The organism is Aerococcus sp. Group 1 (assembly GCF_000193205.1).
GTDB lineage: Bacteria > Bacillota > Bacilli > Lactobacillales > Aerococcaceae > Aerococcus > Aerococcus urinae_A.
The window spans coordinates 1,903,158-2,018,500 of sequence record NC_015278.1; the positions used below are offsets into that span (position 1 = coordinate 1,903,158).

Below are 115,343 nucleotides of genomic sequence, written 5' to 3' on the forward strand. Positions count from 1 at the left end.
ATCTACAAAATACTACTGCTAAGCCCATCTGGAAGGCCTTTGCCATTCAGGATACTAAAGACCTCGATAGGGCTAAAGCCAGTCCCGCTGACCAGATCCTACTCGACTACAAAGAGGCTGGTAGCGGCAAGTCCTTTAACTGGAAACTCTTAAAGGATTTCGACCGCCCCTTTATCCTCGCTGGTGGCCTGAATGCAAATAATATCAAAAGTGCCATTGACCAAGTAAAGCCCGCTGCCCTTGACCTCTCGACTGGAGTAGAAAGTCAAGGCCATAAGGATCCCAATAAAATCAAAGAAATAGTAAGGATGGTAAAAGATGTCTAAAGGAAGATTTGGAGAATACGGTGGCCAATTCGTGGCAGAAACCTTAATGCCTTCTGTCATCGAATTAGAAGCAGCCTATCATAAATATAAAAATGACCCTGAATTCCAAGAAGAATTGACGGATTTATTAAATAATTACGCCGGACGCCCCAGCCTACTCTATTACGCTAAGAATATGACCGCAGATTTAGGCGGTCCAAAAATCTACCTCAAACGTGAAGACCTCAACCATACTGGAGCCCATAAAATTAATAATGTTCTCGGTCAAGTGCTCTTGGCTAAAAAGATGGGCAAAACCCGGATCATTGCGGAAACCGGAGCCGGCCAACACGGGGTTGCTACTGCAACTGCCTGCGCCTTGTTGAACTTAGACTGTGTGGTTTACATGGGCAAACACGATACCGAACGCCAAGCCCTCAATGTCTATCGGATGAAATTACTGGGCGCCCAAGTCGTTGCTGTTGATTCCGGCACTGGCACTTTAAAAGATGCGGTTAATGAAACCATGAAAGAATGGAGCCGGCGGATGGAAGACACCCACTATTGCATCGGTTCGGCCATGGGACCCCACCCCTTTCCAACCATGGTACGTGACTTCCAAAGTGTCATTTCAAGAGAAATGCGCCAAGAAATCCTTGAGCGCGAAGGGCGCTTGCCGGATGCCGTTCTTGCCTGTGTTGGTGGCGGATCCAACGCTATCGGCTCTTTTGCCGCCTTTATCGATGACCCTGAAGTACAATTATTCGGTTGCGAAGGTGCCGGTCACGGAGTGGATAGTCCAGATACCGCCGCCACCATGCAAGTGGGGCGGCCAGGGGTCTACCATGGCATGAAGACCATCATCGCCCAAGATGCGGATGGCCAGGTCAACCCTGTCTATTCCATCTCAGCAGGTCTTGACTATCCAGGAATTGGCCCTGAGCATGCCAATCTAGCTGCCAGAAAGCGGGCCCAATATGTTCCCATCACGGATGAAGAAGCGGTCCAAGCTTTTGAATACCTTAGCCGGGCGGAAGGGATTATTCCCGCCATCGAATCTGCTCACGCCGTTGCCTACGCCATCAAATTAGCTAAAACCATGCGCCCCGACCAAATTATCTGTATTACCTTGTCTGGTCGTGGTGATAAGGATTGTGCCGCCATTGCACGTTACCGGGGGGAAAAAATTTATGACTAGCATTCAATCCGTTTTCCAAAATAAAAAAGCTTTTATTCCTTATATAACCGCCGGCTATCCTGACCTCGCCAGCACCGAAAGATATATTGAAGCCATGGCCGAAGAGGGAGCCAGTTTAATTGAAATTGGTATTCCCTTCTCCGATCCTACGGCAGAGGGTCCAGTCATCCAACACGCTATTGAAACAGCCTTAGCAGCTGGTCTCCATACTGATGATGTCTTCGCTATGGTTGAGCGCCTCCAAAAGAAAATTGACACCCCCTTGGTCTTTATGACCTATGCCAATATCGTCTTTGGTTATGGCCCAAAGAAATTCATGCGCCGCTGCCAAGAAGTGGGTATTCAGGGAATTATCATCCCTGACGTGCCTTACGAAGAGAAAGGCGAGCTCCTCCCCTATAGTCAGAAACATGGAGTCGCCTTAATCTCCTTAGTCGCGCCGACTTCCCATGACCGCATCCATAAAATCGCTAAAGAAGCGGAAGGTTTCCTTTATGTTGTTTCATCACTAGGAGTAACCGGAACTCGGCAAAACATTCAAACAGACCTTGGCGCTATGATTGAAGCCATCCGTCAAGCTAACCCCGATATTCCTGCCGCCATTGGCTTTGGGGTCTCTAATCCCAGCCAAGCTAAACAAATGGCTGACCTGTCCGATGGGGTGATTATTGGGTCTGCTATCATTAAACTGATTGACCAATACCAAGACCAGGCGGAGGAGCCGATCCGTGCATTTACTCGATCCATTGTGCAAGCCATTCAATAAAACAACGGTAATACTCATTTCTCTAGCCACTTAAAAGGTGGCTTTTATTTTTATACCCGGCCTCTACTAAATTGCCATCATATATTAATTTATTAAGGGAACTAGACATCGATTCCTTTTTAAAGCCATTTTTCCCGTGCTTCATAGAGAACTTTTATATACATAGATCTTTGACTTGCTAAGTTAATCTCATAATGATATCATAAAGATATCAAATAGATAGAAGCGATCGCATTAAAGTCACGTATAGAAACTATTATTTTAAAGGAATTTGTCACTAGCCTTATAGGAAAGGAAGATTCACATGGCCAATACAGATAAGAAACTAGACACTGGTATTACTGAAACTGTTTTAACTGGTAAGAAAAACGGCATGGCGGTACTAATCGCTTATGTTATCGGTTTTATTCTCGCAGTTATCTTACTAGTTGCCGATTTATATCCCTTAATTAATGCGCTAGCTATCGCCTACCTGGCCTTAGCCTGGTTAATTCTCTTTGGTCTCAAGGTTTTAAGTCCACAGGAATCATTAGTCTTAACCCTCTTTGGTAGGTATATCGGTACCCTTAAGGGGGAAGGTTTTTACTTTGTTAATCCCTTCAGTCAAGCCATCAACCCCGCTGCCGGCACCTATCTCGGTCAAAGTGGCGATGTAAGGAAAACAGAAAAGCAGTCGGCTGATGACAAAAATGCTGTCCAATTCTCTATCGGCCCCAGCAAAAAAATTTCGCTTAAAGCCATGACTCTCAATAACAGCAAGCAAAAAATCAACGACTACTTGGGTAACCCGGTTGAAATTGGTATTGCGGTTATTTGGCGGGTAGATGACACGGCTAAGGCAGTTTTTAATGTTGATAACTATAAAGAATACCTGTCCTTACAAACCGATTCTGCCCTCCGTAACATTATTCGCCAATATCCCTATGATGTGAATCCAAAATTTGAAATTGATACCACTGGAGATGGTGAACCCGATGACGGCTCTCTCCGAGGGTCCAGTGAGATTGTTGCCCTTCGCATTAAGGAAGAGATCCAAAGTCGGGTGGACTTTGCCGGGTTAGAAATTGTCGAAGCCCGCATCACCCACCTCTCCTATGCCCCTGAAATTGCAGCGGCCATGTTACAACGCCAACAAGCTTCGGCTCTCATTGATGCCCGAGCTATGATCGTCGATGGCGCTGTGGGGATGGTGGAAATGGCCCTAGACAAGCTCGAGGCCAAGCAAGTGGTCGACCTGGATGAGGAACGCAAGGCAGCCATGGTTTCCAACCTCTTAGTTGTGCTCTGTGGCAATAGCGAAGTCTCCCCCATTGTGAACTCAGGAAGTCTTTACTAATGGCTAAGAAACAAGTCCCACTCCGCATCTCACAAAAGCTCTATGACCAATTAGCCGCTTGGGCCGAGGATGACTTCCGTTCCATCAACGGACAGATTGAGTACCTGCTGACCGAATGCGTGAAGCAACGCAAGAAAGACGGCAAATATGTTAGCGAAACCATGAATGACCGCATCGATTTGGATATTGAATAATAGAAAGCGGCACAGCCTCGTTAATTGACGCGCTGTGCCGCTTTGATTTGTTTAACTGTTTAAGAAAGGGTCGCTTGAAAAAATTCTGCTGTCTGCTGGCTAATCCGGATAGGTACCCGGTGACCCACCTCATCTAAAACCGTCCATTCCAGGTGGGCTTTAGGAAAATCGGCCTTAAATTTTTGAATATCTTCCTGGTTTAAGCTTAAGATGTCGGCATTATCAGCGCCACCATTGTAAACATAGACAGGCTGGTTTAAAAATTCTTCTGGATGGTCAGTCGGATTATTGCTGAGGATAACAGCTAACTTACTAGCGTCAATTTCATCCGGATAGCGATCACCATAGATTATTCGCAGCTGTTCTTCTAAATTAAGCCCAGCAATGTGAATGGCTAGTCCACTTAAGGATTGATAATAAGCCGTCCCGATCATGGCTGCCATAATCCCGCCCATGGAAGCGCCGTAGACAAATAAATTGTCGATGGTATATTGCTTTTGAATGGCAGACACTAAGCGGGGAAATTCCTCAAAGCTTTGGACGATAATACCTGGCATAATGCCTATGGAAGTCTCGGGAAAAGGATCGACTTGGCGGTCGCCATGGAGAGGGGCATCAGGCAAGAAGACATGAAAACCATTAGCCGCATAAATCAGCCCTTGTTTGATCAAGGCTTCCTTATTCAATTTATAGCCATGGTAACCGATCACCATGTTTTTAGACTCCTCTTCTTGTGGGTAGATTTCCACCAGTGCTATGCCCTCAAGCTGGGTAAATTTCACAGTAAAGCTGCCGTCCATGATCTCCCATTCCCTTCTATGTGTTACTATCTAAACGAATCTCTCTTAAAATTTTACCATGCCTTAATCACAAAGTTGTCTTCCCCGCTCATGCTCCTTTAATTATTGAAAAGAAGTTAAAAACTCCGCCCACTTGTACGAGCTGGGCGGAATTTTTTATTAAAAGTAATAATGGCTGCAACACTAGCGATGAAGCTAAAGGATGCGTTTAAAATGCCAGTAAAAGAATAAAATCGGACTAATTAAAAAATACACTGGATAGAGAATCTTACTTGTAACAAAATAACCCGCTTCTGAGTCATAGGGTAGTGTTAAGACCACTTGGGGAAAGAGCGCCCAGGCCAAGCATAAGTAAATTCCCAGTAGGATACCTGGAAATTGCGTGAGTTCAATCCCAAAATAATCCGTCAGCAAGAAATAGACGACAAAAGTAAAAAAGCTACTAATAAAATAAGCGACCAAAGTGATAAATAAACCGTTTTTCATGAGAATCACCTCTGCTATTAATGGTTAAGGCTTACCTATCTAGCTAGCTTTATTATAACAAAAGTGATTAAATAATAGGATTTATCCTTTACAAAAATTTCATTTTTAAAATAGCAGTCTATTACGCACCAGCTGAGATGTTACAATAGCTTTAAAGACTGAAAACTTTAATTAAAATAAAAAGGAGGCACAGACTTCTTGTTTACCTGGACATATACTACTCCCAAAGACTTCAATGACATTATCTTGATCAGTGATGGGGAAAGCTTGACGGGACTCTATTTTGCGAGATCAAGAGACGCTCACAAACATCAACTGGAATATGCTAAAAAAACCAGTCAGCCTTTCCAAGAAAGTATCGACTGGTTAGATCGTTATTTTGCCGGTGAGCTTCCCCCGTTCACTCCAAAGTTCCGCTTAAAAGATCCCACGCCCTTCCGCCAAGAGGTAGCGGAAGTCATGCTTAGGATTCCCTATGGCCATGTACTGACCTACCAAGATATTGCCAATAAGATTGCCCAGAAAAGAGGAAAGCCTAGTATGTCAGCTCAAGCAGTTGGTGGAGCGGTTGGCTGGAATCCAATTTGCTTAATCATTCCCTGCCACCGGGTCGTCGGTAAAGATAAAAAGCTGACTGGCTATGGCGGTGGACTAAACAATAAATACCAACTACTCAAGTTAGAAGGCCAGGACATGAGTCAATTTACCTGGCCTAAAGGAGGTCACGACTCATGAAACGCTGCCATTGGTGCAATTTAGCTAACCCCTTATATGTGACTTACCATGACCAGGAATGGGGAATAGCTAACTTCCAGGACCCTTACCTCTTTGAAATGCTTATCTTAGAATCTTTTCAAGCCGGTCTTTCCTGGGAAACCATCTTGAACAAAAGAGTAGCCTTCCGCCAAGCCTATGACCACTTTAATGTGGACAAGGTAGCCCAGTACGGTGAGGATAAAGTGCAAGAATTAATCGCCAATCCTCAAATCATCCGCCACCCAGCCAAAATTCGAGCCAGTATCCAAAACGCCCAAGTCTTACAGAATATTCAAGCTGACTATGGCTCCTTTTATGCCTACCTAACTACCTTTACCCAAGGGAAGCGGTGGGTTGAATTAGACAAAACGTCGAGCCCCTTATCAGAGGCTGTCTCTAAAGGCCTCAAACAAAAAGGGATGGCCTTTATCGGTCCTACTATCATCTATTCCTATCTCCAGGCCTGCGGTATCATCTATTCTCATGAGAAGAATTGTTTTCTCTATCGCACTGAAATTTGACTTAAATAAGTAGGAGATGTTTGCAAAGACCAGAGCTTAGCTATCCACCTCTTGGTCCTCTCTATTTCTATTATAATGATCAATTTCCCTAATCGTTTCCTCCATACAACCCAGATTTTTGTATAAGTCTCTATCACCAATAATATAGAATTTCTTCTTAGCACGTGTGGCAGCAACGTTTATAATATTGGGTTCAGAGACTGCCCAACTTGCTGCCCCCTTGGAATTTTCGTCACAGCCCATAACCAGGTAAACAATATCCGCTTCTTTCCCTTGAAAAGTATGGACCGTCCCGATATTAGTACATTTTCCATTGGCAAAACGAGCAAATTCAACCTCCCGCTGACGAAGCAGGGCAATCAACTGATTAGCTACATTCTTAAAGGGGCTAATCACATAAATCTGTTTACTGTCAACTCCTTCCACATCAAGCTTATTTTGGATTTCTTCTTTAAGTCGTTGGCCTTGTTCTTTAACGTATTTATTCACTGCCTTCCCCTTCACATCAAGCCATTGCCCCAGACCTTGATTATCGTCCGGTAGTACCATCATATTGTCATAAGCAATAGCGTTCGAAATCGAAAACATAGGATCGGCACAACGGCGATGAACCCAAAGTGGGATTCCGATCCAAGCATCAGGATCATGCTTATTAGAGGAATAGCCGTATTGACTTGCCTGGTCAGCGAGAACTTGGACTGAACTATTATCTGACAAATAATCCCTGGCAGAGACTTGATACCAATCGCTGACCTCGGTTAAGATCGCATTTTCAATGGGAAGAACGGGTTTAATCTGCTTAGGGTCCCCGACCGCAATAAATTTATGGCAGCGGAATAAGGCACCCAAAGCGGATTGAGGGGTAGCCTGTCCCGCTTCATCACAAATCACGTAACCCAATTCATCCACCCACATATCAGACATCATGCGACTGAAACTCGCAAATGTTGAGCTAATCACTGGGATAGCCATGTTGATCCAATACCACGCTGCCTTCTTAGCCTCAGAATTTTTACGGTATTTCTTATAACGTCCCCGCCATATTTCTACCGCCGCCTTCAAATTCCCCTGATTTTCCTTTAAAAACTGCTTCCGAACCCTTAATGCTAAAATAAACAGGTTCGTTTGTTTACGCCGATAGGCCTCATCAAACCAGGGCGAAGCTTTCTGTAATTCGCGATAATTATCTGCATGATCATAAACATCCAGTGGATTCACCAATTTGCCATATGCTTGAGATTTCTCGTAGTTGGTTTTATCCGTTTTTAGCTTGGTAATCGCTTTGTCTATTGCCTTTAAACTTTGTTTCTTAGCCTCTAAGTCTTGCAGCTTCACTGCATTGGATTCATATTCCGGGCGCAAGTGGGCTAAGTCATGCTCAGCTTGGCGGTACTTTTTCCTCAAAAATAGCCGGTTAATCAAAGAATGATAATCAGCTTCTTTCCTCTTAATAAGGTCTGCCTGATCTTTGACTAGCTTTTGATACTGTGTTGTTTCCTGGTCAAGTTGGGCGAGTAATTGAGGATTTTCTTGCTTTTCTAATTGGGCTAATTGACGGACTGTTTTCTTATAAGCTAAGTAAGATTCGGCTGCTTTCTGGATAAGCTCTTGTTCAGCTTTTAAGTCTTGGTAAGCCTGGTTAAAATCCTGATAGGCTCTGCGGTCATCTTTTTGTTCACTTAAAGCGTCCGCCACCTGGCTTACCTTATCCAGCATGGCCTTGATATTAGCAAACTTACCACCCTCACTTGACAATAATCCCCAAAATTCTGGAGACGATTTCCCCTCATTAGCGATCTCCGTATAGTAATTTAAGTCTTTTAATTTTTCTTTGTATTCATCTACTTCGACCTTATCCACTTGGATCCACTCATTGACAATATTTTGAACTGCCCCATTATTGGAGCTCACTACCATAATGCCCTTCTTGGTGAGGTCTTGCGATAACTTATCCATTCGACGGCCTGGGTCATATTCAACCGTTTTTTCTAAGCTTTGTCCCCGGCAAATCGATCGGGCCTGTTGCACAATGATGTCCGCCACGACATCCTGGAGGAGGGTAGTTTTGCCAGTTCCTGGAGGGCCATTGACGGATTGGATGGCCAAATCTTCCTGGTCCATCCTGGTCAGTAGATTGACTGATACTTGTTGCATCAGCGATAGGGAATATTTTCCCAAGAACCTGCCCATAGGAAAATTCTTTGGCATTAAGATTTCTTGCAAGGCTTCGGGGTTGAAGCTAGATGAAGTTTTAGAGCTATCAAGATTAACTTCCGCTTGACTCCCTTGTAAATAAGTCTTTAATACTGGACTACTTTTATAAAGCTGGTACCTAATCGCCTTATCCAAGTCTTCAGCAAAGAAAGAATGCAAATTTACGCCTTCACTTGTTAAATTATCCACAAACTTGTAGCGACAGTATTCAAGTGTTTGGACCCCTCTGTGGTGAAAATAAGTCATCAGCGCTTGGTTAAATTGCTTCGCTGACAGTGGATCTTCTGACTCAAATAATTGGCTTAATTTGTTCTTCTCAGCAGTCTCAAACTCTCTAAAACCTCCCTTACCATCCGCTGTCTTCAGGCGCTTAATTTTATCGGGATAAAGATAGCCACTAAAAGAGTAAAAGAATTGATTGGGAATAAAGGCTAAATCCTTATCGAAACAGAGCATAAAGCTAAATTTATTGCCATAGTTGGTTTCTGCTTCTAAGAAGGAGTTAAGATTGAAGTACTTTCTAAACTGATCAATGAGCACTTTAAAATCAAAGATCTCTCCATAGATAATAATCCCAGCATTTTTAGGCAGCTTTTTATCTCGTTTTTTCTGGGCTTGATTTTTTAATTCATCTTTAAAGAGCTGATAATAATCCACCTGGTTAACTGCCTGACTATCAAAGGTCAACAGTTTTCTATCTTTCAGGTTGATGTCACCCTCAGACAAACGCTCTAGCATCAACCAGGCGCTAAGTATCTGTTCAGGTGTATTTTGGGCTTGGTCCATATCTTGCCCTCCTCTTCTAGGTTTACTACTAAGGCTATTATACTTCATGATTATGCCAAGGCCTATACAAACACTTTTATTGTATAATTAAAATATTTTCAGCATACAAAAAAGCCCCTCTGCAGGAGCTTCACCTAGTTATGATCAGTCTGATCGGCTTAAGGACCTAGGCCTTAATAATTCACCCCAATAGCTGTGCCGATACACAGACCTTTACCAATCCCTAGTGGCATATTGTCAAAAAGGGCACCAAAACAAGCACCAACCCCTAAGCCTAGAGCGATCCCAATGCCAATATGGTCATCGGCTCCTTTTTCCTTACTGCTGTTTTTTTGATCTGGGGATGGGGACTTCTTTTTCGCTTGACTTATCCCATAAAACGCTAACCCAGTAACTACTACTAAGATGACAATAATGGCAATTATTCTGATAGCTGTAATTTCCATAGCTAAATCTCTCCTTATTTAATGAGTCATTTAAAACTTTCAATGACAGTATAGTCACAAATAATTGACATGTCAACTATAAATGACATAACTTTAATAAATGATGCCTTGTTTCCAAAAAATCATAATTTATTAAACGATTCTAATTGCTTGTTAACTAACGAACAATATAGCTTTTTTATATCGCGGCTCTATGGTAAGGCTTTCATTGTTTGTATACTTCATGATAAAATACTATTTAAATAATAATTATTTGAGACAAGGAGATTAATATGAAGAAGAAACTACAAATTACTTTAGCTGCCTTAACTTCCTTAGCCCTCTTAGCGGCTTGTTCAAACGGTGGCAATAGTAAGGATAAACAGGCGGATTCTTCACAACAAAGCGAAGAAGTGTCTAGCCAAGAGTCACAAGCAGAAGCCCCCAAAGAAAACGAAGATTCTGTTAAAAAATCCGATTGGAGCGAAGAACAACCGGCCTTAGTAGCGGGTACCCTATCCCTAGCTGAAATGACCGATGCTTTAGAGATTCCTCTGGTTGGCGTTACCTCGCACGCCCCCGACCAATTGCCTGAAGACTATCGTGACCTCCCCAAAGTGGGTAGCGGCCCTAAGATCGATTTAGAAACCTTGGCGGCTACTGAAGCGGACTACTACTTGAACAATAAGAAACTAGAAGCCATGACCCGCCAACAAGTAGAAGGCGCTGGGGTTGAACCGGTTTACTTTGACTATACTCGTTACGACGATGTCAAACAAACCCTCCTAGACATTGGTAAATTAGCTGGCCGCCAAGACAAGGCCCAAAACATTGTTGATGATATCAATGCCAAAGAAGAAGAAGTCTTAAAAGGTACCGAAGACCTTAAAGGTAAAACTTTCGTAATTATCTTTAACTCCGAAGAAGGTAGTTCCGTGGCATCTGACGATAGCTACCTGGCTTCTATTTTAGAAAAATTAGGCCTGAAAAATATTGCGGATGAATCCCTAGAATCAGGTAGTAATGTGATTACTGACGGTAGTCTGGTTAACTTCAGCTCGGAGGCCATTATCGATGCTGATCCGGATTACATTATCAGCTATTCGCTCTCCAATGTCTTTAACTTAAAGAATAAGGGAACTGCCGACGAAAACACTTCCCAAGAACAAATCGAAGCAGAATTACAAAAACCAATTTGGCAAGAAACTAAGGCGGGTAAAAATAACCACATCATCTCCCTAACTTCTAATGACATTAGTATCAATGGTGGCTTAGGCTTAGCCGATGACCTTGCTCTCGTTAAGAAAGCCCTATTAGGAGAAGAGTAGGGTGGTCAAACGAAGCGGTAGTCGCTGGCTACTCTTTCTATTTTTGCTGGTGGTGCTGGCAATCTTTGCTCTGATTGGTATGCGTCTAGGTAGCATTCCGGTTTCTTTGGAAGATATATTATCCTCCTTCACTAGCCAAGCCACTAAGCGAGGACAGATCCTCTGGAGCATCCGCTATCCCAGGATCGTCATCACCCTCTTAGCTGGCTTGAACCTAGGCCTATCAGGATTACTCATCCAAAGCGTGCTCAAAAATCCCATTACCGATAGCAATATCTTAGGGATTAATGCTGGGGCCAGTTTACTGGCGGTAGTAATTTTGATTCTCTTTCCAGAGCAGACGGCCCTGGTACCTTTCTTCGCCTTTATTGGTGGGGTTGGTGCCTTCCTTTTAGTAGGTCTCCTCGCTTTTCAATCAGCCTATTCGTCAGTTCGCATTGTCCTGACGGGGTTAGCCATCCGCTCGGTATTGGGTGGTTTACAAAGTGTTATCGTTACTATGAATAGTGACCGCCTCCATGGGGCCATTCTCTGGCTCAACGGCAACCTGAGTGGGCATAGCTGGCAGGATATCTTCCTGCTCTTCCTCTATGCCCTCCCAGCTTATCTTTGTCTGATCTTCATTCATCCCAAGATGGACTTACTGCAATTAGAAGATGGACTGATTCATTCTTTAGGTTATCCACCTAAACGGGTTGCCTTAACGGTTGCCCTCGTTGGTGTCTACCTGGCTGCCATTACAGTTTCCTTCGTGGGTATGATCGGTTTCGTGGGCTTAATCATTCCCCATGTTGCCCGTTTATTGGTCGGTGGGAAACATAGTCGCCTGATCCCCTTTACTGGCATCCTGGGAGCAATTCTTTTGATACTAGCCGATACCCTATCACGGACAGTGATTGCACCCTTGGAAATCCCTATCGGAACCACCATGTCCCTCATTGGAGGACCTTTCTTCCTCTACCTACTTTACCGTCAATCGACTCGGAGGTGATGGACGATCTTATTAAGTGCCAAAGATATCAGCTATTCTTATGGACGACAGTCTGACTTTCACTTGAGTCATATTTCCTTGGATATTCAAGCAGGAAGCATTACCGGCTTAATCGGTCCTAACGGGTCGGGCAAGACTACCCTCTTTGACTGCTTGAATGGGCGCAAGGATTTAGAAAGTGGTCAAGTCATTTTTGAAGGGAAAGACTTGCGTAATATCCCCTTAAAAGAACGCGCTAAAAAAATAGCCGTGGTCCAACAAAGCCACCGCAGCCCGCTCTTACTCTCTGTTTTTGATATTGTTAGCCTGGGGAGGAGCCCCTACCAATCCTGGCTAGACCACGGTTCCAAGGAGGACCAAGAAATTGTCAAGCAAGTAATCGACTTGGTCGGCTTAAGCAACTATCGCCATAAGCAAATTCAGGAGCTCTCTGGCGGCCAAAGGCAGTTAGTCTGGCTGGCCCTAGCCTTGGCCCAAGAGCCGGACCTCCTCTTTCTCGATGAACCGACAACCTACCTAGATATCCGCAACCAAATTCAATTTCTTGACCTCATTAGTCGACTGAATGAAGAAAAGGGGCTGACGGTAGTCATGATCCTCCATGACCTCAACCAGGTCTTACGCTACTGCGACTATAGCTACCTGCTCTCTGAGGGGCTCTTAATAGCCGGGGGAAAACCCGCCGAGGTCCTCAGCGAGTCCACCATTGAAAAAGTCTACCAAGTCCATTCTGACCGTCTCCACCACCCCAAAGGTCACTTTGTTTTAGACTTTTACTAGCCATTTAAGAAAGGAAGGCCAAGCATTGAAATATACAGACCTTGAAGATCTTAAAGTAGAACATCCCGTGGAAAGCCCGATCACTGACATCGACCGTTCCCTAGATAACTGGGTAGAAATTGCCGCCGAGAAAACCCAGGCAGCCCGTGGCAGTGATACTGTCAAGCTCGACTGCGGGGTATTAAGCGTTGACCAAATTAACCGGCTCTTGGCGAATATTGACCATGAGGTAACCACCTGCGACGCCAACAACCAATACCTCTTCTACAACCGTCACAAGCCCAAAGAAGACATGGTGGCCAAACGGAATCCCGAAGCGGTAGGCGAGGCCCTCTTCAACATACATCCCGAAAGAGTGGCTGAAAGTGTCGCCAAACTCATCTATGAAATGCGCACCCACCAAGTCCCTCGGGTGGTCTTGCGTTCCAATTGGTCTGAAACGGAGCGCTTTGTGACCCATAACCATCGGGCCTTCTATAACCCTGATGGGACTTACGAAGGCACCATGGAATGGGTCCAAGATAACTTACCTATTGTTGACTATTATTGTCAGATGACCGGCCAGGAGATGGTCGATGACGAGGCTGCTGATCCTAAGTCTAAGCCCCAAGTCATCCTAGACAGTCGCTCCTCCCGCTTTGTTGATAAGAAGTTCGATGACTGGACCCAAGGATCACAATCACCCCACCGTCTGGAAAGCCAAATCTACCCAGATAATAACTACTTAGACCAAGAAGTAGAAACTAACAATCCAGCAACAGACTCTGATTATGTCTGCTTAGACCGCGGTATTCTCACAGTTTCTCACTTGAACCATTTCTTAAAGCAGATCCCTGTGGAAGTAGCTTACTATGACCAGGACGACCGCCTGCTCTATTTCAACTATAAGAATGACGTCGATGAAATGCTCAACCCCAAAACCGTGACCTCTGTAGGACTAGACATTAACAATAACTATCCAGAAACGGAACATGAAACCGTCAAAAATATCCTAGATAGTCTCAAATCTAAGCAGAAGACCAGTGAGAAAATTTTTATTCCCTCCACCTCTCCTGGAGAATGGATAATCGCTACTTTCAAAGGGATTTATGACACTGCCGGCAACTATATCGGCTGTGTAGAATACTGTCATAATATCCTCCCCTATGTCAACCAAGTCTTAGAAACTTGGGGTAAGAAATTAGTGGACAAACCCGGTCAAGAAGCCGTTTGGCCCAAGGCCAGAGGTCAGTACCAAACTTAGTTAAACAAGGTAATTTCTCGCAAACAGAAAAAACGCAAATTCTAAAAGAAAAAGAGAATCTACAAATTACTTAAGATGATTTGTAGATTCTCTTATTTTATACCTTTAATTACTATATTTTTTACATTATTGGTAATGAAGATTAAGCAAAAAGCTCAGCTTTAGCCTTAGTTTTCACTCTGTGTAAAAAAGTTACTTTAGAGTAAAAATGTTCCTTATATGAATAATGTTAATGACTGATACTATTCTTCTAATCAAGAAATCTGGCTTTCTCACTCAAGTTTTCTGCTAAAATTTCCTTACCTTGCTGTCCTTCAAAGCGCCGTCCCCAACCAGTCAAGATTGAAATCAAGAAGGCTAAAAAGAGGTTGTAGCTGTGAAAAAGATAAGGAGCAATTTGAGTAACGGATAAGGGAGCAACGAATTCGTAACCCTGCGTTAATTGCGAGCCGACAAAAATAAAAACAGAAAGAAAAGGAACGGCTACACCTAAACCATTAGCAAAACCATCCAATAAGTTGGCCCTTCGATAGGGATGGAGCTGACAGGCTTGGCCTAGCTCATTCTGTACCTTACCAAAAGTTGTCATTGAAGCTGAGGAAACCCCACCAAATAAAATAGTTGTTAATGTAATACCTAACATCATAGCCAATTCTGTTCCTGAAACAGTCTGACAGAGCTTAGATTGTCTAATCTGATCAGTCAATTGTTGTAAAGCCCCTGAAGCATTCAAGACACCCATGATGCCATAAACCGATAAAACCAAGAGACAAGTTCCCATCATGCCCTCAATACCTTTAGTAAGAAAACCTGTCAGTGCGCCATCCTGGCTAGTCAAGATATCGCTAACTTGGAGCGCACCCGTTAATAATCCCACCACACAACCAGAAAGCAAGCCTACTAAAATAGCTAAGTAAAGATTACGCTTACGAATCGAAATGATTAGCATCAAAATTACCGGAATCAACATATAGAGCGAACGCACATGTTCAGCTCCAGGCACTACCGAGCCAGCCTGTAAGATTCCACCTCCACCAAATAAAATAAAGAGGACAAAGGACAATCCACCCGCAATTAAAGCATAAGGTAAGCGGGTCCTGACCACACCTCCAATATCACAACTCTGCTTAGAATACCGATAGTGCTGGGTGCCTGCAGAAATAATGGTCGTATCTGAAATAGGGGCTAGATTATCCCCAAAAATCCCTCCAGAAAGGATAGCGCCAGCTAGGGCAGCTGGATGGGCGCCTAACAAGATACCTGCTGGATAGAAAATAGGAAAACAGGTAAAGAAAGAGCCAATGGAAGAGCCTGTTGCGGTGGCAATGATTGAGACAAAGAGAAAGGTCATTGCTGTATAAAGACCTCCCTTTACCCCCATAAGCTGGGCAAGATAGACAAAACCAGCTGAAAGATTAGCAGTCTTAATCATCTGGGAAAAAATCCCAATTGTCATCAGTAAAATAACTACTGGCACGGCTTCTCTAGCCCCTTCATAAACAGACTCCCAATACTCTGTTGCCTGTTTGGGTTTAACAAAGATTGACCCCGCCAGTAAGCCTAAGATAGCTCCCATGGCTAATGCATGCATTTCAAAGGCCTTTAAAATCACAAAGAAAAGGACACAAAAAACTAAGAAAATTATCAAGGGGAGGTAGGCCATTAAATAGCCTCCTCTGAACGTTAGAGTTTGTTTATCTTTCATTTATTTAGCCTCCTTAACCATTGGCATTTTCGTGTCGACGAATAATTGATGAAAATATTGAATGAGGGTCTCTTTCAAGTTCATAACAATCTCCAGACAAACGTGGATATTGGTCCAAGAAAGATCGGATAACATCAATATCTTCTTGACCTAGTTTAAAGTCAAAGATTGCTAAGTTATCCTTAACATGTCGATGATTTCTAATGCCAATAATACTCCCAGCTACCCCTTTTTGTTGAAGAATATAGCGAGTCGCCACGTTAGAAATAGATACCTGGTGCTTACGAGCAATCTCATCCAATAATTGTAAAAGTTCCTGATAGCCTCTCTGACCCAGACTTTGATCAATCACTTGTTGGTATTTGACCTGAGATCGCGTCTCTAATTCAATATTTGTCTGATCGAGATACTTATCCGATAACAACCCTCCCGATAATGTTCCAAAACATAATTGTTGGATACCATTGTCAATCGAATAAGACAAAAGTTTCTTTTCGGGGCGTCGATCAAAAAGCGAATACTGGGACTGACAAGAAATGATAGGAATACCAGCATCAACTAATTGTTTAAGGTGAGTGGTGTCGAAATTTGTTACCCCAATATAGCGAATCTTACCCTTCTTCTGTAATTTAACCAAATGTTCAGCCACTTCAATGTAGCGATCGATACTGTAGTCCCACCAGTGAAATTGTATGAGATCGATATAGTCACGACCTAATTTCCTTAAAGACCGATCGATAATCGCCTCTGTATCTTCAAAACTCACAGTCTCTAAGACATCAATGTCAGGCACATATTTTTCGTGAATTTGGATATCATGAGCAGTTAGATGAGAGTGATGGTTCAATTCTTTCAGGTAGCGGCCTAATGCCTCTTCTGCCCCCGTATAAATATCCGCCAGGTCAAACGTTGTAAAACCAAGTTCTCCTAATTGATGAAAAGTTTGGTTAATCTCTTCTAAGTCAAGCTGACCTTTTAAGGTATGACCTGGTGATAATTGCCACAATCCATTTAGAACACGAGCAATACTGTAACCTGGACTTAATTCAATTCTTTCTAACATTAATCACCATCTCCTTAACTTAACGGCACAACTGTCGTTTCAGCGTGGCTAAATTTTTTCTGTTTTTTTCTCGTTATCTTGAAGACTGCCCCACAATTAGGGTCTGGACAAGCAATAATCGCATCAGAACGCATCCAATCATTTTTTTGCAAAAGTCTTTGCTTGGCTGGCAACATGGGAAGCAAGGTAGCTAGGACATACATGGAGAAAGAACGAGTCTGTGGGAAAACTAAATTCTCACCTTCCACAATAAAATAATCTCCTTCCCGGTGACTGCAGACAAAAGGCCGATCAGTAGCTAGGACTTCAACTTTTAAAGTGTACAAAGTAAACAAATCATCTGTCATCGTTCTTCCTCCAAAATAAAATAAGCACTTGCCCCTCATTCGTTAATACGAATAAAGGACAAGTGCTTAACCTGCGGTGCCACCTCTATTAGTCAGCAACTTGCTAACTCTCTCTAACAAGTCACCAAAAACTTGCCTTCCATGATAACGCGTTTGACGCGGTAACCCAAGATAATGAGCTACTATCCGGTGCCCGATGCACCCTAAGGCCCAGCCCCTAGCACAAGTAGGTGTCTCTCACCCACACACCCTCGCTTTGACTTGCTTGCCTAGGTTTTTCCTCATTAGATAAATTTTTACCTAATTATAGTGACTGGATCATTTTTTAGCAAGAATTATTTTAGTTAAAGAAATAGACCATTCTATGGTATTCTACCTAGCTTTTCAGTCAAATCCTTCTCCAATTCAGCAATCGACCGCCTCATCCTTTGCAGGGCTTGGAGCTGGTCTTTAATATCCGATTGGACCCTCGCATCCGTAAAGACATTATCAAACCAAGTATCCAAAATATTGTCACTCAGGCCATCACTCAGGCCTTGGGGTAAGGCCATGCTGACATCCGCTAATTCTTGGTTTAAATATCTTAAGGACTGGGCCAGGGACTCAATTTCTTGGTTTGCCGCCTGAATTCTGCGCCGCTTGATCAAACTAGGCAAAAAGTCACCACCCAGTAAGTCCCACATCCCCCATTTGGAGGCCGATTGGAGCAATTCAATTCCCTTATCTAAATGAACCAGGACTTCTTGGCAAGCTTGATGCGCTTCTTCTAATTCTTTCAATGACTTCATGATCAGTAACCTCCTTAACGGAATAGTGGGAGAAACTATTCACTTCCCCACGAGTTACAATTTACGCTTTTAGCTTATCACGAGAGGATAAACCAGCAAAGTATCATGCCCACTCAATGCGACTTTCTCCTCAATAAAAAAACCGACTTTCCGCCTCTAAAACAGGCTCAAAAAGTCGGTTACTTTTTATTCAATCTTTATTATATTCCTCGGATCAGATCAATCGGTTCATGGTTTAGAATAGCACTGAGACCTGTCCAGTAAATTAACAAGTTCAAGCCATAAATTAAGAGTGAAAAGCCCAGAAAGCCTAGGTAGGGAAAGTATAAGATTAAAGCCTTCATATCAACACTTTTGAATAGCCCGGCAATCCCCAGCATAATCCCTAAGCTAATCAAAACAGACAAGAGCAAGGACCTCCCCTGTTCAAAAAGAAATTCCCGGCTGAAGCGGCTTTTCAAGGCCGCTAAATCCATACCGATTGAATAGAGGCTGCCAATTTCTTTACGTCGACTCATTAGGCTCAGGTTGATTGAGGAGTAACCGTTGGTGATATTCATCAAGAAGATAATGGCCGCTATCCCATAAATAATCCGCTTGAAGCTTTGAATATCGGTAAACTGTTCGGCTTGGATTTCCTCTTCTGTAAAGACTTTAAAACTCTCATTATAGGCAACGGTCTGTTCGATGCGACTGCTAATTTTCTCCTTGGCTTGACTAGCTTGTCCTTTAGGTAGTTTGAGTTTAAGTTCAAAAGGATAATTGAAATTTTTATCATCTCGAGCGTCTTTCATCAATTGGTTATAGGTTTCAAAATCAGTATAGATCATGACGGTAAAGGGTAGGATCCGAGTTTGGTAGGGGCCAAGGTCATCAATACTATGCGCAATGGGAAGGCTGTGCTGTCTCTCATTAATACTAACGTCTAATTGATCAGGATGATCAAAATACGGCACTTTTTCAGCCTGAGCAAGAGGCTCGTTGGGATCTGCTTGGACCTGGTTGTAGAGGGTAAATTCCCCTGGCCTGCCGCCCAGTTTCTGGAGGTCGTCCTCTTCGAAGGCGACCAGAATTCCCCTGATGTGTTGGGGCTTGGTGTCAGCCATCATTTGCTCCAATTGCTCATCCAGTCCCAGTGATTGGGCGATTTGAGATAGCTCTAGGTTAGGTTCAATGGCTAGGTTCTTTTCCTTAGAAATATAGCCCTCCCCCTCATAGTTAGCAAGAATTTCGGGCAGGATAGGGGGCAAGTCACCGGTGTCATTGTAGTAGTGGACGGTGAGATCGTAGCCATCATCGAAGGCATAGAAGTCTCGGTTGTAGTCGGCAATGGCATAGACAATACAGAAGATGGCCACAATCAGGATGCCAATAGCTGAGATATAGCGTTGGGACTTGATACTGGCCATATTGTTCAGCCGTAGTTCTTTCCAGAGTTTGGGGCTTCGCTTCTTGCCCTTCTTCTTAGACAGGCTAAAATTTCCCTTGAGTCCTTCAATAATATCGATCTTCGCGATCTTGCGCGCCGGATATATGACCGCGACTAGGACAACCGCTAGGGCCACCAGGATAATGACTAGAGACAAGATCCAGTTAAAGTGAACCTGGTTAAAGAAGACCACTTCAGCTTTACCACTATTGGCAACTTCAAAGAGATAACGAATAAGGAAGAAGCCCAGGACATGACCGATTAAAACAGGCAGGACGGAGACTGTGACTGCCCCTTTCACCAGTAAGAGATAAATTTGAAAGTCCGTCGACCCGATGGATTTATACATGGAGAGCTCGCGAGTCTTTTGCAGACCCCAAACCCAGAAAATATTTTTGATAAAGAAGACAAAAAGCCCCATACATAAGAGGAGGGAGAGGGCATTAACCAGCTTGGTCATCAGGTTTTTACTCTGGCTGACATCCAGGCCGTAGTAGCGGACCAGGGAGTCATTAAAGTCCAATTCCACTTCTTTTCCTAGTAGATCTTGAATCTCATCTTGGATAGCCTCGCTCTGGGCATAGGCTGCCTTGAAGTCATGGAAATTGATCAAAGGGATCAATGCTTCGTCGTCATCCACCAGAGGCATGCCGTAATTGATTTTTAAGTTCTCATTATAGAAATCTTTGTAGACACCAACTAGGGTATAGTGGCGCCTTTCTATGGTCTCAAAGCTTTCTTCAGCGGTATAGGTCGACCGGGCATCGATCGTCTTCCCGTCCACCTGACGCTCCCCAATCTCGATCACTAGCTCATCGCCTAGGGAGAGGTCTTCCTGTTTAACTAGAGATTCATTCAGGACAATTTCATCCGCCAACTCAGGAAAGCGCCCAGCCAACAAATAAGACTCTTCTCGCATCTGCTTGACCTGAACATCCTGTCCCACCATAGAAATGAGATAGTCCTTGTATTTAGCACTGTGGGCTCTGGCAGAAGTCCCACCCGCCAGGTCAATCGCTTCCACTTGGTTGAGTTTAGCGATCTCCTCCTGGGACAGGTCTTCGGACAAGCGGGCATCGTAGAAATTCGTTGCCTTCAGCTGGCGGTTACTTGACGAAATATTGGTATAGCCATAGTAAAAAATCACTGTGAAAAAGAGGCTAACTATCAGAAGTGAAATGAAAATCGGTAAATTCTTCTTATTCATTGGGCTCATCTCCTACGATAGCCCCGTCGACCATAGTGATAATCCGCTGGGTCTGAAGGGCCAGGTTTTCATCGTGGGTGATAATCAGGATAGTCTGCTTGAGGGTCTGGTTGAAGTACTTCAAGAGGTCAATGATCTCCTGAGAGTTCTTCCGGTCCAGGTTTCCGGTCGGTTCATCCGCTAAGATGATCGAAGGCCGGTAGATCAGGCTACGGGCCACGGCCACACGCTGCTCCTGACCTCCCGATAGCTCACTCGGAAAGGCCTGCAACTTATTGGATAAGCCCAGCTTGGTCACTAAGTCAATAAAGAAGGCGTCATCCACCTGACGCCCATCTAACTTCAAGGGCAGTTTAATATTATGTGACACGGTCAGATTGGGGATGAGGTTGTAGAACTGGTAGATCAGCCCCACCTTGCGCCGCCGGAACAAGGCCATTTCCTTAGACGAATAGCTGTCAATATCGGACCCTTCAATGAGTATCTTCCCCTCATTGGGCCGGTCCACTCCACCAAGCATATGGAGTAGGGTAGACTTACCCGACCCACTCGGCCCGACAATAGCAATAAGCTCTCCCCGGTTGACGGACAGATTCACCCCATCGACAGCCCGGACTTGCTTCTCTCCTTGGCCATAAATTTTAGTCAAACTGTCAACGCGAAGTATTTCCATAAGATCTCCTCCTAGTTTGACTATAGCGGATGAAAATGACAAGTCGGTGATAAAGCGGATAAAAAGAGAAGAAATGGTCTCCGCGATTACTTCCCCCTCACTTATAGAATTGCAGGATAAATTCTGCCCCTTGCTCGGTGTTTCGACAGCTGATTTGACCCTGATGTTTCTCGACAATGCGCTTGGCCATAGAGAGACCGATACCAAAGCCCTTGGAATCAGGATCCTTATAGAAACGCTGGAAAATTTTCTTTTGCTTTTCTTTAGCAATCCCCCCACCATCATCACGGATAGAGACTTCAAGATAAATTGGATTCTCGCGCATTTCCAAATAGATATGTGTCGTTTGTTCTTGGTTGATAGCATTCTTTAGGATATTAATGACGGCCTCACTCAGCCAGTTGAAATGTCCCATCAAGACCTGGTCGCCCAGACGATTGTCCACCTTAATGCCACGGTCTTCGATATCATCACTGAAGATATCTAAGGCGTAATCTGTCACTTCTCTCAGGCTAACTGGTCGCAAGTTGAGATCATCAACATTAGCATCCAGACTGGCCAACTTCAATAGGGCGTTGGACAAGTCATTGAGCCGGTTTAATTGCTGGGAGAAAGTCGCCGGATCCGTCTTATCATTTTCCAAGGCAAAGAGCATGCCCGTAAGCGGCGTTTTAATCTGGTGGGCAATGTCTTCGATATTCTGACTCTGATCTTGGGAAAGTTGATGAACCTTTTCCTTTTCTTCGACGAGCTCAATAAATAACTTGTAGATATGGTCTTCCAACTGGGAGAAATCATCTTGCTTCATGGGGATCTGATAATCTTGCTGGTAGAGTTGGTCGATCAGGTCTGTCAGCTCTTGAATCCGTCGGCGCTGGCGGAACTTTAACCAGCAAACTACAATTAGAATACTTAGAAACCACACTATATAAATCATAGCTTCAACCTGTAGCCAATGCCGCGGACGGTTTCAATCAGATCCTTGGAGGTCTTGTCGCGGATCCGCTTAATGGTGGCGGTCAAGGTATTATCATTCACATAAGCTTGCCGGGCATCCCAGAACCGTGCTAGCAATTGGTCCCGAGTCAGAAGCTGGCCCCGGTGTCTGATAAAGTGGGCCAAAAGACGATATTCCAAAGCCGTCAAAGAAACCACCTGCCCCTGGTAGCAAATTATCCCCTGGTCTTCTTTAAGGACTAAATCGCTGTCCATTTCCATAGGTCCAAAGTCCCTCAAACAAGCCGCAATCCGAGCCCGCAGGATATTCAGATTAAAGGGTTTGGTGAGATAGTCCGACGCCCCTGCGTCAAGGGCCTTAGCGATAAAATCGACATCATTGACTACGGTGGTAATGATCACTTTTATATTATTCTGTAAAAAGAGCTCCAAAAGATCAAAACCGTTCCCATCAGGCAAATTCAAATCAAGGATAGCAAGGTCATAATCCCTGTCTGACCCTGCTCGTCCCTCTGCAAAATTCTTGGCCAAGTCCACCTGAAAGCCATGCTTAGTCAAAAAAGCCTTAATCTCTTGACCAATCATAGAATTATCTTCAACTAATAGCAGTGAATTCATGGCAAACCTCCTTCACTGATTGCCAACATGCATGGCCCACATAATGATCGATGAGCCATCTCTTTATCTTCACTATATCCTGATAAATACTGTGCTGCAAGTGACAGGTCAGCGCAAAAAAAGCCCCCCAGGAGCTTCTAAAATTTCTAAAATTGCTATGGCATCCAATCGTTAACTTTCATTTGAAAGTGACGATTTTTCTTCTGTTTATAAAGCTATAGCATAGCTTGACTCAAGCTGCTACTTACGGTGTGCCTAAGATTGCAAAAAAATAATAATTAAGCTATACTAAATTCGACAGGCTGCCGGTCGAATTTGATTTATAAGGAGGACTTATGACTAAGAAAGAAGACATTCTCAAAGTAGCTCGAAAGCTGTTTCAAGAGCAAGGCTTGAGTAAGACTTCCACCAATGATATCGCCCATGCTGTGGGAATTTCTCGGGGAACGCTCTATTACCACTTCGAATCCAAAGAAGCACTCATTAATGCCCTAGTCGATTGGATTAGCCAAGAAATTTTTCAAGTCGCTAGAGACCTATCAAAAAATACAGAATGGCCTCCTGAAGAGCGTTTTATTCGAGTGCTTACCAGCTTGAACGTGGAAACGAGTAAAGATGACGACTTATTAAAAAATTTGAATCACCCCGATAATCTTTTACTCCATGTCAAGGTCCAACAAGCCATGCTTCGGGAAATTCCTCCCATTCTAGCTGCTATAGTAGAAGACGGTAATAAAACAGGCGTCTTTCAGGCAGATTATCCCTTAGAAGCCATGGAAACCTTAGTTGCTTATGTCGTTTGTGTCATTGATGAAGACGAAGTTCAAGCAGATCCATTACTCGTTCAGCGTAAAATTCAAAGTCTTATTAAGCATACGGAACTCATGCTAGGAGCAAAGGAAGGCCTGTTTCAAAGCTATCTCAATTAGGAGGTGTATCGAATGCTAGCCCTGTTAAAGAACCGCAAATTTCTCATCTTTTTTCTAGCTAGCCTGATTGCGAGTATCTCTAGTGGGATGACGGCTTTTAGTCTAGGTGTCCATGTCTTTAAGCTCAGTCATTCTGCCTTTATCAAGTCACTCTTAACCCTATCAGCCTTCCTTCCTAACCTCTTATTGACTCCTCTAGCAGGAATCCTGGCAGATCGCTTGGACCGAGGCAAACTGATGATCGCTGGCGATGGTCTATCGATTATCGGTCTAGTGCTTATTTTGTACGGCTTGACCAGGTCTAAGTATGTGATTTCCTATCTCTTGCTGGGCGCTTTGATTTCAAGTAGTTTCGCCTCGTTAGTGGACCCTGCCTTTAAGGCGAGCATTAGTAATTTAGTGAGTCCTGATGACTATATACAGGCTAGCGGTCTCTTCCAACTGAGCGGAGCTGCTCGCTTTATTGTTTCTCCTATACTCGCAGTAGCTATTATTAGTCACTTTGGCCTTCCTCTTATCATTATTTTAGATATCCTAAGCCTGATAACCACAATGATGGCTTTGACCTATGTTGCCCGCGATTTAAAGAAACCTAGAAGCTTCACCTCTTCAAACTATCTGATTGATTTCCAACAGGGCTGGGCCTGTATTCAATCGCATCCACTGATTCGGCTCTTAGTTTTCTTTTCTCTAGTCTTGACTTTTATGATCGGGTCGATCCAAGAACTTGCAACCCCTCTCCTCCTTGCCTTTACGAGTAGCGATCGCCTAGGTCTTCTCCTCTCCCTTGCTTCTCTAGCACTCATTCTTTCTTCTCTTTATATAGGGATTAAAGGTTTTCAAACAGACAAACTCAGTCTTTTAACCCAATTAAGTGGCCTATGTGGTTTAGCCATGATTGGCTTTGGTCTAAGGGCCTGGCTTATTACCATGACACTAGCCGCTTTCTTATTTTTTGCATGTCTCCCTTTCTTAAATGCTATTTGCGATTATTATATCCGTGTCGAAGTCGATAATGACTTGCAAGGGCGAGTTTTCGGCCTCCTATCCAGTCTCTCTCAATTGGGCTATTTACTAGCCTATGCCCTAGCTGGTATCGCAGCTGATTTTGTCTTCGAACCTTTCCTTAGGCAAAATGGCAGACTCATTTCTATACTTAGACAAATTTTAGGACCTGGTGAAGGGCGGGGAATAGGACTTTACCTAGTGATGCTAGGGGTTTTATTGCTCTGTTTCAGCCTCTGGCTAGCGGTCCGTTTTGAGAAACTAGGAGGTAGACATCATGATTTACAAACTGATCCTTAATGATTTCAAGACCGACAAGTTGACCAACAGCATCGTTTTTCTCTTTATTAGCCTAGCAAGTTTCCTCTTATCTATTATTTTTATGGTTGCCACTGACTTAAACCAGTCCATTGATGACTTTATGGTAAAGAGTCAACCCCCTCATTTCATGCAGATGCACTTAGGTGACCTTAATAAGGAAAGACTAGCAGCCTTTGCCCTTGACAATAAGCAGGTGGTGAACTACCAAGTCTTGGATTTTTTGAATATTGATGTCAATGATATCCAAATTAACGGGGAAGAATTTCCCATTCAATCGCAAGACAACGGTTTTGTTTGCCAAAGCCCCCGTTTTGATTTTTTACTGGACCAAGCCAACCAAAGAGTATCTCCACAGACTGGAGAGGTCTATGTCCCCCTCGCCTACTTGCTTGACGGTGTAACAAAAAAGGGCGACCAGCTAACCGTGGCTGGTCGTAAATTCACCGTCCAAGGAGGAATCAGAGATGGGCAAATGGCCCCCATGCTAGCCTCCTCCAAGCGCTTTGTCATCCATCCAACTGACTTTCAAGGGATACAAGACCATGGAAAATTGGAATATTTAATTGAATTCCGCTTGAAGGATCCTAGTCAACTTCATGACTTTCAGGTAGATTTTCTCAAGCAAGGATTAGAAACGAATGGACCGACAATTACAGGGCCGATTATCAAACTGATCAACGCCTTAAGTGAAGGTATCCTGCTCGCCTTGCTGAGTCTCCTTGCCTTCTTAATTATATCGATAAGTCTCTTGTGCCTTCACTTTAGCCTAAGTGCCAAGTTGGAAGAAGATTTCCAAATGATAGGGATATTGAAAGCCCTTGGTATCCAGTCTAAGCGGATTAAGAGTTTATATGGCTATAAGTATCAACTGCTGGCTGGTCTGGCTGGGCTAGTTGGCTTGGTCGGATCCTTCCTAAGCAAACCTATTTTCCTAGAGGAGATTGCGCTCTTTTATGGCCTCTCTGACTCAAGGATGAGACCGATTTTAGCTGGTATCATTGGGGCTGGCATGGTCTTGGTTGTAGTAAGGGTATATGTCTCATTTATGCTTAGAAAGATCGATAGGATTTCTGCAGCCGATGCCCAGGCTATGGCTTATGCAAATACCACAAAGCGACTCTGTCCCAAAATGAAGCTGAGACAGAGCCCTCAAATAGCCACTAGCCTATTGATAGCCAGCAATAAAATACTGGGAAAGAAAAGATACTTCATCATCTATGCCTGCATCCTTATCTTCTTAAGCTTATCTATGGCACTTCCCTCAAGTCTGTATGCCAGTATAGCTTCCCAGGATTTTATTAATTATTTGGGGCTTAGTGATGTGGATGTCCTTGTTGAAGTGAAGAATCCCGACCAGGCTAAACTCTTGAAGCAATACTTAGCACACGATCCCCGGCCTAGGTCCTATCAAGTATTCGACCAGATAAATTATGACCTCCTACTTGATGGCAAGGCAGCTGGAAAATTGCAAACCAGACTTGGCGGATCCGATCATTTCCAAGGCTCCTATAGCCAAGGCCGCCCAGCTGTTGGCAAGCAGGAGATTAGTATTTCTTATTTAACTGCTGATGAATTAGATAAGGATGTTGGCGACAAGCTGACTCTTTCGATTCAAGGAAAAGCGAGAGACATGGTTATCACTGGCATTTATTCCGATATTAGTAATGGCGGGCGAACGGCCCGAGCACATTTCAAAGATTCCCAAAGTCCTAAGCTAGGCCAGCTCTTATTTATCAACTTACATGATCCTAAACTCGCTGAAAGCTTTGCTGGAGACTTGAAGGGTCAAGATCCAAATCTTGCTCTTTATCCAACCAAGGCTTATCAAGCAGAGTTTCTAGGACCTACTTTGACTAGAATACGGTCAGCTCGTCTAGGCAGTCTCGGGTTAAGCCTAGTTTTAGCTTGGTTTATTTCTTACTTATTTTTCAATATGCTAATTAGTCAAGATAGGGCGGAATTGATTGTTCAGAAAATACTCGGCCTCAGGCTTGGACAAATAAGAAAACCATACTTAGTCATGACTGTGATCATTTGCTCTCTAAGTCTAGGTTTGGCTTTTGTTTTGACCTACTTTATCGGTGGCTTCTTACTGGACATATTTATGCGTAGAATAGGAGTGGCCAACATGCCCTTTGACTTGGATTGGCTGAGAACCTTTCTCATTCATCCTGGCCTACTCATGCTTACCACCACCCTTTCTACTTGCCTTGCCAGTAGACAAATTAGTCGCTTACAAATGGCTGATTACCAGGAGGTATAAGATGAAAAGGATACTGACAGCTAAGGATATTAATAAGACTTTCGGAAGCGGTGAAAATAAGGTCCAGGCAGTCAATCAAGTCAGCTTAACGATTCAACAAGGCGAATTTGTCTCCATCATGGGCCCTTCAGGCTGCGGTAAATCCAGCCTCTTGCATTGCCTGTCCGCTATCGAGACGATCGATTCCGGCTCTTTAAACCTTCTGGATCAGGAGATTAATCAGTTAAGTGACGAAGAATTATCTGATTTTCGCAGGCAAAATTTAGGTTTTATCTTCCAAAGGCCCACCCTAGTGAAGAGCCTGGACCTTTTGGATAATATTATCTTCCCCAGTTTTGAGGATTTCAGCGGGGATAAAGCAGACCTCATTCAAGAGGCCAAGGCTTTAATGCGAAGACTTGGCCTAGAAGGCTTAGAAAACCGTAAAAGTCACCAAGTTTCTGGTGGCCAACTACAAAGAATCACCATATGTCGCGCACTGCTCCATCGTCCAGCTATTCTTTTTGCTGATGAGCCCACAGGCGCCTTAAATTCCCAGACCAGCGATGAAATATTGGACTTATTTAAGCAAGTCAATTTAGAACAGATGACAATTCTTATGGTCACTCATGATGCCAAGGTGGCCTCCCAAAGTCGTCGGGTCATTTTTATGAAGGACGGTTGCTTGGAAAAAGAATTAACTTTTCGTCAAGAAAGCTATGATGACCGCCTAGAACAAATTAGACAGGTCATGACTGAGCTGGGGGTATAACTACAATAAAATTTTGCCAGAATTACCCATCATTAATGCTGTTAAAATATGATCGCAAAAAGAGAGAGATACCTATGCCATCGTCATGACATAGCGCCCTCTCTCTTTTTAGTCCTAATTACTTATCCTTTTGATTAACGATTTTATCTGTATCATTCGCCAGCCAGAGCATATGAACAAGATGCCTGCAACCGCTAGCCAAGGCCAGATCATCGGGTCAAAGGGACGATAGGACCAATAAGTCCATTGCCACCACGATCGAAGAATACCAAAGTAGACCAAGATCCCTATGACAAGCATCACCAAAGCAACCAGCATGAGATAGATTGCCGGTCGCATGCGTCGTTTCAGATCCTTACCTAGGCCCTCGTTTTCGCTAAAGGCAGGGATTTCTTTTGGGCCCTTGCTTTCAATAATTAAAATTTCTTTATTAATCATCCCTGGATCGGTCGCAATTGTCGTTCTTCCTTGATTGTAGGGACGTAAACGAACATTGCCCCAACTAAGCTTGCCGATATTAAGTGGCGCAAAGAAAGTCTTATAACCTAGGTCATGGATGAAGTCACAATAATTAAGTCGTTCTCGATTAGTCATGTGACCAATGTATTGAACAGTATAATGAAAGTCCGTGTCAGCCGTTTTTTGGAATCTCTGTTGCACACCGCCACTTGAAAGTAAACGATAACCCTGGCCTGCCAGTTGGTTAAGGTAGTTTTGACGACCCTCAATAGGCTTTAAAAAGGCCCTATATTTAGTAACCATTAGGACTCACCTTCCTTTAAGTAGTCTTGACCTGCTTCCATTAATTGCCGCATGCGCTTGACTTCTAATTCAAGCAACTTGCGTCCTATTGGTGTGGTTTGATAAATTTTTCGCCGCTTTTTTTTATCGTGTTCCACCATATCGATCCAACCCTTTTTTGAAAGGTTATTGATTGCCCCATATAAAGTCCCTGGACCAAATACAAGGCGTCCTTGGGTGATGGCTTCGACTTCTTGCATGACCCCATAGCCATGATTGGGATGTACCATAGTTAACAAGACTAGAAAATGAGTTTCTGTTAAAGGAAGCTCATTCTCCAAATTTGTATCATCTGCCAAGTCATCACCTTCCTTCTAACCTCATTATATCGTATGACGTAGTACGCTTCAAGTAGTATAGAAGAATTAAAAAAGCCCCATATGTAGTGACCCCCAAAAGTTGGACTAAGAATTCAACTTTTGGGGGTTATTTTTATGTCTAAATATTCATTAGAATTTAAACTGAATTTAGTAGGAGACTATATTGCGAAAAAAGGAAGTTATCGAACCTTAGCTAATAAAGCAGGAATAGATCCTTCTATTTTACGAAGGTGGGTTAATAACTATTATGAATTTGGTGTAGATGGTTTAAAGAAAAGGCGGACTCAACAGGTTTATACTGTTGAATTCAAATTAAATGCGATAGAATTGTATGAAAGTACGGAAATGAGTTATCGCGAATTGGCCAATTCATTAAACATGAATAATCCAAGTCTAATCGCTAATTGGCGAAGAGCTTATCATGAAAGAGGACTTGATGGCCTTTCCGCGAGGAAAGGAAGGCCACCTAAAGTGTCTAAAAAGAAATCACAAATCAATCAAATAAAGGATAGCAGCGAAACCAATCAGTTAAGTGAAGCAAAAATAAAGGAACTTGAACAACGGATTACGGATTTAGAAATTGAGAACAAATTTTTAAAAGGATTGAGGAGACGTGTGGCTCAAAGAGTCAAGCGAGAAAAGAAGAAATAGTGACCGAAATCACACGTCTCCATGATGAAAAATATGCTTTAAAAGATATTCTTAGCGTTTTAAAGTTTCCTAAATCGACCTACTTTTATTGGAAAAATAAAGATGAGGAAATTGATAAGGATGCCGATTTAAAAGAGGAAATGAAAGACATCAGAGAAACCCATAAGGATTATGGTTATCGAAGAATGCGAGCTGAACTGCTTTCCCGTGGTTATAAGGTCAGTAAAAACAAAGTTCAACGCCTAATGAAAATTATGGGGATACAGGTCACTAGCTATACTAGAAAGACAAGAAAATATAATTCCTACAAAGGAACGATTGGAGAGATAGCGCCAAATCGTATCAACCGGCGGTTTGATTCGACCATTCCTTATCAAAAAATAACAACAGACACAACAGAATTTAAATACTACTATGCCGATGATTCTGGGAATTATCAAACTGGAAAACTCTATTTAGATCCTTACATGGATCTATTTAATCGAGAAATTATTTCTTTTAAGATAACACATCAGCCTAATGGACAAAGCATGTTGGAGGGGCTACAAGCTGCCATTGAAGCAAGTAAATTATGTCCATACAGAAGAACCTTTCATTCTGATCAGGGCTGGGCCTATCAAATGAAAAGTTACACCCGGCTCTTGAAGGATCACCGAATTTTTCAAAGTATGTCTCGTAAAGGAAATTGCTTAGATAATTCGCCAATGGAGAATTTCTTTAGTCTACTAAAACAAGAAGTCTACTATGGTCGGACTTATCATTCCTTTGAAGAATTAGCACAAGCGATTGAAGATTTTATAATCTATTACAATGGTGAAAGAATCAAAGAAAATTAGATTTTAGGAGTCCTATAGAATTTCGTCTTCATCACGCTTCTTTCGCCGCTTAATGATTACACATAAACTTTAAACTTATCAAGAGCCGCTACGCTCTTCCTCTTGACAAGTTTAAATTTCTGAGTAAATGTGTCGGCAAGAAATAAGCAAGAACTGTAAGCAACAAAAAAGAGCTGGCCAAAGGCCAACTCACTATATATAAAGTCCAACTTATTGGGGTCACCATACAACACCACAACAGGCTACAGGGCTTATCCCTCTCAGCTGTGCTTTTCGACCACTATGGGTATACGATTAATCAAAATAACCCCTGAATGATTTGAGGAATATATGTCTTAGGTCATTCCTCTACTCTACCTCTCTGAATAGAGAGTGCTGTACAGAAAAAGACCACTATGCATCCTAAAATAACTAATAGGGCTTGCCTCAAGTCCACCACTTGGCCATCCAAATCCTCACCTAATTTTGAAATATAGTATTGAGGAAAAAGATACTGCCATTTCTCTTGGAGACTGCCTGACTTTACCGTGAATAATACACCTGAGAGTAGCGTAGTCAGAACCGATAGCATGGTTCCAATTAAAAGGGCGCCTTGATTCTTCTTAGTGGCCGTAGATAGGGCCATAGAAAAATGAGCAGCAAATAATTCAAGGAGTAAAAGGTAGATATAAAAGCGCCCAGAGAGCTCAAGATCAAATACAGGGAATAGTACGGTACAAGCTAAGGCATTAATTGTGAATAGAATTAAATAATTAAATAGGATGTGCTGGGATAAATAGGAAAAGGTTGAAAGACCGGCTGAATAAATCCGTTTATCGATCCCCTGACGATCATCAAAATAAAAGCGATATAAAATTAAGGAAAGAATCATCGAGCTCATGGTTAACACACTGATAATAATTTTAAAGTGATTATCATTAGCCCTGAGTTCAGCCTCAACGGACTGCTGTCCCTCATTCAGCAACTGACTTAATTTTTCCTTTAGGCCCACATTTCTAACTGTCAGAATTTTATATTTTCCTTCTTCTTGACTAATGTAAGCATCGTAATCACCAGATATTAGATGGCTATAATAATTCCTTTCTTTTTCTATTTCTTCAATCGATAAGTGATCATTATTCATGGCTAACAAGGCTTCTGCGCTCTGATCGATACCAATATGTAACTTAGGAGGATCCATAGTAACGACAAAGGCACTGGCCGCAAGGGTGACAAAGACGAGTAAAAACGCTAAACAGAGATAGGATTTTTCTTTAAAAAAACGCTTGAAATGATTATTTAGAACGATATATTTCATTTTAATCACCAAAATCTTCCGGACGATAACTTAAGTGGATAATTATTAAAAAGATGAACGAAGCCAGCAACAAAGTGATAATAGTAGGGAAAAAATAGCTATCATTTTGATCATAGATTATGGCAAAGAAGCTCGTCATCACTTGCGAAATAGGAGAAAGCTTAGCCATTTTGGCAACATTTGCTCCAAAGATCGTCATAGGAAAGAACAAACCAGATAAAATAGCAAAAACATTAATCAGCAAGTTAAGAATTTTCGTCGCCAAATCTTCACTTTTTAACAAGAGACAAAAGGCCCCACCAAAAGTAATGGAAAAAATAACTAAGGCGAAGTCGAGCAATAAGATAGAAGTTACACTCGTCCCACCGTAGTTGACTAAGCCTATCCCATCAAATACTAAGATATCCATTGCCAAAATAGAATAAGAAAGCAAAATAGAAACAATTAGTTTTGAAAGATAAATTTGGTACTTAGGGACGGGTGCATAGATTATACGATAGTTGGCATACTTCACCTGGCTACCAAATAATAGCTCTGGCAAGATAATTACCGTGGCCATCGATAGGTAGATCAGCATGGTTACCCCATAATAATCATAAGCAGTCAGAATATCATCACTAAAACTGGAAGCAAATACAAAACCCGTTACTAAGATTAAAAGGATGGGATAGACTAAAAGATAAGTCATAATGGGTTTATTTTTCAATAAATTTACAATATCTTGTTTCATGATGGTTAACATGATAAATCCTCCATCGCTTTAATCCCTTAACTTCTTTCCAGTTAAGAGTAAGAAAATATCTTCCAAGTTTTTCTTTCTTGACTGAATACCTGTAATATTCACATGGGATTGGATGATAAGCTCCAATATCTCATTGAGTAAACTAGTGCCTGCCTCCATCATAATATTCAGTTGATAATCATCATCTTGACTAAGCTGAAGTATGTGGGGGAATTGACGGATTTGGTCTAGAAGTTCTAGGGGCAGAGGCTGGTCTAAGCTAAGCTGATAGTTGGTCTCACTGTAAGTTTCTAAAATAGCATCCAGCTGGTCATTTAACAAAACTTGGCCGCCGTCCATAATAATCACTCGGTCACAAATTTGTTGGACTTCCTCCATATAATGAGTCGTGTAGATAATCGTGGCGCCCTCATCCCTCAAAGACTTGATTGAATGAAGAATATGATTTCTGGACTGAGGGTCTATCCCCACAGTCGGCTCATCTAATATGATTAATTGAGGCTCATGGGCAATGGCACAGGCAATATTTAAGCGGCGCTTCATCCCTCCGGAAAAGGTTGAAGCCTTGTCGTCCTTTCGCTCTTCCAGCCCAACTTTTTTAAGGGCCTGGTCCACTTTCTCCTTCAGACCAGCCTTCTTTATGCCATATAAGGAAGCAAAGAATTTGACATTATCAAAAGCAGAAAGGTCCTCATAAATGGCCAATTCTTGGGGAACAATACCCAATTTTTTCTTTATTGCTTTGAGAGAGAGATTTTCATTATTAAAATAAACAATCTTTCCTTCGTCCGCTTTTAATAGGGTCGCTAACATGTTGATGGTAGTACTTTTTCCAGCACCATTGGGCCCCAAAAAGCCCAAAATTTCTCCTTTTCTTACGTTAAAAGTCAAATGATCTAAGGCTTTGCGCCCATTTTTATAGGTTTTTGATAAGTTGTCGACAGTTAGAATATACGCCATAGTCTTGTCCTCTATTCATTGAAACTCAGATCAAAAATAATCTTTACTACTTGCTCCAGATAGGCTTCTTGTTCTTCTTCCCCTTCAAATGTCGAAAAGACTGGGTAGGAATTTTGAATTAAATTCATGATTAATTTTGCTTTCACTACTGGCAATTTATCCTGATTTTCTGGATGGATGGCCAATAAAATATTAACAATAACGTCCTCCATGCGATGATTAAAATCCATCATCAATGCCTGAAAAACTTCATCTTTTCGCGAAAGGATCAGGATATCGCTATTCAAGAAGCGGTTTTCCCAGTTCTTATCCATGCCACTGATCAAAAATTCTTTAAACTTTAATTCCGACCGCAGATTATTCCCAGTAATGTCTGTTTTAAGCTTTTCCAATTGCGTTAAAGAATAATTAAAAAAATTTTTGATTAGGTCGATAAAAATATCTTCTTTGCTAGTGAAGTAGTTATAAAAAACGCCTACAGATACACCCGCAGCCTGGGTAATTTCCTTGGTTGTGATTGAAGTAATACTTCGCTCCCTCAAAAGCATATCAGAGGCTTGAATTAATTTTTCTTTATTATTATCTTTAGTCATCATGTCCTCCTTTTTAATTTTATTTATGAATTATAGTTCATATAAATCAGACATTAAAGTGTTAATATGAAATAAAGTTCATTTTTCCTGTTTACTTGGATCAATGGCTAAAGTATCTTTTTTGTTAAGCTATTCTTGCTTATCTAAAAGGCTATACTTATCATTCAAGGAGAAACCCTTTTTATTAATTTTTATCAAACAAAAAAGCCCCATCTATGGGGCTTTCTTCAACTTCATAAACCTCTACAAACCCTATCAGCTTTTCTTTTCAATCAACACAACAGCCTCAACATGCTGGGTATGAGGGAATTGGTCGACCAATTGGAATTTACTTATTTCATAGCCGAAGTCTCTCAGCCAGGCTAAGTCTTGAGCTAAGGTCTTCGGATTACAGGAGACATAGATTATCTTCTCCAAGCCTAAGCGCCCAATCCGACGCATTATTTTCCCACCGGCACCGTTACGGGGAGGATCGAGTAAGAGCAGGTCCGCTTGACCCCATTCCGCCTCAATTTCAGCCAAACCATGGCGGGCATCACGAGCAATAAAGTGTGCATTCTCGATGCCATTATCCCGAGCATTGCGTTTGGCTGATTCAATGGACTGTTCAACGATCTCAATACCAACCAAGGCCTTGGCCCGCTTAGCTAGAGGTAAGCTGAAGGTCCCTACCCCACAGAAAAGATCAATCACTAAGCTATCTTGATCGAGGTCGGCCCAGTCACAGGCTAAATCAATCATTCGTTGGGCTTGGACGGGATTAGGTTGGAAGAAGGTATCGAAATACAGCCGGTAATTGAAACCAGCCAACTCATCACAAATATAGTCTCGGCCAGCCAGGACTTCCACTTGGTCAGCCCCCATCCGGTCCGCAATGGCCGTATTTTTAATCCACATCAAACTCTTAATCTCAGGATAAGCCTGCATCCGCTGAATGAGATCTTCAATAACGCCTGGATCAAGCTTAGCCGCTTCTTCTTGGGCAAAAATGGCAACCATGACTTCCCCACTTTGGTGTCCTTGGCGCAAGAGTAATTGTCTGAGCAAACCTTGCTTCGACTGTTTTTCGTAACCTGCTAAGTTCCAGGCCTTTTGCCAGGCTTGAACTTCTTCTTTTAGGATCATGAAAATTTCTGGGGCCAGGATATTCTTTTGCCAATCAACAATCTGATACTGGTCCCCCTGGACGAAGAAACCCAAGTCGCCGTTAATAGAGAAGCTCAATTCGAGTTTATTGCGGTAGTGGTAAGGATCATCCATCCCCCATACCTCGCCCACTAGGCTGGGATCAAAGCCCTGGTCAGCCAAGAACCCCTGGGTGAGGGCGCGTTTATAAGCCAATTGGTCGGCATAGTTCATGTATTCTAGAGGAGCGCCACCAATTTGAGGACCATTTAATTCATAGCCTCCAATCCGACTAGGTGCCGGTTCAATAATCCGGTCATAGGTCCGCGTTGCACGTCTCCTTCCTCTGGCATTGGGTACAGTAACTAATAACTTATCCCCTGGTAGGGCTTTAGGAATCTGGAGCTTTAGCTTTCTACCCTTGCCCATCTCCGTATCAGGAAAACGATACTGAGCTAGGCCCAGCCCCTTCTCAGATAATCCCGTCACTTCAACTTCTAATTGTTCACTTGGATAACCTTGCTTCATCGGCAAATCCCCTCTATTACTTTATTTTGTATCAATCTGAAAAATTCATCCTGTTTAGTAAAGCATAATCTCAACCCGGGCGCAAGTGATTCTCTAAACGGTAGTCAGAGAAAATTTAATCCTGTAAAGCTCCTAGCCCGGAAATTAGGCATCAGATCCTGTACTTGTTATAATAAAGGTAAATAAGATTCTTAGAAAGGAAGTTCACCATGACTGCAATGACTGTTGATAATACCCTAGTTCTTGTCATCGATATTCAAGAAAAACTGGTTCCCGCAATGCATGATTCCGATACTTATCTGGCTAACCTGCAATTTCTTCTTGAAGGCTTGAACCACTTAGGCGTTAAGAAAGTGGTAACCGAACAATACCCTCAAGGTTTAGGCGCTACCCATCCTGACATCAAGAGCTATCTAACCGAGGCACCGGTTTACGCGAAGACCCGTTTCAATGCCTGCATTCCCGAAGTTCTCAACCACATCACCCCTGGCATTGAACATATGGTAATTATTGGGATGGAAACACCTATCTGTGTGGAACAAACCGCCCATCAATTATTAGAGGATTATCCTCAAGTGCAAGTAACTTTGGTTCGTGACGCAGTAACCGCTAGAAGTGCTCAAGAACACGAATGGGCCCTCAGCCAACTCCAAGCAGATGGCGCGACTCTCCTATCCAGTGAAAGCTTACTCTACCGTCTCCTAGAAGACGCCAAAAACCCGCACTTCAAAGCAATTTCTAACTTAGTCAAAGAGCGTCAAGCTTAATAAAGTATCCAGGTATTTGGAAATATTCTAGATAAACTCAAAAACAAAAGAGACACAGAAGTATATAGCCCTAACTACACGCTCTGTGTCTCTTTTTATGTGGAAAAGCTTCGCTAGTTTTATTCCATTAACTTTGTCCTAACAATGACAAAAATGACTAAACAAATTACATAATACCCCAGGGCCGGATAGAGAGCTAAGTTCTCTCTAAAAAGAAAACACAAGAGAGCAATCATAATATTGGATGCGATAGAAGGCAAGAGACCTTTAAAGTTTTCAATACCCGTGGCTATATCTTCCTTGCCATCCCTCCTTATACCTTTCTGGTAACTTTTCACCGGCTTGTTGAAAAAGAGTAAGAGAATATTTTCTGTTCCAAGAACACAAAGCAGCTGGACAAGCAGATATCCCTTGTCCACGATCGCTTGCGGATAAAAATTAAAGACTTCTACAAGGGTTAGCAAGAGAAAAACGATAAACAATAAAATAAATTCAAATAGAAGCGTGAAGAGATTCTTACTTATTGTGTAGTCAATAACTTGCCTAGGAGTGCTGAGATTAACTATTTCCTCATGAAAAAGTTCATCGGTGGTAATATACCGAAAGACACTTGAAGCTAAAAGAGTCAAGGCCAGAATGCTTAGCCAGTCCGGCAATTGCATGAAGGCAAAAGTAAACAAAAAGAGTAATCCAAAAAGAAAAGCATAAAGATCTATACTTCCATCTTTAAGAAAAACTTCTTGATTGTTAATTGGAAATAAGACATCATTAATCCTCCTTAAGGATCGATCCATCCGTCTATCTTCCCTGTCATTATAACAAAAAGAGCGACCTTCAGTTGAACGAGGTCGCTTGCCTATCCTAGTGAATACTCTTTTTATAGTAGACTCATCTATCTATCAAAAGGTCTTCGTAAAGCGTTTTTGGGTGCGATCGTGACGATAACCGATACTTTGGTAAAATTGGTGAGCGTCTAGACGATGGACCGCAGAATTTAAGCGGATGTAAAGGAGTTGATGGTTGATGGCATATTTTTCGATAAAGGTCATCAGCTCCCTACCGATGCCCTGGCCTTGGTAGTCAGGACTTACCGCAAGCCCGAGAATATTTAAGCCCGCTTCACTGTAGAGTCCTTCATAAATCTCAGCATGAACAAAAGCAACCGCTCTAGAAGAAACCTTGTCTTCATAAACAGCGATAATATGGTGATCATGATCTTGTGATAATTTCTTGATTTGTGATTGGACGAGATTCAGATCAGCATCGTAGCCGAGTGCTACTTGGCATAATTCCTGAATCGCTTTAGCATCAGTCTCTTGAATGGTTCTAATCATAGAGTCTCATCTCCTAGGAACAAAGGTTTAAAAGTGTCCAAGGAACCCTTAGAATACTTGCTGGACTAGCATTTTATTAAGCTAAATTATATACCTCTTGTAAGAAGTTTTAAAGCTGATTTAAAACTTCTTTTCACTAGCAAAGACCCTAGAGAATAAGCTGTTTGGATTAACTATCTTTAAAGCGGACCCCATTCTCCTTTAATTTATTAATTGTGCCCTTTCCGATCCCATTAATAGCTAGAACTTCTTTTTCCGTTTTTCTTTTAAAATCCTCGGCAGTTTCCAAGTCTTCTAAAAGTAAGGAACGAACATATTGGCTAGCAATATTAGTGAAAATCCCCTTACCTGATAATTTATCGGCTTGGAGATAGGACATGATATTTTTTTCTTTTTGCGCTTGCATATCGTCAAAATAATCAGGAATCAGTTCTCGTAAACTTTGTTTAAAATGCTGATAGAGGAGGCTAGACTGGGTAAAGAGTGGTAAGGTTTCATTTAAAGCGATAGCCAAAGACTGCTTAGAATTTGTACGATAGTCCTCTTCAGGCAAATTGACAAAGACCTTAAATTCATTAAATACTTCATCTTCAAAGAAATAAGCTATATCCGAATTGATGTCTTGTAAGTCTTTAATACGCTGCTTGGCCTGCTTAAAATCCCTTGCTAAGATAAGGCTGGTGGCCATGTAGACAAGCATTTGATCATCATGGCGATAACTGGAATCTCTTTTGAACAACGCCTTGGCCTGCTTATGTTGAAAAGAATTGACGTAAATCGCCATAAGCTTATAGCGAATTCCCATATTGTCATTGGGATTATAACGCAGGATATGCTTAGCTATTTTTTCAGCTTTCTCCATGAACAAACCCTCCTTGTATAAATCTAACAAGGTATTTTCTACACGGAAATAAGGCCGATTTTCTACAGCAAAATAGCCAGACTCTTTGATTTCCCTGCGATGAGACTTGAAGTAGTCATCTGCCTTGGTTTGAAGCTTTGATATCGCTTCAAAATCTGGAAAATGACTAAGTACCCAAGCACAATAAATATCTAGGTTATCAGAATCTAAGGCATAAGCCTCTTCAATTAAGGCCGCTAAGGCCGCTTGTTGACTTGGATCCTCTGTATACATAGCCGTTTCAAATAAATCCATCGCTCTATTGGAACTATTCTCCTCATCAAAAGACAATAAACCCGCATTATGCAAGCTTATAGCATGAGTAATGGCTGCTTCACCATCCTCAAACTCTCCACTATGCTGGTCGAGAAATTTTTGGATATTTTTAAAAATATGTTCATTTTCGAAAGACATGTCTTCACCTTCCCTAGCCTTATTAGTCAGCCCCTTTCTCCTTGTCTAATTATAGGATGTCTAGTTTATCTTATCCTATGTCAAATACGAGTGTAAGAGCCCTTCCTTGTAATCCATACACATTCAGTATATAGCTTATCAGCTTCTTAATCGAATAGTAAAGCCACAATAATTTTTGTCTTGGGACAATAGTGAACTAAGGCAGTCATAATTCCTTCACGACTCATTTTCTCTTCCATAGCCCTATAGGTGAAATAGTCGACCTCAAACACCATACCTATACTAGTCTCAAAGAGATAATAATCCCCGCCATGAGGCAGACTCCGTTCCACACATCTAAGACCAGTGACTTGAAAGGACTGTACCAGGCTGCCATGTATGAGGTCATAAAATAGCTTGTAGGCTTCACAAGCTCCCCAAAAGACTAAACCTAGACCAATAATTCCACTAGCCCAGAAGAATAGCGAGCTGATCACGGGCCTTTCTTTTAGAATCAAAGCCAGGGGAAGCAGACTCGTCATCAGTAAACCAAGTGTCCATAAACCCTGTAAAAAGAATTGGTAGATAATATTTCTCGGCTTAAAGCTAACAAGCACCGCATAGACAGCCAAGCAAACGATCCCAGTGAATCCCATATAAGCAATAATATTCATTTCTTTTTCCTTTTCTGCTAACTATTCGGATATTCCAAACTGTTGGCTCTCTATAACTTATTTCATCTTACCTTTTTCTTTTAATCGCTTAATCTTATTTTGGACTTCTCTAATTTCCTCTAGACCTACACTTTTATCGGCAATCATCTGATTTAGCCGAAATTCTAGGCGGCTAATCTCTTTTTCTCGCTTATCCTGATTGTCTTTCTGGTAAGAAGGACTTAGCAGCTTCTTATGCTTAATGACATATTGCTTGTCCGCACAATGATTGACAAATTCCTGGTCGTGGGAAACCAGTAGGATAGCAGCAGGATGACTTCTGATAAAGTGCTCGACACTTTCAAGGGTTTGAATATCTAAATAATTAGTCGGTTCGTCTAGTAGCAAGAGATGGTAGTCTCCTAGTAATAATTTAGCGAAAGCCAAGCGGACGCGCTCGCCTCCCGATAGGCCCTTAACCTTATCACTCAGTTTATTTTCTTTGAAACCTAGAGACCCTAGAACCTGATGAATCAAGCCATTCGACTGTAAACTGTCTTCACTAACATTTTCTAGAATGCTTTTATTCAAATGGAGCTGATCAAAATTTTGCCTAAAATAGCCTATATTTAAATTTTCCCTGTAATAGCCGGAGAGCTGGTGATGGAATAACTGACCTAGAAAGGTAGTTTTTCCTGCTTGGTTGGGTCCCTGGATAGCAACTTTATCTCCTGCTTGCAATTTAAATTCTGGAAAGGTAAATAATAAGCGTTCACCAACATGAACTTGACCCGCCTCTAAGCCTAGCAAGCTTTGCCCAGCTTTGACTGCTAAATTACCAACAGCTTTAAAGCGATACTGCCGTTCTTTCTTGGGACGTGCGACTGGGTCAAGCTGGTCAATTCTTCTTTTTAAAGCCTTAGCTGACCTGGCTAAACCTTTCTGCTGACCATCATATTTCCCCGCGTATCCACTTACCTTATAATCTGAGCGAGAAAGGTTCTTTTTCTTCTTTTTAAAATTTTGCGCCCGCAAATTTCTTTCTTGGATCTCTTCCTCTAATTGATGAACTTTCTTTTGATAATTTTTATAAGCGACTTCCTGTCCTTGAATTGCCTTTGTCTTGGCTCTTTGATAATCATCATAGTTGCCTACATACTTAGTCACTTTCCCTTGGTCGAGCTCCCAAATTTGATCCACTACTTGATTTAATAAGTGACGATCATGAGAAACCATCAGGACAGTGCCCGAATATTTTTCCAAAGTTTGGGTTAACCAATCAATATTTTCAACATCTAAATTTGAAGTTGGTTCATCGAGAATGAGGAGTGCTGCCCTTTTGTTGAAGGCTTCCTCCAGCATTCTTTTCTCTTGCTCTCCCCCAGACTCTATAGTCGTTTTTTTGAGTTGAGGAAGATAAGCATAGCTCTGATGAATAATAATTTGACCTATATACTCCTGGTCTAGTCCCGCCAGCATGCCTAATAAGGTTGATTTTCCCACGCCATTCTTGCCGATAAGGCCGATTTTATCTCCCTGATTAGCTATTAACTGGTCAATTTGAAATAATTGACGATCTGCAATCATCTTCGAAACATGTAATAATTTTATTACTTCCATATTTAGCTCTCCTATAAGTTCAGTGCTACCATCAGCGATCAATCTGAGCTAAAAATGGGTACACAAAAAGACATGATAATAAACCAAGTGTCTGAGTGCATACTTATCCCCTTAAATGATGGGAAAAATATTAGCTCAGATGCTTAGATTAAAATTACCATGTCTTTTTTACCTCGGATTTCTTAAGTTAATTTTATTATAGCAAATTTTTTCAGCCAGGTATAGTTATCACTCATGGTCGTCTTAGGCATTTTTGATATTTCTTCTCTTCTCGATTCAATCCAAATATTGTCTCAACCAGTCTTGGTAGACTAATAAATTGTCAGGGATATCTTCATTTAAAAGCCTTAGGCGGTCAATTTCATCATCAAGCTGGCTTAAAATGACTCTTATTAGTTTCACAGGTGCAAAAAGGTGAAGGGCAACCGCTGCTTGCTGGCCCTGTCGATTAGTGATAATGAGCTGGTCATATTTTATCTGGTAAGTGAGTATTTCTTCATAATAAATGAGAACCTGCTTACCAATGGTTTTCACCAGGAATTTTTCATCATCTTCCGCATATAAATAATGCCTGTCCACCATGTATAAGTAAATTCCTGTTATCCAAAAGACTGAGGATAGGACTGAAAAGATAATGAAGGCTAGCTTATCGACCTCTTGTTCAGCAAAAGTTAAAAGACCTGTCATGATGAGCAGGATCACCGCCAAGCCCATTAAAAAGTAGGCAATAATCAGGATTCTTTTTGGGGCTTTTTGGATGATAGGTTCTTGAGTAGTCGTCTCAGCTGCTTGGATTTGTTTCTTTCGCTGCTTAGCCCGCCAATTCATAAAGATCCCTAGCAAAGAAGCGACTAAGAAAGTAGTTTGCTGGATGATAAAGATACTTTTCAAGGTATTTCCTCCCTGGACCAAAAAAACATTTACTTCTCTTCTGATCACTTTTTTATTGTACAAGCGTCATGGTAATCACCAGTTTAGTTTTTGGATAGTAGTCAATCAGGTAGGCAAGCTCAGACTTATAAAGTGAAAAATTTTCGCCTTCTAACCAAAGAAAAACATTTTTGACAGTCTGATACTGAGACCTATCCACCCGCAAATTTATTCCCTCCACGGTCTCCAAACGATAGGTGGTTGCTTGGAGGTTGATATGGGATTCTCTTACCGCCCGCTTTACATGAAAAATCTGTTTTTGGGAACCTTGGACTTGGTCATCGATTAGGCGATACAATCCCCAGCTACCACAAATAATAAGGATAAGCATACAGAGACCTAAAAACCAAAATTTCCAATCTTTGTAGCTAAAGTCACCCATTAAGATCAGATTTAAGACCAGGAAACCTATAAAAAGCAAGCCAGCTTGGTCTATCCATTCTACAAATAACTTAAATTTTTTACTTGCTGACTGCCGACTTTTCAAGCCATTAGCCAACAGTAGAAAAAGTACTCCCAAGATTCCTATTACCCCTAAGAACAGACTCATCTCTCCCACCTATTCACCAGTCAAAATCGCCTTCTTATATTCTGCCAAAAACTTTATTTATCACTATTAAAATCTTATTCTTATCTCTTATAAATTTGTTTCATATTTTATCACAGTTTAAAACTTAAAGCCTTTATATAAGAAACCATCTTTTTAACAGTTAAGTAAACATTTAACACTTAATAAGCTCGTGTTAATGTGAGAGGGGAAGTCGCCAACAGAAAAAAGCTCCAATCCTGGAGCCTTTCTAACATTTTCGTTTATCACTTTAAAATTAAGGTGTCTAAATTCATAGCTTATTTAATTTTTTGAAAGCTCACTTGCCAATCGGGGCCGTAACCTACCTTATAGGCTTGGGCAAAGCTGTTTTGATTGAGAGCCACGGCCAAGTTCTTAAGTGAATTGCAGTAAATAAGCGCTCGGCTTTGCGGAACCGATTGGAAGGATTGGACCACGGGAACCACGTCATCATAGACAGTCTGCCCTTGGTGATGAATCTGAAGATGCAATTGGTCTCCTGTTTTGACTTCTAATTCCTGTAAATAATCATAGGGAATATTGGTCCATAAAGAGCCAAAGCGTTCATCGTGGATAGCAATGTGACCACTGAGAAGACCTTGCTCACGATTTATTTGGTAATCAGCAATATCAAAGAGCGTTAACTCACTCATAGTGACTTCTTCGCCCACCTCACTTAGCGGCAGTTGCCCACTCGATAAGCGTGCAGCAGTATAAGCATATAAATCACGACCATAGAAAGTATAGGATTGATTGGTTGAAGGTAACAGGTTCTTCTCCTTATCAATTTCCCAAACAGCCCGGATGCCCACATATTTAGCTAGGAAAGAGAGTGTCCCATTATTAGGGGTGACAATATAGTGACCACTATCTAATAAAGCGATCACTGACTTTTGCTTGTAGCCCACGCCAGGGTCCACAATCGAGACAAAAATCGTCCCCTGAGGCCAGTAGGAATAGGTCTGATAAAGCCGGTAACCAGCCAAATAAATATCATAAGGGGGAATGTTATGGGTTAAGTGATGGATACTGAGACTCTCATCAACCGTCACTACCACCCCTGTCATGGCCGATACCGCTCCATCATTAAGTCCAAAGTCACTTTGAAAGACTAATTGCTGACGAAAAGCCGGTACTTTACTAAAATCGATACCCATATCTATTCCTCCTCACTCAATACTACTTCGACACTAACCCCAACCCCATAAGGCAGGTCGTATTTAGAAATAAAACTGCCCTGGTTAATAGCTAGACTCAAGTTGCCAAATTCATTCTGATAAATAGTTAATTCCCCTAAGCTCACCTCGCCAAAGGTCTTATGGATTTGAATCGCTTCATCGAAGACGACTGCTCCACTCGCTGAACCCACAATGACTCTAACTGACTTCCCGGCTTGGTCTTTTAACCAGGCAAAGGGAATATTGGTCCAATAATTACCAAAGTTAGGGTCAATAATCTCACCCATTCCCGTCAAGTGGTCCTTGGTTTTTTCCGGATCGATCAAGTCAAAAGTAACAATCTCATCTACCGGGTATTCATGGCCAAAATCTTCAAAGGCCACTTGTCCACTAGCTAGCCGAGCCACACAATAGGCAAAGACATCACGGCCATGAAAGACCGATATTTCCTCCGTCCCCTGGTCTTTGAGGCGGTGGCAGTCAATATCAATCTCAACCACCCTTTCAATCCCAAAGTGTTCGGCAACATGGGTCAGGCTCCCGTTATCGGGGCTCACAATGGTGTAGCCGTTTTTGGTCTGGGCAAACAAGCCCGCCGACTGGTCCCCACGCCAGGATCAACGACTGAAACGAAAATGGTTCCCTTAGGCCAGAATTGCATGGGTTGGTAAAGTCGGAAAGAACCGCTCCAGATATCATAGTTGGGAATCTCATGGGTCCCTGTAATAATTTCTAAGTCACGGTCGACTGACTTGACCACCCCATACATGGCGCTGACAGCAGCCTCCTTGTAGGTAAAATCGGTCTGAAATACTAATATAGGTTTCACTATGTTAATGGTCTCCCTTCTCTAGATGGATCAAATAGCTAGGAATAATGAATAAAACTTGCAATCCCTATCTAAATAACCCACAATTCATGCACTCTTCCAGTAAGTCGTAACCACATATAAATAACAAAGATTCCCCCTTGCACCATGGCTAAGAGGCGCATCTGTTTATCATGGTCACCAGGCTCAAGGTCTCCATAGTAAGTCCGTTTTTTCCCTTGGCCATAGCCTCTCAGATCCATGGCACTGGAAATGGTTTCGACCTGGTCAAAAGAGACAATAATTAAGGGCAAGAGAATAGCAGTATTGGCCTTGAGCCGTTTGAAGACGCTGGCCCGCTTAGGATTGAGCTCCAAGCCCCGCATCTGCATGGATTCCTTAATGGCGGTAAAATCACGAAAGATATCCGGCATATATCTCAGCCCCAAGGAGAACATGGTGCCAATTTGGTAAGGAACCCCCATGGCATACAAACCACTGGCTAACTGGGTGGGGGTAATGGTTAAGATAAAGCAGAGACTGATAATCAAACTGCCGATCATCTTCATAATTCTGGCTAAAAAGTAAATTAAGGTCTCATAGGTGATGACAAAGTAATCATTAAAGCGATATAAAACCGTTATTTGTCCCGCCAGATCGGTCCCGGTTAAGGGATTAGCCAGATAGTAAAGCAAGACATTAATCAGGTTCATGATTAACATAAAGCGAAAGATAAACTTCAACGCCCGACTTTCCCGGTAAACCTGCTTAAAGATCCAGGAGTGGATAAGAAAGAGGGGAAGGATAATCCGCAAATCGAAAGACACCATCATTAAGGCTAGCGCAGTAACAAAAACCCATAACTTGGTTGACCCCGCTAGGCGATCAAAGTAGCCATCGCCAATATCATAACGGATAATCAATTGCTCATGCATCTACTTTCCCTCCCTTTCGCTTTTAATAAAAGCCTGAACAAAATCAGCTACCGGTAAATTCAAGCGCTTGGCAAAGTCAAAAATGGATGTCTTCTTCAAGGACGCCCGCTGAACCAGTTGGTCATCAGCTAAAATGTCAAAAATCGGTCGGTCAGCAATTAAGTGGCCGTCTTCAATGACCAAGCCCCGGTCGGTGTATTCCAAGGCGAGGTGCATATCATGGGTGATGAAGATCATGGTCATTTGATAGGTCTGGTTCAAGTCATCAATAAATTCCATGACTTCCCGGTAATGGGCATAATCCGATCCAGCAGTTGGCTCGTCGAGAATAATACAAGTGGGTTCCAAGGCAAGCACGATGGCTACCGATAAGCGTTTTTTCTGTCCGTAACTTAGGGCTGAAATTGGCCAGTTCCGCTTTGGATAAAGGCCGGTAACTTGGAGGACTTGCTGGACCCGATCTTCAATTTCATCCTTATCGACTTGCCGGTATTCCAATCCCAAGGCAATCTCCCGGTAGACTGAATCCGTCACCAGCATTTGATTAGGATTTTGCATGACATAGCCAATCAGTTGGGCAATTTCTTGGATAGTAACCGGGTTACCTAGGCGATCAATACTCCCCAACTGCGGCTTTAAGACACCCGTTAAGAGCTTGGCCAAGGTGGATTTTCCTGACCCATTCTCACCCACAATGGCGATACGTTCTCCTCGTTTAATGGTTAGTTCTGGGATTTGAATAAGCGGCTGCTCGGGATCATAGCCAAAGCTCAAGTCCTCTAAATGAACAATGACTTGGTCAGAATCACTTTGCGAATTTTGACCACTTGCCTCAGCTTCTTTAAAAGCAGAGCCCTCATCATTCCGCCAAGGCTGTTTTCCTTGATAGGGAGCGAGGTCGATGGTCTCTAACTGAGTCAAGCCTTCCTTTTGCTTCAAGCCCCCGTACATATTCTTCAAGGCACTAATATAAAGGGGCTCGCGAATCCCATATTGAATCAAGAGATCAGAAGTAATCAGTTCATCCGGCGTCATCACAGTCACAATCCGTCCTTGGTCTAATAAAACCACCCGATCAATAGGCCGGTGGAGGACATCTTCAAAGCGGTGTTCGATGATGATCACGGTCTTGCCATCCTGCTTATTTAAAGAATCAATGAGTTCAACCATAGATAGTCCCATCTGGGGGTCTAAGGCTGCTAGGGGTTCATCGAAGAGTAAAATTTGGTTCTTTTCCCCTAGAATACCTGCCACAGAGACTTTTTGTTTCTGACCGCCGGACAGGGAATAGGGTAGCGACCGTAACTGGTCAACCACCCCAGCCCGCCGAGCGACCTTGTCAACGAAAGCCCTCATCACAGACCTGGGCGTATTACGGTTTTCCAAAGCAAAGGCAATATCCTCAGCCACATTGATGCCAACAAATTGGGCATCGCTATCCTGCAAGACCGAACCAACCTCTTGGGACAAATCGAAAACCGATGAAGATCCCACCGCGTGCCCAGCAACAGTGGCCGTCCCAGTGATGGTCCCTTCAAACTGGTTAGGAATCAGTCCATTGATGCACTGTCCCAGGGTGGATTTTCCGCTCCCACTGGCGCCTAAAATCAGAATCTTTTCGCCTGGATAAATGTCCAAGTTAATGTCTTTAAGTGCTGGTTCTTGCGCGGAAGCGTAGGTAAAAGAAAAATCTTTAAATTGAATAATTGGTGAAAGACTATTTTGCTGCATTAGTCTTCATCTACCAAGTTTGCTGTCCCCCGATAACGTTTAGCCAGCGTAAAGAGCAAGGGAATGCCAACGACAAGGACAACGATGGCATTGGTTAGAACCGCCACTTGGGCCTGGGTGATGGTAATGGCCAATTCACCCCCGTAGAAAACCTGAGTCAAGAGCGGTGTGATCAAACCAAAGGAAAGTTCTAAGCCAACCACCGATACCAAGGCATAAATCACCGCGTGTTTAGCCGTAAAGATCCCCCGTCGAATATCGGCACCGTAAAGCGGTAAGGCACCGATAAAGAAACAAGCAAACATATTGCCCACGGTCCAATCCAGCCAGAAACCACTTCCGCCTAAAGCATCCGCGAAGACGTTCCCGATCAAACCAACTAAGGCCGCTTGTACCGGTCCGAAGAGGGCCCCAACCACAATAGGGACAATGTAAGCTGTTGATAACTTGGTATTGGTAAAAACAGGAATCCCTCCGTAAGTCATCAAAATCCCAAATAAGGCTGCTCCAATAGCGACTGCAACAATGTTTCGTGTGCTAAAATGTTTATTCATCATTTTTCCTCCTTTACTTAAATCAAATAGCATTAACATTTAAGTTCTTTGTGATTAAGTTATTCTATCATAGCACTTTTGAAAGTGAATTATCATTTACCGATCAAGCGTGCACATTCAACAAAAGATAATTAATTATTGTAAAACTTTTAATTTTTTCGTTTAATGATTAACGCTTTGAATTTCAATCCACTAAAAAAGCCCCCTCACAGGAGCTTCTCTCTACACTTAAATTATACACAAAGTATATTTCGAAACCTCATCCCTTACTTTCACAAAAATCCTACTCCTATAATTTATCCTTCAATGAATTATCTGCTTCCAGCAATTTCTTATAGTAGGCATCATACTGCGGGCTAAACTTCCTTATTAAAGGAATCGCCTTTTCATAATAATGATTGTCCTCCATATAATTTTTAATTTTTTCATTCATTGAGTATAAGGGACTGCTTTTAAAATCATCACTTTCTTTAAAATTTAGATAGGCCTTGACAGACTCTTTGTTACTCTCAAACCATTCGTTAGGCGCTTCAACCGCAGCCTGCTTGCTATTATTCACTTTATCTAACATAGATAGATCTATGTCTGAAGCGATTTTTTCAATCCAGTCTTTTTCTTCTTCGGAAAATTTAATCATGGGCAAGGAGTCTAAATAATCAATATATTCTTCAAAAGCAGCTGCATTTTGCTGTTTAACTGGCTCATTCAAAAAAGGTTGATATGCATAAAAGAAGGCCTGACCAAAGTAACCTGGAAAAATCAATTGCAAGCGTTCATACATGGTGTCATATTTTTTAATCGAAGATATTTCCTGTTCAATTTCTTGAATAGATTCTCCAGCGATTAGCCTTTGCAGCAACTGATGTTTGCGATGATCTAACTCGCTTTTTATTTGTTTTTCACGAAGGATAGTCGCAAGCTGCTTCTCATTATTCAGGATTTCTTCAACTTCATTCAGACTTAAATCTAACTTTCTTAATGTAGCAATCTTATGTAGTTTATCAACATCCAATTCACTATAGCTACGGTAGCCATTTTCTTCCCTATGGGGTGCAATTAGACCTTTTTCTTCATAGTATTCGATTGCCTTCCGTGTTAATCCAGTTTGCTTTTGCACTTCACCGCGTAACATATGACTCCCTCCTTCAATCTAAAGATATCACGGAGCCTCAGGGACAGGTCAAGAATTATCTTCAACATCTTCAATTAATATTAAATTTGAAGAACTTATTCCATCATCTTCCTCACATTTCTTCTCTGAAAAGCAAAAAGCGATGTCCTTAAAAAGTCTCAACTTCTCAAGAACCTCGTTATTATGCTATTTATAACAACTTTATTCATCCATCCTCATATGTGGTGTGGCTAATTTTTTGCAATCAAAAGACCCGACTTAGCCCTCTTTAATATAAGAGGCCTGTCGGGTTTATTTTATCTATACTTGTTAACGTATTCTTAGACTTGTACTTATTGTTTTTTCATTAATTGTTCTATATTTTTATTTAGCCTATCAAGTTGTCTCATGATGATATAATTTTGGACAACCAAAGCACTTAAGCCACTAGAAGATGCTTCATTTGAGTGGTTCAATAGTACCTCCAAATCATCCTGATTAAGGCCTTCCAGATTAAAATCTTCTACAATTTCTTCATATTTCTCTTCATCTTTTTTATCAAATAGTGACATATACAACTATCCTCCTTTTTTTACTATATCAAAGAGCTAAATTTTTTAAAAGTATACACTAGTAGAGCTTATTACAGTCTTTGAAAGAGCTTAGCATCCTTCTTTTTAGTCGACTTCTTGGGAATTTTTGACATGGGGTCTGTTTATTAATTTCTCTTCACTTAGGCCTGTGACATTGATACTACCCACTCAGTGGTTCACTATTCCCACATCATTCCGTCATTAGTTCCGCGTCAGACCCACGACCGCTTCCACATGGTGGGTTTGTGGGAACATATCGACGGGTTGAACCTTACCTAGTTGATAACCCTGGTCGACAAATTTGGCCAAATCACGGGCTAGAGTGGCTGGATTACAGGAAACGTATACAATTTTTGGTGGTTGGACCTCTAAGACAGACTGGATAAAGTCTTCTGCAAGACCCTTGCGTGGTGGGTCAACCACAACGACATCGGGTTTGAGTCCCGCTTGGACCCAGTCTTGGATGACTTCTTCTGCTTTTCCAGCTTGGAAGGTCACATTATCCAGTCCATTGAGCTGAGCGTTTTCGCGGGCTTGGTTAATGGCATCAGGAACAACTTCGACCCCATAAACCTCTTTAGCGGCTTGGGCTAGGCAAAGTGAAATGGTCCCAATCCCACAATAAGCATCCACCACTACTTCATCGCCCTTGAGGTCAGCAGCTTCCAGGGCTTGATGGTAGAGTTTTTCCGCTTGGCTGGTGTTGACCTGGAAGAAGGACTTGGAGGAAATCCGGAAGGTTAGGTCAAACATGCGGTCTTCATAAAGGTCCTCGCCATAGACCACCCGTTGGTCTTGGCCCATGATAACATTGGTATTTTTCTGGTTAGAATTAATCACAATAGAAACTAGGTCAGGAAGTTCGTCTTTGAGTGTTGCGACGATTTTCTCTTCTTCAGGAAGCTTTTTCCCATTAATCACAATCACCAACATGACTTGGCCAGTATAGTAACCCTGGCGAACGATCAGGTGGCGGAGTAAGCCTTGGTGGCTGTCTTCATCATAGGCAGAAATGGGATACTGGTTAAGGATAGCCAGCACTTTTTGTAAGGTTTCATCAATCCCTGGCAGCTGAATTTGATAATCGGTCATGGGAACCAACTTATGCGACCCCTTGCGGTAAAAGCCAGTATAGAGCTTGCCATCCGCTTGACCAATGGGAATTTGGGCCTTATTGCGGTAGTGCCAAGGCTCTTCCATGCCAATGGTTTCTAAGACTTGTGTTTTCTCCAGCAGGCCTTGTTTTTGTAAGCTGTTGACCACCTGTTGGCGTTTAAAGGCCAGCTGGGCCGGATAAGCCATATGTTGCAGAGGCATAGTCCCAGTTCTTAGGCCATTCTCATCACGGAGAGGCACACGACTGTCCGCATCATTATAGCGTTTGAGAACAATCGCAAAGGCAAATTTTTTCAGGACTTTAACCACCTTGACCTGGCAGTCTTCCCCCACTAGGGCATTTTGAATAAATAGGGGGTAGCGGTCGATCTTAGCCACACCCATGCCTTCATAAGTCAGGTCAGTGATGGTGACATCGAGTATCTGGTTCTTTTTAACTGGCGCTTGCCATTTTTTCTTTGCCATATTGACATCCTCTCTCTTTGGTCCTTTATATTATAGCATGGCAAGGAAAGACTTTTCTCCTTTGACAGACATTCCCAAGACTAGCTAAGCGAGCACTTCTTTATACATTTTCTAGCCTTTGTTTTATCCTTATTTAAAAGTCCCAAATGATTTTAGACTAGAAAAGGAGTCTTCACTTGTCCATCACTATCCGCCATCGTTGGCTAGGCACCATTCCCTTATTGGAATGTGTCCCCGAAGACCTAGTTCATAAGACTTTACCTTTAATCATTTACTACCACGGTTGGCGGTCGCACAAGGAATTAAACCTTACCGCTGCCCGCAGATTGGCTCGACTGGGTTGCCGAGTCATTGTGCCCGATGCCGCTAACCATGGTGAGCGCCAAGTGCCTGTTCAAGGTATTCCTTCCCAGACTTTCTGGCAAAGTATCCAGAGCAATCTCTTCGAATTTTCCTATATTGTCGACTTCTTTCAAAGACGCCAGCTAGCTAGTGACCAGGTGGCGGTTGCCGGGGTATCTATGGGTGGGATGACCATCTTTGCCCTCTTGACCCAGCACCCCAATATCCAAGCAGCGGCCGCCTTAATGGGAACTCCCCAACCCCTGGCCTATGCTGAACGTCTTTACCAACACGCCAAAGCCGCCCAGCGTTTTATGCCAGATGATTATTTCAAGCTCATCGCTTGGCTAGAAAACTATGACCTGTCTAGACACAGTGAGCGCTTAGGCCAACGTCCCTTATTTATCTGGCACGGCCGCCAAGACCAGCGCGTCCCCTTTGACCAGACGGAAGCCTTTGTTAAAGAGAACCCCGCTGCCCATATTCATTTTCTAGCGGAAGATGCCGGTCACCTGGTCGATATCGATACGACTAAGGCCATGGTCAATTTCTTCGACCAGCACTTTATTCGAAAAGACCCATCCACCATTCACACTTGATCAGATCAAACTGTTATGTCTCTGCCCTGATGCATGTTACTATGAAGTCAAATTCAAGCAGTCTGACAAAATAGAGAAAGGAAAGATTCAATGAAAACCTATAAGTTATCTAATAGTGTTGAAATTCCTGCCATCGGTTTTGGTACCTGGAAATTGGAAGAAGGCGACATGGTGGTCAATGCCGTCAGCTATGCCTTGGAAGTGGGTTACCGCCATATCGATACTGCCCAATACTACGGCAATGAACATGGGGTGGGCCAAGCCATCAAAAAGAGTCCCGTGCCCCGGGAAGACATCTTCTTAACCACAAAAGTTTGGAACGATAAGGTCGGTTACGAAGATACCCTGGCCTCCTTTGAAGAATCCTTAGAAAAATTAGGCACAGACTATGTCGACCTGCTCCTCATCCACTGGCCTAATCCCAAACCTTATCGAGAAGAACCCGGCTATAAAGAACGGAACGCCGAAGTCTGGCGGGCTCTAGAAACTATCTATGAAAAAGGCCAAGCCAAGGCCATTGGGCTCTCTAACTTCCTCCCTTACCACCTGGACGCCCTCTTAGAATCCGCTAAGGTCATTCCTATGGTTAACCAAATTAAGTTAACCCCAGGTCTGGTTCAAGAAGATATCGTCAACTATTGCAAGAAACATAATATTCTCCTAGAAGGTTACAGCCCGCTTGGGTCAGGAGAGATCTTCGACAATGAAGAAGTTCAAGCCATTGCCGACCGCTTAGGCTATTCGGTAGCTCAAATTGCCCTGGCTTGGTCCTTAAAACATGGCTTTGTGCCACTCCCACGGTCTAAGACCCCAGAAAATATCAAAGCCAATTTAGATGTCTTTGATATCCAACTGACTGACCGCGATATGGAATTACTGGATACTGTCGCTGACGTCGAAGCCCCAGATCCTGATAGCAAACCCTTCTAAAAACAACAGTTAAAAAGCGTTATTTCCCATTTTAAGAAATAACGCTTTTTCTTTTGCCTTAAATTAGGCTAATCTTCGGGCACTTCGACCACTTGGCGGTCAAAGGGATCTTTAGAGAAGCCTTGGTCAAGGATCTTCTTGGCCCACTCTTGGGCACCAAAGAGGGAGTGGTCACGGTAATTCCCACAGGACACCGCTTCGGTTCCTTGGACATCCGACCAATCGCTCTTAATAATATCCCGTAACACTTTAGTATAAGCTACCGCAACTTCTTCGGGTTCCGCTTGGCCCCACATGATCAAATAGAAACCGGTCCGACAGCCCATTGGGGATAGATCAATCACCCCATCCAGATAGTCACGGATATAAGCCGCTGACATATGCTCAATAGTATGAAGGGCTGCAGTAGAGATTGCTTGTTCATTGGGTTGGACTAAACGAATATCGAACTTGGTGATTTGGTCACCATGTTCCCCCTCTTCACGACCAGCCACCCGTACATAAGGGGGCTTCACTTTATTGTGGTCTAAATCAAAACTTTCAACTTTTGCCATATTTTCACGCTCCTTTATCACTTTCCTTATTAATGATAACACAGGCAGTGGTAATGGGCTATGGGTCTAGCTTGAGCTAGGGCAAATGACTTTGTCGAAGGAGCATTTGTGGTTGAATTAAAACTTTTTGGTAAGGACGTTGAGGTTCCTTCAAACGCTCTAATAATCTTTCCACTGCCACCTGACCAATTTCTTCAGTTTTCACATCAACACTAGTCAGTTGTGGGGTCGTCACTTCCCCGTAAGAATCGCCATTGATGGATAAGATCGGTATATTAATTTTTAAATCTTGCATGACCCCTAAAAAGCCAAAAGCGATGGGATCATTGGAACAGATGATCACCTCAGGCAAGGTCTCTCTTTGACTAAAAAATTTCTTGGCGGCTTGAGTACCGGAATAAGAACTTTGTTTGATGGAAATAATTTCTTGGCAGTCAATGGTCGGGTACTTCGGCAAGATAGCCCGTAAAATTTGTTCCTTACTGCTGGTCAAACGGGCCTGATCAATTTCTTCACCAGATACATAAACCAAGGAATGATACCCTTCATCAGCCACCTGGCCTAATAAAAGTTCCATGGCTTTTTCAATATCATAGGCCACCTGGTCCATGTGATCAGGGAAAAAATTCATTAAGCAAACCGTGACAATGGGGTAACCTCGATAAGCAGTGATGATTCCTTTTTGCTCTGCTTTAGTAAAATTGCCCAATAATAGGACGCCATCAAAAGTCCGTTTGAACTGTTGTAAGCGGCTAACGGGAACAAAATAACAAGTGTACCCATATTCATGGATGATGGATTCAATTCCAAAACGCATATTAAAATAATAAGCATTATCGATATGGTCGCGGAAATGGTCGTCTTTATGAATGACGAGAATATCATAGGCCTGGCTACTGACACCACGTATGACATAGTTCATGGCTTGAGCGACGGCCGTGATCTCTTGACGGGTAGAGCTTTTAACGGATAAGGTAGAATCTTCTCTCAATACTCTAGAAATCGTTGATACAGAATAACCTGTTGCCTTAGCAATATCCTTTAAAGTTGTCATCTACTCACCTTCAACACATTGCATTAAATATCGTCACTTATACTTTGATAACCAATCACCTGATAATTGTCGTTTTCTGGCACTTCAACAATATCATGGTTGGCTAGATAATTGATGATTAAGTTGGGAATATCGGTTGGCAGTTCTTCTAGGACCTTATCTCTGGAGAAATGTGGGAAGTTACCGCCTCCCGCCATCCGATATTGGTTAATGGCTAGGTACAATTCATCATCTTCTTCAACCGCTTGGCCCTGATAGTCTAGTTGAACAATCCGCTGGCCTCGGTCTTTAGACACATCAATCGTGTAGTCAATCCCCGAATAAATATCATAGTTATAAACTTCTACCTTAGGATTGAGGTAATCCTCACTAATTACCAAGTTGCCTTGGTGATCTAAGGCAAAGTACTCCGCATTTTTCTCTAAGTTTTCTCTCAGTTCTTTACCGCTTAGCTTAATTCGACACAAGCCATTAGGGAAAGGATAATTAATCACCAAATCACGTATGGTCACTTCTTGCTTTAAGCCGTAGACGTCCAAATTAAAAACTGAAGAGGCTGAAATATCAGTTCCTGCGGCTTCCATCTGAATTTTATTGGTCAAGGCAAAATAAGGATTGCCCTCAACTTGAGCCTCAAAGAAATTATCCACTAAGGCGGGTCGATTCAAGTGGCCAAGTGGCTGATCTAACCAATTTTGAATCTTTTCATTATCCTCTGCCAGTAATTCTTCTAAGCCTTGGTCAGCCGGCTGGTCAGCAAGCGAGTGCAATTGGCAGCTTACTAGCTTTTTATTCAGCCTGCCATCTGCTCCTTTATCAACTTCTAAAATGACTTCGCCATATTTTTGCGCCCGAAAACCCGGCTGAATGATGGGTATCCCCTGCCATACGGTCGCAATCTCACGGTGTTGGTGCCCGGTAAAGAAGGCATCAATCGGCAAGCCACTGGTTAATAGGGCATAGCCTTCATTTTCTCCGGTTAAGTCCTCTTCCGGTTGGCCGGTCTCCAAATTACATTCAAAGCCCCCATGATAGATAATAAAAATAAGATCACAGTGTTCGCTTTCTTTCATCAATGGGATATAGTATTGGGCCGTCTCCAGGGCGGACTTAAATTCTAAGCCCTCAATATTCTCTTCCTTCTCCCAATGAGGAATATACTGGGTAACCAATCCCAGGACCCCAATTCGAATATCTTCACATTGAAAAATCCGATAGGGCTTATGGCAAAAGACCTCTCCATCTGAAATCACGTTAGCCAAAGCCAGGGAATCAGGCATATGGCTAATGGATTTCTTTAAATAATCTAAGCCAAAATTAAATTCATGGTTACCCAGGGTCCAGACATCAGGCTGCACATAATTATAGACCTGGCTGGATATCTTGGCATAGTCATGATGGCTTTCCTCATAATTGGTCAAGGGCGAGCCCTGAATCATATCCCCACTTTCCAGATACAGGAGATGCTCTTCCTGGCGACGCTTGGCCTTTAAAACACTGGCAAAACGGGATAGACCGTTAGCCGTCTTTTTATTCCTTGCTTGAAAACTTTGGGTTGAAAAATGTCCATGAACGTCACTCATGGCGAGTAAAGTTAATTTCATGCTTGTCCTTTCTAAAAATGACCATAGGCGAGGTATTGACGTAGTCTGGTTGAAATCGCCTCAACTAAGAAAACAAGTAATATTAAAGCAATTAAAATCGCTCCGACTTGGTTCCAGCGATAAGAGTTAATCGCAAATAGTAGGGGGGCCCCGATCCCACCAGCACCAACTAAACCTAGGGTCGTTGCATCTCGAATATTCATATCGAAACGGTAAATTAAGGTCGATAAGAAACTAGCCGATAACTGAGGAATAATACCGAACATGATTTGATCCATGGTGGTCGTTCCCATCGCTTGAAAGGCTTCTAAAATATCGGTATTTAAATCGGCAATGGTTTCTGAAAAGAGCTTAGTTAACATCCCAATCGAGGTAAAGGTCATGGTTAAGACCCCAGCAGCAGGCCCTGGACCAGTTACCCGAATGAACATCAATCCATAGACAATAGCTGGAACGGTCCGAAGCATCATAATAACAACTCGAAATATTGCTGCTAACCAAGCGGGAACCACATTACTGGATGATAAAAAAGCTAAAGGTAAGGATATGATACCACCAATTAAGGTCCCAACAAAGGCGATACAGACGGTTTCAAATAATAAGTACCATAAACCACTAGAAGAAAAATCAGTCAGCATACTCATATCAGGATGGAGGACGCCAGAAATAATTTCTCCAGCTACAGCCCAACCATCCTGACTATAATTAGAAAAATCAATCACACTGGATGACCAAAATAATATCAGCAGAACAACTACAGTAATAACTCCTTGAATTGCTCGATAATTCGGCTCTTTATCCAATACGGTTTTAATTGAATCTGTCACAGTTAGCCCTCCTAACTAATCTTGCGCCGAATATAACGGCTTAAGTTTTCGATGATGAAAACGGTTATTAATAGAACAAAGAGAATTGTTCCTACCTTTTCATAATCGCGCCAACCAATATTTTCATTAATGAGTAAACCTAAACCACCAGCACCCACATAACCTAAGATCGATGCATAGCGCACATTCCCTTCAAAGTTAAAGAGTGCGGTAGACAGATAGAAAGGCATAATATTAGGGATAACACCTTTTAAAAAAGCAAAAGGACGAGTATATCCCATAGCAATCATGGCCTCAAAAGCTCCTAAATCAGTTGTTTCAATCTCTTCATATAAGAGCTTACCCACATAGGAAAATGAAAACAGGAAAATAGCTACAGTACCTGCTAAGGTGCCTAGGCCAAAAAGATAAGTAGCTATTAAAGCTGATACTAAGGTTGGAATGGTACGAATAATCGTAAACAGCACCTTGACTAACCAGTTTACTGGCGCAAAATGGACCATATTGGATGACGCTAGAAAAGCAAATGGTAAGGCAACTGCTGCCCCGGCAAAGGAACCAAATAGTGACATCTTAATAGTATCCATCAAAGGTTGAATGACGTCAGAGAGGTAAGACCAATCTGGTTGAAAGAGCTGGGCAACAATGGTGGTTAATTGATGGCCTCGTTTGATAATGTCAGCGAAATCAAACTCGGTCACCTGCAAAGCAACATATAGAGCAACCGCTAAAACTAATAAAATCACTGGCGTCCATGATCGTTTCTCTTTAAATACCTTCCCAGAAGCCAGTTGATATTCGTTTCGTTTAAACACTTTAAACCTCCTAAGACTTCTTGTAAATTGTATCTAAAATCTCTTGAGTAACCTCGCTACTGGGGCCGTAATAAACAATCTTTCCTGAGTTAATTCCAATCACACTATCCGCATAGTCCAGGGCCATATCGACATCATGAATATTAATTAAAATCGTAATATCTTGGCTTTGGTTAATCGTTTTAAAGTAATCCATAACCTGCTTGGATGAAATCGGGTCCAGACTCGCTACCGGTTCATCGGCTAATATAATCGATGGTTCCTGAACCAAGGTGCGTGCTAAGGCCACCCGTTGCTTTTGACCACCAGATAATTGGTCAACACGATCATAAGCCTTGTCGAGGATATCAACACTCTCAAGTGCTTCAAGAGCCTTGACTTTTTGCTCTTCAGTATATAAGGAAAAGACTTTCTGATACCAGGCCAAATCTGGCAAAAAGGCAGTCAATACGTTGTTAAGAACCGTGGTCTTTTCAACTAGATTAAAGGATTGAAAGACCATCCCAATATTTCTCCGGAATTTTCTTAATTGACTTCCTTCTAGAGCAGAAACATCCATATCGTTAACAGTTAGTTTCCCACCATTAATATCATGCATTTTATTAATGGTTCTAATTAAGGTTGATTTTCCCGCTCCGGATTTACCTACAATCGCTACAAAACGTCCATTGGGAATGTCTAAATTAATATCATCTAATGCTTTTAAGCCACCTTCATAAACCTTATCCACATGTTCAAATTGAATCATTTTTTATTCCTTTCTCCAAAACAGGATTGGTCATTGTGCCTCTAACACAATCAGTACTTTCGCCATAAATAGAAATAGGAAAAGTGCATTCAACCAATAGAGGGCATCGATTGAAGCACTTTTTATCCTAATAACTTATTCATAAACTCAAAATAACCCTAGGGTTAGATCTAATTCATTTCTTGCACTAATTTTTGCGCTTCACGCTCAGTATCATAATCAGATGGTTCTGCTTTTTCGTAGCCTTCATGGGTATAAACCGCAATAATTTCTTTACCTTCATCGGTTTGAGCAATATTGATGAAAGCTTCTTGCAAGGCTTCGGCTAATTCAGGAGTCATATTTTCAGAATTCTTAGAAACTGAAATGGTGTCATTCATCATTGGCTTGGTTACACCAATAACTTGAACGTCTTCCCAGATTTCATCAGAACCACCAAATTGTTCTTGCCATTTATCTTGATTATCTAAACGGGCGTCAGCATAAGTAACCATTACATCAACTTGACCGGATGCTAAACGAGCAAAAGCTGAAGCGTAGGAGTCCGATTGAACGGCATGGTCTAGATCAGTGATATTCTTATCAAAATGATCTTGTAACCAAAGTGATGGATAGATGTAACCCGCTGGAGAAGAAGTTCCCATTACTGACCAGTTAGCTGAATTGAGGTCTTCCCATGTTAATTCTTCACCGTTATTAACTTTTTCAGCTAATTCTTGTCCCTTTTCACTTGGTCCAGCTAAGATTAAGCCATGGTAATAAGTGACTTGGTCGTCTACTTTAGTAACAGGTTCCTTATTCCAATCTTGAGGGTTTTCACCGGTAACAGATAACCCGCCACGAGTAGCTGTTAAAATTGGTTCGATTCCTTCTTCATAAAGGACATAGGTACCGCCTGGAATAAAACCAACATCAGTGGTTCCCGCCTCTAAAGCTTCTCCAGTCGCTTCATAACTGGTTCCAACATTGATATCGACGTTATCAACAGTAAAACCTTGTTTTTCCAACTCTTCCTTCAAAATATCTTTCAAAGGATCAGTAACAGTAATAATTTCTTCTGGGTCACGAGAAGGAACGAATTCTACTGATAAAGTATCGATATGATTACTTGCCTCAGCTGAATCCCCGCTTTCTCCACCTTCATTACCACAAGCTGCCAAACCAAAAGCGGTCATTAAACTTAAACCACTCAATAGCCATTTCTTGATACTCATTTTTTCCTCCTTGTAGGCTTTTAATAAAATTACTTTTACACCTAAAGGATCTCATATTTATATAAATATACCGTCAATTCAAAGTATAGTTTTTGTAAATTTTTACATGTTTTAGTAAAAATTTTTACTTCTAATCCATTCTTGCCACAAAAAAACGAGCCTTCACTAGGAAAGCTCGCTGGGAGAAAAATATAAAGAAATTTATTTGGACTATCTATATCATAAAGGCCATTTATGAAGAAGCTATGAATTAAATAGGCAAATGTTTTAACTTTTATGACTTTTCTTCCAAATTACGAAAAAAGCCGAAGTAAAACACTTCGGCTAAAAAATCTTAAACTTTCTTAGAGAAAGTTTTATGCTTTTTTCTTACGGTCGAGGCTGAGGCAGCCTAATCCAGCCAGGAGCAAGGATAGGCCAAGTCCGCTTACTGAAGCAAGAGCACCTGTTTGAGGTAAGCTGGAAGTGACTTGCACTGACTCAGTCGCTGGCACAGCACTTGCCTTATGACTTACAGGACTAAGTTTAGCTGATGCAGGATCAGTGTCTTGGTCATGACTTGGTCTCTTATCCCTTGCGATTTTATCTCCTGGAGTTTCTTGGCCTGATTTAGGATCCTCTGGGGTGTTCCCATCAGACTTGTCCTTAGCTGGGACACCTTCATTAGAAGTCGATCCGTCTGGGGTATCATGGTCAGAAGTCCCTTGACCAGGGGTCTTATCATTTGGCTTAGGATCTTCTGGATTGCCATCTCCTGGGGTGTTTCCACCTGAGCCAGGCTTATCTGGTTTTTCACCATCAGGGGTATGGCCACCTGGTGTATCGTTGCCTGGTTTATCTTCATTAGGCTTGTCTTGGCCTGGTTGGTCAGGATTTTCAGGGAGTGGACAAATTGGGCAATCTGGTCCTACTTCAATGATGTGATCAACTGCCGCTACTTCATTATGGCGATCGGCTTGGAGTGGGCCGTCAGCTTGACCATTCTTAATCTTTTGGGTAAAGGTGACATCATAAGCCCCTTTTACCCCTTCTTGAACCGTCTTCACTTGGCCTGGTTTCAAGGCATCACTGCGGCGGACGATCACCTTAAAGGCAGTTTCAAAGTGTTCGGTATGGCTGACTTGACCAGTAAAGTCCTTATCGCCCACCTTAATCACTTCAGTGACCGGTTCTTTGGTCACAACCACATTTGGCCTACCTACAACTTTAGAGTTTTCCACTGTCACAGTAGTGGTCTTTTGACCCGCTTGACCTGGGGTTTCTACCTTGAATTCGCCCTTGTTGAGACTTGGGTCCACTTCCACTTTCACCTTGAAAGGAATTTCTTCCGTATGGGTGTAGCTGCCGTCGGTCTTAGCTCCAATGCGAACAATCTTCTTGACTGGGGCCTTGGTTTGCTTGCTTTGTCCTGGCGTCGAAGCCGTCACTTGCCCATTCACAATAGTGTGGGTGGTTGGGGTTTCTTCTTCACCTGGGACGCCTTCTTGGTCAACAACTTCTTTGCCGGTTTCCAAAGTCGGATCCAGTTTGTAGTCTACTTCAAATGGAAGAGGATTCTTGTCGACCGTAGTAAAGCTGCCGGTATAGTCCTTGGTCCCTACCTTAACAATATGTTTGGCTGGGCTTACCACTGGCACTTCCTCGGTCACTACCTTGCCATCAACTACCTTGTTGACAATTTGGGTAGTCACATGACCAGGAATGACTTGGACGGTTTCTACCTTGCCCTTAACGAAGCTTGGGTCATATTCAAAGATGGTTTCGACTGGGACATCTTTGTTGACTTCGTGGGTGTTGCCTGCCACTGGCTTGGTACCCACTTCGATGACGTGGGCTTTTGGTGCAGTGTAGGCGCCGTCTTGGCTGACCGGTGCACCTTCAGCATGGCCGTTCTTAATGGCTTGGGCGTAGTCCGTAGTCTTAGACCCAGGAACCCCTTCTTGGACCGTCTTGGTTGTTCCAACTGTGAGATCAGGGTTTTCTCTAATTTCAACTGGGAATGGCACAGGACAGGTATTGGAGAACTTGTATTCACCAGTGAAGTCCTTAGAACCAACACGGACAATTTGTTTAGCTGGGGTCACTACCGTCTCTTCCGTATTGACCACCTGACCGTCCACCACTTTAGAAACGACCTTGGTCTCTGTCTTACCTGGGGTCAATTGACCGGTTTGAACTTGACCTTTTTCAAGGCTGTCATCAAAGACGTATTCAATTTCAACTGGAACTTCCTTGTTAATGGCTGTTTCGGTACCAGCAACAGGCTGGGTGCCGACTTCAATGATGTGCGCTTTCGGTTCGACTGGATTAGAGATTGCGCGTTCCAGTTGACCATCGGCTTGGCCATTCTTAACGGCTTGGGTATAGGTCACGTCATAAGAACCGGACTGACCTTGTTGAACCAGCTTGGTCTCGCCCGCCTTGAGATTTGGATTCTCACGGACTTCTACCTTGTAAGGCACTTCGAAGCGTTCAGTATGGTTCACTTGACCGGTAAAGTCTTGGTTGCCCACCTTGATCACTTGGCTGACAGGTTCTTTGGTCACTTTGGACACGGGTTCGCCAACAATTTGAGAGTTTTCAATGCTTACAGTCGTTTCCTTAGTACCGGGTTGACCTGGTGTCACCACTTGGTACTCACCCTTAGGCAAGCTTGGATCGACTTCAACCTTGACATCAAATGGAATTTCCTCTGTAGAAGTGTGGCTGCCAGTCGTTTGGGCACCGATGCGAACGATCCGATTTTCTGGAGCGATCACTTCGCGGGTTTGACCAAAGACCTTATCGGCCATTGTGCCATTGGTGTATTTCTGACTGACGTCGCGTTCAATTAAACCGAGTTTACCTTCTTGTTCAACGACTTCTTGGCCTGGCTTCAAGCTTGGATCCAATTTATATTCGGTCTTGAATGGTGCCAAGCTTTGTTCGGTATGCTTGAATTCACCAGAGAAGTCCTTGGTGCCCACCACAATGACTTGTTTGGCTGGGGTCACGACTTCTTCCGTAGTGGTTTCAATCTTACCGGTTTGAGGGTTGAATTTATTAACAATCTTGGTCTCAACCTTACCTGGCGTGTAGGCACCCTTCTCAACGCTGCCCTTGTCCTTGGTATTATCGTAGACATATTCAATCTCGGCTGGAACTTCCTTGACTCTGTTTTCAGTATTTTCCGGAGCCTTGGTGCCGACCTTGATGATATGGGTCTTGGGTTCCGTCCGCGCGATTTCTTCCGTCTTCAGCTGACCATCAGCCGAACCATTCTTAATGGCTTGGCTATACTTGGTGGTCACAGAGCCATTTTCTCCCTTTTGAACTTCTTGGATTTCAAAGAGTGGGAGGTTTGGATCTTCTTGGATGTCCACCTTGAATGGGAGGGTTTCAGTGACATTATGGGACACTTCACCGGTAAAGTCTTGGTCGCCAATTTCGATAATGTGTTTGACTGCTGACTTCGTTAGCGTCGTGGTAGGTGTACCAACAACTTGAGAGTTCTCAATCCTGACAGTGGTTGTTTGTTCACCGGGTTGACCTTGTTGGGCCACTCTGGATTCGCCCTTCTTGAGGTCCTTGACTTTCCGTACTTCGACTTCAAATGGAAGCTCTTCCTTGTGGGTGTAAGTTCCGTCTGTCTTGGCCCCAATGCGAACAATCTTCTTGACTGGCGCCTTGGTTTGCTTAGTCTCACCTGGAGTTGACGCCGTCACTTGACCATTGACGATCTTATGGGTGCTTGGAGTCTCTTCTTCACCGAGAATACCCTCTTGATCCACCACTTCCGTTCCAGGTGCTAGACTTGGATCGACCTTGTATTCTGTTTCAAATGGGATAGGGTTCTTATCAACAGTTGTAAATGTTCCCTCAAAGTCTTTGTTGCCGACCTTGATGAGGGCATTTGTAGCTGGAGTTTCTTGGGTCACCTTGCCTTGGCCGACCACAGAGTTCGTAATTGGCCATTCGGTGGTCCGTGAGCCCACTTTACCTGGGGTCACGATTTCGTACTTGCCGGCTTCGATGGCTGGGTCATATTCCACCGTGTAGGTAAATGGTAGCTCTTCGGTGTAAGTATGAACACCTTCTGTCTTGGCGCCGACTTTAAGCTTGCGGTTAACAACATCTGTTACTTGGACAGGGGTCCAAACATGTTGGTCTTGAAGAACGCCATTAACAACTTTTTGCGTTACTTTATTAGAAACTTTACCTGGTTGACCTTTTTGTACTTCGACCACTTCATTAGGTGCTAAGTTTGGATCCACTTCAACTTCAGTTTCAAAAGGCATGTAGGTAATATAGTCATAACTAAATTCCCCGCTGTAGCCTTGGGTCCCCACAATAATCTTCTTATTGACAGGTGCCTTGGTTTCCGTTGTCGTGGTGGCGCCTGCTGTTACTGTGCCATCTGCAGCAGTGACCGGTGTGGTCTTAGTTTCTTCACCTGGGATACCTGTGTTCGGAACAATTTCTACCGTTCCGGCAGACTTGGTGTTGTCGTATTCAATGTCCACATCAAATGGTTTTTGGTTGGTCGTTGTGACCGTCGCTGAACCAGCTAAAGGCTTAGTCCCCACACGGATGATGTGTTCTTTTGCCGGCGTTTCGGCTGTCACGGCTGATGTCAATGCCCCATCAGCGGCCCCATTCTTAATAGCTTGGGTGTAAGTCGTAGTCTTAGTTCCTGGCACCCCTTCTTGGTCCACATGGTAAGTGCCCTTGTCTAGGCTTGGGTCTTCAATGACCTTGACTGGGAATGGGACTTTCTCAGTGACATCATGGCTGACTTCGCCGGTAAAGTCTTGGTCACCGACTAAGACTACCGCATTGGTAGCTTGTTCATTAATAGTTGGTTCAGATGTTGCCGTTACTTGAGAGTTTTCAATGGTCAGGGTCTTAGTTTGGCTACCTGCCTTACCAGGCGTCTCGACCTTGTATTCGCCCTTCTTGAGTGATGGATCTTTCTTCACTTCCACTTGGAATGGAATTGGTTCGGTCACTTGGTGTTCACCATTTGTCTTCGCCCCAATGCGAACGACCCGTTTAACCGGTTCTTTCGTTCGTGTTGCTTGCCCTGGTGTGGATGCTGTCACTTGACCATTCTGGATGGTATGAGTGGTTGTCGTGGTTTGTTCACCCAGTTCCCCTGGATTTTCCACGACTTCAGCGCCTGGTTCTAAGGTCTTGTCCACAATATATTCGGTTTCATAAGGAATTGGATCCTTGTCTACTGTTTCAAAGCTGCCTTGGTAGTCTTTTTGACCGACCTTGATCACGGCATTAACTGGAGCGACTGTTTCGACGACAGGCTCGCCCACGACCTTGGAGTTTTCAATGGTCCAGGTCTTCTTGTTAGACCCGGCATGACCTGGCGTGACAACCTTGTAGTTCTCAGTCGCATCTGGGTAGTTGGTGTAGAAGTTCGGATCGAATTCCACGGTGTAGTTGAATGGAATTTCATCAGTATCAACCACTGTGCCGGTGGTCTTGGCACCCAGCTTAATCTTCTTAGGAGCAGCCGCTGTGGTCACTTCTTGGGTCAGACTAATTTCACCGGTCTGAGGGTTACGGGTGGTTTTAACCGTAACCGCCCCATCATGACCTTCATCAACAACGGTACTTGTTCCAGGCGCCATGGTGTTGTCAATTTCAACTTCTAGGCCCTTAGGAATGACCACTGTTTCTGTTTTAGGTCGGACACCAATCCGAATCTCCGCATCCTTCTTAGGTTTGATGATGCTTTCTTGAACCTTAGAAATCACCGGTTGTTCCACCATCCGGCCATCACGGTTAACCCGTCTACGGTTGTCGAAGTTCCAGTCATAGACGGTGCGTTTAGAACCTAGTTCCCCATCCGTCTTCTTGATCACGCCCACATCGAGGGTGTCGTCATAGACCACATGGGTGTCAAAAGGAATTTCTTCCACGACGGCATGGCCGCCTTGGGCCACGTTAGTTGGACGGGCGATAAATTGGGCCTTAACCGTCTCTGAACGCACTTCCTTAGTGACCGGGTCAATATAATTGGCCTTAACAGGGATGTAAACATTCTCGCCCCCTACGATATCCGCATCTTCAGGAACAACGGCGGTTACTTCACCCGTTGTAGGATTCACACTGACATCGGACCAGACATTGCCCCGGTCATCGGTATAGGTTCCCGGTACCAATTCAAAGGAGTCTGGCTTCAATTTATTGGGATCATCTGGGATTTCTGGTAATTGCTTTAAGGTGTCGCCTTGGTAGCCAATTTCGGCGTGGTAGGCGGGCACATTGTTATCAGAATCTTGAACTACGAAATAGAAGGCGTGGGTATCCTTGGAGCCGTTGGTATAGGTATACTCAATCGGCAAGTACATGGTATCCCCGGGTTGGGCATCGGCTGGCGCCGTCACGGTAAATTCAGACGGATTACCGGGAGTGGTTTCCACCTTCCAGCCCTTAGCTTCAGCGGCCTTCTTGAATTGGTCCACCAGTTTCCCATTAGTCCTGCCTTCAGCTTGGGCATTCTTCATGTCATCATAGGACTTAGAAGGGTCGGATCCTACACCGCTTGGCGAGTTAATCTTTAAGGTAATGGACTTACCGGGTCTCAGGGCATTGGAATAATCGGTATCCTTAGTAGGGTCTTGGATGCGGTTAAAGGTCTGGTCATAGTAGCGGGTATCGTCCAGATTAACCGTGATTTCCCCGACCTTGTTGTAGTGGTCGTAGCGGGCAATCCCTTGCTTGTCGATGGTGACGGCTTGGCCATTGTGGTTAATAACCTGTGTACCAGCACCGGTTTCGACGTAATACTTATCTGTATAACCTTGATTAGTATTAATTTCATTAACTATGTTCTTAAATTCATCCGCCGTCCGCGGTCTGGCAAAGAAGCGTGCCCTTAGGTTTTGGATGCCTCTAAATTTATTATTATTAAAGATAGAATTAGGATCTTGGAGAGCCCCCTCTGGCATCTTGAAGACAATGTCACCTGGATTCACGGCACCAACTTGGGCTGTGAGTTCCGCTTGATTGTCAGGCGTTACTAAAATGGCCCGAGCTTCCTTGGGATCAACGACGGTACCATCTGGATGGTAGACCTCGCTAGTAATTCGAGTGTAGTCTTCTGGCAACAGGTTCTCAATCCGCGCTCCGGTCTTCAGGTATTGACCTTGGACTGGCACCTTAGCCACATTGGTCTCACCTACAACCGAAATAATGGATAAGTTCTTATTCTCATTAGGGTAAGGATTGACGGAAAAACCTGTTGCAAAGTCTTTACCAGTAAACATCTTGGTATTAGGGTTATCCCGGGTGTATTCTGATTTCCAAGCGAAGGTCGTATTCTTATTATCTACAGCATTGAGGTCTTTAAGAAATTCTTCTCCGGTTGTTATATTTATAGTAATTTGACGGCCTGGTGAAACCTCTGCGTTGATTTTTTCTGCTTCTGCAGCAGTTTTAGGATAATTGACATTTGCAAAATCTGGATCTTGACCAGGCTTTACAAATTCCCCATTACCCCGTTTAACCTGAGCTCCTCTTTTATTGTCAGTCACATAGACATTGGTATAGGTACGGTCAGAATTGGCCCGATCAATTTCAACCTGGATCCCAAATTTTTTCTTATCCGTAGAGGTAGGGGATGGATTAAGCACGCTTGCGGTAACCCCTTCCCTAGTCGTGCCCACATCTTCTGCTGTAATAATTGAAGAAACCCCATTATTGGCCAAGTCCGAATCCCGGTAATGTTTGACCTCGTGTTCATCAGCGGCTAAGGAATCATTGGTAGTTGTTCTAATCGTTCCGTTTTCTGTTCTAGCAACCCCGTCTCTGGCTATGGGAACTGCTGTTGGAGCCGCTGTATTTAGGGCTTCATTTAAAGGAAGTGCACTTCCTGTGTCGGTTGAACCAGGGGTCACCGGGCTCGCTTCTAAAGCAGCGGGTTGGCTGATACCAGTTTCCGCTGTTGTGGGAGTGGTTTCAGCGGCCTGAACCTCTTGCCCTTGGCCCGCTAAAAATGCCGCAATAGCGACACTTCCCACTCCTATGGTGACCCCAATAAGTTGGACTTTATATATAGTGAGTTGGCCTTTGGCCAGCTCTTTTTTGTTGCTTACAGTTCTTGCTTATTTCTTGCCGACACATTTACTCAGAAATTTAAACTTGTCAAGAGGAAGAGCGTAGCGGCTCTTGATAAGTTTAAAGTTTATGTGTAATCATTAAGCGGCGAAAGAAGCGTGATGAAGACGAAATTCTATAGGACTCCTAAAATCTAATTTTTCTTTGATTCTTTCACCATTGTAATAGATTATAAAATCTTCAATCGCTTGTGCTAATTCTTCAAAGGAATGATAAGTCCGACCATAGTAGACTTCTTGTTTTAGTAGACTAAAGAAATTCTCCATTGGCGAATTATCTAAGCAATTTCCTTTACGAGACATACTTTGAAAAATTCGGTGATCCTTCAAGAGCCGGGTGTAACTTTTCATTTGATAGGCCCAGCCCTGATCAGAATGAAAGGTTCTTCTGTATGGACATAATTTACTTGCTTCAATGGCAGCTTGTAGCCCCTCCAACATGCTTTGTCCATTAGGCTGATGTGTTATCTTAAAAGAAATAATTTCTCGATTAAATAGATCCATGTAAGGATCTAAATAGAGTTTTCCAGTTTGATAATTCCCAGAATCATCGGCATAGTAGTATTTAAATTCTGTTGTGTCTGTTGTTATTTTTTGATAAGGAATGGTCGAATCAAACCGCCGGTTGATACGATTTGGCGCTATCTCTCCAATCGTTCCTTTGTAGGAATTATATTTTCTTGTCTTTCTAGTATAGCTAGTGACCTGTATCCCCATAATTTTCATTAGGCGTTGAACTTTGTTTTTACTGACCTTATAACCACGGGAAAGCAGTTCAGCTCGCATTCTTCGATAACCATAATCCTTATGGGTTTCTCTGATGTCTTTCATTTCCTCTTTTAAATCGGCATCCTTATCAATTTCCTCATCTTTATTTTTCCAATAAAAGTAGGTCGATTTAGGAAACTTTAAAACGCTAAGAATATCTTTTAAAGCATATTTTTCATCATGGAGACGTGTGATTTCGGTCACTATTTCTTCTTTTCTCGCTTGACTCTTTGAGCCACACGTCTCCTCAATCCTTTTAAAAATTTGTTCTCAATTTCTAAATCCGTAATCCGTTGTTCAAGTTCCTTTATTTTTGCTTCACTTAACTGATTGGTTTCGCTGCTATCCTTTATTTGATTGATTTGTGATTTCTTTTTAGACACTTTAGGTGGCCTTCCTTTCCTCGCGGAAAGGCCATCAAGTCCTCTTTCATGATAAGCTCTTCGCCAATTAGCGATTAGACTTGGATTATTCATGTTTAATGAATTGGCCAATTCGCGATAACTCATTTCCGTACTTTCATACAATTCTATCGCATTTAATTTGAATTCAACAGTATAAACCTGTTGAGTCCGCCTTTTCTTTAAACCATCTACACCAAATTCATAATAGTTATTAACCCACCTTCGTAAAATAGAAGGATCTATTCCTGCTTTATTAGCTAAGGTTCGATAACTTCCTTTTTTCGCAATATAGTCTCCTACTAAATTCAGTTTAAATTCTAATGAATATTTAGACATAAAAATAACCCCCAAAAGTTGAATTCTTAGTCCAACTTTTGGGGGTCACTACATCCAAGGGTTGTTTTTCTTATTGCATATCTATAATTCTTCTCCATTGTTCTCCTCCATCAAAGCGAAGACTTTAACTTATACAATGTTATTCTATTATCCTAAATTAATTTAGTTAATCTATATATTAACATCTTAAAAGTATATTTAAATTATTTTTTATTTTTATTAAAGCTACAGCAATCGCACTGTATAATTAGCCCTAATAATACCCCAAACAATACCAATAAACCAACTTTTTAGCTTAAGCTGACAGCAAATATACAATATTTGTTCTAGTCTGTCTTTTTTTCCTTCATGTCTAAGAACAAAGTCATCATTTCCAAGCAAAAATGCCACACCTGGTTGATGTGGCATTTTTCTTGGATACGATTAATGTTCCTTAACGTTTATCTAATTCTTGTTTTAAGAGTTGGTTGAGAACTTGTGGGTTGGCTTGGCCTTTGGTTTGTTTCATTAATTGACCCACTAAGTAACCCATGGCCTTCTTCTTACCAGCCCGGTAGTCTTCAAGGGATTGTGGATTTTCATCAATGACTTGATTAATCATTGGGAGCAAGGTTTCAGGGTCAGAAATTTGAACCAAACCTTCTTTTTCCACATATTCCTTAGCCGAGCCGCCTTCATCAGCCAGGTGTTTGAAGACCTTCTTACCGATTTTAGAGGAAATGGTGCCATTGGCAATCAAGTCAATCATTTCTGTCAAGTTTTCTGGAGTAAGGCCGATTTCATCGAGGGTCTTTTCATTGTCATTCATGTAGGCTGACACTTCACCCATCAACCAGTTGGAGACTTGTTTAGGATCGCCTCCCAGTTTGACCGCTTGGTCGAAGAAGTCAGACATGACTAGGGTTTGGGTGAGGACCATAGCATCATAGTCTGGTAGGTCGTATTCTTCTACATAGCGTTTCCGACGTTCAGCTGGCATTTCTGGGATAGATTTTCGAATTTCGTCCAACCATTCTTCACTGACGGTAAATTCAGGAAGGTCAGGTTCTGGGAAGTAACGGTAGTCGGCTTCCCCTTCTTTCACCCGCATGAGGACAGTTTTTTGGTTATCCTTGTCCCAACGGAGGGTGGATTGCACCACCCGGTCACCCCGGTTTAAGACTTGGGCTTGACGTTTTTCTTCGTAGGCCAAACCGCGACGGACGTTGGAGAAGGAGTTCAAATTCTTGATTTCAGTCTTGGTCCCAAATTCTTCTTGGCCATAAGGGCGCAGGGAGATGTTGGCGTCACAACGCATGGATCCTTCTTCCATCTTCACGTCAGAAACGTCGATAAACATCATGGTTTCGCGGATTTTTTCCAAGTAAGCATGGGCTTCTTCTGGTGAGCGCATGTCTGCTTCAGAAACGATTTCCACTAGCGGTGTGCCTTGACGGTTTAAGTCGACTAAGGTGTCGCCTTCATCATGGATGCTCTTCCCAGCATCTTCTTCTAAGTGGATCCGTTCAATGCGGATACGCTTAGTTTCCCCGTTTTCGAGTTCAATATCCACATAGCCGTGTTCGCCAAGTGGACGGTCTAATTGGGTAATTTGGTAGGCCTTAGGATTGTCTGGATAGAAATAGTTCTTGCGGTCAAAGCTTTGCACCGGGTTAACCTCACAATTCAAGGCTAAAGCTGCCCGTAATCCAAATTCAACCGCATGGTGGTTGGTGACTGGTAAAACCCCAGGGTAACCCCAGTCGATCACATTGGTTTGGGTATTAGGATCGGCACCAAAACTGGTAGGTGTTGGGGAGAAAACTTTGGATTGCGTTTTTAGCTCAACGTGGATCTCTAAACCGATAACTGATTCATAATTCATGTAATAATCTCCCTTCTACTCTGGATGTTTGGTATGGTGGTCGGTAGCTTGTTCGTAGGCATAAGCGGTCTTGTACAAGGTCGCTTCATCGAAGTAGTTACCAATTAATTGTAAACCAATCGGTAAGTTATCACTGTCGAAGCCACAAGGTACCGAAATACTTGGTAGGCCGGCCAAGTTTACTGGAACGGTTAAGAGGTCAGCTAAGTACATTTCGATTGGATCGTCGGATTTCTCGCCAAATTTGAAGGCGGTTGAGGTGGTTACTGGACCAGCAACAACATCATATTTTTCAAAGAGTTCTTCAAATTCTTGGCGGATCAGGGTACGGACCTTACCGGCTTTCTTGAAGTAGGCGTCATAGTAACCTGATGATAGGGAGAAGGTCCCTAACATAATCCGCATTTTAACTTCGTCACCGAAGCCTTCAGACCGGCTACGTACATATAAGTCTTCCAAGTCTTGAATATCGTCAGCCCGGTAGCCGTAACGCACCCCGTCAAAACGTTGCAAGTTGGAAGACGCTTCTGAAGAAGCCACAATGTAATAAACCGGAATCCCGTATTTTAAGAGTGGGAAGTGGACTTTTTCCACGATGGCTCCCATGGATTCAAGTTGGTCAATGGCTTTTTCTACCCGGTCTTGGACGTCAGCTTCGATCCCGTTGGTGAAGAATTCTTCAGGAACAGCAATCCGTAAGCCTTCGATACTGTCGCCTAATTGGGCGGTGAAGTCAGGCACTTCAATGTCAGCGGTAGTAGAGTCACGGTGGTCGTGGCCTGCAATGGCGTTAAGGACCAGGGCGTTGTCTTCAACGGTTCGAGTCATGGGACCAATTTGGTCTAGGGAAGAACCAAAAGCGATTAAGCCCCAGCGTGATACCCGGCCGTAAGTTGGTTTCATACCGACAATGCCGTTATAGGCTGCTGGTTGGCGGATAGACCCACCGGTGTCAGAACCCAGGGAAGCAACCACTTCACCACTGGCTACTGCAGCGGCAGAACCACCGGAAGAACCACCAGGTACCCGGCTGGTGTCCCAAGGGTTTTTACTTGGTCCAAAGTAGGAGGTTTCCGTAGAAGACCCCATAGCAAATTCGTCCAAGTTTAACTTCCCAATAGTAATCGCTCCAGCTGCTTCTAAAGCTTCAACAACAGCGGATTGGTAAACCGGCACAAAGCCTTCTAAGATCTTAGAAGACGCGGTTGTTTCAATACCTTCAGTAATGATGTTGTCCTTAATCCCGATCGGAATCCCTTGTAATGGACGGTCGGTGGAATAACCTTTTTCATCACTGGCTTTAGCTGCTGCCAAAGCACCTTCTTCATCAAGGGTGAGGAAGGCCTTGTAAGTTTCATCGAGTTCCTTAATACGGTCAATGGTAGACTGTACCAATTCAACGGCAGTGATTTCTCCATCGACCAATTGTTGGTTTAAGCCTTTTATGCTTTCATCAAATCGACTCATATGGATTAATCCTCACTTTCCTCAAAACTGGCTGGTACGACGATAAAGCCATCCCGTTTGGTTGGCGCATTTTTTAACATTAAGTCACGATCGGTACCTGCTTCAGGTTGGTCATCGCGCATAATATTTTTAAGGTTGATACCGTGGGTCATGACTTCGACCCCTTCAGTATCCACTTCAGATAATTTCTCAACCATGTCGAGGATTTCAGTAAAACGGTCGTTCATGGGACCTACCTCTTCATCAGAAAAGGACAGTTTTGCAAGTTGTGCCACGTGTTTAAAGTCTTGTTCGCTGATAGACATAATGGCCTCCTTTATTCTTTTTCAAATTATTTACTGTTCTATTTTAACATAAGTTCTCTAGTCATTTTGACTGACTTACTTATTCTTGTAAAAAAATCTCACAAATTAAGGACTGACTATGCTGGTTACGCTCTCTTAATAGCTTGTGGCTGTCACAGTCTCTTCAAACCTGCTCCAATCACAGGACGAACGTCCGCTTCAAAAACTGGTAACGCTCAGCTTTGCTGAGCTTATCCCAGTTTTCTCCAGCGATTTCGTCCTTTGGTGTGACTGTCGCACTATTTCTTAATACACTGTATATTGGAATTGGCTTTGGCCGGAGAGGCGGGTGATGTTAGCTGTCATGCGGCTAGGGCCTTCGACAGTGACCTGCATTTGCACGTCTTTAGGGTAAATTGCGTCTAGACTAGCAATGACATGTTGGACTAGGGCGATATTTTCGGTGTAACCGTCAAATGGGGTATTGATGTGGAAGTCAATCCCATTTAATTTGCCGTTATCGTACTGGCCAACACCGACAATCCCACTCAATTCAGGGAAGAAGGACTCAATTTCACCACGGAAACGGCTGAAAGAAGTGTTGTCTTCCTCACGGGGGGCTTGGTCGACCCCATAAACCACGTACTGGCGGTTATAGGTCTTCCATTTGCCTAGGCCAGCTCCCGCATCAGCGATGGCTTCAGCCATATAAGCCCCGCCCCCTAAACTGTTTTGCTTATCATTATAGAAAAGGGCAATTTGAATCGGTGTTTGGCTATATTTGCCATCTTGACGGATGCGTTCAACGATGGTTTGAGCCATGGCCTTACCTTCTTGAAGGGCCTCGTCACGGCTGATTTCGACCGTTTCTTCCGTGTCTTTGTTTTGGAAACGGTCCTCAGCGTTCATAGCTAGGCCGAGGCTAATGACTTTGAGGTCATAGTCATCGCCATTTTCCTGCATTAAATTATATTCCAAGATGGAATTCAGGTAACGGGGTTGGAATTGATTGCGGTCACTAGCGGCGCTACCCTCGGGGTTAAGCCCTTCAGGATTATCATTTGACTTGGGCTTGAGCCAGGAAGTCACCTTGTCTTTGGATAGGACTTGGCCTTCAGCTAAGGCATACTCATCAGTCGGATAGGCATTCTTCATGAGCTCATAGAGGCCACGTTCCATATTTTCCAGGTTGGCCTGGCTGGTCCGACTCGACAAGGTCCCCCGGCTGTTGCTTAAGGGGTAGCTACCATCTTTGATAGCGGCAGGATAGTAAGCCTCAGTCAGGGTATTTTTCTTCCCATTTTCTTCCTCTTCACTAGTTGATTCTTCCGTGGTTTGGGTTTGCCCAGCGGTTGATTTGGGTTGGGCATCCCTGCCACAGGCTGCTATTAGGCTCAGTGACGCTAAGCCAAGCACGATCATATGTTGGATGCGTTTTTTCACGGGTTGGTCTCCTTTATCACGATATCTGTAGAGTCCATCCTATTCTAACACGAAATCAAGTGACTAGGAATCTTCTAGGTGACTCAACATCTCTTCTTCATCAAAAATTAAAATATCTAAATCTTGGGCCTTGGTCAATTTACTGCCGGCATCTTCACCGGCGACGACCACATCGGTATTCTTGGAGACTGATCCGGTGACTTTTCCGCCTTGGCCTTCAATAAGGCTCTTGGCTTCTTGCCGGCTATAGTGGTTGAGTTTTCCAGTTAATACCACGGTTTTCCCTTGCCAGAAGGAATCTACACTAGCTATGGCTTGCGGACTAGACCCTAGGTAGGTCATATTAACCCCCCGCTCACTGAGCCGGTTGACTAGGGCAATCACTTCATCATTGGCAAAATATTCCACCACACTGTCAGCAATAATTTCACCGATCCCATCAATGGCTGAAATGGCCTCCCGGTCAGCGGTTTGGATAGCTTCCATGGAGCCAAAGGTCATGGCAATGTCGCGGGCCGCCTTGACACCAACATGGCGGATACCTAAGCCAAAGAGGAGCCGTTCCAAGGAATTTTCCCGGCTTTGATCGATGGCCTGCAAGATATTTTGGGCCGATTTTTCCTTAACCTTGTCCAAGGTCAAGAGCGTCGCTTCATCTAATTGGTAGAGGTCACTGGGATCTTTGACATAGGCCTTGTCATACAATTGAGTAATCACCGCAGGACCAACTCCGGTGATATCCATGGCGTTGCGGGAAACAAAGTGGAAGAGTTTCTCCTTGGCTTGGGCCGGACAGGCAGGATTGACACAGCGGAGGGCGACTTCATCTTCTAAATGGACCAGGTCACTCTGGCAGATAGGACAGGTCTGGGGTTCTGGATAGGCTTGACTATCAGCGTCTCTTTCTTCAGTAATCACACTGACAACTTCTGGGATAATGTCACCGGCCTTATGGATAATGACCTTATCATTGAGTCGGATATCCTTGGCCCGGATCAAATCCATATTATGGAGGGAAGCCCTCTGGACGGTACTTCCTGCCACTAAGACCGGATCCATGACCGCAGTCGGGGTCACTACCCCGGTCCGCCCCACGGTCCACTCGATATCACGAATAGTGGTTTTAGCCTGTTCTGCTGGGAACTTATAGGCAATGGCCCAGCGCGGTGCCTTGACGGTATAGCCCAGTTCCTCTTGTTGGTCGAAGTCGTTGACCTTGATGACAATCCCATCAATATCATAGGCGAGGTCATGGCGGATTTGGCTAACCTTTTCCACATAGTCCCAAATTTCTTCCTTACTATGGGTCAGCTTAAATTCCGGATTAACCCGCAGCCCCCATTGAGGGTAGCTGGTCAACAGTTCCGCTTGACTATTTATCCCCGCATCGGCAGGTAAGACGCCAGTATAGAGAAAGACATTCAGATTCCTCTTGGCGGTCACTTTGGGGTCTAATTGGCGGACCGAACCCGCTGCTGAGTTACGCGGGTTAGCAAAAGTGGCTAAACCAGCGGCCTCCCGGTCCTCGTTCAATTGGGCAAAGGAAGCCTTAGGCATATAAATTTCCCCACGAACTTCCACACTTAGGGGTTCTTGCAAACGCAGCGGGATGGAGGAAATGGTTTTAATATTATTGGTAATGTTTTCCCCGGTATTGCCGTCCCCTCGGGTGGCTCCTCTGACCAAGCGTCCGTCTTGGTAAAGGAGAGAAACCGAGAGGCCGTCAATTTTCATTTCACAGACAAATTCGGTATCCTGACCAAATTCTTTTTGGACGCCGCCTACCCAGGCCATTAGTTCTTCCTGGCTAAAAACATCGCCCAAGGACAACATGGGCTGGTCGAAGTGGACCTTATCAAATTTCTCATTTAAGACATCTCCGACACGTTGGGTAGGCGAGTCACTTTGGATCAAGTCAGGATGACTGGCTTCCAGTTCTTCCAGTTGGCGGTAGGTCTTGTCATAGTGGTCATCACTGACGCTAGGCTGGTCTAAGACATAGTACTCATGGGCATACTGGTTTAACTGGTCAACCAATGCGGCCATTCTTTCCTGGACCGCTTGTTGATTTTCCTGAGCTGGATTTTCTTTTGTCACAGCTAAACCTCCTAATCTTCTTTACTAATAGGTGCAAAGGCTGCTAATAAACGCTTAATGCCTTGCCCTTTAAAGGCAATATCTAATTCCTGATCATTGTCACTCCCGGTCACCTTGACCACAGTACCCACACCCCATATCTTATGACGGGCTTTGTCACCCACCTGCCATTCCACAGATTCACTACCTTGGTCTTGAGCTTGACTGGGGCCTTTGGCAAAGATCGAGCGTTTTTCCTGGCTTTTTCCAGCACTTCTCGACCCATAGCTTTTCCGATTGTAGTAGGCCGGCCGGCTGGAGGAAAAACCGCCCATAGACAGGGGACTATGGTCCTCCTTAGCCAAGAGTTCATCATCAATTTCAGTAATAAAGCGGGATTCTGGGTGGCTCTTATGTTGGCCATAGAGCATACGCGAATAACTATTGGTCAAATAAAGCTCTTCTTCAGCCCGGGTGATCCCCACATAGGCCAAGCGACGCTCTTCTTCTAATTCCTCGTCATCTTCGCTGGCCCGGGACAAGGGGAAGATCCCTTCCTCCATCCCAATAATAAAGACAATGGGAAACTCCAAACCCTTAGCCGCATGGAGGGTCATCAGGTTGACTTGGCCTTCTTCCTCATTAGTCTCACTTTCGTCCAGGTCAGACACCAGGGACAGGTCGGTAATAAAGGCCAAGAGGGCGTCTTCACTTGCATCCGTCCCAGCTTCAAGGCTGACTAGGGCTGCTTGACCGAGTCCGGCATCTAATTCTTCAGGACTCAAAAGAGAAATTTCCTCTCCTTGGTCGCTTTGATTAGGATCAGCCATCAAATCCACTGCTTCAACCGGATTGCCCGCTTGATCAGTCTGGGGAATTTCCGCTAAGGCTTGGCGTTGGTCCGCTTCCTTTTCCCAGCGCTCATCAAAGGCCCGAGTGACGGAAAGAAATTCTTCAATATTTTCAATCCGGGCGGTCGCTTCCAAGGTCTTTTGGGCCTTAAGATCAGCTAAATAGCCCGACTTATCTAAGACTTCTTCAGTCAGATCGGTAATGGTGAGAAATTCTCTTTGTTTTTGTAGGTTAGTCATCATGTCCGCAAAGCGCTTAAGTGACTTGGCTCCCTTGCCCGAAATGGGGGCATAGTCAACTTTTTGGGCCGCCTGTAAGAGGGTTAAGCCGTGTTCACTAGCAAATTGGCGTAACTTGTCCAAGGTTCCCGGACCCACCCCACGTTTAGGCACATTAATAATCCGAGTAAAGGAGAGGTTGTCTTGGGGATTGGTCAGGAGCCGTAAGTAAGCGAGAATATCCTTGATTTCCTTACGGTCATAGAATTTGAGTCCGCCGACAATCCGGTAAGGGATATTGGCCTTGACCAGGGCTTCTTCCATGGTCCGTGACTGGGCATTGGTCCGATAAAGAATAGCAATGTCCTTGTATTGGTAGTTCTTGTCAGTGGTAGCTTGGCGGATTTTATCTAAGACATAGTGACTCTCATCTTGTTCGTTTTGAGCCCGGTAATAGTTAATTTTCCCGCCGGTTTGGTTATCGGTCCAGAGTTTCTTGGCTTGACGGTGGATGTTGTTTTGAATCACTTCATTGGCCGCCTTGAGGATGGTTTTGGTGGACCGATAGTTTTGTTCGAGAAGAATCACCTTGGCTTGGGGGTAGTCCTTTTCAAAGTTAAGGATGTTTTCCATATTGGCACCCCGCCAGCCGTAGATACTTTGGTCAGCGTCCCCAACCACACAGATATTCTTGAAATAGTCGGCTAAAAGCTTGACCAAGCGGTATTGGGCTTCATTGGTATCTTGGTATTCGTCCACGTGAATATAATGGAATTTTTGTTGGTAATAGGAAAGAATCTCTGGCTGTTCCTTAAATAAGCGGACTGTCAACATAATCAAGTCATCAAAGTCCAAGGATTGGGCGGCTTGGAGGCCAGCTTGGTAGTCTTCATAAAGGTCAGCCACAATGTTTTCAATAAAACCGGTATATTCTTGGCGGTATTCCTTGGGCCCTAAGAGATTATTCTTGGCATCAGAAATTTTGCCTAAGATCATCTTGGGCTTGAATTGCGTGGTGTCCAGATTATGGTCCTTCATGATCCGCTTAATTAAACTTTGTTGTTCGGCCGGATCAGCAATGGTAAAAGACCGGGAGAGACCGATGGCTTCTGCTTCCCGGCGTAAAATCCGCACACACATGGAGTGGAAAGTACTTACCCACATGGTATCTGCGGCTTCGCCAACCAGGTTTTTCACCCGTTCTTTCATTTCATTGGCCGCCTTATTGGTAAAGGTAATGGCCAGGATATTCCAAGGCCGGACCGCTTTTTCTTCTAATAAGTAGGCCATGCGGTGGGTGAGGACCCGGGTTTTCCCTGATCCCGCCCCGGCCATGATTAAGAGGGGGCCTTCTGTATATTGAACTGCTGCTTTTTGTTGTGGATTGAGACCGTCGATTAATTGATTAATATGGGTCATACCAAACCTCCGTTCTGATATTCTTTAATAGTCTATCACTTCTATAACCCGCCATCAAACAGTTTCAATTTAAAGAAGGATGCGATGGAACAGGATCTAATAACTTATTCATAATTTAAAAAGAAGCTGAATTTTTTCAGCTTCCCTATTTTTTAATAATTAATTTGTTGTAGGATCAGTTTATTAATCCACATGCGGATATACTTGTTAGCCTGTGGGTAGTCGCCGTCTTTGAGGGCTTGGATGAAGGGTGGGTAGATATTCTGCATGTCTTCTAGCTCCGCTAAGAAACGTTCTTCGCGTTTTTTAGCTTCGTTAATATAGAGTTCATGCAGGTTTAAGACTGTATCCAGGGTCACCCGGCGGAAGTAAGCATTGGAATGATAAGCGACTAAGAGCTGGAAGAGCTTGGCCTCAGCCTCATAATAGTCATTAATCTTGTCAATGGTCTTATCCCACTTTAAATGGTGGGCGATTTCGTCTAACTGCTTGGCATTGACCATAATGCCCTTATTTTCCATTTGCTTAAAGAGGGCCGTCACCAAGAGCTCAATAAATTGGAGCCGTTCCACAATCGCCTTGGAATTGAGAGTGTTCTTGCAAACCACGGCCCCTTTATAGGGCTCAATCCGGACATATTTTTCCTTAGCCAGTTGGTCCAAGGCCTTGCGAATGGGGGTGCGCGACATATCCAATTGTTTAGCTAAATCATTTTCTTTTAAATGAGTTCCTGCTAACAACACGTTATTATCAATTTGTTCTTTCAGATAGCGATAAGCTTTCTCCTTATAACTCATAGACTTAGCCATTCTTGCTTCCTCCCTCGCAAACGTTAAATTTCCTTTTAATGATACCAAAAATTATTAGCTAAATATATTCCTTTTTTGGCCTAGGGATCAAATTGCATGAGACCGTAACTTTCGATTAAGTGGTTTAATTTGTCCGCATAGCCTGGATCTGTCGCATAACCCGCCTCAGCTAGGGCCTTGGTCGCCTGACGGTAATGACGCGCTTGTCTGACACCCAGGTAGAGGTCGGGGTTCCAATCGGTGCCATTAACCATTAAATTGCCATGGTCAATCACCGCACTCTGCCAGTCAGGATAGACCTTAAAGTGATCGGTAATGGTTACCCAGCCCCCTGGACCATATTCCTGAGTCGACAGGGCCACGCTCGGTTCCCCTGCACCTGCCTTGCGCCCGAAAAGATTCCCATACTGGCTGGCTAACTGGCTCTTGCCAAAGTCCGATTCCAAAATGGCTTGGGCAATAACTACACTAGGTAAGACCTGGGACTTGGGGTAGTTGAGGGTGGCATAATTCCCAATCTGGTTGATAAAGGCCGCCTCTTGATCACTCATTTCCTTATCCTTCCATTGGTAGGCAGAAAAATTAAAATAGGGCAAGTAGTGATTAGCACAATAGGTCAAGCCCAGTAAAGAGAGGGACACCAAGATAATCACAGCAAATTGCTGCCTTTTTTTCTTGGGCCAAAAGTACTTTTTAAGCTTTCCCTTAGGACCTTTCTTTCTTTTACGCGCCACCGGGCCTCCCCTTTCACCTCTTAAGTCTTAATAGATGATCACTTCTACCAAAACTTATTGTTCTATCTTTAATTGTATCATTTTCCCCAGCCTAAGCCCATTAATTTCCCAAGAAGATCAAATTCGTCCAAAAAAGGACTTAGGTCCTATTAGGCTAAACCAGTTTCTCACTTGGATGAAGTTTTTTTTATGTTAACTTGTGATTATAGAGAATAGATTAATTTTAGGAGTGAGAATGATGAAAAACTTTATAATCGATGTGCTCATCTTTGCAATATCCTTTATTATTCAAGGTATCATAGCTAATTGGGTCAATTTAGATAATCTTTTCATTGATTTTCTATCTTTCCTTATTATCTTTATAATAATCCGAAGCCTCTTCTCTAAAGCCAAAGAATAGAAACATTACCAAAAAGGGACTGTGCTCGATCACAGTCCCTTTTTAGCTAATAGGTGGAAGTCTTCACTACTCTTCCTTGAGATATTCAATAATTTCGGCGCCACTTTCTTCAATGGACTTGTACTCAATATCAATGACATGGGCTCCTAGTTCCCGGTATAAGTCACTGGCCGTCACTAATTCATACTTAATCCGTTCTAACTGGCTATACTTAGCGTCTGATGTGAGTCCCAAATATTTCAAGCGGTTAGTGCGGACATTCATAATATATTGGGGTGAAGCCATGAGTCCAAAGATTTTCTTAGGATCAACTTGATAGAGTTCTTCGGGATAGCGGACTTCGGGAATCAAGGGGTAGTTAGCCACCCGATAGCCCCGGTTGGCTAGATAAAGAGACAGCGGGGTTTTGGAGGACCGTGACACGCCCAGGATAACTATATCCGCTTGGGAGAAGGCCTTCTTGGGGTAGTTACCATCGTCATACTTGATGGCAAATTCTACCGCTGACATCCTAGCCAGATAGGCGTCATCCACCTTACGTAAGCCTCCAGCCTGTTCCTTAGGTGCTAGACTGGTGGCTTGACCAATCCCCTGGATCAAGTCATGGAGGAAGTTAATATAGGTGAGCTGGTTATCCTTAGCGTATTGGCGGGCAAAGCGGTCCAAATCCTCATTAACAAAGGTCGCTGCCACAATTGCCCCTTCTGCCTTAGCATCACGAAGAATTTCTCCTAATTCTTCCTGGGTCTTCACAAAGGGAAAGCGGCGTAAGTCGCTCTTCAAGTCGGGAGCGAATTGGGCTAAAGCCGCCCGGGTAACCTGCCGGGCCGTTTCCCCAACAGCGTCAGATATGATAAAAAATACTTGCTTGGCTTGTCTCATAAGTCCCCCTCATTCGCTAAGGTATTGACAAAAAATTCGACTAAATGGCTTTTGGTAATCTTACCTAGAACTTGATAGTCTTGGCGATTATTAACGACCGGTAGGGAATCCACCTTATGGTCAACCAGGAGCTTACCTGCTTCCAGCACCAGGGTGTCTTTTTCCACCACCACAATATTGGGCATCCGGGTCATGATCAAGGCTACAGCAGGGGATTCCGTTTGGCCTTTAGTCGCTAAAGACCGCAATAAGTCTTTCCGAGAAACCAAGCCTTGGAGGCGTTGGTCCTCATCGGTCACATACAAGGAGCCATTATCATAAAGAAACATGGTGGTAATGGCCTCGTAAACCGTGGTCTTGGCCGTAATATTGACCGGACTAGCCATAAGTTCCGCTACCTTCATCTCGCTAAGTTGCTGCCCCAATAAGGGATCAAAACCCAGTCCGGTATAAAAGTAACCGACTTTCGGGCGGGCATCCAAGATCCCAGTCATAGTTAGCAAAGCTAAGTCACTTCTTAAGGTTGATTTAGACAAACCAAATTGGCTAGCAATAGCCTCACCACTAATAGGCTCTTGGTCTTTGACAATGGCAATGATTTCTTTTTGTCGGTCAGTGAACTGCATAGCTTACCTCTATTCTGCCAATCCGGTTGGCCCCTACTCCTAATGGACCCCTGACTCATGTCTTAAGGCAGATTGGGCGGCTGCTAATTGAGCCAGGGGTACCCGATAAGGCGAACAAGACACATAGTCTAAACCTACTTGGTCAAAGAAATGAATCGACGCAGGGTCCCCACCGAGTTCCCCACAGACCCCAATCTTGAGCCCAGCTTTAGCCTGGCGGGCCTTATCGACTGCGATTTTAACGAGGACGCCCACCCCTTCTGGATCGATGGTTTGGAAGGGGTCTTCTTTTAGAGTACCGTCTTCTAGATACTGGTTAATAAATTTGCCCGCATCATCCCGTGAAAAGCCATAGGTCATTTGGGTCAGGTCATTGGTCCCAAAACTGAAGAAGTCCGCCTCTTGGGCCAATTGGTCCGCAATGAAACAGGCTCTTGGAATCTCTATCATTGTACCAATTGTGTAGTCAATTGTCACATTTTCCTGGGCTAGGAGTCGGTCAATCACCTGGCTGAGGCGCTTGCGCAAGGTATCTAACTCAGGTTCCACACTCACCAAAGGAATCATGATCTCTACTTGAGGATCCAGGCCTTCTTGTCTAGCGGCAATGGCCCCATAAATAATAGCTTCCACTTGGCGGTCATAAAGCTCGGGATAAGTCATAGCTAAACGGCAGCCCCGGTGGCCTAACATGGGGTTTACCTCAGCCAGTTGCACCATCCGGCTGCGTAACTCTTCTTCACTGATGCCTTGGTCAGTCGCCACTTCAGCAACTTCCTGGTCACTCTTGGGCATAAATTCATGGAGGGGTGGATCCAGTAAGCGAATCACCGCGGGAGACTCTTGGGAAAGTTGGAAAATCTTGGTAAAGTCCTCCACCTGGTAGTCACGGATTTTTTTAGGGCTTGGTGACGTTGGGTCTCATCGACTGAGAGGATAAAGCGGCGGATCTCACGCAAACGTTCAGGCTTGAAGAACATATGCTCGGTCCGGACTAGACCAATCCCATCCGCTCCAAAGCTGAAGCCGGTTTGAATGTCTTGAGGGGTTTCAGCATTCATTCGTATCTTGAGACGGCTATACTTTTGTGCCCAAGCCATGATCTTTTGATAGTCATCATCAGTGTTAGATAGGGCGGTCGGTATTTCACCAAGATAAAGCTTACCCTGGCTACCATCAACTGAGATGATGTCGCCTTCTTGTAATTGACCGCCTGGGTAGTGAACGACTTTGGCCGCTTCATCAATGGTCAAGTCGCTACAGCCACTGACACAACATTTACCCATCCCCCGAGCGACCACAGCTGCATGGGAGGTCATCCCACCATGGGCAGTGACGATGGCTTCGGCTGCACTCATCCCTTCGATATCTTCTGGCGAGGTTTCATTGCGCATGAGGATAACTTTTTTACCAGCGGCCTGCCATTCTTTAGCCTTTTGGGCAGTGAAGACAATTTGTCCTGAGCCAGCTCCTGGACTGGCTGCCAAGCCGAGACTTGAGAAGGCTTCCGCCTGGTCTAGGGCTTGGGGGTCAAAGGAGGGGTGGAGTAATTGATCAATCATAGACGGCTCAATACGCAAGAGGGCCTCCTTTTCATTGATCAACCCCCCTTCAACCATATCAACCGCAACCTTGACGGCTGCCTTAGCGGTTCGTTTGCCGTTTCGAGTCTGCAGGAAGTACAGTTTGCCCTTTTCAACGGTAAACTCAATATCCTGCATGTCATGGTAGTAGCCTTCCAATTGTTTGGCTAGGTCGTGAATGTCTCGGTAAATTTCAGGCATTTCTGTTTTTAGGTCGTCAATGACGGCTGGCGTACGAATCCCCGCAACCACATCTTCACCTTGGGCATTGACCAAGTATTCACCGAAGAGCTTATTTTCTCCGGTGGCGGGATTACGGGTAAAAAGGACTCCTGTTCCACTGGTTTGACCACTGTTACCAAAGACCATTTCTTGAATATTGACCGCTGTTCCTAGGTCATGGGGGATATGGTTCATCTCCCGGTAGACCCGGGCCCGGTGGTTATTCCAGGACTTAAAGACAGCCTTGACCGCTTCATAAATTTGCGTCTTAACCTCTTGGGGGAAGTCAAAACCTAGTTGGTCTTGGTAAACCCTTTTGTAGGCGGATACTAATTCTTTCAATTGGTCCACCTTTAATTCATAGTCAAAACGAACTTGGGCCTTATTTTTTCTTGGTCCAAGTGCGCTTCAAAGAGTTGACTGTCCAGGCCATAGACCACATTGCCATACATTTGTAAGAGACGGCGGTAGCAGTCATAGGCGAAGCGCTCATCTTGGGTGATTTGGGCCAGGCTTTCCACATTGCGGTCATTCAGGCCCACATTGAGAATGGTATCCATCATTCCGGGCATGGATTCCCGGGCCCCGCTTCGTACTGATACCAAGAGTAAATTCTTAGAATCATTAAAGCCCTTACCCGTGGCGGTTTGTAAGCCAGCCAAGGCTTGGTCAATGGCTTCTTTGACTGGATCGCTTAAGTCTTCACTGTCTTCCTGGGCTAAATAATCCAAGCAAGCCTCGGTAGTCAGGGTAAACCCCTTAGGGACCGGAAAACCTAGCCGGGTCATTTCCGCCAGGTTAGCCCCCTTGCCTCCCAAGAGATCACGCATCTTGGCAGACCCTTGGTTAAAAGCATAAATCACTTGTTTCATCGGACTTCCTCCTTTTATAAGATGGCTTATTAAGTTATATAATGTGTACTATTTGATTATATGGTGCATCACATATAAATGGCAAGCGCTTTCTTATTAAGAAATCCTTAATATAGGTAAAAACAAAACCCCTAGACACTATGACACTTGTCAGAGCGGCTAAGAGGTTATGCTAGGTCTTTTTTATTTGTTTAAGGAAGGGGTTAAGCTCCCAGGTAAGCTTTTTGAACCACTTCAGAAGATAGGAGTTCATTCCCAGTTCCAGAAGCAGTAATTTTACCCACTTCTAGGACGTGGGCGTGGTCAGAAATTTCTAGGGCCGCCTTAGCGTTCTGTTCGATCAGTAAGACGGTGGTATTCAACTCACTATTAATGGTTTGAACAATTTCAAAAATTTGTTGGATGTAAATCGGTGCCAGCCCCATAGAAGGTTCGTCTAAAAGTAAGAGCTTAGGACGAGCCATGAGGGCACGGGCCATGGCCAGCATTTGTTGTTCCCCCCCAGATAAGGTCGCCGCGTCTTGATGGAAGCGTTCCTTAAGAATCGGGAAATATTCAAAGTAGCGTTCCATGTCACTGGATAAATTATCCCGGTCCTTACGGGTGTAAGCTCCCATCAGTAAATTTTCCTTGACAGACATCCCACGAAAGACATGGCGGCCTTCGGGAACTTGGGAGATCCCAGCTTGGACGATTTGAGCACAGGACTTGGTTTGTAGGGGTTCATGGTTGTAGAGAATCTCCCCTTGGCTTGGTTTTAAGAGCCCAGAAATGGTCTTTAAAATTGTCGACTTTCCGGCCCCATTGGCCCCGATCAAAGAGACAATCTCTCCTTCATTTACAGTAAAGGAAATGCCTTTAATGGCTTGGATCATTCCATAGGCAACCTTGATATTTTTGATTTCTAACATGAACTAGGCACCTCCTAGGTAGGCTTCGATAACTTTTGGATTGTTTTGGATCTCGCTTGGTGTGCCTTCAGCGATTACTTTTCCATATTCTAAGACATAAATCCGCTCACAAATATCCATGACCAAAGACATATCGTGTTCGATTAAAACCACAGAAATCCCAAATTCCTTTTGGATCTTGCGAATGGTTTGTTTCAAGTCAGTGGTTTCATTAGGGTTCATCCCTGCAGCAGGTTCATCTAAGAAGAGGATTTTCGGTTCAGTCGCCAAGGCCCGAACAATCTCTAAGGCCCGTTGTTGCCCATAAGGCAGATTCTTAGCCTTCTCATCAGCGTAGCCTTCCAAGCCAAAGATAGCTAATAAGTCCATCCCCTTAGCATAGAGGGCGTCACGATTTTGGTAGTACTTAGGCGTTCTTAAGAGACTGTGCCACACTCCCACTCCGCGTTTATTATGCATGGCGATGAGAACATTGTCCAAGACAGACCGATTAGCAAAGAGACGGATATTTTGGAAGGTCCGCGCCACCCCCATTTCATTAATCTTATCTGGGCGTTGACCCGCCAAAGATTGGCTGCCCTGGTCGGTTTGAAGTTCGATCGTCCCAGAAGTCGGTGCGTAAACCCCAGTAATCAAGTTAAAGAGGGTGGTTTTTCCAGCCCCATTGGGACCAATCAAACCAATCAATTCATCCGCTTCCACATGGATAGACACATCGGAAACGGCGGTTAGGCCCCCAAAGGACTTGCTGAGATGGCTTAAGTTTAAGATACTCATACTAGTGGTCCTCACTTTCTTCTTTGGCTACTTTTTGTGACTGTCCCCGTCTGCCTTTAAAGAGCTTGGAGAATTGGAATTCATATTCACCCATTAATCCCGATGGTTTGAAGATCATGATTAAGATCAAAGCGGCGGCATAGAGAATGGGACGCACTTGACCAAAAGGCGCTAGGAAGGTATTCAATAGGCCTAATAAGATAGAAGCCACGAAACTTCCTGAGATAGAGCCAATCCCACCAAAAACCACAATCACTAAGATATCGATCGATTTTTGGAAGGTAAACTGACTGGGGTTAATTACCCCAAAGTAGGACGCATAGAGGGTTCCGGCAATACTTGCGGTAACTGCCCCAATCACAAAGGCCAGGGTCTTGTAGGTGGTGGTGTGGATCCCTACTGATTCGGCCGCAATCTCATCTTCACGCACAGCAATGGTGGCCCGACCAGGACTGGAATAGATGTAGTTAACCACTAATAAGGTAGTAATCACCACAAAAACATACATGGTAATCCAAGTCACATGACGGGGTACCCCAGAAATTCCGGCGGCACCATTGGTAATCTCTAAGTTCATAATGGTAATCCGGATGATTTCAGAAACCCCAAGAGTAGCAATGGCCAAATAGTCACCCCGTAAACGCAGGGTAGGGATCCCCACGATTAGAGCCACTACGGCGGTCACTGCCATACCAGCCAGTAAGCCCGCTAGGAAGCCGGCTTGGCCAGGAATTTCTTGGGAGACAATGGCCCCCACATAGGCTCCAATAGCCATAAAGCCAGCGTGACCTAAGGAAAACTGACCCGCATAACCCACAACTAAGTTCAAACCAACAGATAAAATAATATTAATGGCAATATTCATAATAATATTTTGGGTATAGGCTGAAACTAAACCAGCCATGTAGGAGGCTGCCATTAAGACAAAGCCGAGCACGATGACAGCAATCCAAGCTAAAGTGGTCTTGGTGAAAAACTGATTGAACCAAGAAGTTTTCTTTTCTTTCATCTTTGCCACCTACACTTTCTCTACTTGCGGTTTACCGAGCAAGCCAGTTGGTTTGACCAGTAAAATGATAATCAAAATGATATAAACAGCAGCATCTTTCCAGGTAGACAGACCGATCATAGAGACGAAGGTTTCCACAATACCGATAATTAAGCCCCCAAGAACAGCGCCGGGGATGGATCCGATCCCTCCGACCACAGCTGCAACAAAGGTCTTAGTCCCAATATTGACACCCATTAATGGTGAAATGGAATTATAGTAAATCCCTACTAACACCCCTGCTGCACCTGCTAAGGCCGAACCAATTAAGAAGGTAAAGGAAATAATGGTATTGGCATTAATCCCCATCAATTGAGCGGCATCAGGGTCAACTGAAACAGCTCGCATGGCTTGACCTAACTTGGTTTTTTGTACGATCACTTGTAAGGCAATCATTAAAATAATGGTTACTGCTAAGATCAGAATCTGTTGGGAATTAATGGTAAATGAGCCCAACTGTAAGGACCAGTCTGGAAGATCTGCTGGGAAAGCCCGTACTTCTGGACCTCTGAGGAAGATCATCACATTTTGTAGGAGCATGGATACCCCAATAGCCGTAATCAAAGCGGCAATCCGGGTCGCCCCACGCAAGGGTTTATAAGCCACCCGCTCAATAATTACCCCTAATACAGCAGTAAATAACATAGCTAAAATAAGTGCTGGAAAAACACCCATTCCGACATTAGTAATCAAGGTGAAACCGACAAAGGCCCCCACCATATAAATATCCCCATGGGCAAAGTTAATCAAACCAATAATCCCATAAACCATGGTATAACCCAAGGCCATCAAGGCATAGATGCTTCCTAGCGCCACGCCATTGATTAATTGTTGAATGACATTATTCACACGTCTCACTCCATCCTATTTCAATCATTTTTAGACCTAGATATAAAAAATTACTTTAAAGCCCTTACATCCTATTAACAAACAGTAAGCAGAGTCATCCCTTGGACAACTCTGCTTGCTTTAATTTTTAAATATTAAACTTTTTCACTATTTAACCGCTTCGATGGCTTGAGAACCAACCACTTGGCCGTCTTTTACCTCTTGGATAAAGACAGTCTTAGAAGGATTGTGTTTTTCGTCCATGGAGAAGTTCCCAGTGACTCCGGTAAAGTCCTTGGTTTCAGCCAGAGCTTTTTGGACCGCTTCCCCATCAGTGCTTCCGGCACGTTCAATGGCATCAAAGGCCAGGTTAGCCGCATCATAAGCTAAAGCTGCGAACATATCTGGTTCCGATTGGTAAGTTTCCCGGTACTTCGCTAAGAAGTCTTTGACTTCTTGAGGAGAGTCTTCGTTTTCAACGAAGTGGGCCGCATAGTAAATGTTATCCCAGTTTTCTTCCCCCGCTAAGTTAATAATTTCCTTGTTACCAAAGCCGTCTGGGCCAAGAATTGGCAGTTCAATGCCCATTTCGCGCGCTTGTTTAATAATTGGACCAGCTTCTTCATAGTAACCCGCAACAAAGATCACTTGGGCATCTGAGTTCTTAATATTGCTCAAAATACTGTTAAAGTCAGATTCCTTTGCCACATAGGATTCTTCACGAACCACTTCACCATCAAAGTGCTTGTGGAATTCGTCAGATAGGTTTTGACCGTAGTCAGAAGAATTATCCTTGATGATCGCTGCCTTAGTATAGCCTTCCTTGTTAGAGAATTCCGCTAGGGAGCCCCCTTGCAAGGAATCTTGGAAGCAGATTCTAAAGATATAATCCAAGACATTGCCCTCTTGGTCAAGGGTAATATTATCAGCAGTGGCGGTTGCTGAAATCAAAGGCGTCTTAGCCCGGGTCACTGTTGAAATTGTGGCCTCGGTATTATTGGTGGTAGAAGGTCCAATAATTACTGCTGCGTTTTCATCAACGAGTTTTTCCGCACCAGAAACCGCTTCTTCCGTCGTGGACTTATTATCATATTCTAAGTAGTTGATCTTCTTGTCGAGAAGGCCGCCAGCTTGATTTTTTTCATCTACGGCGAGCTTGATCGCATTGTTCTGTACAACACCATAAGCAGAAACATTGCCCGATAACTCCCAGTTCCCCCCAATACGAATTTCATCTGCATTTTCAGCGGATTGATTAGTCGTTTCAGTCAAGGAACCCGAACCGCAGCCGGCTAAGGCCATGACACTCCCCAATGTCACAAAGGCTTTCAACCATTTCTTATTCATGCTAACTCCTCCTCATTAAAATTTGACAAAAGAATAAGTATTCAATTGCTGATACTCAATATTCTAAAATAGTCTGACAATTCTGTCAATCACTTTTTAGTTTTTTAGATATTATTTATCAAACTTTAGAGAAGACCAAGTAACTTATGGATATGATAAATAGTCTTTAGGTTAAATTTTCAGTGAATAAAGTTTAATTTAAAAATTCCTGTATTTAAGCGATTATTTCACCACTTCGGTATCCACCACTTTGCCGTCTTGAAGTTCTTGGACAAAAACCTCTTTAACGGGGTTGTGGTTTTCATCGAAGGAGAATTTACCGGTAACTCCTTGGAAGTCCTTAGTTTCTGCTAAGGCTTTTTGAACAGCTTCGCTATCTGTTGAACCAGCTTTTTCCATGGCTTGGGCGATTAAGTTAGTTGCATCATAAGCTAAAGCAGCAAAGTGGTCAGGTGAAGTCCCGTAAGCATCTTCATATTTCTTGATGAATTCTTTGACGTTTTCAGGTGACTCTTCATTATGGGAGAAGTGGGTCACGAAGAAGACATCATGGGCATTTTCCGGACCAGCTAAATCGATGAGTTTTTGGTTACCAAAGCCATCAGGTCCTAAGACTGCTGCATTCACACCCATTTCCCGTAATTGTTTGATGATTAATCCACCTTCTTGGTAGTAACCAGCGATAAAGACCACATCAGGTGAATTTTGTTTTAAGTTGGTTAAGAGGGCTTTGAAGTCGGTATCTCCACTGGTGTAAGACTCCTCACCAACCACTTGACCGCCATGCTCTTCAAAGGAAGCCTTGAAGTCATTAGCCACGTTTTGACCGTAGTCAGAGGAGTTGTCTTTTAGGACAGCAACCTTCTTCCAACCCTTTTGAGCGGCATACTTCCCTAATTCCTTACTTTGATAGGCATCTTCGAAACAGGTTCTAAAGACGTAGTCGTAGAGGTTCCCCTTATCGTCGAGGGTCAAACCATTACCAGTCGCTGCTGGGGCTACCATGGGCACCTTAAATTGTTGGGCGACTGGAATTTGCGCTTCACAGTTTCCTGTAGTGTCTGAACCAACCAGAACATTAACGCCTTCTTGTTCCACTAAGCGGGTGGCTTGGGAAGTGGATTCAGCATTGTCTGACTTGTTATCGGCACTGACATATTCCACCTTCTTCCCTAAGACCCCGCCTTTATCGTTGAGGTTTTGAACGGCAACTTTCACCCCATTGTCGTGAGGCGTTCCGTAGGCAGAATATTGACCAGATAAGGACCAGTTCCCACCAATCTTCACCACATCACTGTTAGCAGAATCGTTCTTAGCGGTCTCGGTCATCGATCCACAAGCCCCTAGCATCATAGCAGTTCCAAATAAGGCGGCTAATTTCTTCATTTTTTTCTTCATCTTTAAAACCCTTTCTCAAGTATTGCTCACGGCAATTTCCTTAGAATCATCAAACGCTGATTTGTTGGCCAACAGAGAAGCGTTACATACAAATTATTTCAAGTCAGTAGCCATAGAAAAAGCCACCCATCTTAGAATGAATGGGTGGCTTTATTGTTTATCCAAGTCCCATTCATTTTAACAAGCACGAATAGGACTTAGTCTGTTTTTTATTGAAACAGCGTTAAGCCCTGGTATTAATAATAATAATAATTGCTTGATGGGAGCTAAACATGGATAAACTTCCTTTCGAAATAATCTTGAACTTATTCTAGCAGGGCTTTCCATAGAAAGCAAGCCCTTTTGTGATAATTGTCTGAATTTTTAAAATATTGGCTAATTAAAAGATATAAAGAATAGTTAAGCGGACTTCGGCAAGCCCGCTAAAGATCCCTCAATAAATAGGGTCGGGCTTTCTTTTTGCGATTAAATTGAGGGATTAAAAAAGCCACGACAATAAGTCATGACTTAATTTCACTTGGAAATCTAGGGTTCAATTGGGGTGGTGTCGACGATTTCGCCGTGGTCCAGCTCTTGAACATAGGCGGTCTTGATCGGGTTGTGTTGGTCATTAATGGTAAAGCTACCGGTAACCCCAGAGAAATCCTTGGTTTCAGCTAAGGTTTGGTTGAGAGCCTTGCTATCTACGGACTGAGCCCGTTCAATGGCGTCGAAGGCTAAACGCGCTCCATCATAGGCTAGAGCAGCAAACATGTCCGGTGCATGGCCGAATTTTTCCTGGTAGGCCTCCATAAATTCCTTAAGCTCAGGACTTGGGTCGTTAGTGGTGTAGTGGGCTGTGTAGTAGACATCAGTCATATTGTCCTTACCCGCTAAGTCAATAAGTTCCTGGTTACCAAAGCCGTCTGGTCCTAGAATAGCGGCCTTAACCCCTTGTTCACGCGCTTGTTTAATTAGGGGGCCTGCTTCTTCATAATAGCCCGCTACAAAGATAACATCCGGTTCCTTGGACTTTAAGCGGGTCACTAGGGAGTTGAAGTCAGTATCCTTAGCGTTGTAGGCAAGTTCATCCAAGACCTCCCCTTGGAAATATTTCTTAAACTCATTGGTTAAGTTTTGTCCATAGTCGGTTGAATTATCGCGGATCAAAACCGCCCGTTTAAACTGCTTGTCGTTAGAAAACTTAGCCAGGGCTTGGCCTTGAAAGGCATCTTGGAAGCAAACCCGAAAAACATTATCTAAAACTTTGCCAGAACTATCGGTAGTTAAACGATCTCCTGTCGCCATCGGAGCAATAACAGGCAGGGAGGAGGCGCTTGAAATCTGCGCTTCCATTAAGCCGGTGGTTGCTGGACCAATGATTAAAGACACTTGATCATTAGAGATTAACCGCGAAGTATTAGCGGTTGTTTCTTCACTGGTGGATTTATTATCCAAGGCAACATATTCAACTTGTTTCCCTAAGAGTCCGCCCGCCTGGTTGACCTTGTCGACGGCTAGTTCCACCCCTTCATTACCTGGACTACCATAGCCTGCCGTTGCACCGGAGAGTTCCCAGTTACCGCCAATCTTAATCACATCTGCTTGGTCGTTAGACTTTTCCTGAGTTTGGGTTAAAGACCCACAGGCAGTCATCATTAAGCAGGAGACGACGAGGGCCAACCCCTTTAAATTGCGCTTGATCTTCATAGCTCATCCTCCTTTTCTCTAAATAAATATAAATATCAGACAATTCTGTCTTTAAATCAGATTTTATTGTATTTTATTTACCTATCCCTGTCAATATTATTTTATAGATTGCAATTTAAACAAAAAAGAACTGAGATAAAACTCTCAGTTCCTTTGATAGAAGTATCACACTCTACAGTTAAGTTCAGACACCAGACTTGAAGTCGCTTCAGAAAATTTCTAGGCACAGTTTTCTGTGCTTATGGTATATTCCTCCAGGGATTCAAGTCTCTGACAGTGTCCTCACATCCTTTTCTTCTATTCTACCCCTTTCAGAGCTTCTACCATGTCGACTCGCTTGAGTTTGACATGCATGATCCCCATGACGATCAAGGTAAAGAGATAGGTCAGGGCAACGGAATAGAGATAGGAGGTCCAATGGATGGTATGGGGGAAGATTAGGTTATCTACTTCCACAGTTTTTAAGATATAGCCGGTTAAACCATAGCCCATCAAGAGACCAATGAGAATGCCTGCTGTGGTGAGCAGGAGGGTCTCCCTAAAGATATACATGGTCACTTCATTAGGGTAGGCCCCGAGGACCTTGATGGTGGATAATTCCCGAATCCGTTCCGACACATTGATATTGGTTAAGCTATAGAGCACTATGAAGGCTAGAAGTGCTGCCGCAATAATGAGAATTAAAGTCACCACATTCAAGCTTTCAATGGTGTCATTAAAGGCATCACGGAGGCTCTGGCTAGCGTAGGCGGCTAGGACATGGTCAGTATTTTGTAAGTCTTCCAAGACCTGACCTTCACTCGCTGACTGGCTTAATTGGATCTGACCCATATTAGGAGCCGGCAGATCCTTAGAAATCAAGTTCTTATAGGTATTCTCAGTAATAAAGCAGTCGTGGAAGATGTAAGATTCCACAATTCCCCCGACCGGCAGACTTATCTTTTGCCCCGATTCATTGGCCAGTTCAATACTATCCCCCTCAGAAAGTCCTAGTAAGCGGGCCAGTTTTTGGCTAATGAGAGCCTCGTTATCCTTTAAATCATAGGTCTCTGCTTGACCGTCCACGGCGTTGAAGGCATAGAAGTCATGGTAGGGACTGTTAGGGTTAAAGACCCGGAGGCGGACAGTCTGGGTATTCACGCTGGGATCGGTGGTTTCCAAGTTGGTAGTATAGGAATGGAGGACTTGGTCGACACCCTGGGTCGCTTCCACTGCTTCCCGGACAGCTTGGCTATCCTCTGCATTCAAGTCATTAGCGTATTGGGCCACAAGATCATAGGACTCAATCACGGTATATTGGCGGTCAGCCAGACCAGAAATGGAGTCAGAGATACCAAAACCAGTCAAGACCAAGGCCGTACTGCCGGCTACCCCTATCACAGTCATCAAGTTCCGTCCCTTATAACGGAAGAGGTTGCGGAGGGTAATCTTCATAGAGAAGTTTAAATGATTCCATAACCAGCGCCATTTCTCTAAGAGGATATGCTCCCCTTGCTTAGGCGGTTTAGGCCGCATCAATTGGGCAGCATTCTCTTGGAGTAAGTGGCTGGTGGTAAAAATAGCCGGTCCCACTGTGGTTAAGAGGGCTATGCACAAGGCTAGGAGGATATCTTTCAGGTAGAAACCGTACTGGATATCCGGCAGGGTATACATCATCCGGTAAGCGTTGTAGATAATATTAGGGAAGAGGAAGTTACCAATCCCTACCCCGATCACGGTTCCTAAGAGACTGGCTAGACTAGCATAGAGAAGAAACTGCATGGCAATGTCTCCTGACCCGTAGCCAATCGCCTTCATGGTCCCCACTTGTGAGCGTTGCTCATCAACCATCCTTGACATGGAGGTGTAGGAAACTAAAGCTGCCACCAAGAAGAAGATCCAAGGGAAGACTTGGGCAATGGCAGAAATCCGTTCCGCGTTATCCCCATACTCACTAATTCCCGATAAAGCACTCCGGTCATTGATTAGGTAAGTGGGAGCTTTGAGTTCCTCAAGCTGTTTGGCTTGGTCATCTAAGTCTTTGGTTTTTTGGTCGATTTCTTTCTTAGCCGATTCCATTTGCTCTCGACCCTTTGAAAGCTGGTCTTTTTCCTGGTTGAGGCGGTCTTGAGTGGCTTGGAACTGCCCGGCAACTTGGCCCAAACCAGCCGCTTCTAGGCTCGTCCCCTCAGGCAACTGACTCTTAAGCCCTTGAACTTCTTGGTCGAGCTGAGCCTGGGCTTGGTCTAAGGTCGACTGGGCCTGGTCAAGCTGGCTACTTTTATTGTTTAAGTCGTCCTGGGCCTGATTAAGCTTTTGGCGGCCCTCATCGACAGCCGATTGGCCATCCTTTTTAGCTTCTTCCAGTAGACTTGCGGGCCGGTCTTCAACTGCCGCTTCGACCTCGGCTTTTTTATCGGCAACCACTTGGTCGTAGTCATCACTATAGCCGTTGTATTGACGGGCTTTTGGAATACGGATCGAAATGGCTGAGTCGTATTCTCCTTCTAAAGCTTCTGGACTGACTACCGCAAAGGCATCCAAGGCTCCGTCACCGATACTGGTTTGTCCCCGGATTAACTTATCAATATACATGGGTGAATCAACAAAGCCTACCACCTTAAAGCTGTCCTGCTTAAGGTGGGGGGCCTTGTCATCATCAGTCTTACCCACTTGGTTGAAAGTAATGGTGTCACCAATGCCAATATCTACCTGGTTTTCAGCAATTAGCATATGGTCAAGAGCAATCTCCTGGTCATTTTCAGGTAGGCGTCCTTCCTTGACTTTGAAGTGGTTGACTTGGCTATCTAAGGCATTAAAGTTTGGAAAAATCCGGTAGAGTAGTTCTGAGTTCTCAGATTGGCGGTCGACAGTCTTATAGGGTAAACTATCGATTCCATCCACCTTTCCTAAAGCCTCCAAATCTTCTTTGCGGATCCCCCAAGTGGATTGGAGGGAAAGATCCTCTAAGTAATAATCATCATAGTATTGGTTAGACGTATTTAACATATTTGGCGCCGCGGCTCGGATCCCTACAAAGAAACCCGTACCTAATAGGATAATTCCAAAGAGGGCTAGAAAGCGTGCCCAGGAATTTCTAATCTCCCGCCAAGCATTCTTCCATAAAGCTGTTTTCTTCATGCCTACCACTCAATCTCTTCTACTTGCTTAGGGTCGTCCTGGGTAACATTGGATTCCACCTGACCGTTTTTAATCCGGATCACCCGGTCAGCCATGTGGGCAATGTTTTGGTTGTGGGTAATAACAACGACTGTGGTTCCATTGTCTACTGACTGTTTTTGTAAGAGCTTGAGCACTTGTTGGCCGGTGTCATTATCCAGGGCCCCAGTAGGTTCATCACAGAGTAAGAGTTTGGGGTTCTTAGCAATAGCCCGAGCAATCGATACCCTTTGCTGTTCCCCACCAGAGAGTTGGGCGGGGAAGTTATTTTCCCGGTCTGCCAAGTTCACTTCCTTTAAAACCTCGCTAGCGGTAAAGGACTGGTCAGCAATCTGCTCAGCCATTTCCACATTTTCCTTAGCAGTAAGGTTAGGAATCAGGTTATAAAATTGAAAAACAAAACCCACATTATCGCGGCGATAAGCGGTGAGCTCGCGTTCATTAAAGTTGGCAATGTTCTTTCCAGCCACCCAGATTTCACCACTAGTGGCTTGGTCCATGCCGCCTAAAATATTTAAAACCGTTGACTTTCCGGCTCCTGAAGGCCCTAGGATAACCACAAATTCCCCTTCTTCAATAGTGAAGGAGACATTGTCGTTAGCAATCACTTGGCTATTACCTTGGCCATAGCTCTTGCAAACATCTTTTAGTTCAATATAAGACAAGTTGATCACCCTTTTTGTGAATAATTCTTCTTAGATAATATAATTATACTAATTTCTCATGAAAGAAACAAAAAAGCAACTGATAGCGTTCGCTGAAAATGGTCTCCCTATCAGTAATATGATAGAGTAAAAATAAGTAAATAAAATAAAGAACAGGAGATTTTTACATGCCCAACTTAGAAAATGTCCGTCTCATTGCTATCGATATGGATAAGACCCTCATTACCGATAGTGGTGACCTGCCCGACCGCTTCTCCAGCCTGGTAATAGAGCTTAGCCAAGTCGATGTCTTGGTTGCTATTGCTAGCGGCCGACCCAACTATACCTTAAAAGCCATGTTCCCTCACTTAGAAAACCAAATCGCTTTTATCTCCGATAACGGCGGTTATGTTAGCTACCAAGGTCAAGCCCTCTACCAGAAATTAATTGACCCTAAGGACTACCAAGCTATGGCCCGCTTTACCCAATCCATTCCCGGTAATATTGGGGTTCTATGTGGCTTAGACGGGGCCTATGTCGCCAAGGAAGCCAAGCTTTATGACGAAGCCTTGCGCTATTACTACTACCAACTCAATTATGTGGATGACTTGACCCAGCAAGACCTTCCAGCCAATAAATTCACCATCTACCTACCTAATAACGATAGTAAGGCCCAGAATGACCAAGCCTACGCCCCCAAATTTGGGGATGACTTCTCCGTTGCCGTATCGGGCTTGGACTGGATTGACATCACGGCTCTTGGCGTTGACAAGGGCCAAGGCATTAGCCACTTAGGCCAGGCAGAAGGAATTTCTCCCCAAGAAATGCTAGCCATTGGTGATAACTATAATGATATCCCCATGCTAGAAGTGGCTGAATTTAGTTATGCCGTAGCCAATGCCCATGATGATATCAAGGCGGTTGCCAAATACCTAGCCCCCTCTAATAACGACCAGGGGGTTATCCAAGTCATGGAAGCTGTCCTCCAAGCCAGGCAAGTTTAAAGCTTAAATAAACAAAAATGCCTCAGCCCTGCGCTTATTGCATGGGTTGAGGCATATTTATTATTCATCGATTAATTTAGCAAAAATCATCTTACCCGCATTGGTTTGAATGGCGCTGGTTACTTCGACTTCAACCTCTTCATCCATATGCAAGCGTCCTTCTTCCACCACAATCATGGTCCCATCATCCAAGTAACCGACCCCTTGTTGGCGTTCGGTCCCTTTTTTAATGATATGGACTTGCATGCGATCTCCAGGAATAACCACGGTCTTCATAGCATTGGCTAATTCGTTTAAGTTAAGAACCTTAATTTGATGGAAATGGCTGACCTTATTGAGATTATAGTCATTGGTCACGACCACCCCATTGACTTCCTTAGCCAGTAGCAGCAACTTCAAATCCACTTCTTCCTCTTCTTCAAAGTCGCCCGCATAAAATTCCACCGGCAAGTCCTCTAGGGCTTGGATCGCATTTAAAACATCTAAACCCCGCCGTCCCCGGACCCGCTTAGAGGCATCGGAAGAATCGGCAATGTATTGGAGTTCCTTGAGGACAAAGTTGGACACTAAAATCGTCCCTTCGATAATCCCAGTCTTTAAGACATCCAGAATCCGACCATCAATAATGACACTGGTATCCAATATCTTATAGGGCTTGAAGTTTTCCCAAGCTGCGCTCTCTTGCCCCGACTCCTTGTCGGACTTGGCTGGGCTAGGCTCATTTTCAGCCTCCTCTTCGTCACTAGCAGTCTCCTTGTCTTGGACACGGTCCCGTAAATTACTAATACGAATATTACGGAAGAAGGCCAGTATTTCATCACTCTTCACCCAGAGGACAAAATACCCTAAAAATGCAAAGAGAATGGTCAGAACGACCGGCAAGACATTACTAATAAAGTAAATATCCAAGGCAATCAAAGGAATATTAATCAACCAAGCCAGAATCAGCCCCATAACAATCCCTAAGAGGGCGATGAGGATATTGCTGATCGGTAGATCGCGAATCTCCTTCTCTAAACGTCTGACCAGTTTCTTTTCAAGTGGTTCTAATAATTTAATAAGAATTAGAAAAATAAGTGCTCCAATGATGATATTAATCCACGCTTGATTAACAAAGGTGTGAGACAAATTGGTCCACCGCCATAAGATGGGGAGGAGATAGTAACCAAAGCCTGCGCCCACTAATAACCACAGAAAATCAATAATCTTGGCCCATACATCTAATCGTTTCATCTTGTCACCTCCTTTCAATAACTATTATTTTATTTTCTATTACATTATACACAATATATCTTTTAAGTGTTAGTTAATTATACTCCCTATCGCCCCTGAGGGGGAAAGACTTCTTTGAGAACTTGGGTCAGGGTCTTGGCACCAATAATTTCAATGTCTTGACTATCTGTCGCCAGGCCTTGGAGATTCCCATAGGGGATAAAAATCCGTTTAAATCCTAATTTTTCCGCTTCTTGGATCCGTTCATTAATCCGGGAAATCCGGCGAATTTCACCGGTTAGGCCAATCTCACCCACAAAGCAATCGCTGGCCTGGGTCTCCTTCTCCCAGTAACTGGAAGCCACAGCTATAGCAATAGCTAGGTCAATGGCTGGTTCATCGAGCTTAACCCCACCGGTTGACTTGAGATAGGCGTCTTGGTTCTGCAGCATGAGATGGGCCCGCTTCTCTAAGACCGCCATAATGAGAGTGACCCGGGAATAATCCAAACCACTGGCCGTGCGACGGGCATTACCAAAGGCCGTGGCCGACAAGAGGGCTTGGATTTCGGTTAGGATCGGCCGGGTTCCTTCCATGGAAGCGACCACAGCGGACCCATTGGCCCCCATGAGCCGTTCTTCTAAAAAGAGCTGGCTGGGATTGGTGACCTCTTCCAGGCCCTGGCTTTTCATATCAAAAACTCCGATTTCATTGGTCGAGCCAAAACGATTTTTGACCGCTCTGAGGATCCGGAAGGTGTTATGCTTTTCTCCTTCCAAGTACAAGACCGTGTCCACCATATGTTCGAGAATCCGCGGTCCGGCAATATTACCTTCCTTGGTCACATGGCCGACCACAAAGATGGCGATTCCAGAACTTTTGGCAATATGCATGAGTTCACCAGTCGCTTCTCTGACCTGGCTGACACTGCCGGCCAGGGATTCATTATTAGGATGGACCATGGTTTGGATGGAGTCAATCACCACAAAGTCGGCTTGGGTATCTGAAATAGCCGCTTGAATAGCCAAGAGGTCGGTTTCGGCATAAACAAAAAAGTCCGCATCCTGGTAGCCTAGGCGGTCAGCCCGCATCTTGATTTGATGTAAACTTTCTTCACCGGAAACATAGAGGACCCGGCCACCATTATCACTTAATTGCTTAGCTACCTGGAGGAGCAGGGTCGACTTTCCAATGCCGGGATCCCCACCAATCAGGGCCAAAGACCCAGGGACTACCCCGCCACCGAGGACCCGGTTGAACTCGCCTAGGCCAGTCTTGACCCGCTTTTCTTCCGCCTGGCTGACTTCCTTGAGACGTTCAGGCTTGGCTTTTTTCTGATTGACCTCTGTCCCAGCTTGGCGGATGGGCTTCCCCGCAATCACTTCCTCTTCCAGGGTATTCCAAGCCCCGCATTGGGGACATTTCCCATACCACTGAGGTGATTCATAGCCACAAGCCTGGCAGGTGTAGACAGTTTTTCGCTTCTTTTTTGCCATTCCTTCCCTCTACTTTCTCTTATTGTCCGGAACTTCCAAAACCACCACTCCGCTCCTTCAGACCCCCACTATCTTGGTCAGTTTTCAGGTAGGGAGTAAAAATTCCCTGGGCAATCCGCTCACCCTTCTCAATCACCACATCTTCCAAGCCAAAGTTGAGCAGTTGGACATAGATGTGACCTTCATTGTTGGCATTATTATAGTAGTCACTATCAATAATCCCCACTCCATTAGGTAAGGTGAGGTTACGTTTCCAAGGGTTACTGGACCGAGAAATAATCTGCAGGTATTCATCGTGAGGCATATAGACCTTAAGCCCGGTCGGGACCAGGGTAGGTTGGGTAATCTTCGCTAAATCGCTTGTTCCTTCTCCCGCAGCCGCTTTGACAGCTGCCGACCAGAAGGAAGGCAAAAGTACTTTTTCAGCAGCCTCAATGTCATAGCCAGCCGCAGAAGTGGTTTGCCTTTGAGGCAGGTTAATCCCTTGATCTTTGTAGGAACTGACAATTTCAAATCCTCTTTTTGCCATTACTTTCTTCACGCTCCGCTTCTTTTATCCATTATATAATGGAAGAACCACTTCCCAAAACAAAAGCCAAAGCCTTAAACAAATTTTATCCTTCTTTGCCTAGGAGATTTTTTCCCTTACAATGATTAAGAAATACATCGTCTAGAAGCAATAATAAAGGAGTTTACTATGAATCGTTATACTGTTGCCTTCATTTTTGGCTTGATCGCCTTCGCCATTGCTCTCTACCGTCTCTTCAAAACCCGGGTCCCTGGTAAGGAAAAGTTCGACCATTATTTAAAAATTTCTTTCTGGGTCTTTATCGGTCTGGCCATTATTGCTGCTTCTTTCGGCCAATACCTGGGTTTAAGATAAAGTATTATATTGATGAGCATGCGTTCTGCTTTTGAAATTTGGTCGTTAAATGCCATGACACCGGCTCGAGCGCAAGATCTCTCGCCTAGCGAGCTTCAAGAGTCTGGGACAAAAGTCTCAGACTCTTTTCAAAATACGAACTATCTAATCAAAACGTGTTCCAAAAGTCAGCCCTGACGTCCACTTCACGAACTATGTGCGATAGGCTTGCGCCTATCTTCCATAGTTTGTTCCAGTGGTTCAGGGCTCTTTTGACTTTTGTCACACTCTCTAATTCACATCGCTTGCTTATCCATGGCTAACGACCTATTTCAAAATGTCACTCCTGCTCATAACTAGCTAATTAATGAATCTAATTTTATAGATTGTTATCGATCATAAATAATAAAAGACAAAAAGCGAGCCTAAGTGATTATTAATACCTAAGCTCACTTGGGAATAGTCCCTTCTCTTTATCCGTGGATTAATCCCGTTTTAATTCTCTTAATTGGTCAAAGAGTTCTTGGTTGGCTTGCAACTTATCGCGGTTTCCATAAACTACAATCTTAGCATCATCCATCACTTGACTAACGGTATCATTGAGCGCCAGTAAGTCTTCTTGCTGGGTATGGATGAGGTCAGAAAATTCCTGGTTTAGGTCGGACTTGCTTTGCTTACAGAAGTAACGCTTTAATTTGAGGGCGTTGACTTCTTTAGGGGTCAGTGGATACTGGTAATGGGTCAGGGAACCAATAATCCGCTGTTCGACAAAGTCTGGATTTAAATCTAAGTCTTTAAAGGACTGGTCCATATTTTGGTAGACTGCTAGACTTTGTTTCAGATGGGGGTCACGGTAGGAATAAGCTAAGACCCCGCCAGCAGGACTCATGGAAAGCCCCGCCCCATAGGCTCCCGCTTGGTATGGTGACCCCAATAAGTTGGACTTTATATATAGTGAGTTGGCCTTTGGCCAGCTCTTTTTTGTTGCTTACAGTTCTTGCTTATTTCTTGCCGACACATTTACTCAGAAATTTAAACTTGTCAAGAGGAAGAGCGTAGCGGCTCTTGATAAGTTTAAAGTTTATGTGTAATCATTAAGCGGCGAAAGAAGCGTGATGAAGACGAAATTCTATAGGACTCCTAAAATCTAATTTTCTTTGATTCTTTCACCATTGTAATAGATTATAAAATCTTCAATCGCTTGTGCTAATTCTTCAAAGGAATGATAAGTCCGACCATAGTAGACTTCTTGTTTTAGTAGACTAAAGAAATTCTCCATTGGCGAATTATCTAAGCAATTTCCTTTACGAGACATACTTTGAAAAATTCGGTGATCCTTCAAGAGCCGGGTGTAACTTTTCATTTGATAGGCCCAGCCCTGATCAGAATGAAAGGTTCTTCTGTATGGACATAATTTACTTGCTTCAATGGCAGCTTGTAGCCCCTCCAACATGCTTTGTCCATTAGGCTGATGTGTTATCTTAAAAGAAATAATTTCTCGATTAAATAGATCCATGTAAGGATCTAAATAGAGTTTTCCAGTTTGATAATTCCCAGAATCATCGGCATAGTAGTATTTAAATTCTGTTGTGTCTGTTGTTATTTTTTGATAAGGAATGGTCGAATCAAACCGCCGGTTGATACGATTTGGCGCTATCTCTCCAATCGTTCCTTTGTAGGAATTATATTTTCTTGTCTTTCTAGTATAGCTAGTGACCTGTATCCCCATAATTTTCATTAGGCGTTGAACTTTGTTTTTACTGACCTTATAACCACGGGAAAGCAGTTCAGCTCGCATTCTTCGATAACCATAATCCTTATGGGTTTCTCTGATGTCTTTCATTTCCTCTTTTAAATCGGCATCCTTATCAATTTCCTCATCTTTATTTTTCCAATAAAAGTAGGTCGATTTAGGAAACTTTAAAACGCTAAGAATATCTTTTAAAGCATATTTTTCATCATGGAGACGTGTGATTTCGGTCACTATTTCTTCTTTTCTCGCTTGACTCTTTGAGCCACACGTCTCCTCAATCCTTTTAAAAATTTGTTCTCAATTTCTAAATCCGTAATCCGTTGTTCAAGTTCCTTTATTTTTGCTTCACTTAACTGATTGGTTTCGCTGCTATCCTTTATTTGATTGATTTGTGATTTCTTTTTAGACACTTTAGGTGGCCTTCCTTTCCTCGCGGAAAGGCCATCAAGTCCTCTTTCATGATAAGCTCTTCGCCAATTAGCGATTAGACTTGGATTATTCATGTTTAATGAATTGGCCAATTCGCGATAACTCATTTCCGTACTTTCATACAATTCTATCGCATTTAATTTGAATTCAACAGTATAAACCTGTTGAGTCCGCCTTTTCTTTAAACCATCTACACCAAATTCATAATAGTTATTAACCCACCTTCGTAAAATAGAAGGATCTATTCCTGCTTTATTAGCTAAGGTTCGATAACTTCCTTTTTTCGCAATATAGTCTCCTACTAAATTCAGTTTAAATTCTAATGAATATTTAGACATAAAAATAACCCCCAAAAGTTGAATTCTTAGTCCAACTTTTGGGGGTCACTACAAATCGCCCGATTGGACCGTGTAGGATGCACTTGAGGTTGTGTTTTCAGCGGGTTTTTCTGACTTTTGTTCATTAGCTTCAGGACTTGCATCTGACTTTCTTAATTCCCATTTTAGAACATAGCGGCCGTTACCAACATAGTCGACCCGATATTGTTTGTATTTAGACCAGTCAGCATGTTGATGACCAAAGGCCATGGCTTCTTCAACAGTCTTAAAAGTTTGGTCTTCTTTTTGCCAACCATCTTCTACTCTAGTCGTGTCCGCTTTAGCTGGTTTTTCACTTTCTTGAATAACTTCGCTGCTTGGTTTTGTTGTTGAAGTTTCTGCCTTGACAACTAATTTGTCGCCAGGGTGGAGCATGTAGTTAGCGCCTAATTTATTCCAGGACATCAAGTCTTGGATACTTACCCCGTACTTGTTACTGATTCTCCAGAGAGAATCGCCGGATTGAACTGTGTAGGAAGCGCTAGGAGTTGTGCTTTCAGCAGGTTTTGCGGCTTCACTTGGTTTTTCAGTACTTAGTTTTCTTGTTGGAACTTCTGTCTTGTCAGGTGCTTGAACCACTAACTTGTCACCTGGATGTAACATGTAGTTAGCGCCTAACTTGTTCCAAGTCATGAGGTCTTGGATACTTACGCCATGCTTGCGACTGATTCTCCAGAGAGAATCGCCGGATTGGACGGTATAGGGGCCACTGACAGCTGGTTTTTCAACCGCTTTGTTGGTCGCTACAGGTTTTTCACTGTTTGTTTTGACTGAGCTTGTCGTTTCAGTGTTTTGACCACTCGCTTGAGGATTCTTCAATTCCCATTTAAGGACAAAGCGATTAGGGCCGGCGTAATTGACCCGGTATTGTTTATACTTGGACCAATCTGCGTGTTGGTTCCCATAGGTCATCGCTTCATCAAGAGTTTTGAAACTGTGCCCTTCTTGAACCCAGCCACTGGATGCACTACCTGGATTAGCTTCTGCTAAGACTTCTGGTGCATCTGCCACTTGTAAAGCTGCCGACGACAATAAGGACAGTGATGCCAGGCTAATCCATTTATTATATTGATTCATTTTTTGATTTCTTGCTTTCATTTTAATAACCTCCCTTAGGGAAAGACGGCATACCATGCTCTCTTTTCACTTATATTATAACAAGCCCTCAATAGGAGTTAAAGTCATATTGTAACATTTCTGTAATATTAACCATTCCTTAAACTTTCTAATGCTATTTTCCGAAAAAGTAGTGAAAGTCCTTATTTATAGGCGTTTTTATAAGTTTTCATTAACTTTATAAGTAAAGAAAAGCTGATCAAAGCTTGCTTTATGACAAACTTCTGTAATATTTACGTAATATTATTTCATCGACTAGTTAAGAAAATAAAGAAAGTAAGCGTTTCCTAAGGGGCGATCCCCATGTTTCATTAGCTGGAAAAGTGGTATCATAGGGACAAATAAGGAACGTGCGGTTCCATAAAGGAGTGAACAGTGTGCCAGTCAAAAAGTTGGAAGCCAATATCACCCAATCCATGGTCAAAGAAGAAGTTCATGTCTTAAAGGAAATCCTTGATGACACCACCCATAAGATGGTGGGGGACCAAGTCTTTGAAATGATCCAAGGTTTGGTTGACCTCTCCATGAAAGAAGACTACAAGCAACTGGAAAGTGTCGTCGCCCAGCTCAGTAACGATGAAATGGTGGTTGTTTCCCGCTATTTTTCGATTTTGCCGCTACTAATTAATATTTCTGAAGATGTCGATTTCGCCTATGAAATCAACTATCAAAACAATACCGACCAAGACTACCTGGGTAAACTCGCCTTAACCATTGACCGGGTCAGCCAAAGTGACCAGGCCAAGGAAATTCTCGAACACGTCAATGTGGTTCCCGTCCTAACGGCCCATCCGACCCAAGTCCAACGTAAGACCATACTGGAATTGACCAATCAAATCCACCACCTCTTGCGTAAGTACCATGACGTCAAAGCTGGCGTAGTTAACCGCGACAAATGGTATACCGACTTGCGCCGCTATGTTGAAATTATTATGCAGACGGACATTATCCGGGAAAAGAAACTCACCGTCCGTAATGAAATCACCAATGTGACCGCCTACTATAACAATTCCTTAATCCGGGCCATCACCAAGTTGAGCCGGCAATACCGCCACTTAGCGGCTCAAAAGGGGATCGAGCTCGACCAAGCCAAACCCATCACCATGGGTATGTGGATTGGGGGCGACCGCGACGGCAACCCTTACGTTACCGCCGAAACCTTGCTTCTGTCTGCCACCACCCAAAGCGAAGTCATCCTCAATTACTACATTGACAAGGTCCATAAACTCTACCGCAACTTCTCCCTGTCCACTACCCTAGTAGACATTAGCCCCGCCATGGAAGCTTTGGCAGCCAAGTCTAATGACAAGTCCATTTACCGGGAGAATGAGCCTTACCGCCGGGCTTTCCACTATATCAAGGCTAAACTCGAACAGAACTTAGTCGAAGTCAAAAACGGCCTAAAAAGAGATGACCAGGCCCCAACCCCAAGCTACCAAAATGCGGAAGCCTTTAAAGCTGACCTCTTAGTGATTAAGGAGTCACTACTAGCCCATGGCGAAGACGCTCTTTTAACCGGGGACTTCAATGAGTTAGTAGAAGCCATCGATATTTTTGGCTTTTACCTAGCCACTATCGATATGCGTCAAGATTCCAGTGTCAATGAAGCCTGCGTGGCGGAATTATTGAAGTCAGCTAAGATCGTCGACGACTATTCCTCGCTCTCGGAACCAGAAAAAGTTAAAGTCCTCCTCAAAGAATTACTGGAAGACCCCAGACCTCTATCTTCGGCCCATAGCGAAAAATCTGAGCTCTTGGAAAAAGAACTGAAAATCTTTAAGACCGCCCGTTTCTTAAAAGACCAACTGGGCGACCAAGTGATCAAGCAACATATTATCTCCCACACCGAGAGTGTCTCGGATATGTTCGAACTGGCCATTATGCTTAAGGAAGTAGGCCTGGTTGATCCTAAACAAGCTCGGGTCCAAATCGTTCCCCTCTTTGAAACCATCGAAGACTTGGAAAACGCCCAAGGAATTATGGAAGAATTTCTCAGCTATGACCTGGTTCAAAACTGGATCAAAGCCAACCATGGCTACCAAGAAGTCATGCTGGGTTACTCTGACAGTAACAAGGACGGTGGTTACCTATCCTCCGTTTGGACCCTTTACAAGGTTCAACAAGAACTGACCCAACTCGGTGAAGACCACGGGATTAAGATCACCTTTATCCATGGTCGGGGCGGTACCGTGGGTCGTGGGGGTGGCCCTTCCTATGAAGCGGTCACTTCCCAACCTTTCGGCTCCATCAAGGACCGGATCCGTTTGACCGAACAAGGAGAAATTATTGAGAATAAATACGGTAACCAAGATGTGGCCTACTACAACCTGGAAATGTTAGTGTCGGCCGCCATTAGTCGGATCGTGCCGGGCTCCGTTGATAAGAAGGCTGACGTGGAAGACTTCTACCAAGACATGGATGACATTGTCCACTATTCCAACGGGGTTTACCGCCACTTAGTCTTTGATACGCCGGAATTCTATGACTATTTCTTTGAAGCCACACCAATTAAGGAAGTATCCAGCTTAAATATCGGGTCCCGTCCGGCTGCTCGTAAGACCATCACGGAAATCTCTGGTCTTCGGGCGATCCCCTGGGTCTTCTCCTGGTCCCAAACCCGGATCATGTTCCCAGGCTGGTATGGAGTTGGTTCCGCCTTCAAACACTTTATCGACCAAGATGCAGGCAACCTGGAAAAACTCCAAGCTATGTACCAAAGCTGGCCCTTCTTCCATTCCTTACTGTCCAATGTGGACATGGTTTTATCCAAGTCCAACATGAATATCGCCGAGCAATACGCTCAATTGGCAGAAAGCGAAGAAGTCCGCGCCGTCTTTACCACCATTCGCGATGAATGGCAATTAACCAAAGATATTCTCTTAGCCATTGAAAACCATAACGAATTCCTGGCTACCAACCCCTCCTTACGGGCCAGCCTGGACTATCGTCTCCCTTACTTCAATGTCCTAAACTACATTCAAATTGAATTGATCAAACGCCTCCGTCATAATGAACTGGATGAAGACTACGAAAAACTCATCCATACCACCATTAACGGAATCGCCACCGGTTTACGTAACTCCGGTTGATCCTTAAATAAAAAAGTGTTTCCGGAAAGCTTAAATTACAGCTTTCCGGAAACACTTTTTTCAATTCTTTATTATTTTAATTCTTCCCCATAAATTGTCCTTGGAACCACCAGCGGGCAAGGAAGGCTAGGGCACCGATGGCGAGATATGCGAAAGGCGGTAAGGCCCCGTTCCAGGATGGAGGTAAGATAGCTAGGGCGCCGACCAAGATCAGCATCCACAAGCCGACCACTAGAACCGAGAGCAAGATATAGCGACCAATGCCGCGTTTGCCCTTTTCTTGACTCATGTCGGGACTGTATTGGTTTAAGACTGCCATCGCTAAGCCCCCCATGACAAAGTTAACCACCAAAGCAGCCGGCCCAAAGGCGGTGGCTGAGTTAGCTTGGTTATTGGATAATAGGGCTGACAAGCCAGCGATAATAGAGAAGAGTCCGCCCACAAAGAGGGCCCCTTCTACCCAATGCATCCAGAAAGGTGCAGGGGCTAATTCCTTAGCGGTGGGTTGTTTTTCCAATTCTTCGGCGTATTGGTAGGGTTGACCGTAGAGCTGTTGGGCGGTTTGGCCACTCGCTTGAGTCTCCACCAAGCTGGTTAAGATCTCATGGAGGACTTCGGTCTTATTCCGACCGCGTAAGTCCTTATCTTTAATGGCCTTTTCAAATTGGAAGACAAATTCCTTATTGCGCTTGGTTAATTGAGGATAGAGGGTCTTATTTTCGGCTTCATATTGGTCGAGTTGGGCCTGGCGTTCGGCTGCTTGGTCGGTTTTTTTATCTTGATTGAACACGACGTCCACCTCCTAAACATTGAAGCGGAAGAGCATGACGTCGCCGTCTTGGACCTCATAGTCCTTGCCTTCCGAACGGTAGCGGCCAGCTTCCTTGCAGGCTTGGATACTGCCGTATTCGACCAAATCATCGTAGTGGACGGTTTCTGCACGAATAAAACCACGTTCAAAGTCGGAGTGAATAATCCCCGCTGCTTGAGGCGCATGCATGCCCTTCTTAAAGGTCCAGGCCCGGACTTCTTGTTCCCCGGCCGTAAAGTAGGTGGCTAGTCCTAGTAACTTGTAAGCTTGTTGGATCAAGACATCTAAGCCGGATTGGTCCATGCCCAAGTCTTCTAGGAACATGTCGCGGTCTTCCTCATCCATGGTGGCTAGGTCTTCTTCTAACTTAGCTGAAACCACCACCACTTCGGACCCTTCTGCTTGGGCTAATTGGCGGACTTGCTTGACATAGTCATTGTCCCCATCACTAGCATCATCTTCGCTGACGTTAGCCACATAGAGGACCGGTTTCATGGTTAAGAGGAATAATTGCTTAGCTACCGCCTCTTCTTCTTCGTTGAAGTCAACGGTCCGGGCTGGTTTCCCCGCTTCTAAGGCTTCCTTTAATTTCTTCAGGGTGTTGGCCTCGGTCACGGCATCGTGGTCTTTAGACTTAGCCATTTTTACCGCTTTTTCATAGCGCTTATTGACACTTTCCAAGTCAGCTAGGACTAATTCCAAGTTAATGGTTTCGATGTCATCTTGGGGGTTGATGCCGCCAGAGACGTGGGTAATGTTCCCGTCATCAAAGCAACGGACCACGTGGCAGATGGCGTCCACTTCCCGGATGTTAGCTAAGAACTTGTTGCCTAATCCTTCCCCCTTGCTGGCCCCCTTAACAATCCCGGCAATATCGGTAAATTCAAAGGTAGTTGGGATGGTCTTTTTAGGTTGGTAGATTTCACTAAGCTTCCACAAACGTTGGTCGGGCACTTCCACAACCCCCACATTAGGGTCAATGGTCGCAAATGGGTAGTTAGCGGCTTCCACTTGGGACTTGGTTATGGCGTTAAATAAGGTAGATTTCCCCACATTAGGCAAACCCACGATTCCTGCTGTTAAAGGCATGGTTTTTCGGTCACTCTTTCTCTTTAAAATTCATCATCTTCACTTAGCCAGTTCTTAGTTGCGGGCCAGCTTTTCGTCTGCAGCAGCTGGCGCCTATACTACTGGCGGTTACTTGCCTTGGTCATCATGGCCAATGACTTTTTTCATTTTCTTTTCAAATTCACGACGCGGCATCATGACAGATTGACCGCAGCCTTGGCACTTCATGCGGATATCAGCCCCCATTCGGATCAACTTCCAGGCATTGGTCTTACACGGATGGGGCTTCTTCATTTCCACAATATCATTTAAATCATAATTCTTTTCAGCCATCTTCTTCACCTCAATCATCAAAACGAATGTCTAAAATATCCAAGATCCGGGTGAGGTCTTCTTGGGATAGGTATTCAATTTCAATCTTGCCGGCTTGGCCCTTGGGTTTAATCTGCACATTGGTGCCGAACTTATCCATGAGGTGCTCTTCTCCTTCGAGTAAATAAGTTGGCTTTTCGGCCTTATTATTGGCCACTTTGGGAGCTGGTTGGACCGGTTCGTTAAGGTTTTGAACCATTTTCTCCAAGTGGCGGACGGTTATCCCTTCATCAACCACTTTCTTGGCCAGGCGGCTTTGGTCTTTCTTATTTTTCAACCCTAACAAGGTCCGGGCTTGGCCCATGGAAAGTTTTTGGTTTTGGAGGAGCTCTTTGACATCTTCATTTAAGTCTAAGAGTCTCAAGGTATTGGCCAGGTGGGACCGGCTCTTGCCGAGACGTTTGGCGGCTTCAGCCTGGGTCAGGTCGAGTTCATCCATTAAGTTGCGGTAGGCCTGAGCCTCTTCTAGGGGCGTCAGATCTTCACGTTGCAGGTTTTCAATGATGGCGGTCTCGATCATTTGAGCGTCGGTCATTTCCCGGACTAGGGCTGGAATCGTATCATAACCCGCTAGTTTCATGGCCCGGAAGCGGCGTTCCCCGGCAATAATTTCATAGCCCTTAATGGCTGACTTTCTCAGGGTAATGGGTTGTAAGAGCCCTTGTTCTTCAATGGAATCAGCTAATTCTTGCAGGGCGCTGGGGTCAAATTCGGTCCGTGGTTGGTAGGGGTTGGGACGAATCTCATCAAGAGGAATCTCTTGGACCTGGTCTTTGTGACTTTCTCCTGGGCCGCTCTCACTCGCTTCGGCCTCTTGGGCTTCTTGGTCGATGGCTTGAGCCTGTTGAGTCAGGTCGGTGGCTTCATTATCGAAGGAGTCTCCGGGAAAGAGGGCCCCAATCCCCTTACCCAAGCCGCGATTTTTCTTATTGGTCATTTGCGAGCACTTCCTTTGCCAGTTGTAGGTAGACTTGCGCCCCTTTGGAACTCATATCGTAATCAATAATCGATTGGCCATAGGAGGGCGCTTCCGACAAACGCACATTACGCGGGATCAAGGTGTTATAGACCTTGTCACCAAAGTATTTGCGAACTTCTTCCACCACTTCGTTGGCCAGGTTGGTCCGTGAGTCGAACATGGTCATCAAGACCCCTTCAATCTTCAAGTGGGGGTTAAAATGTTTTTGGACCAATTGAATGGTATTAAGCAACTGGCTCAAGCCTTCCAGGGCATAGTATTCACTCTGTACCGGAATCAAGATCGCATCCGCCGCGGTAAAGGCATTAATGGTCAAGTGGCCCAAGGATGGTGGGCAATCGATAATGACATAGTCGTAATTTTCCTTGACCCCATCAATGGCCTGCTTCATCCGGGCTTCCCGGTGGGGGAGGTTAGTGAGTTCCACTTCCGCTCCCGCTAATTGGATGGTGGCTGGGACCAGGACCAGGTTTTCCCGCGATGATTGCTGGATGGTAGTCGCCATATCCACATCATTGACTAAAACGTCATAAATATCCCGTTCGACTTCCGCCTTAGAGATGCCTAAACCACTGGTGGCATTTCCCTGGGCATCACTATCGACTAAGAGCACTTGTTTGTCTGAATAAGCCAGTGCAGCAGCTAAATTGACTGCTGTTGTCGTTTTACCGACGCCGCCTTTTTGATTGGCAATGGCAATGACCTTCCCCATGATAATCCTCCTAAAACTTAGCAATGAAAAAAGGAACGAATGCGTTCCTTAATCCCCGCATTTCTTCCAAGTTAATCATTAACTCTTCGCTATCTTTTCTACTGTATCCGTTAAGCGCTCTTCCCTCAATCAGGAAAAGCGGTCCTTAGCGTATCAAATAAGTCTGCCTGGACGATTGCTGAGCTTTGAAATTGGCCTAAAATCAACCGCTCCAGACCCCAGTCACGAGCTTAAAAACTTATTTGCATCGGTCTCTTTTATTGTATCAAAAAAAGCTTGACTTTGCTCAAGAAATATTAGCTCTTCCACTACGACTTACCCTTAGAGGTAAAGGTCCCGTTTAGAAAAATAAACCACCGCTCCATAATCGACCACCAGACTAGCCACCACCATCACTAATGACGACATGAGAAAATAATGGGTATTTGAACAAATCTTATCCGGATCATAAACAGTAAATAAGGTGGCATAATCCAGCCAATCCAGCTGCTTAGATAATTTCCGAAAAACATCGGCCAGGTAAAAATACAAGACCAGGGGTGTAGAATAGGCCAAGGCCTGGTTACTGTTGTCACTGATCACACTCAGTAACAAGCACAAGGACCCTATCAACATAAAGAGGGCCAGCAATTCCCCGTTAATCTTCGCCAGGTCAAAAAAGTCAAAGACTTGGTCCGGTAAAAAGACTTTACCAACTAAAGCCCCAAGGAAGGCCACTAAGGCCAGGAAAAATAAGACCCCTTTAAAGACTAGGATTTGGCTCATTAAGAACTGCTTTCTCGAAACCGAAGCATTGAGGAAATAGACTAAGGAAGTATCCCCCAGAAGTTTAGCTGTCAAGCGGACCGCTAAAACAATGACCACCATCATGAAAATGTAAATGGCAATGGAATTATAGAAATTAATGTAAAGATAGTCGTTGACATTAGTCACATCCCCCTCCATGCCAAAGGCCATCAACATGTTGTCAGGCAGGCCTTTGAGCATGTCGGCATAGCCAGCATTACTATTGACCCAAGGAAAGACCGCTAACAGAGATACTTCTGCAATGAAGACTAATAGGGTCACCAGGGTCAAAAAGCTTCGATTCATTTTTAAGGCAGTTTGACAGATCACTTTTACAGGCATCTTATTCGCCCTCCCCGTAATATTTTTGAAAAATCTCGCGTAAAGTCACCTTTTCACAATCCAAAGCAAGAATGTCGTGTTGGGCTAATTCGCGGACTAGGTGATTGCAATCGCCCAAAAGAGCCAGCCGGTAAGTCTGATTTCCTAAGTCCTCGACCCCACTTAGGTTGGGACTAAGGCCTTCCTTATCGCCCAACTTCACTAGCAAAAAGTCTTGCATTTCCGCATGGAGTTCTGCGATTGAGAGTTCTTTAACGATTCTTCCCGCTTTGATGATACAAATGTCATCCGCAATCCGCTCAACCTCCTCCAAGACATGGGAAGAGAGAAAGATGGTTTTCCCCTTGGCCTTTTCCTCCTTTAAGAGCTGGATCAATTCTTCCTGCATGAGGGGATCTAGGCCCGTACTGGGTTCATCCAAGATAATAATGTCAGGATCACACATAAAGCAAGCCACCAGGGCCAGTTTCTGCTTCATCCCCTTGGACATCTTGGGGATAGGAATGTCCATGTTTAAATGGAAACGCTCGATTAGACTTTGAGCCCGGCTGGGATTTGGGTCATGGTGGATCTTCCCCTGCATAGCCAGGAAATCTTGGGCTGATAAGCCACTGGGAAAGACAATTTCTCCAGGCAAGTAACCCAGCTTATCCTTGACCCGGTCTGCTTCCTGCCAGCAATCATAACCATTAATAGTCAAAGACCCCGAGTCTGCCTTTAAAAATCCCATCAGATGGCGGATAGTGGTCGATTTTCCCGCCCCATTCGGTCCGATAAAACCCATCACTTGTCCGGCATCGACTTCAAGGCTAAGGTCAAAGATACCCTTCTTATTCTTAAAAGACTTGGTCACATGATCAATTTTAATCAAGTGCTTCACCCCCGAATAACTTCATTCTTAGGATAACTTGCTGGATTCTTCTAGGAAGGTTTCCTCAACAAGTCCCTTATATTTGAATAAAATTATACTCTAAAATATATAATTTGAAACCCCTATTTTTAGCCAAGAAAAAAAGAGAGCCGGTCCCAAAAGACCAACTCTCTAGAAAATTCTTTAGATGACTTCACTGTTAAGCGATATGGAAAAACTTGCGCAGACGTTCTGCCTGCTTGTGACCGATAATGACATCCAGTTGCCGGCCCTTAGCGATAGCGGCGACATAAACGATAACACCCACACTAGCCAGTACTAGTAATTCCACTATGGCGCCCAAGCGATTAGGGGCGCCGATAACGACCTTGAAAAAGATCAAGAGTAGACCATCAGCCAGTAGCATGAGTCCACTCGCCTTCAGAGCCCCTGATAAGCGCGACAAGATCGCCTTGGCTCCTAACTTTACCTGCGAGCGAATGACCAGTAGGTAGTAAACACACATATA

The 115,343-nt window shown here is 43.8% G+C and carries 96 protein-coding genes and 4 pseudogenes (2 of these 100 cut by a window edge); 22 read left to right on the plus strand and 78 right to left on the minus strand.

Annotation, left to right across the window (positions count from 1 at the left end; all coding sequences use genetic code 11):
- The 5 genes from HMPREF9243_RS08885 to HMPREF9243_RS08905 form a co-directional block, all read left to right on the plus strand.
- Positions 1 to 326, plus strand: the 3' portion of a protein-coding gene (locus HMPREF9243_RS08885) for a phosphoribosylanthranilate isomerase (protein WP_041706281.1). The gene continues 277 nt to the left of window position 1, outside the view; the window shows 326 of its 603 coding nt (coding positions 278-603); its start codon lies off the left edge, out of view; it ends in the stop codon at positions 324 to 326.
- Positions 319 to 1,503: a tryptophan synthase subunit beta gene (trpB, locus tag HMPREF9243_RS08890; RefSeq protein ID WP_013668549.1), complete on the plus strand. Its 1,185-nt coding sequence runs from the start codon at positions 319 to 321 to the stop codon at positions 1,501 to 1,503. The genes HMPREF9243_RS08885 and trpB overlap by 8 nt, the downstream gene beginning before the upstream one ends.
- A complete protein-coding gene (gene trpA / locus HMPREF9243_RS08895; RefSeq protein WP_013669546.1) occupies positions 1,496 to 2,269 on the plus strand; it encodes a tryptophan synthase subunit alpha in 774 nt (257 codons plus the stop codon). Before trpB ends, trpA begins: the two co-directional genes overlap by 8 nt.
- 337 nt (positions 2,270 to 2,606) lie before the next feature.
- Positions 2,607 to 3,605 carry an SPFH domain-containing protein gene (locus tag HMPREF9243_RS08900; RefSeq protein WP_196793355.1) on the plus strand — a complete coding sequence of 333 codons (999 nt, stop codon included), beginning with the start codon at positions 2,607 to 2,609 and terminating at the stop codon, positions 3,603 to 3,605.
- Positions 3,605 to 3,799, plus strand: a complete 195-nt coding sequence (locus tag HMPREF9243_RS08905; protein ID WP_013670040.1) for a TA system antitoxin ParD family protein — start codon at positions 3,605 to 3,607, stop codon at positions 3,797 to 3,799. Before HMPREF9243_RS08900 ends, HMPREF9243_RS08905 begins: the two co-directional genes overlap by 1 nt.
- A gap of 59 nt (positions 3,800 to 3,858) precedes the next feature.
- Here the strand turns inward: HMPREF9243_RS08905 and HMPREF9243_RS10065 are convergent, their stop codons facing one another.
- Complete coding sequence (locus tag HMPREF9243_RS10065; protein WP_013669187.1) at positions 3,859 to 4,599, minus strand: serine aminopeptidase domain-containing protein; 741 nt, start codon at positions 4,597 to 4,599, stop codon at positions 3,859 to 3,861.
- 195 nt (positions 4,600 to 4,794) lie between these two features.
- Positions 4,795 to 5,085, minus strand: a complete 291-nt coding sequence (locus HMPREF9243_RS08915) for a hypothetical protein (RefSeq protein WP_013668563.1) — start codon at positions 5,083 to 5,085, stop codon at positions 4,795 to 4,797.
- Between the two features lie 198 nt (positions 5,086 to 5,283).
- On the opposite strand from HMPREF9243_RS08915, the gene HMPREF9243_RS08920 reads away from it, so the two are divergent.
- Together HMPREF9243_RS08920 and HMPREF9243_RS08925 are read left to right on the plus strand one after the other, a co-directional pair.
- Positions 5,284 to 5,820 (plus strand): methylated-DNA--[protein]-cysteine S-methyltransferase, encoded by a 537-nt coding sequence (locus tag HMPREF9243_RS08920; RefSeq protein ID WP_013669420.1) that lies wholly within the window; start codon positions 5,284 to 5,286, stop codon positions 5,818 to 5,820.
- Positions 5,817 to 6,362 carry a DNA-3-methyladenine glycosylase I gene (locus HMPREF9243_RS08925; RefSeq protein WP_013669235.1) on the plus strand — a complete coding sequence of 182 codons (546 nt, stop codon included), beginning with the start codon at positions 5,817 to 5,819 and terminating at the stop codon, positions 6,360 to 6,362. Before HMPREF9243_RS08920 ends, HMPREF9243_RS08925 begins: the two co-directional genes overlap by 4 nt.
- Positions 6,363 to 6,398: 36 nt before the next feature.
- Here the strand turns inward: HMPREF9243_RS08925 and HMPREF9243_RS08930 are convergent, their stop codons facing one another.
- Together HMPREF9243_RS08930 and HMPREF9243_RS08935 are read right to left on the minus strand one after the other, a co-directional pair.
- On the minus strand, positions 6,399 to 9,362 hold the full coding sequence (locus HMPREF9243_RS08930) for an ATP-binding protein (RefSeq protein ID WP_013669207.1): 2,964 nt from the start codon (positions 9,360 to 9,362) through the stop codon (positions 6,399 to 6,401).
- Positions 9,363 to 9,535: 173 nt separating this feature from the next.
- Positions 9,536 to 9,808, minus strand: coding sequence for a hypothetical protein (locus HMPREF9243_RS08935; protein ID WP_013668498.1), 273 nt, complete (start codon positions 9,806 to 9,808; stop codon positions 9,536 to 9,538).
- A 272-nt stretch (positions 9,809 to 10,080) separates the two neighbouring features.
- On the opposite strand from HMPREF9243_RS08935, the gene HMPREF9243_RS08940 reads away from it, so the two are divergent.
- From HMPREF9243_RS08940 to HMPREF9243_RS10070, 4 genes are all read left to right on the plus strand, one after another.
- A complete protein-coding gene (locus tag HMPREF9243_RS08940; protein WP_013669463.1) occupies positions 10,081 to 11,115 on the plus strand; it encodes an ABC transporter substrate-binding protein in 1,035 nt (344 codons plus the stop codon).
- 1 nt (position 11,116) lies between these two features.
- Entirely contained in the window at positions 11,117 to 12,106 is a 990-nt protein-coding gene (locus tag HMPREF9243_RS08945; RefSeq protein ID WP_013668852.1) for an iron ABC transporter permease, read from the plus strand.
- A 63-nt stretch (positions 12,107 to 12,169) separates the two neighbouring features.
- On the plus strand, positions 12,170 to 12,886 hold the full coding sequence (locus tag HMPREF9243_RS08950) for an ABC transporter ATP-binding protein (protein WP_013668794.1): 717 nt from the start codon (positions 12,170 to 12,172) through the stop codon (positions 12,884 to 12,886).
- 25 nt (positions 12,887 to 12,911) lie between these two features.
- Positions 12,912 to 14,129 (plus strand): PAS domain-containing protein, encoded by a 1,218-nt coding sequence (locus HMPREF9243_RS10070; RefSeq protein ID WP_013669819.1) that lies wholly within the window; start codon positions 12,912 to 12,914, stop codon positions 14,127 to 14,129.
- 250 nt (positions 14,130 to 14,379) lie between these two features.
- On the opposite strand, the gene HMPREF9243_RS08960 is transcribed toward HMPREF9243_RS10070, so the two are convergent.
- From HMPREF9243_RS08960 to HMPREF9243_RS08995, 8 genes are all read right to left on the minus strand, one after another.
- Positions 14,380 to 15,834 (minus strand): Na+/H+ antiporter NhaC family protein, encoded by a 1,455-nt coding sequence (locus HMPREF9243_RS08960; protein ID WP_013669065.1) that lies wholly within the window; start codon positions 15,832 to 15,834, stop codon positions 14,380 to 14,382.
- A gap of 13 nt (positions 15,835 to 15,847) precedes the next feature.
- Entirely contained in the window at positions 15,848 to 16,897 is a 1,050-nt protein-coding gene (locus tag HMPREF9243_RS08965) for an aldo/keto reductase (RefSeq protein WP_013668820.1), read from the minus strand.
- A 14-nt stretch (positions 16,898 to 16,911) separates the two neighbouring features.
- On the minus strand, positions 16,912 to 17,244 hold the full coding sequence (locus HMPREF9243_RS08970) for a TIGR04076 family protein (RefSeq protein WP_013669453.1): 333 nt from the start codon (positions 17,242 to 17,244) through the stop codon (positions 16,912 to 16,914).
- 362 nt (positions 17,245 to 17,606) lie between these two features.
- Positions 17,607 to 18,032, minus strand: a complete 426-nt coding sequence (locus HMPREF9243_RS08975; protein WP_013668722.1) for a hypothetical protein — start codon at positions 18,030 to 18,032, stop codon at positions 17,607 to 17,609.
- Positions 18,033 to 18,232: 200 nt separating this feature from the next.
- Positions 18,233 to 20,668, minus strand: coding sequence for an ABC transporter permease (locus tag HMPREF9243_RS08980; RefSeq protein WP_013669088.1), 2,436 nt, complete (start codon positions 20,666 to 20,668; stop codon positions 18,233 to 18,235).
- A complete protein-coding gene (locus HMPREF9243_RS08985; RefSeq protein ID WP_013669831.1) occupies positions 20,661 to 21,341 on the minus strand; it encodes an ABC transporter ATP-binding protein in 681 nt (226 codons plus the stop codon). Before HMPREF9243_RS08985 ends, HMPREF9243_RS08980 begins: the two co-directional genes overlap by 8 nt.
- A 97-nt stretch (positions 21,342 to 21,438) precedes the next feature.
- The gene (locus tag HMPREF9243_RS08990) at positions 21,439 to 22,278 is read right to left on the minus strand and encodes a HAMP domain-containing sensor histidine kinase (protein WP_041706289.1); all 840 of its coding nucleotides are present in this window, start codon (positions 22,276 to 22,278) and stop codon (positions 21,439 to 21,441) included.
- Positions 22,275 to 22,916, minus strand: coding sequence for a response regulator transcription factor (locus HMPREF9243_RS08995; RefSeq protein WP_013669000.1), 642 nt, complete (start codon positions 22,914 to 22,916; stop codon positions 22,275 to 22,277). The genes HMPREF9243_RS08990 and HMPREF9243_RS08995 overlap by 4 nt, the downstream gene beginning before the upstream one ends.
- Before the next feature lie 335 nt (positions 22,917 to 23,251).
- On the opposite strand from HMPREF9243_RS08995, the gene HMPREF9243_RS09000 reads away from it, so the two are divergent.
- From HMPREF9243_RS09000 to HMPREF9243_RS09015, 4 genes are read left to right on the plus strand one after another with little or no spacing between them, the layout of a single operon-like run.
- Positions 23,252 to 23,845, plus strand: coding sequence for a TetR/AcrR family transcriptional regulator (locus HMPREF9243_RS09000; protein ID WP_013669507.1), 594 nt, complete (start codon positions 23,252 to 23,254; stop codon positions 23,843 to 23,845).
- Positions 23,846 to 23,857: 12 nt separating this feature from the next.
- Entirely contained in the window at positions 23,858 to 25,150 is a 1,293-nt protein-coding gene (locus tag HMPREF9243_RS09005; RefSeq protein ID WP_013668511.1) for an MFS transporter, read from the plus strand.
- The gene (locus tag HMPREF9243_RS09010; RefSeq protein ID WP_013668749.1) at positions 25,128 to 27,434 is read left to right on the plus strand and encodes an FtsX-like permease family protein; all 2,307 of its coding nucleotides are present in this window, start codon (positions 25,128 to 25,130) and stop codon (positions 27,432 to 27,434) included. Before HMPREF9243_RS09005 ends, HMPREF9243_RS09010 begins: the two co-directional genes overlap by 23 nt.
- Before the next feature lies 1 nt (position 27,435).
- Entirely contained in the window at positions 27,436 to 28,185 is a 750-nt protein-coding gene (locus HMPREF9243_RS09015; protein WP_013668704.1) for an ABC transporter ATP-binding protein, read from the plus strand.
- A gap of 114 nt (positions 28,186 to 28,299) precedes the next feature.
- Here the strand turns inward: HMPREF9243_RS09015 and HMPREF9243_RS09020 are convergent, their stop codons facing one another.
- Together HMPREF9243_RS09020 and HMPREF9243_RS09025 are read right to left on the minus strand one after the other, a co-directional pair.
- A complete protein-coding gene (locus tag HMPREF9243_RS09020; RefSeq protein WP_013669889.1) occupies positions 28,300 to 28,947 on the minus strand; it encodes a DUF2812 domain-containing protein in 648 nt (215 codons plus the stop codon).
- Positions 28,947 to 29,285, minus strand: a complete 339-nt coding sequence (locus tag HMPREF9243_RS09025; RefSeq protein ID WP_013668969.1) for a PadR family transcriptional regulator — start codon at positions 29,283 to 29,285, stop codon at positions 28,947 to 28,949. The genes HMPREF9243_RS09020 and HMPREF9243_RS09025 overlap by 1 nt, the downstream gene beginning before the upstream one ends.
- A gap of 135 nt (positions 29,286 to 29,420) precedes the next feature.
- Here HMPREF9243_RS09025 and HMPREF9243_RS10410 point away from each other — a divergent pair.
- A pseudogene (locus HMPREF9243_RS10410) lies at positions 29,421 to 30,846 on the plus strand (IS3 family transposase).
- 287 nt (positions 30,847 to 31,133) lie between these two features.
- Here HMPREF9243_RS10410 and HMPREF9243_RS09045 read toward each other — a convergent pair.
- From HMPREF9243_RS09045 to rlmD (HMPREF9243_RS09065), 5 genes are all read right to left on the minus strand, one after another.
- The gene (locus HMPREF9243_RS09045) at positions 31,134 to 32,090 is read right to left on the minus strand and encodes an ABC transporter permease (protein WP_013670066.1); all 957 of its coding nucleotides are present in this window, start codon (positions 32,088 to 32,090) and stop codon (positions 31,134 to 31,136) included.
- Between the two features lies 1 nt (position 32,091).
- On the minus strand, positions 32,092 to 32,832 hold the full coding sequence (locus HMPREF9243_RS09050) for an ABC transporter permease (protein WP_013669359.1): 741 nt from the start codon (positions 32,830 to 32,832) through the stop codon (positions 32,092 to 32,094).
- Positions 32,833 to 32,850: 18 nt separating this feature from the next.
- On the minus strand, positions 32,851 to 33,792 hold the full coding sequence (locus tag HMPREF9243_RS09055) for an ABC transporter ATP-binding protein (protein WP_013668821.1): 942 nt from the start codon (positions 33,790 to 33,792) through the stop codon (positions 32,851 to 32,853).
- Between the two features lie 11 nt (positions 33,793 to 33,803).
- The gene (locus HMPREF9243_RS09060) at positions 33,804 to 34,385 is read right to left on the minus strand and encodes a TetR/AcrR family transcriptional regulator (protein ID WP_013669096.1); all 582 of its coding nucleotides are present in this window, start codon (positions 34,383 to 34,385) and stop codon (positions 33,804 to 33,806) included.
- 255 nt (positions 34,386 to 34,640) lie between these two features.
- On the minus strand, positions 34,641 to 36,038 hold the full coding sequence (rlmD, locus tag HMPREF9243_RS09065; RefSeq protein WP_013668725.1) for a 23S rRNA (uracil(1939)-C(5))-methyltransferase RlmD: 1,398 nt from the start codon (positions 36,036 to 36,038) through the stop codon (positions 34,641 to 34,643).
- A gap of 209 nt (positions 36,039 to 36,247) precedes the next feature.
- Here rlmD (HMPREF9243_RS09065) and HMPREF9243_RS09070 point away from each other — a divergent pair, with 209 nt between their 5' ends.
- Positions 36,248 to 36,805 carry an isochorismatase family protein gene (locus HMPREF9243_RS09070; RefSeq protein ID WP_013668732.1) on the plus strand — a complete coding sequence of 186 codons (558 nt, stop codon included), beginning with the start codon at positions 36,248 to 36,250 and terminating at the stop codon, positions 36,803 to 36,805.
- Positions 36,806 to 36,924: 119 nt separating this feature from the next.
- On the opposite strand, the gene HMPREF9243_RS09075 is transcribed toward HMPREF9243_RS09070, so the two are convergent.
- From HMPREF9243_RS09075 to rlmD (HMPREF9243_RS09145), 16 genes and pseudogenes are all read right to left on the minus strand, one after another.
- Positions 36,925 to 37,599, minus strand: a complete 675-nt coding sequence (locus tag HMPREF9243_RS09075) for a hypothetical protein (protein WP_013668598.1) — start codon at positions 37,597 to 37,599, stop codon at positions 36,925 to 36,927.
- A 105-nt stretch (positions 37,600 to 37,704) separates the two neighbouring features.
- Positions 37,705 to 38,139 carry a GNAT family N-acetyltransferase gene (locus tag HMPREF9243_RS09080; RefSeq protein WP_013669329.1) on the minus strand — a complete coding sequence of 145 codons (435 nt, stop codon included), beginning with the start codon at positions 38,137 to 38,139 and terminating at the stop codon, positions 37,705 to 37,707.
- Positions 38,140 to 38,308: 169 nt separating this feature from the next.
- The gene (locus HMPREF9243_RS09085; RefSeq protein WP_013668884.1) at positions 38,309 to 39,454 is read right to left on the minus strand and encodes a hypothetical protein; all 1,146 of its coding nucleotides are present in this window, start codon (positions 39,452 to 39,454) and stop codon (positions 38,309 to 38,311) included.
- 146 nt (positions 39,455 to 39,600) lie between these two features.
- On the minus strand, positions 39,601 to 40,107 hold the full coding sequence (locus HMPREF9243_RS09090) for a hypothetical protein (protein ID WP_013669597.1): 507 nt from the start codon (positions 40,105 to 40,107) through the stop codon (positions 39,601 to 39,603).
- 57 nt (positions 40,108 to 40,164) lie between these two features.
- Complete coding sequence (abc-f, locus tag HMPREF9243_RS09095) at positions 40,165 to 41,706, minus strand: ribosomal protection-like ABC-F family protein (protein ID WP_013669675.1); 1,542 nt, start codon at positions 41,704 to 41,706, stop codon at positions 40,165 to 40,167.
- 276 nt (positions 41,707 to 41,982) lie between these two features.
- Positions 41,983 to 42,597, minus strand: coding sequence for a hypothetical protein (locus HMPREF9243_RS09100; RefSeq protein ID WP_013668928.1), 615 nt, complete (start codon positions 42,595 to 42,597; stop codon positions 41,983 to 41,985).
- Between the two features lie 52 nt (positions 42,598 to 42,649).
- Positions 42,650 to 43,186, minus strand: coding sequence for a hypothetical protein (locus tag HMPREF9243_RS09105; RefSeq protein WP_013669926.1), 537 nt, complete (start codon positions 43,184 to 43,186; stop codon positions 42,650 to 42,652).
- Positions 43,187 to 43,482: 296 nt separating this feature from the next.
- Positions 43,483 to 44,361: an S-adenosyl-l-methionine hydroxide adenosyltransferase family protein gene (locus HMPREF9243_RS09110; protein ID WP_013669184.1), complete on the minus strand. Its 879-nt coding sequence runs from the start codon at positions 44,359 to 44,361 to the stop codon at positions 43,483 to 43,485.
- A 2-nt stretch (positions 44,362 to 44,363) separates the two neighbouring features.
- Positions 44,364 to 44,669 carry an SAM hydroxide adenosyltransferase gene (locus HMPREF9243_RS11035; protein ID WP_326494204.1) on the minus strand — a complete coding sequence of 102 codons (306 nt, stop codon included), beginning with the start codon at positions 44,667 to 44,669 and terminating at the stop codon, positions 44,364 to 44,366.
- A gap of 135 nt (positions 44,670 to 44,804) precedes the next feature.
- Positions 44,805 to 45,151, minus strand: a pseudogene (locus HMPREF9243_RS11040) (S-adenosyl-l-methionine hydroxide adenosyltransferase family protein); the annotation flags it as partial.
- Positions 45,152 to 45,282: 131 nt separating this feature from the next.
- A complete protein-coding gene (locus tag HMPREF9243_RS09120; RefSeq protein ID WP_013668942.1) occupies positions 45,283 to 46,125 on the minus strand; it encodes an energy-coupling factor transporter transmembrane protein EcfT in 843 nt (280 codons plus the stop codon).
- Positions 46,126 to 47,856 carry an ABC transporter ATP-binding protein gene (locus HMPREF9243_RS09125; RefSeq protein WP_013669680.1) on the minus strand — a complete coding sequence of 577 codons (1,731 nt, stop codon included), beginning with the start codon at positions 47,854 to 47,856 and terminating at the stop codon, positions 46,126 to 46,128.
- Positions 47,856 to 48,413, minus strand: a complete 558-nt coding sequence (locus HMPREF9243_RS09130) for an ECF-type riboflavin transporter substrate-binding protein (protein WP_013668752.1) — start codon at positions 48,411 to 48,413, stop codon at positions 47,856 to 47,858. The genes HMPREF9243_RS09125 and HMPREF9243_RS09130 overlap by 1 nt, the downstream gene beginning before the upstream one ends.
- Positions 48,414 to 48,699: 286 nt before the next feature.
- Positions 48,700 to 49,542, minus strand: a complete 843-nt coding sequence (locus HMPREF9243_RS09135) for a MerR family transcriptional regulator (protein ID WP_013669498.1) — start codon at positions 49,540 to 49,542, stop codon at positions 48,700 to 48,702.
- 332 nt (positions 49,543 to 49,874) lie between these two features.
- Entirely contained in the window at positions 49,875 to 50,093 is a 219-nt protein-coding gene (locus HMPREF9243_RS09140) for a hypothetical protein (RefSeq protein WP_013669203.1), read from the minus strand.
- Between the two features lie 222 nt (positions 50,094 to 50,315).
- Positions 50,316 to 51,695: a 23S rRNA (uracil(1939)-C(5))-methyltransferase RlmD gene (gene rlmD, locus HMPREF9243_RS09145; protein WP_013669220.1), complete on the minus strand. Its 1,380-nt coding sequence runs from the start codon at positions 51,693 to 51,695 to the stop codon at positions 50,316 to 50,318.
- 176 nt (positions 51,696 to 51,871) lie between these two features.
- On the opposite strand from rlmD (HMPREF9243_RS09145), the gene HMPREF9243_RS09150 reads away from it, so the two are divergent.
- Both HMPREF9243_RS09150 and HMPREF9243_RS09155 read left to right on the plus strand, forming a co-directional pair.
- A complete protein-coding gene (locus tag HMPREF9243_RS09150; RefSeq protein WP_013669774.1) occupies positions 51,872 to 52,636 on the plus strand; it encodes an alpha/beta fold hydrolase in 765 nt (254 codons plus the stop codon).
- Between the two features lie 90 nt (positions 52,637 to 52,726).
- Positions 52,727 to 53,566, plus strand: coding sequence for an aldo/keto reductase (locus HMPREF9243_RS09155; RefSeq protein ID WP_013668990.1), 840 nt, complete (start codon positions 52,727 to 52,729; stop codon positions 53,564 to 53,566).
- A 68-nt stretch (positions 53,567 to 53,634) separates the two neighbouring features.
- On the opposite strand, the gene HMPREF9243_RS09160 is transcribed toward HMPREF9243_RS09155, so the two are convergent.
- The 29 genes and pseudogenes from HMPREF9243_RS09160 to HMPREF9243_RS09310 form a co-directional block, all read right to left on the minus strand.
- The gene (locus HMPREF9243_RS09160; protein ID WP_013669057.1) at positions 53,635 to 54,120 is read right to left on the minus strand and encodes an S-ribosylhomocysteine lyase; all 486 of its coding nucleotides are present in this window, start codon (positions 54,118 to 54,120) and stop codon (positions 53,635 to 53,637) included.
- Positions 54,121 to 54,196: 76 nt separating this feature from the next.
- Positions 54,197 to 55,174 (minus strand): LacI family DNA-binding transcriptional regulator, encoded by a 978-nt coding sequence (locus HMPREF9243_RS09165; RefSeq protein WP_013669745.1) that lies wholly within the window; start codon positions 55,172 to 55,174, stop codon positions 54,197 to 54,199.
- Positions 55,175 to 55,197: 23 nt separating this feature from the next.
- Positions 55,198 to 56,778 carry a bifunctional UDP-sugar hydrolase/5'-nucleotidase gene (locus HMPREF9243_RS09170; protein WP_013668989.1) on the minus strand — a complete coding sequence of 527 codons (1,581 nt, stop codon included), beginning with the start codon at positions 56,776 to 56,778 and terminating at the stop codon, positions 55,198 to 55,200.
- A gap of 11 nt (positions 56,779 to 56,789) precedes the next feature.
- Positions 56,790 to 57,605, minus strand: a complete 816-nt coding sequence (phnE, locus tag HMPREF9243_RS09175; protein ID WP_013670029.1) for a phosphonate ABC transporter, permease protein PhnE — start codon at positions 57,603 to 57,605, stop codon at positions 56,790 to 56,792.
- Positions 57,606 to 57,616: 11 nt separating this feature from the next.
- Positions 57,617 to 58,420 carry a phosphonate ABC transporter, permease protein PhnE gene (gene phnE, locus HMPREF9243_RS09180; RefSeq protein ID WP_013669276.1) on the minus strand — a complete coding sequence of 268 codons (804 nt, stop codon included), beginning with the start codon at positions 58,418 to 58,420 and terminating at the stop codon, positions 57,617 to 57,619.
- 10 nt (positions 58,421 to 58,430) lie between these two features.
- Positions 58,431 to 59,168 (minus strand): phosphonate ABC transporter ATP-binding protein, encoded by a 738-nt coding sequence (phnC, locus tag HMPREF9243_RS09185; RefSeq protein WP_013669380.1) that lies wholly within the window; start codon positions 59,166 to 59,168, stop codon positions 58,431 to 58,433.
- A 170-nt stretch (positions 59,169 to 59,338) separates the two neighbouring features.
- On the minus strand, positions 59,339 to 60,382 hold the full coding sequence (locus tag HMPREF9243_RS09190; protein WP_013668629.1) for a phosphate/phosphite/phosphonate ABC transporter substrate-binding protein: 1,044 nt from the start codon (positions 60,380 to 60,382) through the stop codon (positions 59,339 to 59,341).
- Between the two features lie 356 nt (positions 60,383 to 60,738).
- A complete protein-coding gene (locus HMPREF9243_RS09195) occupies positions 60,739 to 68,400 on the minus strand; it encodes a G5 domain-containing protein (protein WP_013668977.1) in 7,662 nt (2,553 codons plus the stop codon).
- A gap of 177 nt (positions 68,401 to 68,577) precedes the next feature.
- A protein-coding gene (locus tag HMPREF9243_RS10415; protein WP_101560582.1) for an IS3 family transposase occupies positions 68,578 to 70,004 on the minus strand; the annotation gives its coding sequence in 2 pieces (ribosomal slippage) (positions 68,578 to 69,494 and positions 69,494 to 70,004; 1,428 coding nt in all).
- Between the two features lie 433 nt (positions 70,005 to 70,437).
- Positions 70,438 to 71,868, minus strand: a complete 1,431-nt coding sequence (gatB, locus tag HMPREF9243_RS09215) for an Asp-tRNA(Asn)/Glu-tRNA(Gln) amidotransferase subunit GatB (RefSeq protein ID WP_013669946.1) — start codon at positions 71,866 to 71,868, stop codon at positions 70,438 to 70,440.
- 15 nt (positions 71,869 to 71,883) lie between these two features.
- Complete coding sequence (gene gatA, locus HMPREF9243_RS09220; protein ID WP_013669461.1) at positions 71,884 to 73,335, minus strand: Asp-tRNA(Asn)/Glu-tRNA(Gln) amidotransferase subunit GatA; 1,452 nt, start codon at positions 73,333 to 73,335, stop codon at positions 71,884 to 71,886.
- 5 nt (positions 73,336 to 73,340) lie between these two features.
- Complete coding sequence (gene gatC / locus HMPREF9243_RS09225; RefSeq protein ID WP_013668489.1) at positions 73,341 to 73,640, minus strand: Asp-tRNA(Asn)/Glu-tRNA(Gln) amidotransferase subunit GatC; 300 nt, start codon at positions 73,638 to 73,640, stop codon at positions 73,341 to 73,343.
- 285 nt (positions 73,641 to 73,925) lie between these two features.
- Positions 73,926 to 75,062, minus strand: a complete 1,137-nt coding sequence (locus tag HMPREF9243_RS09230) for a CamS family sex pheromone protein (protein WP_013668863.1) — start codon at positions 75,060 to 75,062, stop codon at positions 73,926 to 73,928.
- 63 nt (positions 75,063 to 75,125) lie between these two features.
- Positions 75,126 to 77,108 (minus strand): NAD-dependent DNA ligase LigA, encoded by a 1,983-nt coding sequence (gene ligA, locus HMPREF9243_RS09235; RefSeq protein ID WP_041706886.1) that lies wholly within the window; start codon positions 77,106 to 77,108, stop codon positions 75,126 to 75,128.
- Between the two features lie 62 nt (positions 77,109 to 77,170).
- Complete coding sequence (locus HMPREF9243_RS09240) at positions 77,171 to 79,627, minus strand: UvrD-helicase domain-containing protein (protein WP_013668996.1); 2,457 nt, start codon at positions 79,625 to 79,627, stop codon at positions 77,171 to 77,173.
- A 152-nt stretch (positions 79,628 to 79,779) separates the two neighbouring features.
- Positions 79,780 to 80,436: a GntR family transcriptional regulator gene (locus HMPREF9243_RS09245; RefSeq protein WP_013669728.1), complete on the minus strand. Its 657-nt coding sequence runs from the start codon at positions 80,434 to 80,436 to the stop codon at positions 79,780 to 79,782.
- 80 nt (positions 80,437 to 80,516) lie between these two features.
- Positions 80,517 to 81,170, minus strand: a complete 654-nt coding sequence (locus tag HMPREF9243_RS10915; protein WP_013668577.1) for a glycoside hydrolase family 73 protein — start codon at positions 81,168 to 81,170, stop codon at positions 80,517 to 80,519.
- 466 nt (positions 81,171 to 81,636) lie between these two features.
- A complete protein-coding gene (locus tag HMPREF9243_RS09255) occupies positions 81,637 to 82,452 on the minus strand; it encodes a pyruvate, water dikinase regulatory protein (protein WP_013668486.1) in 816 nt (271 codons plus the stop codon).
- Positions 82,449 to 83,078, minus strand: a complete 630-nt coding sequence (locus tag HMPREF9243_RS09260; RefSeq protein WP_013669892.1) for a CBS domain-containing protein — start codon at positions 83,076 to 83,078, stop codon at positions 82,449 to 82,451. The genes HMPREF9243_RS09255 and HMPREF9243_RS09260 overlap by 4 nt, the downstream gene beginning before the upstream one ends.
- 39 nt (positions 83,079 to 83,117) lie before the next feature.
- Positions 83,118 to 85,755, minus strand: a pseudogene (ppdK, locus tag HMPREF9243_RS09265) (pyruvate, phosphate dikinase).
- A 203-nt stretch (positions 85,756 to 85,958) separates the two neighbouring features.
- Positions 85,959 to 86,666: an ABC transporter ATP-binding protein gene (locus HMPREF9243_RS09270; RefSeq protein WP_013668643.1), complete on the minus strand. Its 708-nt coding sequence runs from the start codon at positions 86,664 to 86,666 to the stop codon at positions 85,959 to 85,961.
- A gap of 3 nt (positions 86,667 to 86,669) precedes the next feature.
- Positions 86,670 to 87,443: an ABC transporter ATP-binding protein gene (locus HMPREF9243_RS09275; RefSeq protein WP_013669172.1), complete on the minus strand. Its 774-nt coding sequence runs from the start codon at positions 87,441 to 87,443 to the stop codon at positions 86,670 to 86,672.
- Between the two features lies 1 nt (position 87,444).
- On the minus strand, positions 87,445 to 88,452 hold the full coding sequence (locus HMPREF9243_RS09280) for a branched-chain amino acid ABC transporter permease (protein WP_013670104.1): 1,008 nt from the start codon (positions 88,450 to 88,452) through the stop codon (positions 87,445 to 87,447).
- A gap of 9 nt (positions 88,453 to 88,461) precedes the next feature.
- Positions 88,462 to 89,340, minus strand: coding sequence for a branched-chain amino acid ABC transporter permease (locus HMPREF9243_RS09285; protein WP_013668915.1), 879 nt, complete (start codon positions 89,338 to 89,340; stop codon positions 88,462 to 88,464).
- Between the two features lie 147 nt (positions 89,341 to 89,487).
- Positions 89,488 to 90,666 (minus strand): ABC transporter substrate-binding protein, encoded by a 1,179-nt coding sequence (locus HMPREF9243_RS09290; protein WP_013669905.1) that lies wholly within the window; start codon positions 90,664 to 90,666, stop codon positions 89,488 to 89,490.
- Positions 90,667 to 90,888: 222 nt separating this feature from the next.
- Positions 90,889 to 92,064 carry an ABC transporter substrate-binding protein gene (locus HMPREF9243_RS09295; protein WP_013669539.1) on the minus strand — a complete coding sequence of 392 codons (1,176 nt, stop codon included), beginning with the start codon at positions 92,062 to 92,064 and terminating at the stop codon, positions 90,889 to 90,891.
- A gap of 525 nt (positions 92,065 to 92,589) precedes the next feature.
- Positions 92,590 to 93,753, minus strand: a complete 1,164-nt coding sequence (locus tag HMPREF9243_RS09300; RefSeq protein WP_013669481.1) for an ABC transporter substrate-binding protein — start codon at positions 93,751 to 93,753, stop codon at positions 92,590 to 92,592.
- Positions 93,754 to 94,050: 297 nt separating this feature from the next.
- Positions 94,051 to 96,873, minus strand: coding sequence for an FtsX-like permease family protein (locus HMPREF9243_RS09305; protein WP_041706303.1), 2,823 nt, complete (start codon positions 96,871 to 96,873; stop codon positions 94,051 to 94,053).
- Positions 96,874 to 96,875: 2 nt separating this feature from the next.
- Positions 96,876 to 97,577 (minus strand): ABC transporter ATP-binding protein, encoded by a 702-nt coding sequence (locus HMPREF9243_RS09310; RefSeq protein ID WP_013669167.1) that lies wholly within the window; start codon positions 97,575 to 97,577, stop codon positions 96,876 to 96,878.
- 167 nt (positions 97,578 to 97,744) lie between these two features.
- Between HMPREF9243_RS09310 and HMPREF9243_RS09315 the strand changes: the two genes are divergently transcribed.
- Positions 97,745 to 98,560 (plus strand): Cof-type HAD-IIB family hydrolase, encoded by an 816-nt coding sequence (locus HMPREF9243_RS09315; RefSeq protein ID WP_013669022.1) that lies wholly within the window; start codon positions 97,745 to 97,747, stop codon positions 98,558 to 98,560.
- Positions 98,561 to 98,620: 60 nt separating this feature from the next.
- Here the strand turns inward: HMPREF9243_RS09315 and HMPREF9243_RS09320 are convergent, their stop codons facing one another.
- The 3 genes from HMPREF9243_RS09320 to HMPREF9243_RS09330 form a co-directional block, all read right to left on the minus strand.
- Positions 98,621 to 99,793: a PIN/TRAM domain-containing protein gene (locus tag HMPREF9243_RS09320; protein WP_013669750.1), complete on the minus strand. Its 1,173-nt coding sequence runs from the start codon at positions 99,791 to 99,793 to the stop codon at positions 98,621 to 98,623.
- A gap of 86 nt (positions 99,794 to 99,879) precedes the next feature.
- Positions 99,880 to 101,268, minus strand: coding sequence for a DNA repair protein RadA (gene radA, locus HMPREF9243_RS09325; RefSeq protein ID WP_013668812.1), 1,389 nt, complete (start codon positions 101,266 to 101,268; stop codon positions 99,880 to 99,882).
- A gap of 19 nt (positions 101,269 to 101,287) precedes the next feature.
- Positions 101,288 to 101,797: a dUTP diphosphatase gene (locus HMPREF9243_RS09330; protein WP_041706889.1), complete on the minus strand. Its 510-nt coding sequence runs from the start codon at positions 101,795 to 101,797 to the stop codon at positions 101,288 to 101,290.
- A gap of 168 nt (positions 101,798 to 101,965) precedes the next feature.
- On the opposite strand from HMPREF9243_RS09330, the gene HMPREF9243_RS09335 reads away from it, so the two are divergent.
- The gene (locus HMPREF9243_RS09335) at positions 101,966 to 102,151 is read left to right on the plus strand and encodes a hypothetical protein (protein WP_013669567.1); all 186 of its coding nucleotides are present in this window, start codon (positions 101,966 to 101,968) and stop codon (positions 102,149 to 102,151) included.
- Positions 102,152 to 102,614: 463 nt separating this feature from the next.
- Here the strand turns inward: HMPREF9243_RS09335 and HMPREF9243_RS09340 are convergent, their stop codons facing one another.
- The 3 genes and pseudogenes from HMPREF9243_RS09340 to HMPREF9243_RS09355 all read right to left on the minus strand — a co-directional run bounded on the left by HMPREF9243_RS09340 (position 102,615) and on the right by HMPREF9243_RS09355 (position 105,787).
- Positions 102,615 to 103,064: a hypothetical protein gene (locus HMPREF9243_RS09340; RefSeq protein ID WP_013668654.1), complete on the minus strand. Its 450-nt coding sequence runs from the start codon at positions 103,062 to 103,064 to the stop codon at positions 102,615 to 102,617.
- A 160-nt stretch (positions 103,065 to 103,224) separates the two neighbouring features.
- A pseudogene (locus HMPREF9243_RS10420) lies at positions 103,225 to 104,650 on the minus strand (IS3 family transposase).
- 48 nt (positions 104,651 to 104,698) lie between these two features.
- A complete protein-coding gene (locus HMPREF9243_RS09355) occupies positions 104,699 to 105,787 on the minus strand; it encodes a LysM peptidoglycan-binding domain-containing protein (RefSeq protein WP_013669322.1) in 1,089 nt (362 codons plus the stop codon).
- 395 nt (positions 105,788 to 106,182) lie between these two features.
- Between HMPREF9243_RS09355 and ppc the strand changes: the two genes are divergently transcribed.
- Positions 106,183 to 108,894, plus strand: coding sequence for a phosphoenolpyruvate carboxylase (gene ppc / locus HMPREF9243_RS09360; RefSeq protein WP_013669937.1), 2,712 nt, complete (start codon positions 106,183 to 106,185; stop codon positions 108,892 to 108,894).
- 76 nt (positions 108,895 to 108,970) lie between these two features.
- Here the strand turns inward: ppc and HMPREF9243_RS09365 are convergent, their stop codons facing one another.
- From HMPREF9243_RS09365 to HMPREF9243_RS10075, 8 genes are all read right to left on the minus strand, one after another.
- Entirely contained in the window at positions 108,971 to 109,684 is a 714-nt protein-coding gene (locus HMPREF9243_RS09365; RefSeq protein WP_013669241.1) for a DUF1129 domain-containing protein, read from the minus strand.
- A gap of 12 nt (positions 109,685 to 109,696) precedes the next feature.
- Positions 109,697 to 110,794 carry a redox-regulated ATPase YchF gene (ychF, locus tag HMPREF9243_RS09370; protein WP_013669818.1) on the minus strand — a complete coding sequence of 366 codons (1,098 nt, stop codon included), beginning with the start codon at positions 110,792 to 110,794 and terminating at the stop codon, positions 109,697 to 109,699.
- Between the two features lie 108 nt (positions 110,795 to 110,902).
- Positions 110,903 to 111,106 (minus strand): DUF951 domain-containing protein, encoded by a 204-nt coding sequence (locus tag HMPREF9243_RS09375; protein ID WP_013668998.1) that lies wholly within the window; start codon positions 111,104 to 111,106, stop codon positions 110,903 to 110,905.
- A 10-nt stretch (positions 111,107 to 111,116) separates the two neighbouring features.
- On the minus strand, positions 111,117 to 112,082 hold the full coding sequence (locus HMPREF9243_RS09380) for a ParB/RepB/Spo0J family partition protein (RefSeq protein ID WP_013668691.1): 966 nt from the start codon (positions 112,080 to 112,082) through the stop codon (positions 111,117 to 111,119).
- Entirely contained in the window at positions 112,072 to 112,836 is a 765-nt protein-coding gene (locus tag HMPREF9243_RS09385) for a ParA family protein (RefSeq protein WP_013669632.1), read from the minus strand. Before HMPREF9243_RS09385 ends, HMPREF9243_RS09380 begins: the two co-directional genes overlap by 11 nt.
- A gap of 321 nt (positions 112,837 to 113,157) precedes the next feature.
- Positions 113,158 to 113,964 (minus strand): hypothetical protein, encoded by an 807-nt coding sequence (locus HMPREF9243_RS09390; RefSeq protein ID WP_013668771.1) that lies wholly within the window; start codon positions 113,962 to 113,964, stop codon positions 113,158 to 113,160.
- Position 113,965: 1 nt separating this feature from the next.
- On the minus strand, positions 113,966 to 114,835 hold the full coding sequence (locus tag HMPREF9243_RS09395; protein WP_041706891.1) for an ABC transporter ATP-binding protein: 870 nt from the start codon (positions 114,833 to 114,835) through the stop codon (positions 113,966 to 113,968).
- A 199-nt stretch (positions 114,836 to 115,034) separates the two neighbouring features.
- A protein-coding gene (locus HMPREF9243_RS10075) for a polysaccharide biosynthesis protein (protein WP_013669117.1) crosses the window boundary here: on the minus strand, positions 115,035 to 115,343 show its 3' portion. 1,407 nt of this gene lie beyond the right edge of the window; the window shows 309 of its 1,716 coding nt (coding positions 1,408-1,716); its start codon lies beyond the right edge, outside the window; it ends in the stop codon at positions 115,035 to 115,037.

What these genes read in the sequence shown, in the direction of transcription:
- HMPREF9243_RS09080 (WP_013669329.1), bottom strand. Translation starts at nt 38,139, where the DNA reads ATGATTAGAACCATTCAAGAGACTGATGCTAAAGCGATTCAGGAATTA.
- HMPREF9243_RS09120 (WP_013668942.1), bottom strand. Translation starts at nt 46,125, where the DNA reads ATGCATGAGCAATTGATTATCCGTTATGATATTGGCGATGGCTACTTT.
- HMPREF9243_RS09070 (WP_013668732.1), top strand. Translation starts at nt 36,248, where the DNA reads ATGACTGCAATGACTGTTGATAATACCCTAGTTCTTGTCATCGATATT.
- HMPREF9243_RS09270 (WP_013668643.1), bottom strand. Translation starts at nt 86,666, where the DNA reads ATGTTAGAAATCAAAAATATCAAGGTTGCCTATGGAATGATCCAAGCC.
- HMPREF9243_RS09385 (WP_013669632.1), bottom strand. Translation starts at nt 112,836, where the DNA reads ATGGGGAAGGTCATTGCCATTGCCAATCAAAAAGGCGGCGTCGGTAAA.
- HMPREF9243_RS09045 (WP_013670066.1), bottom strand. Translation starts at nt 32,090, where the DNA reads ATGAAATATATCGTTCTAAATAATCATTTCAAGCGTTTTTTTAAAGAA.
- HMPREF9243_RS08905 (WP_013670040.1), top strand. Translation starts at nt 3,605, where the DNA reads ATGGCTAAGAAACAAGTCCCACTCCGCATCTCACAAAAGCTCTATGAC.
- HMPREF9243_RS08980 (WP_013669088.1), bottom strand. Translation starts at nt 20,668, where the DNA reads ATGAATAAGAAGAATTTACCGATTTTCATTTCACTTCTGATAGTTAGC.
- HMPREF9243_RS09020 (WP_013669889.1), bottom strand. Translation starts at nt 28,947, where the DNA reads ATGGTTACTAAATATAGGGCCTTTTTAAAGCCTATTGAGGGTCGTCAA.
- HMPREF9243_RS08995 (WP_013669000.1), bottom strand. Translation starts at nt 22,916, where the DNA reads ATGAATTCACTGCTATTAGTTGAAGATAATTCTATGATTGGTCAAGAG.
- HMPREF9243_RS09320 (WP_013669750.1), bottom strand. Translation starts at nt 99,793, where the DNA reads ATGAAACGATTAGATGTATGGGCCAAGATTATTGATTTTCTGTGGTTA.
- HMPREF9243_RS08915 (WP_013668563.1), bottom strand. Translation starts at nt 5,085, where the DNA reads ATGAAAAACGGTTTATTTATCACTTTGGTCGCTTATTTTATTAGTAGC.
- HMPREF9243_RS09060 (WP_013669096.1), bottom strand. Translation starts at nt 34,385, where the DNA reads ATGACTAAAGATAATAATAAAGAAAAATTAATTCAAGCCTCTGATATG.
- HMPREF9243_RS09005 (WP_013668511.1), top strand. Translation starts at nt 23,858, where the DNA reads ATGCTAGCCCTGTTAAAGAACCGCAAATTTCTCATCTTTTTTCTAGCT.
- HMPREF9243_RS09295 (WP_013669539.1), bottom strand. Translation starts at nt 92,064, where the DNA reads ATGAAGAAAAAAATGAAGAAATTAGCCGCCTTATTTGGAACTGCTATG.
- HMPREF9243_RS09110 (WP_013669184.1), bottom strand. Translation starts at nt 44,361, where the DNA reads ATGGGTATCGATTTTAGTAAAGTACCGGCTTTTCGTCAGCAATTAGTC.
- HMPREF9243_RS09330 (WP_041706889.1), bottom strand. Translation starts at nt 101,797, where the DNA reads ATGGCAAAAAGAGGATTTGAAATTGTCAGTTCCTACAAAGATCAAGGG.
- HMPREF9243_RS09125 (WP_013669680.1), bottom strand. Translation starts at nt 47,856, where the DNA reads ATGCAGCAAAATAGTCTTTCACCAATTATTCAATTTAAAGATTTTTCT.
- HMPREF9243_RS09390 (WP_013668771.1), bottom strand. Translation starts at nt 113,964, where the DNA reads ATGCCTGTAAAAGTGATCTGTCAAACTGCCTTAAAAATGAATCGAAGC.
- phnC (WP_013669380.1), bottom strand. Translation starts at nt 59,168, where the DNA reads ATGATTCAATTTGAACATGTGGATAAGGTTTATGAAGGTGGCTTAAAA.
- HMPREF9243_RS09050 (WP_013669359.1), bottom strand. Translation starts at nt 32,832, where the DNA reads ATGTTAACCATCATGAAACAAGATATTGTAAATTTATTGAAAAATAAA.
- HMPREF9243_RS09290 (WP_013669905.1), bottom strand. Translation starts at nt 90,666, where the DNA reads ATGAATAAGAAATGGTTGAAAGCCTTTGTGACATTGGGGAGTGTCATG.
- HMPREF9243_RS09135 (WP_013669498.1), bottom strand. Translation starts at nt 49,542, where the DNA reads ATGTTACGCGGTGAAGTGCAAAAGCAAACTGGATTAACACGGAAGGCA.
- HMPREF9243_RS09105 (WP_013669926.1), bottom strand. Translation starts at nt 43,186, where the DNA reads ATGAGTCTGTTCTTAGGGGTAATAGGAATCTTGGGAGTACTTTTTCTA.
- gatC (WP_013668489.1), bottom strand. Translation starts at nt 73,640, where the DNA reads ATGTCTATCAGCGAACAAGACTTTAAACACGTGGCACAACTTGCAAAA.
- HMPREF9243_RS09380 (WP_013668691.1), bottom strand. Translation starts at nt 112,082, where the DNA reads ATGACCAATAAGAAAAATCGCGGCTTGGGTAAGGGGATTGGGGCCCTC.
- HMPREF9243_RS08965 (WP_013668820.1), bottom strand. Translation starts at nt 16,897, where the DNA reads ATGTTAGAAAGAATTGAATTAAGTCCAGGTTACAGTATTGCTCGTGTT.
- HMPREF9243_RS09335 (WP_013669567.1), top strand. Translation starts at nt 101,966, where the DNA reads ATGAATCGTTATACTGTTGCCTTCATTTTTGGCTTGATCGCCTTCGCC.
- HMPREF9243_RS09375 (WP_013668998.1), bottom strand. Translation starts at nt 111,106, where the DNA reads ATGGCTGAAAAGAATTATGATTTAAATGATATTGTGGAAATGAAGAAG.
- HMPREF9243_RS10065 (WP_013669187.1), bottom strand. Translation starts at nt 4,599, where the DNA reads ATGGACGGCAGCTTTACTGTGAAATTTACCCAGCTTGAGGGCATAGCA.
- HMPREF9243_RS09165 (WP_013669745.1), bottom strand. Translation starts at nt 55,174, where the DNA reads ATGACAACTTTAAAGGATATTGCTAAGGCAACAGGTTATTCTGTATCA.
- HMPREF9243_RS09245 (WP_013669728.1), bottom strand. Translation starts at nt 80,436, where the DNA reads ATGGCTAAGTCTATGAGTTATAAGGAGAAAGCTTATCGCTATCTGAAA.
- HMPREF9243_RS08960 (WP_013669065.1), bottom strand. Translation starts at nt 15,834, where the DNA reads ATGAAAGATAAACAAACTCTAACGTTCAGAGGAGGCTATTTAATGGCC.
- HMPREF9243_RS09090 (WP_013669597.1), bottom strand. Translation starts at nt 40,107, where the DNA reads ATGAATATTATTGCTTATATGGGATTCACTGGGATCGTTTGCTTGGCT.
- ligA (WP_041706886.1), bottom strand. Translation starts at nt 77,108, where the DNA reads ATGGCCGCATTGGTTGACCAGTTAAACCAGTATGCCCATGAGTACTAT.
- HMPREF9243_RS09085 (WP_013668884.1), bottom strand. Translation starts at nt 39,454, where the DNA reads ATGTCTTTCGAAAATGAACATATTTTTAAAAATATCCAAAAATTTCTC.
- rlmD (WP_013668725.1), bottom strand. Translation starts at nt 36,038, where the DNA reads ATGAAGCAAGGTTATCCAAGTGAACAATTAGAAGTTGAAGTGACGGGA.
- HMPREF9243_RS09240 (WP_013668996.1), bottom strand. Translation starts at nt 79,627, where the DNA reads ATGACCCATATTAATCAATTAATCGACGGTCTCAATCCACAACAAAAA.
- HMPREF9243_RS08930 (WP_013669207.1), bottom strand. Translation starts at nt 9,362, where the DNA reads ATGGACCAAGCCCAAAATACACCTGAACAGATACTTAGCGCCTGGTTG.
- HMPREF9243_RS09000 (WP_013669507.1), top strand. Translation starts at nt 23,252, where the DNA reads ATGACTAAGAAAGAAGACATTCTCAAAGTAGCTCGAAAGCTGTTTCAA.
- HMPREF9243_RS09315 (WP_013669022.1), top strand. Translation starts at nt 97,745, where the DNA reads ATGCCCAACTTAGAAAATGTCCGTCTCATTGCTATCGATATGGATAAG.
- HMPREF9243_RS09355 (WP_013669322.1), bottom strand. Translation starts at nt 105,787, where the DNA reads ATGAAAGCAAGAAATCAAAAAATGAATCAATATAATAAATGGATTAGC.
- HMPREF9243_RS09015 (WP_013668704.1), top strand. Translation starts at nt 27,436, where the DNA reads ATGAAAAGGATACTGACAGCTAAGGATATTAATAAGACTTTCGGAAGC.
- HMPREF9243_RS09300 (WP_013669481.1), bottom strand. Translation starts at nt 93,753, where the DNA reads ATGAAGATCAAGCGCAATTTAAAGGGGTTGGCCCTCGTCGTCTCCTGC.
- abc-f (WP_013669675.1), bottom strand. Translation starts at nt 41,706, where the DNA reads ATGGAAGTAATAAAATTATTACATGTTTCGAAGATGATTGCAGATCGT.
- HMPREF9243_RS09260 (WP_013669892.1), bottom strand. Translation starts at nt 83,078, where the DNA reads ATGCAGTTCACTGACCGACAAAAAGAAATCATTGCCATTGTCAAAGAC.
- HMPREF9243_RS08940 (WP_013669463.1), top strand. Translation starts at nt 10,081, where the DNA reads ATGAAGAAGAAACTACAAATTACTTTAGCTGCCTTAACTTCCTTAGCC.
- trpA (WP_013669546.1), top strand. Translation starts at nt 1,496, where the DNA reads ATGACTAGCATTCAATCCGTTTTCCAAAATAAAAAAGCTTTTATTCCT.
- gatB (WP_013669946.1), bottom strand. Translation starts at nt 71,868, where the DNA reads ATGAATTATGAATCAGTTATCGGTTTAGAGATCCACGTTGAGCTAAAA.
- gatA (WP_013669461.1), bottom strand. Translation starts at nt 73,335, where the DNA reads ATGAGTCGATTTGATGAAAGCATAAAAGGCTTAAACCAACAATTGGTC.
- HMPREF9243_RS08925 (WP_013669235.1), top strand. Translation starts at nt 5,817, where the DNA reads ATGAAACGCTGCCATTGGTGCAATTTAGCTAACCCCTTATATGTGACT.
- HMPREF9243_RS08935 (WP_013668498.1), bottom strand. Translation starts at nt 9,808, where the DNA reads ATGGAAATTACAGCTATCAGAATAATTGCCATTATTGTCATCTTAGTA.
- HMPREF9243_RS09275 (WP_013669172.1), bottom strand. Translation starts at nt 87,443, where the DNA reads ATGAGTATCTTAAACTTAAGCCATCTCAGCAAGTCCTTTGGGGGCCTA.
- HMPREF9243_RS09305 (WP_041706303.1), bottom strand. Translation starts at nt 96,873, where the DNA reads ATGAAGAAAACAGCTTTATGGAAGAATGCTTGGCGGGAGATTAGAAAT.
- HMPREF9243_RS08970 (WP_013669453.1), bottom strand. Translation starts at nt 17,244, where the DNA reads ATGACAGATGATTTGTTTACTTTGTACACTTTAAAAGTTGAAGTCCTA.
- HMPREF9243_RS09140 (WP_013669203.1), bottom strand. Translation starts at nt 50,093, where the DNA reads ATGTCACTATTTGATAAAAAAGATGAAGAGAAATATGAAGAAATTGTA.
- HMPREF9243_RS11035 (WP_326494204.1), bottom strand. Translation starts at nt 44,669, where the DNA reads ATGGGTGAGATTATTGACCCTAACTTTGGTAATTATTGGACCAATATT.
- HMPREF9243_RS09255 (WP_013668486.1), bottom strand. Translation starts at nt 82,452, where the DNA reads ATGAGACAAGCCAAGCAAGTATTTTTTATCATATCTGACGCTGTTGGG.
- HMPREF9243_RS09280 (WP_013670104.1), bottom strand. Translation starts at nt 88,452, where the DNA reads ATGAAAGAAAAGAAAACTTCTTGGTTCAATCAGTTTTTCACCAAGACC.
- trpB (WP_013668549.1), top strand. Translation starts at nt 319, where the DNA reads ATGTCTAAAGGAAGATTTGGAGAATACGGTGGCCAATTCGTGGCAGAA.
- HMPREF9243_RS09010 (WP_013668749.1), top strand. Translation starts at nt 25,128, where the DNA reads ATGATTTACAAACTGATCCTTAATGATTTCAAGACCGACAAGTTGACC.
- ychF (WP_013669818.1), bottom strand. Translation starts at nt 110,794, where the DNA reads ATGCCTTTAACAGCAGGAATCGTGGGTTTGCCTAATGTGGGGAAATCT.
- HMPREF9243_RS08985 (WP_013669831.1), bottom strand. Translation starts at nt 21,341, where the DNA reads ATGGAAATACTTCGCGTTGACAGTTTGACTAAAATTTATGGCCAAGGA.
- HMPREF9243_RS09170 (WP_013668989.1), bottom strand. Translation starts at nt 56,778, where the DNA reads ATGAAATTAACTTTACTCGCCATGAGTGACGTTCATGGACATTTTTCA.
- HMPREF9243_RS09075 (WP_013668598.1), bottom strand. Translation starts at nt 37,599, where the DNA reads ATGGATCGATCCTTAAGGAGGATTAATGATGTCTTATTTCCAATTAAC.
- HMPREF9243_RS09130 (WP_013668752.1), bottom strand. Translation starts at nt 48,413, where the DNA reads ATGATGAATAAACATTTTAGCACACGAAACATTGTTGCAGTCGCTATT.
- HMPREF9243_RS09190 (WP_013668629.1), bottom strand. Translation starts at nt 60,382, where the DNA reads ATGAGTATCAAGAAATGGCTATTGAGTGGTTTAAGTTTAATGACCGCT.
- HMPREF9243_RS08975 (WP_013668722.1), bottom strand. Translation starts at nt 18,032, where the DNA reads ATGAAGTCATTGAAAGAATTAGAAGAAGCGCATCAAGCTTGCCAAGAA.
- HMPREF9243_RS09055 (WP_013668821.1), bottom strand. Translation starts at nt 33,792, where the DNA reads ATGGCGTATATTCTAACTGTCGACAACTTATCAAAAACCTATAAAAAT.
- rlmD (WP_013669220.1), bottom strand. Translation starts at nt 51,695, where the DNA reads ATGGCAAAGAAAAAATGGCAAGCGCCAGTTAAAAAGAACCAGATACTC.
- HMPREF9243_RS09155 (WP_013668990.1), top strand. Translation starts at nt 52,727, where the DNA reads ATGAAAACCTATAAGTTATCTAATAGTGTTGAAATTCCTGCCATCGGT.
- radA (WP_013668812.1), bottom strand. Translation starts at nt 101,268, where the DNA reads ATGGCAAAAAAGAAGCGAAAAACTGTCTACACCTGCCAGGCTTGTGGC.
- HMPREF9243_RS09160 (WP_013669057.1), bottom strand. Translation starts at nt 54,120, where the DNA reads ATGGCAAAAGTTGAAAGTTTTGATTTAGACCACAATAAAGTGAAGCCC.
- HMPREF9243_RS08990 (WP_041706289.1), bottom strand. Translation starts at nt 22,278, where the DNA reads ATGATTTATATAGTGTGGTTTCTAAGTATTCTAATTGTAGTTTGCTGG.